This is a genomic window from Xanthomonas cassavae CFBP 4642 (assembly GCF_000454545.1).
Classification (GTDB): Bacteria; Pseudomonadota; Gammaproteobacteria; order Xanthomonadales; family Xanthomonadaceae; genus Xanthomonas; species Xanthomonas cassavae.
In genome coordinates this window covers 1,490,920-1,602,130 of the sequence record NZ_CM002139.1, presented here as the reverse complement: position 1 = coordinate 1,602,130, position 111,211 = coordinate 1,490,920, and the positions used below count along the sequence as shown (strand labels likewise).

101 protein-coding genes, 3 other RNA genes and 5 pseudogenes (1 of these 109 cut by a window edge) are annotated in these 111,211 nt (G+C 66.6%); 65 read left to right on the top strand and 44 right to left on the bottom strand.

What is annotated here, in order from left to right:
- The 3 genes from XCSCFBP4642_RS0107050 to XCSCFBP4642_RS26585 all read left to right on the top strand — a co-directional run.
- Window positions 1–398 carry the 3' portion of an asparaginase domain-containing protein gene (locus XCSCFBP4642_RS0107050; RefSeq protein ID WP_029219195.1) on the top strand. Its footprint begins 88 nt before the window's first position, so the window shows 398 of its 486 coding nt (coding positions 89–486); its start codon lies beyond the left edge, outside the window; the stop codon is at window positions 396–398.
- Between the two features lie 4 nt (window positions 399–402).
- Window positions 403–876: a Cys-tRNA(Pro) deacylase gene (ybaK, locus tag XCSCFBP4642_RS0107045; protein WP_029219194.1), complete on the top strand. Its 474-nt coding sequence runs from the start codon at window positions 403–405 to the stop codon at window positions 874–876.
- A 60-nt stretch (window positions 877–936) separates the two neighbouring features.
- Window positions 937–1,013: non-coding RNA, sX9 sRNA (locus XCSCFBP4642_RS26585), on the top strand.
- Window positions 1,014–1,050: 37 nt separating this feature from the next.
- Here the strand turns inward: XCSCFBP4642_RS26585 and XCSCFBP4642_RS0107040 are convergent.
- The 5 genes and pseudogenes from XCSCFBP4642_RS0107040 to sufT form a co-directional block, all read right to left on the bottom strand.
- Entirely contained in the window at window positions 1,051–2,748 is a 1,698-nt protein-coding gene (locus XCSCFBP4642_RS0107040) for a S8 family peptidase (protein ID WP_029219193.1), read from the bottom strand.
- A gap of 354 nt (window positions 2,749–3,102) precedes the next feature.
- Window positions 3,103–4,500 (bottom strand): annotated as a pseudogene (locus XCSCFBP4642_RS0107035) (S8 family peptidase); the annotation flags it as partial.
- A gap of 307 nt (window positions 4,501–4,807) precedes the next feature.
- A pseudogene (locus XCSCFBP4642_RS24240) lies at window positions 4,808–6,058 on the bottom strand (S8 family peptidase); the annotation flags it as partial.
- Between the two features lie 312 nt (window positions 6,059–6,370).
- On the bottom strand, window positions 6,371–7,456 hold the full coding sequence (locus XCSCFBP4642_RS0107025; RefSeq protein ID WP_029219191.1) for a branched-chain amino acid aminotransferase: 1,086 nt from the start codon (window positions 7,454–7,456) through the stop codon (window positions 6,371–6,373).
- A 64-nt stretch (window positions 7,457–7,520) separates the two neighbouring features.
- Window positions 7,521–8,075 carry a putative Fe-S cluster assembly protein SufT gene (sufT, locus tag XCSCFBP4642_RS0107020; RefSeq protein ID WP_029219190.1) on the bottom strand — a complete coding sequence of 185 codons (555 nt, stop codon included), beginning with the start codon at window positions 8,073–8,075 and terminating at the stop codon, window positions 7,521–7,523.
- A gap of 172 nt (window positions 8,076–8,247) precedes the next feature.
- On the opposite strand from sufT, the gene XCSCFBP4642_RS0107015 reads away from it, so the two are divergent.
- Window positions 8,248–8,667 (top strand): hypothetical protein, encoded by a 420-nt coding sequence (locus XCSCFBP4642_RS0107015; RefSeq protein WP_029219189.1) that lies wholly within the window; start codon window positions 8,248–8,250, stop codon window positions 8,665–8,667.
- A gap of 61 nt (window positions 8,668–8,728) precedes the next feature.
- Here XCSCFBP4642_RS0107015 and XCSCFBP4642_RS0107010 read toward each other — a convergent pair whose 3' ends face one another.
- Together XCSCFBP4642_RS0107010 and XCSCFBP4642_RS0107005 are read right to left on the bottom strand one after the other, a co-directional pair.
- Window positions 8,729–10,186, bottom strand: a complete 1,458-nt coding sequence (locus XCSCFBP4642_RS0107010; protein WP_029219188.1) for an NAD(P)(+) transhydrogenase (Re/Si-specific) subunit beta — start codon at window positions 10,184–10,186, stop codon at window positions 8,729–8,731.
- Window positions 10,183–10,488: an NAD(P) transhydrogenase subunit alpha part 2 gene (locus XCSCFBP4642_RS0107005; protein ID WP_029219187.1), complete on the bottom strand. Its 306-nt coding sequence runs from the start codon at window positions 10,486–10,488 to the stop codon at window positions 10,183–10,185. Before XCSCFBP4642_RS0107005 ends, XCSCFBP4642_RS0107010 begins: the two co-directional genes overlap by 4 nt.
- Window positions 10,489–10,600: 112 nt before the next feature.
- On the opposite strand from XCSCFBP4642_RS0107005, the gene XCSCFBP4642_RS0107000 reads away from it, so the two are divergent.
- The 3 genes from XCSCFBP4642_RS0107000 to XCSCFBP4642_RS0106990 are packed head-to-tail and all read left to right on the top strand — an operon-like array spanning window position 10,601 to window position 11,981.
- The gene (locus XCSCFBP4642_RS0107000) at window positions 10,601–11,149 is read left to right on the top strand and encodes an RNA polymerase sigma factor (protein WP_029219186.1); all 549 of its coding nucleotides are present in this window, start codon (window positions 10,601–10,603) and stop codon (window positions 11,147–11,149) included.
- Entirely contained in the window at window positions 11,146–11,493 is a 348-nt protein-coding gene (locus XCSCFBP4642_RS0106995) for a hypothetical protein (protein ID WP_029219185.1), read from the top strand. Before XCSCFBP4642_RS0107000 ends, XCSCFBP4642_RS0106995 begins: the two co-directional genes overlap by 4 nt.
- Window positions 11,494–11,498: 5 nt before the next feature.
- Window positions 11,499–11,981: a DUF3106 domain-containing protein gene (locus XCSCFBP4642_RS0106990; protein WP_029219184.1), complete on the top strand. Its 483-nt coding sequence runs from the start codon at window positions 11,499–11,501 to the stop codon at window positions 11,979–11,981.
- Window positions 11,982–12,057: 76 nt separating this feature from the next.
- Here XCSCFBP4642_RS0106990 and XCSCFBP4642_RS0106985 read toward each other — a convergent pair whose 3' ends face one another.
- Window positions 12,058–13,146: an NAD(P) transhydrogenase subunit alpha gene (locus XCSCFBP4642_RS0106985; protein WP_029219183.1), complete on the bottom strand. Its 1,089-nt coding sequence runs from the start codon at window positions 13,144–13,146 to the stop codon at window positions 12,058–12,060.
- A gap of 174 nt (window positions 13,147–13,320) precedes the next feature.
- Entirely contained in the window at window positions 13,321–13,920 is a 600-nt protein-coding gene (locus XCSCFBP4642_RS0106980) for a TetR/AcrR family transcriptional regulator (RefSeq protein WP_029219182.1), read from the bottom strand.
- A gap of 122 nt (window positions 13,921–14,042) precedes the next feature.
- On the opposite strand from XCSCFBP4642_RS0106980, the pseudogene XCSCFBP4642_RS30465 reads away from it, so the two are divergent.
- Window positions 14,043–14,572: pseudogene (locus XCSCFBP4642_RS30465) on the top strand (alpha/beta fold hydrolase).
- A 178-nt stretch (window positions 14,573–14,750) separates the two neighbouring features.
- Here the strand turns inward: XCSCFBP4642_RS30465 and XCSCFBP4642_RS0106970 are convergent.
- Both XCSCFBP4642_RS0106970 and XCSCFBP4642_RS0106965 read right to left on the bottom strand, forming a co-directional pair.
- Window positions 14,751–17,105: a DUF1631 domain-containing protein gene (locus XCSCFBP4642_RS0106970; RefSeq protein WP_029219180.1), complete on the bottom strand. Its 2,355-nt coding sequence runs from the start codon at window positions 17,103–17,105 to the stop codon at window positions 14,751–14,753.
- A 221-nt stretch (window positions 17,106–17,326) separates the two neighbouring features.
- A complete protein-coding gene (locus tag XCSCFBP4642_RS0106965; protein WP_029219179.1) occupies window positions 17,327–19,555 on the bottom strand; it encodes a DUF1631 domain-containing protein in 2,229 nt (742 codons plus the stop codon).
- Window positions 19,556–19,829: 274 nt separating this feature from the next.
- Here XCSCFBP4642_RS0106965 and XCSCFBP4642_RS0106960 point away from each other — a divergent pair, with 274 nt between their 5' ends.
- From XCSCFBP4642_RS0106960 to XCSCFBP4642_RS0106945, 4 genes are read left to right on the top strand one after another with little or no spacing between them, the layout of a single operon-like run.
- The gene (locus XCSCFBP4642_RS0106960; RefSeq protein WP_029219178.1) at window positions 19,830–20,405 is read left to right on the top strand and encodes a nitroreductase family protein; all 576 of its coding nucleotides are present in this window, start codon (window positions 19,830–19,832) and stop codon (window positions 20,403–20,405) included.
- Window positions 20,402–21,388, top strand: coding sequence for a 5'-3' exonuclease (locus tag XCSCFBP4642_RS0106955; protein ID WP_029219177.1), 987 nt, complete (start codon window positions 20,402–20,404; stop codon window positions 21,386–21,388). Before XCSCFBP4642_RS0106960 ends, XCSCFBP4642_RS0106955 begins: the two co-directional genes overlap by 4 nt.
- Window positions 21,385–21,936 (top strand): NUDIX hydrolase, encoded by a 552-nt coding sequence (locus XCSCFBP4642_RS28330; RefSeq protein ID WP_029219176.1) that lies wholly within the window; start codon window positions 21,385–21,387, stop codon window positions 21,934–21,936. The genes XCSCFBP4642_RS0106955 and XCSCFBP4642_RS28330 overlap by 4 nt, the downstream gene beginning before the upstream one ends.
- A complete protein-coding gene (locus XCSCFBP4642_RS0106945; protein WP_029219175.1) occupies window positions 21,929–22,714 on the top strand; it encodes an N-formylglutamate amidohydrolase in 786 nt (261 codons plus the stop codon). The genes XCSCFBP4642_RS28330 and XCSCFBP4642_RS0106945 overlap by 8 nt, the downstream gene beginning before the upstream one ends.
- Before the next feature lie 206 nt (window positions 22,715–22,920).
- Here the strand turns inward: XCSCFBP4642_RS0106945 and pip are convergent, their stop codons facing one another.
- Together pip and prmC are read right to left on the bottom strand one after the other, a co-directional pair.
- Complete coding sequence (gene pip, locus XCSCFBP4642_RS0106940) at window positions 22,921–23,862, bottom strand: prolyl aminopeptidase (protein WP_029219174.1); 942 nt, start codon at window positions 23,860–23,862, stop codon at window positions 22,921–22,923.
- 362 nt (window positions 23,863–24,224) lie between these two features.
- The gene (prmC, locus tag XCSCFBP4642_RS0106935) at window positions 24,225–25,076 is read right to left on the bottom strand and encodes a peptide chain release factor N(5)-glutamine methyltransferase (protein ID WP_029219173.1); all 852 of its coding nucleotides are present in this window, start codon (window positions 25,074–25,076) and stop codon (window positions 24,225–24,227) included.
- Between the two features lie 203 nt (window positions 25,077–25,279).
- Here prmC and ahpC point away from each other — a divergent pair, with 203 nt between their 5' ends.
- From ahpC to XCSCFBP4642_RS0106905, 6 genes are all read left to right on the top strand, one after another.
- Complete coding sequence (gene ahpC / locus XCSCFBP4642_RS0106930; protein ID WP_003488826.1) at window positions 25,280–25,843, top strand: alkyl hydroperoxide reductase subunit C; 564 nt, start codon at window positions 25,280–25,282, stop codon at window positions 25,841–25,843.
- Between the two features lie 189 nt (window positions 25,844–26,032).
- Window positions 26,033–27,625, top strand: a complete 1,593-nt coding sequence (ahpF, locus tag XCSCFBP4642_RS0106925; RefSeq protein ID WP_029219172.1) for an alkyl hydroperoxide reductase subunit F — start codon at window positions 26,033–26,035, stop codon at window positions 27,623–27,625.
- A 90-nt stretch (window positions 27,626–27,715) separates the two neighbouring features.
- A complete protein-coding gene (locus XCSCFBP4642_RS0106920) occupies window positions 27,716–28,657 on the top strand; it encodes a LysR substrate-binding domain-containing protein (RefSeq protein ID WP_029219171.1) in 942 nt (313 codons plus the stop codon).
- A gap of 413 nt (window positions 28,658–29,070) precedes the next feature.
- A complete protein-coding gene (gene rnk, locus XCSCFBP4642_RS0106915; RefSeq protein ID WP_033898112.1) occupies window positions 29,071–29,511 on the top strand; it encodes a nucleoside diphosphate kinase regulator in 441 nt (146 codons plus the stop codon).
- A 51-nt stretch (window positions 29,512–29,562) separates the two neighbouring features.
- Window positions 29,563–30,531, top strand: coding sequence for a transaldolase (locus tag XCSCFBP4642_RS0106910; RefSeq protein WP_029219169.1), 969 nt, complete (start codon window positions 29,563–29,565; stop codon window positions 30,529–30,531).
- Window positions 30,532–30,943: 412 nt separating this feature from the next.
- Window positions 30,944–31,513 (top strand): type 1 glutamine amidotransferase family protein, encoded by a 570-nt coding sequence (locus XCSCFBP4642_RS0106905; RefSeq protein WP_029219168.1) that lies wholly within the window; start codon window positions 30,944–30,946, stop codon window positions 31,511–31,513.
- A 200-nt stretch (window positions 31,514–31,713) separates the two neighbouring features.
- On the opposite strand, the gene msrA is transcribed toward XCSCFBP4642_RS0106905, so the two are convergent.
- Window positions 31,714–32,364, bottom strand: coding sequence for a peptide-methionine (S)-S-oxide reductase MsrA (msrA, locus tag XCSCFBP4642_RS0106900; RefSeq protein ID WP_029219167.1), 651 nt, complete (start codon window positions 32,362–32,364; stop codon window positions 31,714–31,716).
- 96 nt (window positions 32,365–32,460) lie between these two features.
- Entirely contained in the window at window positions 32,461–32,976 is a 516-nt protein-coding gene (locus XCSCFBP4642_RS0106895; protein WP_029219166.1) for an SgcJ/EcaC family oxidoreductase, read from the bottom strand.
- Between the two features lie 125 nt (window positions 32,977–33,101).
- Here XCSCFBP4642_RS0106895 and XCSCFBP4642_RS0106890 point away from each other — a divergent pair, with 125 nt between their 5' ends.
- The 3 genes from XCSCFBP4642_RS0106890 to XCSCFBP4642_RS0106880 are packed head-to-tail and all read left to right on the top strand — an operon-like array spanning window position 33,102 to window position 36,177.
- Window positions 33,102–33,809 carry a helix-turn-helix transcriptional regulator gene (locus XCSCFBP4642_RS0106890; RefSeq protein ID WP_029219165.1) on the top strand — a complete coding sequence of 236 codons (708 nt, stop codon included), beginning with the start codon at window positions 33,102–33,104 and terminating at the stop codon, window positions 33,807–33,809.
- Window positions 33,806–35,716: an ATP-binding protein gene (locus XCSCFBP4642_RS0106885; RefSeq protein WP_029219164.1), complete on the top strand. Its 1,911-nt coding sequence runs from the start codon at window positions 33,806–33,808 to the stop codon at window positions 35,714–35,716. Before XCSCFBP4642_RS0106890 ends, XCSCFBP4642_RS0106885 begins: the two co-directional genes overlap by 4 nt.
- Complete coding sequence (locus XCSCFBP4642_RS0106880) at window positions 35,713–36,177, top strand: response regulator (RefSeq protein ID WP_029219163.1); 465 nt, start codon at window positions 35,713–35,715, stop codon at window positions 36,175–36,177. The genes XCSCFBP4642_RS0106885 and XCSCFBP4642_RS0106880 overlap by 4 nt, the downstream gene beginning before the upstream one ends.
- A 259-nt stretch (window positions 36,178–36,436) precedes the next feature.
- Here the strand turns inward: XCSCFBP4642_RS0106880 and XCSCFBP4642_RS0106875 are convergent, their stop codons facing one another.
- Complete coding sequence (locus tag XCSCFBP4642_RS0106875) at window positions 36,437–36,667, bottom strand: putative signal transducing protein (RefSeq protein ID WP_029219162.1); 231 nt, start codon at window positions 36,665–36,667, stop codon at window positions 36,437–36,439.
- A 1-nt stretch (window position 36,668) separates the two neighbouring features.
- Window positions 36,669–37,310: a glutathione S-transferase family protein gene (locus XCSCFBP4642_RS0106870; RefSeq protein WP_029219161.1), complete on the bottom strand. Its 642-nt coding sequence runs from the start codon at window positions 37,308–37,310 to the stop codon at window positions 36,669–36,671.
- Between the two features lie 279 nt (window positions 37,311–37,589).
- On the opposite strand from XCSCFBP4642_RS0106870, the gene XCSCFBP4642_RS0106865 reads away from it, so the two are divergent.
- The 5 genes from XCSCFBP4642_RS0106865 (at window position 37,590) to rlmM (ending at window position 43,511) form a co-directional block, all read left to right on the top strand.
- Window positions 37,590–39,329 (top strand): glutamine--tRNA ligase/YqeY domain fusion protein, encoded by a 1,740-nt coding sequence (locus tag XCSCFBP4642_RS0106865; protein ID WP_029219160.1) that lies wholly within the window; start codon window positions 37,590–37,592, stop codon window positions 39,327–39,329.
- Window positions 39,330–39,844: 515 nt separating this feature from the next.
- Window positions 39,845–40,774 carry a DMT family transporter gene (locus tag XCSCFBP4642_RS0106855; RefSeq protein WP_029219159.1) on the top strand — a complete coding sequence of 310 codons (930 nt, stop codon included), beginning with the start codon at window positions 39,845–39,847 and terminating at the stop codon, window positions 40,772–40,774.
- A gap of 573 nt (window positions 40,775–41,347) precedes the next feature.
- Window positions 41,348–41,686: a hypothetical protein gene (locus XCSCFBP4642_RS0106850; protein ID WP_029219158.1), complete on the top strand. Its 339-nt coding sequence runs from the start codon at window positions 41,348–41,350 to the stop codon at window positions 41,684–41,686.
- A gap of 199 nt (window positions 41,687–41,885) precedes the next feature.
- Window positions 41,886–42,446 carry a nucleoside deaminase gene (locus XCSCFBP4642_RS0106845; protein ID WP_029219157.1) on the top strand — a complete coding sequence of 187 codons (561 nt, stop codon included), beginning with the start codon at window positions 41,886–41,888 and terminating at the stop codon, window positions 42,444–42,446.
- 21 nt (window positions 42,447–42,467) lie between these two features.
- The gene (rlmM, locus tag XCSCFBP4642_RS0106840) at window positions 42,468–43,511 is read left to right on the top strand and encodes a 23S rRNA (cytidine(2498)-2'-O)-methyltransferase RlmM (protein ID WP_029219156.1); all 1,044 of its coding nucleotides are present in this window, start codon (window positions 42,468–42,470) and stop codon (window positions 43,509–43,511) included.
- Window positions 43,512–43,640: 129 nt separating this feature from the next.
- Here the strand turns inward: rlmM and XCSCFBP4642_RS0106835 are convergent, their stop codons facing one another.
- Window positions 43,641–44,750, bottom strand: a complete 1,110-nt coding sequence (locus tag XCSCFBP4642_RS0106835; protein WP_029219155.1) for a Gfo/Idh/MocA family protein — start codon at window positions 44,748–44,750, stop codon at window positions 43,641–43,643.
- A 264-nt stretch (window positions 44,751–45,014) separates the two neighbouring features.
- Between XCSCFBP4642_RS0106835 and XCSCFBP4642_RS0106830 the strand changes: the two genes are divergently transcribed.
- The 7 genes from XCSCFBP4642_RS0106830 to XCSCFBP4642_RS0106795 all read left to right on the top strand — a co-directional run bounded on the left by XCSCFBP4642_RS0106830 (window position 45,015) and on the right by XCSCFBP4642_RS0106795 (window position 52,012).
- Entirely contained in the window at window positions 45,015–45,920 is a 906-nt protein-coding gene (locus XCSCFBP4642_RS0106830) for an SMP-30/gluconolactonase/LRE family protein (RefSeq protein ID WP_029219154.1), read from the top strand.
- A gap of 81 nt (window positions 45,921–46,001) precedes the next feature.
- Window positions 46,002–46,724: a hypothetical protein gene (locus tag XCSCFBP4642_RS0106825; RefSeq protein WP_029219153.1), complete on the top strand. Its 723-nt coding sequence runs from the start codon at window positions 46,002–46,004 to the stop codon at window positions 46,722–46,724.
- A 166-nt stretch (window positions 46,725–46,890) separates the two neighbouring features.
- Window positions 46,891–47,286, top strand: coding sequence for an EF-hand domain-containing protein (locus XCSCFBP4642_RS0106820; RefSeq protein ID WP_029219152.1), 396 nt, complete (start codon window positions 46,891–46,893; stop codon window positions 47,284–47,286).
- 144 nt (window positions 47,287–47,430) lie between these two features.
- Window positions 47,431–47,904, top strand: a complete 474-nt coding sequence (locus tag XCSCFBP4642_RS0106815) for a MarR family winged helix-turn-helix transcriptional regulator (protein WP_029219151.1) — start codon at window positions 47,431–47,433, stop codon at window positions 47,902–47,904.
- A gap of 34 nt (window positions 47,905–47,938) precedes the next feature.
- The gene (locus XCSCFBP4642_RS0106810) at window positions 47,939–48,766 is read left to right on the top strand and encodes a p-hydroxycinnamoyl CoA hydratase/lyase (RefSeq protein WP_029219150.1); all 828 of its coding nucleotides are present in this window, start codon (window positions 47,939–47,941) and stop codon (window positions 48,764–48,766) included.
- Between the two features lie 82 nt (window positions 48,767–48,848).
- Window positions 48,849–50,327: an aldehyde dehydrogenase gene (locus tag XCSCFBP4642_RS0106805; protein WP_029219149.1), complete on the top strand. Its 1,479-nt coding sequence runs from the start codon at window positions 48,849–48,851 to the stop codon at window positions 50,325–50,327.
- Between the two features lie 206 nt (window positions 50,328–50,533).
- On the top strand, window positions 50,534–52,012 hold the full coding sequence (locus tag XCSCFBP4642_RS0106795) for an AMP-binding protein (protein ID WP_029219147.1): 1,479 nt from the start codon (window positions 50,534–50,536) through the stop codon (window positions 52,010–52,012).
- Window positions 52,013–52,216: 204 nt separating this feature from the next.
- On the opposite strand, the gene XCSCFBP4642_RS0106790 is transcribed toward XCSCFBP4642_RS0106795, so the two are convergent.
- The 3 genes from XCSCFBP4642_RS0106790 to XCSCFBP4642_RS0106780 all read right to left on the bottom strand — a co-directional run bounded on the left by XCSCFBP4642_RS0106790 (window position 52,217) and on the right by XCSCFBP4642_RS0106780 (window position 54,544).
- Window positions 52,217–53,218 carry a LysR substrate-binding domain-containing protein gene (locus tag XCSCFBP4642_RS0106790; protein ID WP_029219146.1) on the bottom strand — a complete coding sequence of 334 codons (1,002 nt, stop codon included), beginning with the start codon at window positions 53,216–53,218 and terminating at the stop codon, window positions 52,217–52,219.
- A gap of 65 nt (window positions 53,219–53,283) precedes the next feature.
- Window positions 53,284–53,643 carry a protocatechuate 3,4-dioxygenase gene (locus XCSCFBP4642_RS0106785; protein WP_029219145.1) on the bottom strand — a complete coding sequence of 120 codons (360 nt, stop codon included), beginning with the start codon at window positions 53,641–53,643 and terminating at the stop codon, window positions 53,284–53,286.
- A 10-nt stretch (window positions 53,644–53,653) separates the two neighbouring features.
- On the bottom strand, window positions 53,654–54,544 hold the full coding sequence (locus tag XCSCFBP4642_RS0106780) for a gallate dioxygenase (protein ID WP_029219144.1): 891 nt from the start codon (window positions 54,542–54,544) through the stop codon (window positions 53,654–53,656).
- A 229-nt stretch (window positions 54,545–54,773) separates the two neighbouring features.
- Here XCSCFBP4642_RS0106780 and XCSCFBP4642_RS0106775 point away from each other — a divergent pair, with 229 nt between their 5' ends.
- Window positions 54,774–55,448, top strand: a complete 675-nt coding sequence (locus tag XCSCFBP4642_RS0106775; protein ID WP_029219143.1) for a GntR family transcriptional regulator — start codon at window positions 54,774–54,776, stop codon at window positions 55,446–55,448.
- A gap of 86 nt (window positions 55,449–55,534) precedes the next feature.
- Here XCSCFBP4642_RS0106775 and XCSCFBP4642_RS24230 read toward each other — a convergent pair.
- The 5 genes and pseudogenes from XCSCFBP4642_RS24230 to ubiH form a co-directional block, all read right to left on the bottom strand.
- Window positions 55,535–56,578: pseudogene (locus XCSCFBP4642_RS24230) on the bottom strand (SphA family protein).
- Window positions 56,579–56,698: 120 nt separating this feature from the next.
- Entirely contained in the window at window positions 56,699–57,127 is a 429-nt protein-coding gene (locus XCSCFBP4642_RS0106765) for a nuclear transport factor 2 family protein (RefSeq protein WP_029219142.1), read from the bottom strand.
- Between the two features lie 82 nt (window positions 57,128–57,209).
- The gene (locus XCSCFBP4642_RS0106760; protein ID WP_029219141.1) at window positions 57,210–57,929 is read right to left on the bottom strand and encodes an alpha/beta fold hydrolase; all 720 of its coding nucleotides are present in this window, start codon (window positions 57,927–57,929) and stop codon (window positions 57,210–57,212) included.
- Window positions 57,930–58,054: 125 nt separating this feature from the next.
- Complete coding sequence (locus XCSCFBP4642_RS0106755) at window positions 58,055–59,236, bottom strand: UbiH/UbiF family hydroxylase (protein ID WP_029219140.1); 1,182 nt, start codon at window positions 59,234–59,236, stop codon at window positions 58,055–58,057.
- Window positions 59,233–60,441: a 2-octaprenyl-6-methoxyphenyl hydroxylase gene (gene ubiH / locus XCSCFBP4642_RS0106750; protein WP_029219139.1), complete on the bottom strand. Its 1,209-nt coding sequence runs from the start codon at window positions 60,439–60,441 to the stop codon at window positions 59,233–59,235. Before ubiH ends, XCSCFBP4642_RS0106755 begins: the two co-directional genes overlap by 4 nt.
- Window positions 60,442–60,634: 193 nt before the next feature.
- Here ubiH and XCSCFBP4642_RS0106745 point away from each other — a divergent pair, with 193 nt between their 5' ends.
- From XCSCFBP4642_RS0106745 to XCSCFBP4642_RS26575, 10 genes are all read left to right on the top strand, one after another.
- A complete protein-coding gene (locus XCSCFBP4642_RS0106745; protein ID WP_029219138.1) occupies window positions 60,635–61,213 on the top strand; it encodes a hypothetical protein in 579 nt (192 codons plus the stop codon).
- Between the two features lie 4 nt (window positions 61,214–61,217).
- Window positions 61,218–61,775, top strand: a complete 558-nt coding sequence (locus tag XCSCFBP4642_RS0106740) for a cob(I)yrinic acid a,c-diamide adenosyltransferase (protein WP_029219137.1) — start codon at window positions 61,218–61,220, stop codon at window positions 61,773–61,775.
- Window positions 61,776–61,813: 38 nt separating this feature from the next.
- Window positions 61,814–62,722, top strand: coding sequence for a histone deacetylase family protein (locus tag XCSCFBP4642_RS0106735; protein ID WP_029219136.1), 909 nt, complete (start codon window positions 61,814–61,816; stop codon window positions 62,720–62,722).
- Window positions 62,723–62,846: 124 nt separating this feature from the next.
- Window positions 62,847–65,270 carry an LPS-assembly protein LptD gene (gene lptD / locus XCSCFBP4642_RS0106730; protein ID WP_033898108.1) on the top strand — a complete coding sequence of 808 codons (2,424 nt, stop codon included), beginning with the start codon at window positions 62,847–62,849 and terminating at the stop codon, window positions 65,268–65,270.
- Window positions 65,267–66,658: a peptidylprolyl isomerase gene (locus XCSCFBP4642_RS0106725; RefSeq protein WP_029219134.1), complete on the top strand. Its 1,392-nt coding sequence runs from the start codon at window positions 65,267–65,269 to the stop codon at window positions 66,656–66,658. Before lptD ends, XCSCFBP4642_RS0106725 begins: the two co-directional genes overlap by 4 nt.
- A 4-nt stretch (window positions 66,659–66,662) precedes the next feature.
- A complete protein-coding gene (gene pdxA, locus XCSCFBP4642_RS0106720; protein ID WP_029219133.1) occupies window positions 66,663–67,634 on the top strand; it encodes a 4-hydroxythreonine-4-phosphate dehydrogenase PdxA in 972 nt (323 codons plus the stop codon).
- Window positions 67,635–67,751: 117 nt separating this feature from the next.
- Entirely contained in the window at window positions 67,752–68,540 is a 789-nt protein-coding gene (rsmA, locus tag XCSCFBP4642_RS0106715) for a 16S rRNA (adenine(1518)-N(6)/adenine(1519)-N(6))-dimethyltransferase RsmA (protein ID WP_029219132.1), read from the top strand.
- 36 nt (window positions 68,541–68,576) lie between these two features.
- The gene (apaG, locus tag XCSCFBP4642_RS0106710; protein ID WP_029219131.1) at window positions 68,577–68,960 is read left to right on the top strand and encodes a Co2+/Mg2+ efflux protein ApaG; all 384 of its coding nucleotides are present in this window, start codon (window positions 68,577–68,579) and stop codon (window positions 68,958–68,960) included.
- Window positions 68,961–68,988: 28 nt separating this feature from the next.
- A complete protein-coding gene (locus tag XCSCFBP4642_RS0106705) occupies window positions 68,989–70,014 on the top strand; it encodes a symmetrical bis(5'-nucleosyl)-tetraphosphatase (protein ID WP_029219130.1) in 1,026 nt (341 codons plus the stop codon).
- A 60-nt stretch (window positions 70,015–70,074) separates the two neighbouring features.
- A non-coding RNA gene (locus XCSCFBP4642_RS26575) (sX9 sRNA) lies at window positions 70,075–70,151 on the top strand.
- A 29-nt stretch (window positions 70,152–70,180) separates the two neighbouring features.
- Here the strand turns inward: XCSCFBP4642_RS26575 and sfnG are convergent.
- Window positions 70,181–71,284 (bottom strand): dimethylsulfone monooxygenase SfnG, encoded by a 1,104-nt coding sequence (gene sfnG / locus XCSCFBP4642_RS0106700; protein ID WP_029219129.1) that lies wholly within the window; start codon window positions 71,282–71,284, stop codon window positions 70,181–70,183.
- 863 nt (window positions 71,285–72,147) lie between these two features.
- Here sfnG and msuE point away from each other — a divergent pair.
- The 7 genes from msuE (at window position 72,148) to XCSCFBP4642_RS0106665 (ending at window position 79,015) form a co-directional block, all read left to right on the top strand.
- The gene (gene msuE, locus XCSCFBP4642_RS0106695; RefSeq protein ID WP_029219128.1) at window positions 72,148–72,711 is read left to right on the top strand and encodes an FMN reductase; all 564 of its coding nucleotides are present in this window, start codon (window positions 72,148–72,150) and stop codon (window positions 72,709–72,711) included.
- Between the two features lie 47 nt (window positions 72,712–72,758).
- On the top strand, window positions 72,759–73,922 hold the full coding sequence (gene ssuD / locus XCSCFBP4642_RS0106690; RefSeq protein ID WP_029219127.1) for an FMNH2-dependent alkanesulfonate monooxygenase: 1,164 nt from the start codon (window positions 72,759–72,761) through the stop codon (window positions 73,920–73,922).
- Window positions 73,923–73,933: 11 nt separating this feature from the next.
- On the top strand, window positions 73,934–74,938 hold the full coding sequence (locus tag XCSCFBP4642_RS0106685; RefSeq protein WP_029219126.1) for an aliphatic sulfonate ABC transporter substrate-binding protein: 1,005 nt from the start codon (window positions 73,934–73,936) through the stop codon (window positions 74,936–74,938).
- Between the two features lie 8 nt (window positions 74,939–74,946).
- Window positions 74,947–75,801 carry an ABC transporter permease gene (locus XCSCFBP4642_RS0106680; RefSeq protein WP_029219125.1) on the top strand — a complete coding sequence of 285 codons (855 nt, stop codon included), beginning with the start codon at window positions 74,947–74,949 and terminating at the stop codon, window positions 75,799–75,801.
- Complete coding sequence (locus XCSCFBP4642_RS0106675; RefSeq protein ID WP_029219124.1) at window positions 75,798–76,553, top strand: ABC transporter ATP-binding protein; 756 nt, start codon at window positions 75,798–75,800, stop codon at window positions 76,551–76,553. The genes XCSCFBP4642_RS0106680 and XCSCFBP4642_RS0106675 overlap by 4 nt, the downstream gene beginning before the upstream one ends.
- Before the next feature lie 111 nt (window positions 76,554–76,664).
- Window positions 76,665–77,852, top strand: coding sequence for an acyl-CoA dehydrogenase family protein (locus XCSCFBP4642_RS0106670; protein WP_029219123.1), 1,188 nt, complete (start codon window positions 76,665–76,667; stop codon window positions 77,850–77,852).
- Between the two features lie 89 nt (window positions 77,853–77,941).
- Entirely contained in the window at window positions 77,942–79,015 is a 1,074-nt protein-coding gene (locus tag XCSCFBP4642_RS0106665) for a sigma-54 interaction domain-containing protein (RefSeq protein WP_029219122.1), read from the top strand.
- Between the two features lie 75 nt (window positions 79,016–79,090).
- Here the strand turns inward: XCSCFBP4642_RS0106665 and XCSCFBP4642_RS0106660 are convergent, their stop codons facing one another.
- From XCSCFBP4642_RS0106660 to XCSCFBP4642_RS0106630, 7 genes are all read right to left on the bottom strand, one after another.
- Entirely contained in the window at window positions 79,091–79,618 is a 528-nt protein-coding gene (locus XCSCFBP4642_RS0106660) for a dihydrofolate reductase (RefSeq protein WP_029219121.1), read from the bottom strand.
- Window positions 79,615–80,409 carry a thymidylate synthase gene (locus tag XCSCFBP4642_RS0106655; protein ID WP_029219120.1) on the bottom strand — a complete coding sequence of 265 codons (795 nt, stop codon included), beginning with the start codon at window positions 80,407–80,409 and terminating at the stop codon, window positions 79,615–79,617. The genes XCSCFBP4642_RS0106660 and XCSCFBP4642_RS0106655 overlap by 4 nt, the downstream gene beginning before the upstream one ends.
- A complete protein-coding gene (gene lgt, locus XCSCFBP4642_RS0106650) occupies window positions 80,406–81,296 on the bottom strand; it encodes a prolipoprotein diacylglyceryl transferase (RefSeq protein ID WP_029219119.1) in 891 nt (296 codons plus the stop codon). Before lgt ends, XCSCFBP4642_RS0106655 begins: the two co-directional genes overlap by 4 nt.
- A 53-nt stretch (window positions 81,297–81,349) precedes the next feature.
- Window positions 81,350–81,841: a TPM domain-containing protein gene (locus XCSCFBP4642_RS0106645; RefSeq protein ID WP_029219118.1), complete on the bottom strand. Its 492-nt coding sequence runs from the start codon at window positions 81,839–81,841 to the stop codon at window positions 81,350–81,352.
- Window positions 81,841–82,734: a TPM domain-containing protein gene (locus XCSCFBP4642_RS0106640; RefSeq protein WP_029219117.1), complete on the bottom strand. Its 894-nt coding sequence runs from the start codon at window positions 82,732–82,734 to the stop codon at window positions 81,841–81,843. Before XCSCFBP4642_RS0106640 ends, XCSCFBP4642_RS0106645 begins: the two co-directional genes overlap by 1 nt.
- Before the next feature lie 194 nt (window positions 82,735–82,928).
- The gene (locus XCSCFBP4642_RS0106635) at window positions 82,929–83,555 is read right to left on the bottom strand and encodes a LemA family protein (protein ID WP_029219116.1); all 627 of its coding nucleotides are present in this window, start codon (window positions 83,553–83,555) and stop codon (window positions 82,929–82,931) included.
- An 87-nt stretch (window positions 83,556–83,642) separates the two neighbouring features.
- Entirely contained in the window at window positions 83,643–84,023 is a 381-nt protein-coding gene (locus XCSCFBP4642_RS0106630; protein WP_029219115.1) for a diacylglycerol kinase, read from the bottom strand.
- A gap of 182 nt (window positions 84,024–84,205) precedes the next feature.
- Between XCSCFBP4642_RS0106630 and XCSCFBP4642_RS0106625 the strand changes: the two genes are divergently transcribed.
- Both XCSCFBP4642_RS0106625 and XCSCFBP4642_RS26570 read left to right on the top strand, forming a co-directional pair.
- Complete coding sequence (locus XCSCFBP4642_RS0106625) at window positions 84,206–84,901, top strand: SGNH/GDSL hydrolase family protein (RefSeq protein WP_029219114.1); 696 nt, start codon at window positions 84,206–84,208, stop codon at window positions 84,899–84,901.
- A 70-nt stretch (window positions 84,902–84,971) separates the two neighbouring features.
- A non-coding RNA gene (locus XCSCFBP4642_RS26570) (sX9 sRNA) lies at window positions 84,972–85,048 on the top strand.
- A gap of 342 nt (window positions 85,049–85,390) precedes the next feature.
- Here XCSCFBP4642_RS26570 and XCSCFBP4642_RS0106620 read toward each other — a convergent pair.
- The 3 genes from XCSCFBP4642_RS0106620 to XCSCFBP4642_RS0106610 form a co-directional block, all read right to left on the bottom strand.
- Window positions 85,391–86,662: a sensor histidine kinase gene (locus XCSCFBP4642_RS0106620; protein WP_029219113.1), complete on the bottom strand. Its 1,272-nt coding sequence runs from the start codon at window positions 86,660–86,662 to the stop codon at window positions 85,391–85,393.
- Window positions 86,663–86,819: 157 nt separating this feature from the next.
- Window positions 86,820–87,533: a response regulator transcription factor gene (locus tag XCSCFBP4642_RS0106615; protein WP_005408123.1), complete on the bottom strand. Its 714-nt coding sequence runs from the start codon at window positions 87,531–87,533 to the stop codon at window positions 86,820–86,822.
- Window positions 87,534–87,621: 88 nt separating this feature from the next.
- Window positions 87,622–88,290: an arylesterase gene (locus tag XCSCFBP4642_RS0106610; RefSeq protein ID WP_029219112.1), complete on the bottom strand. Its 669-nt coding sequence runs from the start codon at window positions 88,288–88,290 to the stop codon at window positions 87,622–87,624.
- Window positions 88,291–88,399: 109 nt separating this feature from the next.
- Here XCSCFBP4642_RS0106610 and XCSCFBP4642_RS0106605 point away from each other — a divergent pair, with 109 nt between their 5' ends.
- The 7 genes from XCSCFBP4642_RS0106605 to XCSCFBP4642_RS0106575 all read left to right on the top strand — a co-directional run bounded on the left by XCSCFBP4642_RS0106605 (window position 88,400) and on the right by XCSCFBP4642_RS0106575 (window position 96,253).
- Complete coding sequence (locus XCSCFBP4642_RS0106605) at window positions 88,400–89,002, top strand: ABC transporter ATP-binding protein (protein ID WP_029219111.1); 603 nt, start codon at window positions 88,400–88,402, stop codon at window positions 89,000–89,002.
- A complete protein-coding gene (locus tag XCSCFBP4642_RS0106600; protein ID WP_029219110.1) occupies window positions 88,999–91,482 on the top strand; it encodes an ABC transporter permease in 2,484 nt (827 codons plus the stop codon). The genes XCSCFBP4642_RS0106605 and XCSCFBP4642_RS0106600 overlap by 4 nt, the downstream gene beginning before the upstream one ends.
- A gap of 525 nt (window positions 91,483–92,007) precedes the next feature.
- Window positions 92,008–92,925 (top strand): TauD/TfdA dioxygenase family protein, encoded by a 918-nt coding sequence (locus tag XCSCFBP4642_RS0106595; RefSeq protein ID WP_029219109.1) that lies wholly within the window; start codon window positions 92,008–92,010, stop codon window positions 92,923–92,925.
- A 41-nt stretch (window positions 92,926–92,966) separates the two neighbouring features.
- Window positions 92,967–94,010 (top strand): ABC transporter substrate-binding protein, encoded by a 1,044-nt coding sequence (locus tag XCSCFBP4642_RS0106590; RefSeq protein WP_029219108.1) that lies wholly within the window; start codon window positions 92,967–92,969, stop codon window positions 94,008–94,010.
- 2 nt (window positions 94,011–94,012) lie between these two features.
- The gene (locus XCSCFBP4642_RS0106585) at window positions 94,013–94,846 is read left to right on the top strand and encodes an ABC transporter ATP-binding protein (RefSeq protein WP_029219107.1); all 834 of its coding nucleotides are present in this window, start codon (window positions 94,013–94,015) and stop codon (window positions 94,844–94,846) included.
- The gene (locus XCSCFBP4642_RS0106580) at window positions 94,843–95,727 is read left to right on the top strand and encodes an ABC transporter permease (RefSeq protein WP_029219106.1); all 885 of its coding nucleotides are present in this window, start codon (window positions 94,843–94,845) and stop codon (window positions 95,725–95,727) included. Before XCSCFBP4642_RS0106585 ends, XCSCFBP4642_RS0106580 begins: the two co-directional genes overlap by 4 nt.
- Window positions 95,728–95,899: 172 nt before the next feature.
- The gene (locus tag XCSCFBP4642_RS0106575) at window positions 95,900–96,253 is read left to right on the top strand and encodes a DMT family protein (protein WP_029219105.1); all 354 of its coding nucleotides are present in this window, start codon (window positions 95,900–95,902) and stop codon (window positions 96,251–96,253) included.
- 139 nt (window positions 96,254–96,392) lie between these two features.
- On the opposite strand, the gene XCSCFBP4642_RS0106570 is transcribed toward XCSCFBP4642_RS0106575, so the two are convergent.
- The 5 genes from XCSCFBP4642_RS0106570 to XCSCFBP4642_RS0106545 form a co-directional block, all read right to left on the bottom strand.
- Complete coding sequence (locus XCSCFBP4642_RS0106570) at window positions 96,393–97,331, bottom strand: DUF6607 family protein (protein WP_029219104.1); 939 nt, start codon at window positions 97,329–97,331, stop codon at window positions 96,393–96,395.
- Window positions 97,332–97,360: 29 nt separating this feature from the next.
- Window positions 97,361–97,993 (bottom strand): hypothetical protein, encoded by a 633-nt coding sequence (locus tag XCSCFBP4642_RS0106565; RefSeq protein WP_029219103.1) that lies wholly within the window; start codon window positions 97,991–97,993, stop codon window positions 97,361–97,363.
- A 5-nt stretch (window positions 97,994–97,998) separates the two neighbouring features.
- Window positions 97,999–100,230 carry a TonB-dependent hemoglobin/transferrin/lactoferrin family receptor gene (locus XCSCFBP4642_RS0106560; RefSeq protein WP_029219102.1) on the bottom strand — a complete coding sequence of 744 codons (2,232 nt, stop codon included), beginning with the start codon at window positions 100,228–100,230 and terminating at the stop codon, window positions 97,999–98,001.
- A 296-nt stretch (window positions 100,231–100,526) separates the two neighbouring features.
- Window positions 100,527–100,766, bottom strand: coding sequence for a hemin uptake protein HemP (gene hemP / locus XCSCFBP4642_RS0106550; RefSeq protein ID WP_029219101.1), 240 nt, complete (start codon window positions 100,764–100,766; stop codon window positions 100,527–100,529).
- Window positions 100,767–101,079: 313 nt separating this feature from the next.
- Window positions 101,080–102,048: an aldo/keto reductase gene (locus tag XCSCFBP4642_RS0106545; RefSeq protein WP_033898975.1), complete on the bottom strand. Its 969-nt coding sequence runs from the start codon at window positions 102,046–102,048 to the stop codon at window positions 101,080–101,082.
- A gap of 168 nt (window positions 102,049–102,216) precedes the next feature.
- Between XCSCFBP4642_RS0106545 and XCSCFBP4642_RS0106540 the strand changes: the two genes are divergently transcribed.
- The 4 genes and pseudogenes from XCSCFBP4642_RS0106540 to XCSCFBP4642_RS26565 form a co-directional block, all read left to right on the top strand.
- Window positions 102,217–103,515: a NupC/NupG family nucleoside CNT transporter gene (locus XCSCFBP4642_RS0106540; protein ID WP_029219099.1), complete on the top strand. Its 1,299-nt coding sequence runs from the start codon at window positions 102,217–102,219 to the stop codon at window positions 103,513–103,515.
- 80 nt (window positions 103,516–103,595) lie between these two features.
- Complete coding sequence (locus XCSCFBP4642_RS0106535; protein WP_029219098.1) at window positions 103,596–104,552, top strand: ribokinase; 957 nt, start codon at window positions 103,596–103,598, stop codon at window positions 104,550–104,552.
- 398 nt (window positions 104,553–104,950) lie between these two features.
- Window positions 104,951–105,949, top strand: a complete 999-nt coding sequence (dusB, locus tag XCSCFBP4642_RS0106530) for a tRNA dihydrouridine synthase DusB (RefSeq protein WP_029219097.1) — start codon at window positions 104,951–104,953, stop codon at window positions 105,947–105,949.
- A gap of 128 nt (window positions 105,950–106,077) precedes the next feature.
- Window positions 106,078–106,387 (top strand): annotated as a pseudogene (locus XCSCFBP4642_RS26565) (SAM-dependent methyltransferase); the annotation flags it as partial.
- Here the strand turns inward: XCSCFBP4642_RS26565 and XCSCFBP4642_RS0106520 are convergent.
- The gene (locus XCSCFBP4642_RS0106520) at window positions 106,384–107,490 is read right to left on the bottom strand and encodes a metal-dependent hydrolase (RefSeq protein WP_029219095.1); all 1,107 of its coding nucleotides are present in this window, start codon (window positions 107,488–107,490) and stop codon (window positions 106,384–106,386) included. The pseudogene XCSCFBP4642_RS26565 and the gene XCSCFBP4642_RS0106520 overlap by 4 nt on opposite strands.
- A 455-nt stretch (window positions 107,491–107,945) precedes the next feature.
- Here XCSCFBP4642_RS0106520 and metK point away from each other — a divergent pair, with 455 nt between their 5' ends.
- Window positions 107,946–109,157: a methionine adenosyltransferase gene (gene metK, locus XCSCFBP4642_RS0106515; protein ID WP_029219094.1), complete on the top strand. Its 1,212-nt coding sequence runs from the start codon at window positions 107,946–107,948 to the stop codon at window positions 109,155–109,157.
- Between the two features lie 416 nt (window positions 109,158–109,573).
- On the opposite strand, the gene XCSCFBP4642_RS0106510 is transcribed toward metK, so the two are convergent.
- Window positions 109,574–110,869, bottom strand: a complete 1,296-nt coding sequence (locus XCSCFBP4642_RS0106510; protein ID WP_029219093.1) for a histidine-type phosphatase — start codon at window positions 110,867–110,869, stop codon at window positions 109,574–109,576.
- Window positions 110,870–111,211: the final 342 nt, after the last annotated feature.

The window sequence follows — 111,211 nt, the reverse complement described above, 5'->3', positions numbered from 1 at the left end:
AGATCGGCCAGATCCTCAAGGAACTGGGCGTGACCTTCCGCTTCTCGGTGATTCCGATCATCCGCAAGGATTCGCTGCACATCACCGAGGCCGATCGCGAACTGATCCGCGCCACCATCGCCGCCCAGCCGACCCGCCACGTGCTCATTACCCACGGCACCGACTCGATGGTGGAAACCGGCAAGGTACTGCAATCGATTCCCGACAAGACCATCGTGATGACCGGCGCGCTCAACCCGGCGCGCTTTCGCGGCTCGGACGCGGAATTCAACATCGGCTGCGCGGTGGGTGCGGTGCAATCCTTGCCGGCCGGCGTCTACATCGCCATGAACGGGCGCGTCTGGAACCCGCAGAAGGTACGCAAGAACGTCGCCGCCAACCGCTTCGAGTCGATCTGACGGCATGAGCAAGGCGACCCGCGCCACCCGTGCCCTGGACGCGGCGGGCGTGGCCTACGTGCTGCATCCTTACGACTACCAGGCCGATGCCGATGCCAAGGGATCGCAGGCGGCCACTGCGCTCGGCCTGGCACCGCAGACGGTGTTGAAAACCCTGATGACCTGGGTCGACGACCAGGCGGTATGCGTGGTGATTCCCTGCGACCAGCGCGTGTCGTTGAAGAAGCTCGCCCACGTGCAAGGCGGCAAGTCCGCCCGCATGATGGACGTGGCCGATGCAGAACGCCGCACCTGCTACAAGGTGGGCGGGATCAGTCCGCTCGGCCAGCAACGGCAGGCGCCGGTGCTGGTGGAAGCCGCAGCGCTGGACGCGCCGGCGCTCTGGGTCAATGCCGGCCAGCGCGGCTTGCTGCTGGAATTGCCCGGCGAACAGCTATTGCAGTCCCTCAGTGCACGCGCCTGCACACTGTGCGAATAGAAGCGGCCTACAAGACGATTGCGCAGCCGCCAGGCGGGTGCGATGGGCGCTCGGTGCGGCATGTACCACGCGTCCACTCCGGTACTGAGTGCGCCATCCACACCCACCTGACGGCTGCTCGTAACGTCTTGTCAGCCGCAATAAGTCGCGGCGATCGCACGACTGACGCAAGACTCAGTACGCCGCCGTGACACCGACTCCCGAAAACGCCAGCGTCGCCTTCAACCGCACGTAGTAGGTGCCCGCCGCCGGCATGCTCAGCGTGCAGCTGTCGGCATTGCCGGGCAGCATGCTGCGACAGCTGTACGCGCTGTCGCTGGGCAGGGCGCCGGCCCGCAGCGACAGATCGGCATTGCCGCTGCCACCGCCCAGCGTCACTTTCAGCGAACGCGTGCCCGCCGGCACGTTGACCTGGTAATACACCACGTCCGACTGTGCCGCGCTCACCCCCGTGCGCGTCACATTGCGGGCCAGCGTGGTCGACTCGATCACCGCCGCCAGTGCCCCGTCGGCATTCACCAAGCCTGCGCCGCAGCCCTGGGTGCAGGCAACCGGCAAGGGCCGTGCGCTGCTCTTGAGCAAGGCCTCGACCGTTGCCGGCGTGAGCGGGTTCAAGGCCACCGACTGCATCAACGCCACCACACCGGCCACATGCGGTGCGGCCATCGAGGTGCCGCTGTACGACGCATACGCCGCATTGCCCGGTACCGTGGTGCCGCTGTTGAGCGTGGAGACGATGGCCTGCCCCGGTGCTGCGATATCCACGCCCTTGCCGAAGTTGGAAAAACTGGCCTTCGCGCCGGCCGAGGTGGTGGCCGCCACCGCGATCACGTTCGGGCAGTTGGCCGGCACGCTGGTGGAGACATCCATATTGCTGTTGCCCGCGGCCACCACCACCGAACTGCCACGCGTCACCGCCGCGGCAATGGCGTTGCTCATCGTCGCCGAGCAACTGCCGTAGCCGCCCAGCGACAGATTGATCACCGTGGCAGGATTCGGATTGGCAGGCAGCCCGGTCACCTTGCCGCCCGCTGCCCAGACGATGGCGTCGGCGATATCGGACATGTAGCCACCACACCTGCCCAGCACCCGCAGCGGCAGCAGCTTGGCATTGAACGCGGTGCCTACCACGCCGCTGCTGTTATTGCCGACGGCGGCGACGATGCCGGCCACATGGGTGCCATGCCAGCTGGAGCTGGACGCGGACGCACCGGAGCCGCATTCGTTCGCAGCTGACCAGTCGCCCTGGTCGGCTGCGTTCGCGTCGCGTGCATTGCCGTCGCGGGCGGTTGCCGGATCGGTGATGAAGTCGTAGCCGGGCAAGACATTGGCGGCCAGGTCCGGATGCGCGGTGATGCCGGTATCGATCACCGCCACCACGATGCCCTTGCCGGTGGAACGGTCCCAGGCCGGGCGGATGTTGAGGCCGGCATTGCTGGTGCCCATCGCCCACTGCTGCGGAACGCCAGGGTCGTTGGGCACCAGCAAGGGACGCATCAGCACATCCACTTCCACCCGTTTGACCGCCGGGTCGGCAGCGAGCCGACGCATCAGGCTTTCCGCATCCACCCGATCAAGCGTGCGGTCGGCCACCAGCAGTATCGGGCCGGTGCTGAGCCGGCGCGTGGTCGACAGACCCAATGCGCGCCCCTGTCGTGCAGGCACGGCGCTGGCAATCTCGCGCCACGGTTCGGACAGCCCGGTGGCACGGCTGCTGCCGACACGGTCCTTGTAGCTGACGATGAAGCGTTGATGGGTGGAACTGGACGCCAGCCCTTGCAGGCTGACCTCGCCGGCAGTGGCATAAAACGTGCAGGACAACGCACAGACAAATGCAGCGTGGCGCAGCACGCCAACCGAGACATGCGACATGGATCACCCCTCCCCAAGGAGCTGAACATTCGGAGGACAACGCGCTGACGCCCTCTGCGACGCGCACTGCCCGATCGTGGGGCGGTTACACACGGCCACGCCTCACGTGGGCTGGCTATCGGCGTGCCATCTGCGGGTCTGAAGCGGCCGGAAGGCGGTGCCATGCGCTTTGTTCAGCCATTGCCGCAGCCGGTCGGCTAACGCCCAGGCGTGGCCAGGCTCCAAACGCACACTGCCCCGCCGAAGCGGGGCAGTGCGAAATTCAAAACACCGACAGGTCGGTGGGGACCGGCCCGACGGCGCTGCCGGCGGTCATGCCGGCAGCGCGCAGCTAGCATGGTGTCACGGGGTCTGGCTGACCGCACCCGCCGCGTTGACGATGCCGGCACCACAGCCGCCCGAGCAGGCGCCCGGCAACGGACGGGCAGTGTTCTTCAGCAGGGTTTCCACCGCCGCCGGAGTCAGCGGACGGCTCGCCGCCGACTGCACCAGTGCGACCACGCCGGCCACGTGCGGTGCCGCCATCGAGGTGCCGTTGTAGCTGGCGTAGCTGGCCGAACCCGGGGTGGTGGTGCCGCTGTTCAAGGTCGACAGGATCGCCGAACCGGGGCCGGAGATGTCGATGGTGCTGCCGAAGTTGGAAAAGCTCGACCGCGCGCCGGCCGAGGTGATCGATGCCACCGAGATCACGTTGGCGCAGCTGGCCGGGGTGAAGTTGGCCACGTTGGCATTGCTGTTGCCGGCCGCCACCACCACGGTGGTGCCGCGCGACACGGCTGCGTTGATCGCGTTCTGATACGTACTGGAACACGTACCGCTGCCGCCCAGCGACATGTTGATCACTTCGGCCGGATTGGCGTTGGCCGGCACGCCGGACACGCTGCCGCCGGAGGCCCACACGATCGCATCGACGATATCGGAGGTGGCGCCACCGCACAGACCCAGGGCGCGAATCGGCACGATACGCGCGTTGAACGCGGTGCCGGCCACGCCGCTGTTGTTGTTGGTCACAGCCGCGATCGTGCCGGCCACGTGGGTGCCGTGCCAGCTGGAATTGGCCGCTGCAACGCCGGAACCGCACTGGTTGGCGGCGCGCCAGTCGCCCTGGTCGGCCGGGTTGCTGTCACGGCCATTGTTGTCGCGCGCACGCGCGGCATCGCTGATGAAATCGTAGCCGGGCAGCACGTTGGCATTGAGATCCGGATGGCTGGTGATGCCGGTGTCGATCACCGCCACCACCACGCCGGTGCCGGTGGCAGTATCCCAGGCCGGGCGCACGTTGATGCTGGAGGCGGTGGTGCCAAAGCCCCACTGCTCGGCCAGGCGGGTGTCGTTCGGGGTCAGCGTGGGGTACATGATCTGGTCGACTTCGACGTAGTCCACGCTGGGATCGGCGGCGATGCGCCGCATCAGCGTTTCGGCCTCGGCGCGATCCAGGCCACGGGTGGCCTTGAGCACTTCCGAACCCAGCGCGGTGCGGCGCACATGGTTCAGGCCCAACGCGCGGCCGGCACGTGTCGGCACGGCGGTGGCGACCGAGTTGAGCGAGGCGCGCATCGAGGTCGGACTCACCGCCGGGCTGCTGCCGTCCTTGTACTTGACGATGAAGCGATCCAGCGTCGGCTGCGAATCCAAGCCGGACAGGTTGACCTGACCGGCAAACGCCGGCACGGCCAGCAGGGAGGTCAGCGCGGAAATACCCAGCACCACCAGTGCGCGTGCAGGTGCACGACGTTGCGACACATTGGACATTGATCGTTCCTCAGATTTTAAGAAGTGCCGCGGTTGCGGCGAGATGGCCGGCCGTCGCCGCAGACTGCGGGTCGGGCCGGAATGGACGGGCGATGGCGCCCGTCGAAACGACTGACCGGTGTCCATCCCGGCCGAGCGGCAATGCGCCGCCTGCGCCGGCCGCAAGGGCCAACGTGGGCGAGACATCGCAGATGGGGTGGCGCGGTGCCTGCGCTGCCTGGCGCATGCCCGGACAGCGCAGACCGCGTCGAGCGGCAGGCCTTAGAGCGGCTACCAAAACGCGCAGTAGTTTTGTTAGCTGCTCTTAGTAGCTGGCCCGCAGGGTCACGCCAGAGAACGTGCTGAACGCCTTGACCCGCACGTAGGTGGTGGTACCGCTGTTGAGCGCGGACAGGATGGCCGAACCCGGCGCGGACACATCGATGCCGGCACCGAAATTGGAGTAGCTGGCCTTGGCGCCGGACGAGGTGGTTGCCGCAACCGCAATCACGTTGTTGCAGTTGGCCGGCAGCGAACCGGACACGTTGGCCGAGCTGTTGCCTGCAGCTACCACCACCGTGGTGCCACGGGATACCGCACCATTGATGGCGTTCTGCAAGGTGGTCGAACAGGCGCCAGCGCCGCCGAGCGACATGTTGATGACCTCGGCCGCATTCGCCGACGACAGCGTCGGCACTCCCGAAACGGTGCCGCCCGACGCCCAGATGATGGCATCGGAGATATCCGACAGCGAACCGCCGCACTTGCCGAGCACGCGCACCGGGATCACCTGGGCGCCATAGGCAGTACCGGCCACGCCACTGGAATTGTTGGTCACCGCGGCAACCGTGCCGGCGACGTGGGTCCCATGCCAGTTGGAGGTTGCCGCCGGAATGCCCGTGCCGCACTCGTTGGCGGCATACCAATCACCCTCGTCGGCGGGATTGCTGTCGCGCCCGGTGCCGTCGCGCGCGGTTGCCGCATCGCTGATGAAATCGTAGCCCGACAGGATGTTGGCGTTGAGGTCGGGATGGCTGGTGATGCCGGTGTCGATGACCGCCACGCGCACGCCGGCACCGGTGGATTTATCCCATGCTGAGCGGATGTCGAGGCCGGCATTGGTGGTGCCGAATGCCCACTGTTCGAACAGGCGGGTGTCGTTGGGGGTCAGCATGGCGTGCAGGATCTGGTCAACTTCCACGCTCTGCACATTGGGGTCGGCGGCCAGCTGGCGCATCAGGGTTTCGGCTTCGGCGCGGTCCAGCGCGCGATCGGCCTTGACCAGTTCCGGCCCCAGCGCCAGACGATGGACCGGGCTCAGGCCCAGCGCCTTGCCAGTCCTGGCCGGTACCGCGCGGGCGGCGGCACGCAGCGAGGTGGTCAGCGCACTCGGGTTGGCCAGCGCGGTGCTGGCATCCTTATAGGTGACGATGAATTTCTGGTGGGTCTGGGCGATGGCAAGGCCGTCCAGATAGACCTCACCGGCAAGCGCAGGCGTTGCCAGCAACAGGGAGATCAGCGCGGTGGCGCTGAGGACGGTAAGCATGCGAAGACGCTTGCGGGACGACGGATTCGACATCGAATTCCCTTCCAATCAGAGAGATACGCCTAAGCGGTCAATTCCGGCGCCGCCTTCCGTAGGTCAGCGCCGGATCCCCGAATCGAGCCCTTGTTATCGATCCGTTCAGCGAACTTATCTCACTAAAAACGAACTGGACAATACGAAATCGACACTTTTGAAACCTAAATATCAGTTTTGTGACACAAATCAGATCTGCTCAGCCCGCTTGCGGCGTCCTTGACCTGATGAAGACGTTTTCTGCTGCATGGCGGGCCAAAAAAAACCCCCGTGTTGCACATGGGGGCCATTTTTTTGACGCTGTATGTCGGCTTACGACAAACGCACCAGCCAACCGTGACGGTCCGGCACACGACCGTACTGGATATCGGTAAGCTCCTGGCGCAGCGCCATGGTCACCTCGCCCGCTGCCGCCGCCGGGTCGCCCACCGCAAATCCGTCGCCCTTGAGCTCGCCGATCGGCGTGACCAAGGCAGCGGTGCCACAGGCAAAGACCTCGGCGATCTCGCCGGAGGCCACGCCCTGCTTCCACTCGTCGATGGCGACCTTGCGCTCGACCACGCGCATGCCACGATCGCGGGCCAGCTGCAGGATGCTGTCGCGGGTGATGCCTTCCAGGATGCTGCCGGACAATTCCGGCGTCACCAGCGTGCCGTCCTTGTAGACCAGAAACACGTTCATGCCGCCCAGCTCTTCAATGTACTTACCCTCCACCGGGTCCAGGAACAGCACCTGCGAGCAGCCCTGGGCCTGGGCCTTTTGCTGCGGCAGCAGGGAAGCGGCGTAGTTGCCGCCACATTTGGCCGCGCCGGTGCCGCCCTTGGCCGCACGCGCGTACTCGGTGGACAACCAGATCGACACCGGCGCCACACCCTTGGCGAAATACGGGCCGGCCGGGCTGGCGATCACGTAGTACGAGGCCTTGTGCGCGGCGCGCACGCCCAGGAAGGCCTCGTCGGCGATCATGAAGGGGCGGAAATACAGGCTGGTCTCCGGTGCCGACGGCACCCAGCCCCCATCCACCGCCACCAGCTGGCGCAACGATTCGACAAACAGGTCAACCGGCAATTCCGGCAGCGCCAGACGGCGCGCAGAGCGTTGCAGGCGCTCGCCATTGGCCTGCGGGCGGAAGGTCCAGATCGAGCCATCGGCATGCCGGTAAGCCTTGATGCCTTCAAAGATTTCCTGGCCGTAATGCAGCACCGAGGCGGCCGGATCCAGCTGCAGTGGGCCGTAGGCACGCACCTGCGCGTCATGCCAGCCCTGCGCGTTGTTCCAGGAGATGGCGACCATGTGGTCGGTGAAATGCAGCCCGAAACCGGGCGCGGCCAGGATCACGGACAGTTCGTCGGCACTGCGCGGCGACGGAGAACGGGTGGAAGCGAAGGACACGGACACCGGTAGATTCCTGTATGGCGGGCGAAAGGACGCAGCGCCACATCGTGGACATGGCGCGTGACGATCAGAGCATGCCGGTCTCGAGACGGGCCGCTTCGGACATCATATGCCGGCCCCATGGTGGGTCGAACACCAGCTCGACATCGGCCTCGGCAATGGTCGGGATCATTTCCACCTTGCTGCGCACGTCGTCGACGAGGATCTCGCCCATGCCGCAGCCGGGCGCGGTGAGCGTCATCTTGACGTCCACCCGGCGCTGATCGTCTTCCTCGCGATGGCTGACCACCGCCTCGTAGACCAGGCCCAGATCGACGATATTGAACGGAATTTCCGGGTCGAAACAGGTGCGCAGCTGCTGCCACACCAAGGCCTCGACCTCTTCATCGCTGGCGTTGTCGGGCAGTTCCAGCCCCGGCGGGGCCTCCTTGCCGATCGCATCGCCGTCCTTGCCGGCAATGCGGAACAGATTGCCTTCGACAAACACGGTGTAGCTGCCACCCAGTGCCTGGGTGATATAGCCATAACTGCCTGCGGGCAGGGTCACCGAATCGCCCTGCGGCACCATGACGGCATCGCAATCGCGTTCGAACTGGACGGGTTCGCTGCTACGGGAATACATGGGCTGGATATGGGGCCGCGCCGGACGCGCGCAAGTCGGCCATTCTAGCCGACCCAGGCGCCTGCCCTGCGGCGCGCGCGGCCACGTGGGGAGATGCTGCATTCCATCCGGGCACGCCGACCGCGCAAAGCCTGCGATGCGCTCTATCATGTCGGCACTGTCAGGAGTTCCAATGCCGCCCACGTCCGCGTCCGCCAGAACCGCCCACTGGCTCTGGCCCCCGCTCCTGCTGTTGGGATGCGTCACCGCCCTCATCGCCTGGCTGCTGATCGCCCTGGCCCTTGGCAACCAGGCCGGCTGGATGGCGGTACCGGTCGCCCTGGAAGCGGCCTGGATGCTGCGCCTGGGCACCCTGCGCGGCGGTCCGTTGCGGATCGGCCTGGCGGTGATCGCGACTGCGATGGTCATCGTCTGCGTCAACTGGGGCATCGCCTCGGCCCAGCTCGGCGGGCCGCTGGGCCTGGATCCATGGAGCTCGGCGCAGAAGATGGGCCCAGGGCTGGCCTGGACCCTGCTGCAACTGGCCAACAACGGTTTCGACCTGCTGTGCTACGCCGCCGCGCTGATCGTGGCATGGTGGGCGGCGCGTTGAGTCGGGCGAGATTGTCGAAGTAGCCAACGCAGGACGTCGTCCCAGCTAACGCACCAACCACTCAATGCCCGCCACCATCCAGCGCCTTCAATTCGCTGACCAGCGCGCCGGCGGCCTCGGCCCCGTCGCCATAGAGCATGCGGGTGTTGTCGGCATAGAACAGCGCGTTTTCGATCCCGGCAAACCCCGTGCCCTTGCCGCGCTTGATCACCACCGTGTTGCGCGAATTGACCACGTCCAGGATCGGCATGCCGTAGGTCGGGCTGGCCGGATCGGTCCTGGCCACCGGATTGACCACGTCGTTGGCGCCAATCACCAATGACACATCGGTGCTGGCGAATTCCGGATTGATATCGTCCATGTCGGCGATCAGGTCGTAGGGTACGCCGGCCTCGGCCAGCAGCACATTCATGTGCCCGGGCATGCGTCCGGCCACCGGGTGGATCGCGAACTTCACCTTGACCCCGCGCGCGATCAAGCGCTGCGCCAGCTCCCAGATCTTGTGCTGCGCCTGCGCCACCGCCATGCCGTAGCCGGGCACGATCACCACCCGCTCGGCGAAGGCCATCATCGCCGCCACGTCGCCGGCTTCGATCGGCTTCTGCGCGCCGCTGATTTCCTGCGCCTGCCCGCCACCGCCGAAGTGGGAGAACAGCACGCCGCTGATCGGCCGGTTCATCGCCTTGGCCATCAACCGGGTCAGCAGGATGCCGGCCGCGCCCACCATCATGCCGGCGATGATCAACGCCTCGTTGCCCAGCACGTAGCCCTCGAACGCCACTGCCAGCCCGGTGAAGGCGTTGTACAGGGAGATCACCACCGGCATGTCGGCGCCGCCGATCGGCAGCGTCATCAGCACGCCCAGCGCCAGCGCCACCACGAAGAAGGCGATGATTGCCAGCGGCTGCAGACTGCTCGCGGCCCAGATGCCGAGCGCCAGCACCGCCATTGCCACCACAAGAGTGAAGACCTGCTGGCCGGGGAAGGTCACCCGCCGGTCGAGCCGGCCGTCGAGCTTGGCCCAGGCGATGATCGACCCCGACAACGACACCGCCCCGATCGCCGAGCCGATCACCGCCAGCACCACCGTGGTGGTGTCCGGCCGCCGCGCCGCCAGTTCGGCGATCGCCTGCGCGCTCCAATGCGCCGTGTCGCGGTTGGCGAAGAACGAAAACCGCAGCAGTTCCACCGCCCCGATCGCTGCCGCCGAGCCGCCGCCCATGCCGTTGTACAGCGCCACCATCTGCGGCATATCGGTGATGGCCACCTTCTTGGCCGACCACCACGCCACCCCGGTGCCGATCGCCAATGCCGCCAGGATCAGCGGCACGTTGTGCAGTTCCGGCAGGAAGAACGTGGCCACCGTGGCGATCAGCATGCCGAGCCCGGCCCAGCGGATGCCGCTGCGCGCGGTCAGTGGCGAGGCCATCCGTTGCAGACCCAGCAGGAACAAGGTGGCGGCCACCAGGTAGCTGGATTTCACCAGCCACGACAACAGCTCGGGCGTGGACACGTTCACGGCGCTTCTCCGCCGGGCGGCTTGCGGCTGGACTTGAACATGTCCAGCATGCGCTCGGTCACCACGTAGCCGCCGGCGGCATTGCCGGCGCCCAGCGCCACCGCCAAGAAGCCCAAGGCCTTCTCCAGCGTGGTGTCGGCATGCCCGAGCACCACCATCGCCCCGATCAACACGATGCCATGGATGAAATTGGACCCGGACATCAGCGGCGTATGCAGGATCACCGGCACCCGCGAGATGATCACGTGGCCGGCGATAGCCGCCAGCATGAAGATGTACAGCGCTACGAAACCGTCGCTCATCGTCGATCGCTCCACTGGCCGGTGCGGCCTGCCGATCATACCCATCCGGCGGCGTGTCAACCGGACCGGCACTCACACGTTGACGTCGTATCGTCCTTGCGGAAGCTACGCTGTGCTGGTGGGAACCCCTTTCGATCCACAGCCCGCTGCCCCCGTGTCGCTGGATGCCTTCCTGGCCGGCATCGGGCCGCGTGCGTTCCGCTTTGCCGAGGCCGGCCTGCGTCACCGCGAAGACGCGCTGGATGCCGTGCAGGACGCCATGGTGAAGCTGCTTGGCTATCGCGAGCGCCCGGCCGAGGAGTGGACGCCGCTGTTCTGGAGCATCCTGCGCAGCCGCATCATCGACCTGCAGCGCCGGCGCAGTTTTCGCCTGAAATTCTGGGCACCGGCCGAGCGCGACGATGACGAAGGCCCCATCGACTGGGCCGCCCCCGGGGTTGGCCCGGTCGGCGAACAGCAACATCAGCAGGCCTACCAGCGGCTGGTGCACGCGCTGCGCGGCCTGCCGGCACGCCAGCGCGAAGCCTTCACCCTGCGCGTGCTGGAAGATCTGGACGTAGCCACCACCGCCAGGGCGATGGGCTGCTCCGAAGGCTCGGTCAAGACGCACCTGTCGCGCGCCCGCGACGCGCTGCAAAAACAGTTTGAGGATTTCCTGTGAACCGCTCCCACGATCCGGCCCAGTTCGACGCGCAGCTCCGCCAGCTGCACGCCACCGCCCTCGACAGCCTGCCGCCGCAGACGCTGGCGCGCCTGCGTCAGGCCCGCCAGGCGCCGGCTACACGCTTGCGCCGCGGCCACTGGCTGCTGGCCACCGCCTGCTCGGCACTGCTGGCAGTCGGGATCGGCCTGCAACTGCGCCCCGGCGACACCTCCGCACCGCAACTGGTGACTGCCCGGGCGATCGCCGGCAATGCGGCAAGCACCGAGACCGACGACCTTCTCACGCAGAACCCGGACCTGTATGTCTGGCTCGGGTCCGACACCGCCCTGGCCATGGAATGAGCACGATGACCCGCACCACCCGCCTGCTGTTGACCCTGTTGCTCTGCGCCGGGCCGTGCGCACCGTTGCTGGCGCAGGATTACCCACCGGGTCCGCCGCCACCGATGGATGGCCCCGGACCGCATGGCCCAGGACCGCGCAACGAGACGCCGATGCCCGACTGGGACCGGCTCACTCCCCAGCAGCGTCAGGTCATGATCGACGCCTTGCGCGAGCGCTGGAACGATGTGCCCGAAGAGCGCCCGCGGATGTACCGCCATGCCCGCCGCTGGCTGGACATGACGCCGGAGCAGCGCAAGCAGGCCAAGGCCGGCATGGACCGCTTCCGCAACATGAGCCCGGAGCAACGCCGCGAAGCCAAGGCCTTGTTCGACCGCATGCGCACGCTCAACCCGCAACAGCGCAACGAGCTGCAGCAACGCTGGCAGAAAATGACCCCGGCCGAGCGCAGCGCCTGGTTGCGCGAGCATCCGCCGACGGACGATTGAGCGCGATGCCAGAAATCACCACGCGCGGCTAACGGACGACAGCAGGCCCGATGTAGCAGGCAGCTACCCGGCCGAACTATCCCACCGGCGCCGACCAACGCGTCTTGGCCAGCAGTTCATCGTCCCAGTCGAACGACAGTGCGCCGTCCTTGATCAACAATGCCGCGAACGCATATACGTTGCGCGCGAACATCTCGCTGGCGTGCACGGCCCCCTGGCTGGCCAGATTGAGCGGGCCGGCGATTGCGACGCCGTCCAGGTCGTAGGTCTCGCCCGGGCGTGTGGCCGCGCAGTTGCCGCCGGTTTCCGCGGCCAGATCCACGATCACGCTGCCAGGGCGCATGCCACGCACCATCTCGGTGGTCACGATCTTCGGCGCGGGCCGCCCGGGCACCGCTGCCGTGCACACCACCACGTCCACGCCCTTGAGGTGCTCGGCCAGACGACGCTGCTGTTCGGCACGTTCGTCGTCGGTGAGCTGACGCGCATAGCCGCCCTCGCCGGCGGCGCTGATGCCCAGATCCAGAAAGCGTGCGCCCAATGAAGCGATCTGTTCGCGGGTTTCCGGCCGCACATCGAAGCCTTCCACCTGCGCGCCCAGCCGCTTGGCGGTGGCGATTGCCTGCAGGCCCGCCACGCCGGCACCGATCACCAGCACCTTGCACGGGCGCATGGTGCCGGCCGCGGTGGTCAGCATCGGAAAAAAGCGCGGCGCCAGGTGTGCGGCGATCAGCACCGCCTTGTATCCGGCCATGCCCGCCTGCGAACTCAGCACGTCCATCGATTGCGCGCGGGTGGTGCGCGGCAACCGCTCCAACGGAAACGCCACCAGCGCGCGCGCGGAGAACGCCTGCGCGCGCGCCGGGTCGGCATCGGGCGCCAGCATGCCGATCACCACTGCCTGCGGCTTGCATTGCAACAGCAACTCGGTAGGCGGCGCCTGCACGCAGAGCACCACATCGGCCTGCGCCAGCGTCTGCGCGTCGGCAGGCTGCGCACCGGCGGCCACATATACTGCATCGTCCATGCTGCTGGCGCGGCCGGCGTCCGGCTCGATCCACACGAGGGCACCAAGCGCGACCAGCTTCTTGACCGTTTCCGGCGTCGCAGCCACCCGGCGTTCGCCCACCGTCCGTTCTTTCAGCACAAGCACCTGCACAGCCATGCGTTGCTCCGGTCTCGCACTCCAGTCGCCGCGATGCTAACAGAGCGCACCGCCGGAACTGGCGACGCAGGTGGCGGCCAGCACCCCGCCGGCCTCAGGCATAGGCGCCTTGCCGGCCTGAGGCATAGCCGCCTACGCTTGCCGGCACCGGCAGCTGCGACGCCAGTAGCCGCGCTAGGGCTCCAGCAAGCCCTTCAACAAGGGAGCCATCACGCGTTCCGGCGCGAAGGCACGCAGGCGTTCGTGCCTACCGTCGATTACCAGCGAGGCATAGCCGTGCACCGCGCTCCAGCCCAGCAGGGTCCGTTGCTCCAGCAATTCCGCGCACGGTTCGCTGCCATGCCGGGCGATCCACTGGGCGCGCACCGTGTCGCGCAGGTACGCCATCGCCGCCTCGCTGATCTGCACCAGCCGTGGTAGGCAGCTGGCACGCACGTCCAGCCCCAGCATCAAGCGGAACTGCTGCGGAAACTCGACGGCAAAACGGATATAGCCCAGCCCGCAACCCAGCAGCGGATCGTCCAGTTCCTGCTGGGTAGCGCGGATGCGCTCGAGCATGCGCTCGTAGCCGTCGGCGGCCAGCACCGCCAGCAACCCATCCAGCGAGCCGAAGTGGTGGGCCGGCGCGGCATGCGACACGCCAGCGCGCCGCGCACATTCGCGCAGGGTGAGTCCACGCAGCCCGGATTCGCCCAGCAACGCCCAGCCGGCACGCCGCAGCGCCGCCGGCAGATCGCCGTGGTGATAGGCAGCAGGGGTCGCTGATTGCGGCATGGCGGTTCGCTTATCGAGACCTCAGTGCAGCAGATAATCTTGACGATGACAAGATCCAGGCGCCAGACTGATCGCGCATCTTGTCATCGACAAGATGGCGATCGCCTTCACAAGGAATGCCCATGAGCTCGTCCTTCGCCAAGCTGCGCGCGCGCCTGCGGCGCGGCCTGTTGGCCAGCGCCAGCCGGGTGGCGCCCGGCCCGACCGGCCGCTATCTGGCGCGCCGCTTCGTCACTCCGGCACCTTCCGGCCGTCGACAGGCGGCCGACATCGCCGCCGCCCTGGACGACGTGCAGCGCCAGACCCTGCACATCGACGGTTTCGACATCGCCGTCTACCAGTGGGGCGCGATCCCACCCGGCAGCCGTACGTCCTGCTGTCGCATGGCTGGGCCAGCTATGGGCTGCGCTTTGCCGCATGGGTACCGCGGCTGCGCGCGCTCGGCTACGCGGTGCTGGCCTTCGATCAGCCGGCGCTGGTCATCCACGACCGCCACGATCGCGAGACGCCATTGGAAGAAGGCGCCCGCTTCGCGGCGCTGTGGCCCGGCGCGCAGTTGTTCACCACCGAGGGACTGGGGCATAACCGCATGCTCGATCATGCGTCGGTGATCGCGCGCGCCCTGGAATTCATCGGACCGGCAGCGGCGTAAGCGCCTGAGTTCGTGGCATTGCCGGCGGGTAACGCGGCGATGTCATTGTCGCAAGGCGAAAATGCGCGCGCCGATGCGACGCGACCTGCGCGGCCGTGGAAGGCGTTGAAAACGGCGCATGCAGTGCGCTTTCGCGATCGAGCGTGACGCCAGCGCAGGCGCGCGACGACCGCAATGCTCAGTGCACCGTGCTGTTGTTGTGCAGCGGGTCCAGCCGGTCGATGACGCCCTGCATCGCGCTGTCGAAAGCGCCGTCGTTGATATGCTCGCGCAAGCGACCCAACCGCACCATCACCGCCAGTTCTTCCGGCGAGGCGACGCAGAAACGCACGCCACGCCGGTTGACGAACAACAACCGCTGCGAGATCGGGCTCACCCATGACAACTTGCCCGCCTGCACCTTGCCGTCCTTGTCGACAAAATCCAGCCAGGTGCCGATGTCCATGGCGCGGAACCGCTCGGCATCGGCACTGTCGATACTCTGCGCCACCGCTTCGGCGCCCAGCCCCACGCTGACGCTTTCGGCGGCCGGTGGCGGCAGGTTGACCTGCGGCAGTTCCGGCAACGCCTTCTCTAGTTCCGGACGCGCCTCGGAAATGGCCTGCAGCGTGTCGTGCAGCGCGGTGATCGCCACCACCACCGCATCGCCATGCAAACCCACACTGGCGAAGACGCGGTGCAGTGCCGGCTGCCAGACCTGCAGCCAGGGCTTGCCGATGATGTGGCGACGCGCCTCGGCCAGCTCTTCCAGGACGCCGTCGGCCAGCGCCAGTGCTTCCACCGTGCCGGGGCCTTCATCGCCGTCGCGCAGGATCGCCATGGTCAGATGATGCAGCCACGGCTGGCGCAGGAAATCGTCCACTGCCTTGGGCAGGCCGGCGCTTTCGGGCACACGCTGTTCCAGTTCCGACAGCGCGCGGCTGCGCGCCAGTTCGAGTTTTTCCTGGCCGCGCTGGGTTTCGGTGGCGCGGCGCTCGGCAATTTCCACCCGGCGACGGTGCTGCGACAGGAAGTCGCGGAATTCTTCTTCCAGGGTCAGGAAGATCGCCAGGTTTTCGTTGAATTCGGCCACCAGGCGGTCGACGATTTCCTCGACCTTGCCCATCAGCACGCGCTCGGCGGCGCTGTCGCCGTTATTGCCTTCGCAGGCCTCGGCCAGCGAATTGAGCAGGCGCCGCGCCGGGTGCGTCTTCTGCACGAACATCTTGCGGTCCAGCAGCGCCACCTTGACGAACGGCACCACCAGCCGGCCGATCATCTCGCGCGAGCGGCTTTCCAGATCGCGTTCGTCCAGCATCACGTCGAACAGCATGCCGACCAGGTCGATGGCGTCTTCGTCCATCGGATCGAGTTTGGCGGTGGCCGGGTCCACGCCCAGCCGGGTGGCGCTGTTGAGCACCTCGTTCTTCAGGCGCTGCGCGAGCGATTCGTTGTCGTCGCCGATCGCGGCCTGCAGGGTCGCGCTGGGCGTGGCCTGCAGCAGCGACAGCACCGACATCATTTCGCGCTGGCTCAGCGGACGCTGCTGGCCCACCGCCACCGACGCGGCCGACGCGGCGCTGTCGCGCACGCTGCGGGTCTGCTGCAGCAATTCGTGCAAGGCATCCAGCAACATGCCCTGGCTGCCGCCGGGATGATCGGCGTCGCCGTCCATGCCACCACCGCCTGCACCCTCGGCGTGGCCGCGCTGTGCGGCCGCCTGCATGCGGCCACGGCTGTGCGCCCAGCGATCCAGGAAGCGGTTGGCCCAGGCCGGCGCGTACTGGTCGCCCTGCTCGTCGCCGCCCATCTCGGTGCCGCCCTGCGCCTCGGCCTGCGCGCGTTCTTCGGGCGTCTCGCCCCGCGGCTGCATGCGCGGCGGCGGGCGCTTGGGCTGGGAGATTTCCGGCATCACCCCGGCCTTGGCCAGCGTTTCGTCCAGGCGCGCGTACAGCTTGCCGATCGGCTCGGCCAGATCGCGCTCGCACAACTTGATCAGCACCAGACGCACTTCCGGCGCCAGGTCGCAGGTGGCGAAGGCTTCGTGGATCGCCACGCCCAGATGTTCCGGTCCGAACGGGTTGGTATCGGCCACCATCTCCAGGCCGCCCGCAATCCAGCCCAGGCGGCGATCGACACGCGCCAGCACCTGCTTGAAATCGCGCAGCAGCACGGTAGCCAGGTTCCGCACCGCCAGCCGCGATTCGAGCACGTGTTCAGGCACCAGGCTCAGCGGGCCGGTGCCCATGTCGCCGGCCAGCACCACTTCGGCCGATAACGGGGTGCCGAGCAGCAGCGCCTGCCAGCCGTCTTCCAGCTGCTGGCGGAACTGCGTGGCCACGTCCTCGCGCTTGCGGCGCAACTCGCGCATGCCATCGAGAAACAGCAACTGTGACGCGCCCGCGGATTCGGCGCGATCGAACAGCACATCGTCAAAGTGTGCGACTGCAGCTGCAAACACCTGCACGAGCGGCGGCACGAATGCGTCGTGCGCCTGTTCGAGCAAGCGTTGGTCACGGCCCGGGTGTCCCGACGGACTGGGCTGAAAAGTCATGCGCAAAGGCTCCCCGCCTCTGCAGGCGTGAAAATATTCAAACGAGCAATAACAGACGCGGCCCCAAATTCCGCCCCCGCATGGTAGGCGTTTCGCTCCTTTGTTAAGTGTGATACATCTCTCACTTTAATCGTGACTGCCCAGGGTTTGCCTATCGGGCCACATCCTAGCTCGCAACGGCACGGCGGAGCCTGCCGCTGATCGTTATCCGCCTGCGAGGGTTAAGCCTTCAGCGTGGCAGGCGCGTCCAGCGCGTCGACCACACCCTGCATCGCGCTATAGAAGGCGTCTTCCTCCCGATGCAGGCGCAGCCGGTCCAGCCAGACCATCATCGCCAGCTCTTCCGGCGGGGACACGCACAACCGCCCACCGCGCCGGTTGACGAACATCAGCCGGCCGGAAATCGGGCTGATCCATAACAGCTTGCCCGACTGCACCCGGCCCTCGCGGTCGACGAAATCCAGGCTGGTGCCGATGACGATGGTGCGGAAAAAGTCCGCGGTGATGCGGTCGAATTCCACCTGCGCGTCGGCGTCGAGCATCGGCGTCAGCGGCTCGGCGACCGGATCGGCCGGGCTCGGCGCCAGGCTTAGCGCTGTCAGGATGGGCCCATGCCGGTCCGTGACGTCGGCAGCGTGCGTTGGCGCCAGCGCACGCTGCAGTTCCTGCAATGCCTGCTCTGCCTCCCGCGGCCCCAAGCCAGCCAGCGCGAAGGCCTGCAGCAAGGGCGCTTGCTGCGCTTGGAACACCGCCGCGTCGCGCGCGGGCGTCAGCTGGGCCAGCACGGTATCGCCGAGCGCGACGGCGGCATCCACTGCCGGGCCGGCGCCATCGGCGCGCAAGGCGGCCTGCTGCACGCTGGGGTGCCAGACGCGGCTGAGGAACTGCTCCACCACCGGCGGCAGCGGCCCGCGCGCCAGCCGCTCGTCCAGCGCCTGGGCCGCACAGCGGCGGGCACATTCGCGGCGTTCCTCGGCGCGCTGCAACTCGTTGGCGCGGCGCTCGGCGATCTCCACGCGGCGCCGGTACTGCTCGTAGCTCGCGCCAAACTCGGCCTCCAGCGCCAGGAACAGCGCCGGATGCTCGTCGAACTCGCGCACGATACTGGCCACTGCCGCATCCACCTGCGCCAGCAAGGCCTGTTCGGCCGGGGTCTCGCCGCCGTTGCCATCGCAGGCGTCGACCAGCAGGTTGAGCAGACGCCGCGCCGGATGGCCGTCGCGTACGAACAGGTGGCCATCGAGCATCGCCAGTTTGGCCATCGGCACCAGCAACTGGCCGAGCATGCTGCGTTGCGCATCGGAAAGCTGACTCTGCACCAGGATCGCTTCGAACAACAGCGCGATCAGATCCAGCGCATCGGCATCGCTGGGGTCCAGGCCGGTGCTGACCAGGTCCACGCCAAGCGAGGCCGCTGCGCGCATGAGCTGCTCGCGCAGCGCACGCGGCAGGCCTTGTCGCGCCTCGTCGATGCTGTCGAATCCGGCCCGGGGCATGGTCTGCAGCAACGACAGCGCCGACACCACCTCGCGCGGCGACAACCGCCGCTGCGCGGCCGATGCCGCAACGCCAGTCTCCGGCTCGCGCTGGCGGCGCGCCTGCAAACGCTGGTGCAGCCCGGCCGGCAATACTTCGCGACCGCTGCGCAGATGCACATCGATGACCTCGGCCCCGACCAGCGCGCCCTGCCCGCCCGACCAATCCGCAAAGAAGCGTGCGATCCAGTCCGGCGTGTCGGCCGCATCCTCGCCGCCGGCCTGGCCCTGCCGCGGAATACCGCTGCGGCGCTGCCGCGCCTGCGGCAATTCGCGCAGGCGAGCGACCTGCGCCAGTGCCTGCTCAAGCTCGGCATAGCGCTGGCCCACGCGCGGCATCAGCTGCTGCTCGCATACCTTGAGCACCGCCAGGTGCACCTTGGCCGTCAGCGTCACGCCCTGGAACGCCTCGTAGAGCGCAACGCCCAGATGCTCCGGGCCGAACGGATTGCTGTCGCCATCGATGTGCAACCCGCCGGCGATGAAGCCCAGATAGCGGTTGAGCCGCATCAGCTCCGGCCGCCACTGATGCTGCAGTGCCCCGGCCAGGTTGCGCACCGCCAGCCGCACCTCCAGATCGTGTTCGGGCAACAGGGTCAGCCCGGCGGCGCCGCGTGCCAGGGTGCGCTCGGCAGACAGCGGGCGCCCGGATTCCAGTCCCTGCCAGGCCTTGGCCAGATGCCCACGGAAGCGTGCGGTGATCGGCTCGCGCTGCTGCCGCAAGGCCTGGATCGCCTCCATGAAATCGTTCTGGCCCGCGCCGGCGTTGGCGGCCAGCGCGAACAAGGCCTGCGCCAGCGCGTCCTGGACGTCGATGAACGCGTCGGCCAGCGGCACCACCACGATATCGCGCACCTGATCGAGCAGTTGCGGGTTGCGGCTGGGCAGCGGGTCGGTGGAAAGGAACTGGGTCATCGGACGGCGCACGCAGCGAACACGAGGAAAGGCGGGCACCCTGCACCACGCGGGGTCAGGCGGATGCGAACGCGCGCAGAGATCGCAGTGTACGTGGGCCGCTACCGGTTGCGCGCAGTGCCCTTTCAATGCAGCAGCGGCACGGCCGCTACGCCATCCATTGCCGGTCACGTCCGCCGATCGCGTCCGCTCGGCGTCCCGCGCCTGGCCGCAGTGGGGCGGGCGTTGGGGAGTGCCCGTCTATAATCGCTGCACTCCCCCAGAACCCTTCCCTATGCACGCACCGTATTCGCTTCAGGCGCTGGATGCGCGTCGCTCGGTTCCCTCCAAGCAGTTGGGCGAACCCGGCCCGGATGAAGACACCCTGCTGCGCATGCTGACCTCGGCCGTGCGCGTGCCCGACCACGGCAAGCTGGTGCCGTTCCGGTTCCTGCGTATCCAGGGCGATGCACGCCACGCATTGGGCGATTTCCTCGCCGAGCGCACCCAGGCCGCCGACCCGTTGGCACCGCCGGCGGCGGTGGAAAAAGACCGCAACCGCTTCAACGATGCGCCGCTGGTGATCGTGGTGATCGCCACGCTGCGCCCGGACCACAAGGTGCCCGAGCAGGAGCAACTGCTCACTGCCGGCTGCGTGTGTTTTGCATTGCTGCAAGCCGCACAGGCGCATGGTTTCGGCGCGCAATGGCTTACCGCGTGGATGGCCTACGACCCCGCCGTGGGCGGCTACCTTGGCCTGCAGGAACACGAATGCATCGCCGGCTTCATCCATATCGGTACGCCGCGCCTGCAGGTGCCCGAACGCGAGCGCCCGGACCCGCGCACCCTGCTGCGCGACTGGACTCCATGAGCACGCTGCCCGGCGCCATTGCGGCGGCGCTGCCGGGCGGCCCGCGACCGGAGCCGCTGTATCTGGTGGATGCCAGCCTGTACGTGTTTCGCGCCTGGCATTCGATTCCGGACGAATTCCAGGACGCGCAGGGCTGGCCGACCAACGCCGTGCACGGGTTCGCGCGCTTCCTGCTGGATCTGCTCGAACGCGAGCACCCGCAGTACATCACCATCGCCTTCGACGAGGCGCTGGACAGTTGCTTCCGGCACGCGATCTACCCTGCCTACAAGGGCAACCGCGAACCGGCGCCGGACGCGTTGCGGCGCCAGTTCGCCCATTGCAAAGCGCTGTGCGCGGCGCTGGGGCTGAGCGTGCTGGCCCACCGCCAATACGAGGCCGACGATCTGATCGGCAGCGCCCTGCACAGCGCGCGCGGGCATGGCCTGCGCGGCATCATCGTCTCGGCCGACAAGGACCTGTCGCAGCTGTTGTTCGAACACGACGAGCAATGGGACTACGCGCGCAATCTGCGCTGGGGCGTGGACGGAGTGAAGGCACGCCACGGCGTGCATGCGCACCAGATCGCCGACTACCTGGCGCTGTGCGGCGATGCGATCGACAACATTCCCGGCATCACCGGTATCGGCGCCAAATCGGCGGCGGTGCTGCTTGCGCATTTCGGCAGCCTGGATGCGCTGCTGGAGCGCATCGACGAGGTCCCGTTCCTGCGCCTGCGCGGCGCAGCGCAGATGGCGGCGCGGCTGCGCGAACAACGCGAGCATGCGCTGCTGTGGCGCCAGCTCACCACCATCGCGCTGGATGCGCCGCTGGACCTCACCGCCACCGGTTTCACGCGTGCACCGGCCGATACCGACATGCTGACCGGGCTGTGCGACAGCCTGCGCTTCGGCCCGCTCACGCGCCGGCGGCTGCTGGCCGCCTGCACGGCCGCCACGCCGCCCCTTCCTCCCGCTTCCCTGTCCCAAGGCCCGACGCCATGAACCGACACGACACGCCGCCCACCGTGGTCTACGAAGGCAAGTACCAGCGCATGGTGGTGCGCGGCACCTGGGAATATTCCGAGCGCGTGCATGCCGGCGGCCTGGCCGCGATCATCGTGGCGGTGACCCCGGACGATGCAATGCTGTTCGTCGAGCAGTTCCGCGTGCCGCTGCAGGCCCGCACCATCGAAATGCCGGCCGGACTGGTGGGCGATGTGCATGCCGGCGAATCGATCGAACTGTCGGCCATCCGCGAGCTGGAAGAAGAGACCGGCTGGACCGCCGACCATGCCGAAGTGCTGATGATCGGCCCCACCTCGGCCGGCGCCAGCAGCGAGAAGATCGCCTTCGTGCGCGCCACCGGGCTGCGCAAGGTCGGCGCCGGCGGTGGCGATGCCAGCGAGGACATCACCGTGCACGAAATCCCGCGCGCGCAGGTCGGCGCCTGGCTGGTACAGAAGATGGCCGAGGGCTACCAGATGGACCCCAAGCTATGGGCCGGGCTTTACCTGGCCGACCACGCGCTGGACGGCACCCCGCGTGGCTGATGCCGTGGCCGAGCCCTTGCTGGGTGCCGGGGATCCGGCGCCGTTCACCGTGTACAACGCGCAGGCCGCATCGCCCTGGCTGTTGATTGCCGACCATGCCGGCCAGCGCGTGCCGGCACGGCTGACCAACCTGGGCCTGCCGCAGTTCGAGCTGGACCGCCATATCGGCTGGGACATCGGCATTGCGCAGGTCACCCGCCTGCTGGCAGAGGCGCTGGATGCGGTTGCCATCACCCAGACCTATTCGCGGTTGGTGATCGACTGCAACCGGCCCGATGGCGCCGCCAGCCGGATGCCGGAGATCAGCGACGGCACCACGGTGCGCGGCAATCTGCAGCTGACCCCGGCTGAGCGCCAGCAGCGCATCGATGCCATCTTCGCGCCGTATCACGGCCGCATCGCCGCCGAGCTGGACGCGCGCGCAGATAGCCGGCAACCGACGCTGCTGGTGTCCATGCACAGCTTCACCCCGGTGATGGCCAGCCAGGCGCGCCCCTGGCATGCCGGCGTGCTGTACCACCGCGACACCCGGCTGGCGCATCGCCTGCTGGACGCCTTGCGCGCGGAACCGGAGTTGGTGGTTGGCGACAACCAGCCGTATGCGGTCAGCGATGCCACCGACTACGCCATTCCGGTCCATGGCGAAGGCCGCGGCCTGCCGCATGTGGAACTGGAGATCCGCCAGGACCTGATTGCCGATACCACCGGGCAAACGGCATGGGTGCAGCGACTGGCGCGTCTTCTTCCGCCGTTGGCCGAGGGCCTGCTGCCGCGATAACCGGCTTGCGGCATGCGACAATGAACAACAACTACCCAGGTAGGAGCGCACCCGGGCGCGACGGGCCTTACCGATAAAGCCCTGTCGCGCCCGGGTGCGCTTCTACGGAAAACGAGTCCTTCGCCAACGACCCACCCTGAAGATCAGGTGACGCGCGGCCGGCGCAGGCAATAACCGATTCCCCGCGTGGCAGCGCGCAACTGCAATCAGGCGAACCGGTCGGTCGCGCGCACCAATGCATCGACATTTTCCGGCTCGAACGCCGAGTGCCCCGAGGCCGGGCTGATCTGCAGCTGCGCCTTGGGCCATACCTTGTGCAGGTCCCAGGCGCTTTGCAGCGGGCAGACCACATCGTACCGGCCGTGCACGATCACGCCGGGGATGTCGGCGATGCGGTACGCGTCCCGCAGCAACTGGCCTTCCACCTCGAAGAAGCCCTGGTTGACGAAGTAGTGGTTCTCGATGCGGGCAAAGGCCAACGCAAAGTGCGCGTCCTCATGCCCGGTGACGAAGTCCTCGTCCACATGCAGGAAGCTGGTGGCGCCTTCCCACACGCTCCAGGCCTTGGCGGCGGCCAGCCGCGTGGCTTCGTCGTCGCTGGTCAGGCGGCGATGGAAGGCAGCGATCAGGTCGCTGCGCTCGTCCAGCGGAATCGCATTGATGTAGTGCTCCCAGGCATCCGGGAACAGCCGGCTGGCGCCTTCCTGATAGAACCATTCAAGCTCGAAGCGGCGCAGCAGGAAAATGCCGCGCAGCACCAGCTCGGTGACCTGCTGCGGGTGGGTCTGCGCATAGGCCAACGCCAGTGTCGAGCCCCAGCTGCCGCCGAACACCTGCCAGCGCTCGATGCCCAGGTGCGTGCGCAGGCGTTCGATGTCGGCCACCAGATCCCAGGTGGTGTTGCCGGTGAGATCGGCATGCGGGGTGGAACGGCCCGAACCACGCTGGTCGAACAGCACGATGCGGTACTTGGCCGGGTCGTGGAAGCGCCGCATCTTGGCGTTGCAACCGCCGCCCGGGCCGCCGTGCAGCATCACCACCGGCTTGCCTTGCGGGTTGCCGCATTGTTCGAAATACAGCGTGTGGCGGTCGTCGACCTTCAGGTTGCCCTGCTCGTAGGGGGCGATCTCGGGATAGAGCGTGCGCATGCGTCGGTCCTGGGCGAAAACCCGCATTGTATCGGCCGGCGGCGGAGGGCACTGCCTGCGGCGGACCGCACAGGGTGACGGCAGAGGCAGTGCTCCATCGCCGGGGCGTTGCGCCCGAGATGGCTGGCAGCACGATTCGCCGCGCTGCATGTGATCGGCGCCGCCAAGCATCGTCGTGGCCGGACAGTGGGCCATGGCGCGACGCCCGCGTGCGTGCTCAAACGGCCAGCGTGGTGGAGCCGCGCATCGGCAGTCCGGGCGCATCCAGCCGCTTTGCAACCCATGGCGGTCGACAGGACTCCGCGCTCGGCGGCGCGTTACTCACGCCGGGGGCCTGGCACTGGAGCTGGCCGACGCTACCGTCAGGCCACGGCAACGACTTCCCAGCAGCCCAGGCTCACCCGGTCGCGCTGCTCAAGGTCCTGCTGCGTAGCGACCTGCGCAAACCCACGCGCTTCCAGTAGCTCGGCCACCGCCTCGCCCTGGTCCCAGCCATGTTCGAGCAGCAGCCACCCGCCGCTGTGCAGATGCGCCGGTGCATCGGCCACGATCCGGCGGATGTCGGCCAGCCCGTCGCCACCGGAAGCCAGTGCGCTGGCCGGCTCGTGGCACAGATCGCCCTGCGCCAGATGCGGGTCGCCAGCAGCGATATACGGCGGATTGCTGGCGATCAGGTCGAAGCGCTCGCCTGCCAGCGGAACGAACCAGCTGCCGTGGCGGAACTGCACGTTCGATAGGCGATGACGATCGGCGTTGCGCCGCGCGATGGCGAGCGCGGCCGCACTGGCATCGGTGGCGATCAACTGCGCCTGCGGGCGTTCACTGGCGATGGCCAGGGCGATCGCGCCACTGCCGGTCCCCAGATCGGCCACCCGGCGGCCAGCGGCACGGTCCAGCCGCTCCAGCGCCAGTTCGACCAAGGTTTCAGTGTCGGCGCGTGGGATCAGTGTCGCTGTCGAGACCTCCAGATCCAGCGTCCAGAAGCCGCGCGAACCGGTCAGGTACGCCACCGGCTCGCCGTCCACCCGCCGCTGCACCAGGGCCTGGAACGCCGCAGCCACTGTGGTGGTCACGGGATCGCGGCCATGTGCGAACAACCAGGCGCGATCGCGGCCCAGCGCATGCAGCAACAGAGGCTCGGCATCGCGACGATCGATCCGCTGGCATGCCTGCCGCAGCAGGTGCTCGGCGGAGGCGGCAGGCTCATTGCTCATACGGATCATTCACTGGTGCGCGACCTCGGCCGACCATTATCGGTGCTGGAACCGCTTGCCATATTGGCAGATGCGGCCTGCGGAATCGATAGCCTAAGACTATCTATGCAATTCCATCAATCGATTTGAGGAATCTATCGATCCTGCCTACCATGGCGCCTGTTCCATCCCCCGCCCCCCCTTTCATCGCACGAGGAAACTCAATGTCTCTCATCAACACTCAGGTCCAGCCGTTCAAGGCGAATGCGTACCACAATGGCAACTTCATCGAAGTCACCGAGGCCAGCCTGAAGGGCAAGTGGTCGGTGCTGATCTTCATGCCGGCCGCATTCACCTTCAACTGCCCGACCGAAGTGGAAGACGCCGCCGACAATTATGCCGCCTTTCAGAAGGCCGGCGCCGAGGTCTACATCGTCACCACCGACACGCATTTCTCGCACAAGGTGTGGCACGAAACCTCCCCAGCCGTGGGCAAGGCGCAGTTTCCGCTGATCGGCGACCCGACCCACAAGCTGACTCGCGCGTTCGGCGTGCACATTGAAGAAGAAGGCCTGGCGCTGCGCGGCACCTTCATCATCAATCCCGAAGGCGTGATCAAGACCCTGGAAATCCACGACAACTCCATCGCCCGCGACGTCACCGAGACGCTGCGCAAGCTGACCGCAGCGCAGTTCGTGGCCAACAATCCTGGCCAGGTCTGCCCGGCCAAGTGGAAGGAAGGCGCCAAGACCCTGGCTCCGTCGCTGGACCTGGTCGGCAAGATCTAAGCCGCCACGCATCCCTGGCCCGGTCTTCCGGGCCGGGGGTGAACCGGAGCCGGTGCCGGGCTGCCCGCCCGCCATCGCCAGCACGCATCCCGATCCCGCGCCGGCTGCGGTTCATCCCTTCCTCCCCAGGCGACCTGCGCATGCGCAGCGGCGTCACGCCCTCCCCTTGCCCATTCTCAGGAGTTCTCCATGTTGGATGCCAACCTCAAGACCCAGCTGACCGCCTACCTGGAACGGGTGACGCGCCCGATCCAGATCCATGCCTCGATCGACGACAGCGCCGGCTCGCGCGAAATGCTCGACCTGCTCGAGGACCTGGTGCTGCTGTCGGACAAGATCAGCCTGGATGCGCATCGCGACGACAACCAGCGCAAGCCCTCGTTCGCGCTGACCACCCCGGGCCAGGACATTTCGCTGCGCTTTGCCGGCTTGCCGATGGGCCACGAGTTCACTTCGCTGGTGCTGGCGCTGCTGCAGGTGGGTGGCCACCCGTCCAAGGCCACTGCCGAGTTGATCGAGCAGGTGCAGCACCTGGATGGCGATTACCAGTTCGAAACCTATTTCTCGCTGTCGTGCCAGAACTGCCCGGACGTGGTGCAGGCGCTGAATCTTGCCGCCGTGCTCAACCCGCGCATCAAGCACGTGGCCATCGATGGCGCGTGGTTCCAGGACGAGGTCGAAACCCGCCAGATCATGTCGGTACCCACCGTGTACCTGAATGGCGAGCTGTTCGACCAGGGCCGTATGACGCTGGAGCAGATCGTCGCCAAGCTCGACACCAATGCCGCAAAGCGCGACGCCGCCAGGATCGCCGCCAAGGACGCCTTCGAGGTGCTGGTGGTCGGCGGTGGCCCGGCCGGTTCGGCAGCAGCGGTGTATGCCGCGCGCAAAGGCATCCGCACCGGCGTGGCCGCCGAGCGTTTCGGTGGCCAGGTGCTGGACACCATGTCGATCGAAAACTTCATCTCCGTGCCGGAAACCGAAGGCCCGAAGATGGCCGCCGCGCTCGAACAGCACGTGCGTCAGTACGAGGTGGACATCATGAACCTGCAGCGTGCCGAGCAGCTGATCCCGGCCGGTGCCGATGGCCTGATCGAGATCAAGCTGGCCAATGGCGCCTCGCTCAAGAGCAAGACGGTGATCCTGTCCACCGGTGCGCGCTGGAGGCAGATGAACGTGCCGGGCGAAGACCAGTACAAGAACAAGGGCGTGGCCTATTGCCCGCACTGCGACGGCCCGCTGTTCAAGGGCAAGCGCGTGGCGGTGATCGGCGGCGGCAATTCGGGCGTGGAAGCGGCGATCGACCTGGCCGGCATCGTGGCGCATGTCACGCTGGTGGAGTTCGACGACAAGCTGCGCGCCGACGAAGTGCTGCAACGCAAGCTGCGCAGCCTGCACAACGTGCGCATCATCACCAGCGCGCAGACGACCGAAGTGCTCGGCGACGGGCAGAAGGTCACCGGTCTGGTCTACAAGGACCGCACCGGTGGCGACATCCAGCACGTGGATCTGGAAGGCGTGTTCGTGCAGATCGGCCTGCTGCCCAACACCGAGTTCCTGCGCGGCACGGTGGAGGTGTCGCCGCGTGGCGAGATCATCGTCGACGACCGTGGCCAGACCAATGTGCCGGGTGTGTTCGCCGCCGGCGATGCCACCACGGTGCCGTACAAGCAGATCGTGATCGCAATGGGCGAAGGCTCCAAGGCGGCACTGAGCGCCTTTGATTACCTGATCCGCTCCAGTGCACCGGTCAGCACTGAAAACGTTGCGCAAGCCGCATAAGCGCAACGACAGCCATCGCCCGGCCATGCCGGGCGCTAAGCTGCATCACGCGTCAGTCGTTACCCGTCACCGCCTTGAGGGCTGCTGCACATGAATCTGCGTGACCTGAAATATCTGGTCGCCCTGGCCGACCACAAGCATTTCGGCCGTGCTGCGACGGCCTGCTTCGTCAGTCAACCGACGCTGTCCACACAGATCAAGAAACTCGAAGACGAGCTTGGCGTGCCGCTGGTGGAACGCGCACCGCGCAAGGTGATGCTGACCCCGGCCGGCCGTGAGGCGGCCATGCGTGCACGCGGCATCGTGGCCGAAGTGGAGCAGATGAAGGAAGCCGCACGCCGCAGCCAGGACCCGGAAGCGGGCACCGTGCGGCTGGGCATCTTTCCCACCCTGGCACCGTATCTGTTGCCGCATGTGGTGCCGCGCATCCGCGAGCGGTTCCCGCGCCTGGAGTTGTTGCTGATCGAAGAAAAGAGCGACCAGTTGATGCACCAGTTGCGCGAAGGTCGTCTGGACGCCGCGCTGCTGGCGCTGCCGTTGCAGGACGATCAGCTGCATGCCGAGTTCCTGTTTGAAGAACCCTTCGTGCTGGCGGTACCGGAAGGCCATCCGCTGGCGCGCCACGACAGCATGACGCTGGACGATCTGTCCGAACAGCGCCTGTTGTTGCTGGAAGACGGCCACTGCCTGCGCGACCAGGCGCTGGATGTCTGCCACCTGGCCGGTGCATTGGAGAAATCCGAATTCCAGGCCACCAGTCTGGAAACCCTGCGTCAGATGGTCGCCGCCAATGTCGGTGTGACGCTGCTGCCGCTGCTGGCGATCAAGCCGCCGGTTGCGCGGTCGGAAAATATCCGCCTGATCCGCTTCCGCGAAGACAAGCAGCCCAGCCGCCGCATTGCGATGGCCTGGCGTCGCAGCTCGGCCATGACCGCGTTCCTGGAGCAGCTCTCGCAGTTGTTCAAGGAACTGCCGCCGGACCTGTTTGCGTTGGAACAGCCTGCGACCGGGCCGAAGGCGGTGGCCGCTTAGGGAATCGGGAATCGGGAATCGGGAATTGAAAAAGCGCAACACGGCTGCGGCCGGTTTGCGCGGGGTTGTCTGGAATTGAAGAAGCGGCGCGGGAGCGTCGCTTTTTTCTTTGTCTGCTACAGGCAAATCGCGTGTCGTGATGCAATGCATCGCGATGGTGTGTCGGTGGCTCGGCGCGCCGCGGTACGGTTGTATGCTGTCGCTCGCGTAACCCTTCTGAGCTTGCCAGCCGGATCTGATTGTCTGATTGCGTGCGGTACCGATCAGGCAGCGGGCTCATCGGCGATCGCCGCCCTGCTTGCAGCATTGAAGGCCTGCACTCTTCAGGCGCTGCATTGCGATCGATCCACCGCGCCCTCATCTTGCCGGTGCTGCCTGCCATTCCGGCGGGCCGTCTTCGTCAGGAGAGTGCCATGACTTCGCAACATCATAGCGGCTTGCCGCCATCCATCCTTGTCTCCAGCCACGACCTCGCCCGGCTTGAGGCCTTGCTCGATTCCCCCGCGTTCAACAAGCATCCCGCCGCCACTGCGCTGAGCGACGAACTGGGCCGCGCACGCGTGCTGCCGCCCGACCAGATTCCCGGCGATGTCGTCACCATGCACTCGCGCATCGATTGCGAGGATGAGCTGCACGACGAACGGCATACGCTCACCCTCGTATACCCGCAGGAGGCCGATGTCCAGCAGGGCCGCATCTCGGTGCTGGCGCCGGTCGGCAGCGCGCTGCTTGGCCTGTCGGTCGGCCAGAGCATCGACTGGCGCACGCCGGACGGGCGCAACCTGCGCCTGCGCGTGCAGGCCGTGCACGATCAACCCGCCGCCGCGGGCGACTTCCAGCGCGCGGCGCGCTAACGTAGCGCGCTGCGCCATCCCCGACCCGTTCCACGATTCGAGAGAACCCGCATGACTGTATCCCCCTCCAAGCTTGCCCAACTGCGCGACCTGTCCGTGGTCGTCGCCGATACCGGCGATTACGACGCCATCAAGCGCCTGAAGCCGGTCGACTGCACGACCAATCCCACCCTGGTCAAAAAGGCGCTGGACCTGCCGGTCTATGCCGACCTGATCGAGCGCGAGCTGGCCTGGGGCCACGAGCATGGCGGCGAAGACCGCACCGCCACCGTCAACGAAGTGGCCGACCGCCTCACTATCGGCGTCGGCGTCAGGCTGGCCGAGCTGGTCCCCGGCCGCGTCTCCACCGAGGTCGACGCCGACCTGGCCCACGACACCCAGGCCACCATCGCCAAGGCGCGCAAGTTCATCGCGATGTACGCCGAGCGGGGCGTGTCCAAGGACAAGATCCTGATCAAGATCGCTGCCACCTGGGAAGGCATCGAAGCCGCGCGCCAGCTGCAGCGTGAGGGCGTCGACTGCAACCTGACGCTGATCTTCAACCATTCGCAGGCGCTGGCCTGTGCCGAGGCGGGCGTGTTCCTGATCTCCCCGTTCGTGGGCCGTATCCTGGATTACTACGTTGCCCAGGGTCAGACCCCGGCCAGCATCGACGAAGACCCGGGCGTAGTGTTCGTGCGCACCGTGTACGACGCATTCAAGCGCCGCGGGTCGTCCACCGTGGTGATGGGGGCCTCGTTCCGCTCCACCGCGCAGATCGAAGCGTTGGCCGGCTGCGACCGCCTGACCATCTCGCCGGACCTGCTGGAAAAGCTCGACGCCGAACACGGCGAGTTGCCGCGCAAGCTCTCGCCGGCCAAGGCCGACAACGCGCAGATCGCCCCGATCAACGCCGACAGCTTCGCCACCGACCTGGCCGCCGACCCGATGGCCACCGAAAAGCTGGCCGGCGGCATCGAGACCTTCGCCAAGGACCTGCAGGCCCTGCGCAAGACCATTGCCGACAAACTCGCCGGCTGATCGCCTCAGCGAACACGTGCGACCATCAACGCCCGCAGCCGATGCTGCGGGCGTTGTCGTTTTCGGAGATGCCGCGGAGATCGCACTGCCGTGTTCAAGCCTGGCTGGACACGGCGGCCGCGCATCCAATGCAACGCCCGCACGTCGCTGCCGCTGCATCACGCCCGTGACCAGCGCTGACCCGTGCTGTCGCTTGAGGGAAAGCAGCTAACGCGACGGAGTTGATCGACACTGTGCCTCGCACCGCGTTGCCATCCGCTACTGCGCGCGTCTCTCGCAGGCTCCCTGCGTTCGAGCAGCCAAGGGGCCAGGCCGCAAGCCCGCCACTCCACCCGCCGGTCTGCACACCTTGCTTACAATCGCCACGCGCGCAGTGCCTAGAATCCGGAGACCTCAACTGGCGTAGCGGACAATGGCAAACATTGCAGTGGTGATGGTCGACGGCGTGGCCGACTGGGAAATCGGCGTGGTGCTGCCGGCAGCGCGCGAGTGGTTCGGCGACCAGGTGGCCATTGCCAGCATCGACGGGCAGCCGGTGCAGTCCATCGGCGGGCTGCGTATCACGCCAGAATTCGCACTCTCGGATCTTGCGCCGCTGGAGGCGGACCTGTGGATCCTGCCCGGCAGCGAACGTTGGCAGGCCGGCGAAATCCCGGGCCTGAGCGGATTGCTGGTTGAACGCGTGAGGCAGCAGCGCCCGGTCGCAGCGATCTGCGGCGCCACCATCGCATTGGCTTACGCCGGGCTGCTCGACGACCGCGCCCACACCAGCAATTCACTGGCCTTTCTGCAGGAAAACGTGGTGCCATACGCAGGCGCCCACCAGTTCCGGCACGAAAAAGTCGTGACCGCCGACAGCACGATCACTGCACCCGGCACCAGCCCGGTGGGATTTGCACTGGCCTGCATGCGTCTGCTGCACCCCGAACGCACCGATACGCTTGCACAGCTGCGTGGCATGTTTGCCGGCGAATTCGTCTGATGCAGCCGGTGTAATCGGCCGCGCCACGTGACATTCATGCAAAAAAGATGGCCACGTCGTCTCCGACGTAGCCATTCAAGTTGCCTGGCATGCACTCCCATGCGCTGCCCGATCGTGATAACGCTGCCGGTCACTATTGGCCATCGGCGCGCTGCCACGATCACGTGGTTGGCAGCGTTTCAATCCGGCCCGCCTTTCCGTCAGGCATCCAGCCCGATCGGGCAGCTCACTCCCGTTCCGCCAAGCCCGCAATACCCATTGGGATGCTTGGCGAGGTATTGCTGGTGATCGTCTTCTGCGTAGTAGAACGTAGGTGCCGGGAAACGGATCTCCGTGGTGATGGCGCCATACGCTGCCGCAGTCAGCTGCTGCTGGTAGGCATCGCGGCTGGCAAGGGCCGCGTCGTATTGCTCCTGCGTGGTGCAGTAGATGGCCGAGCGGTATTGCGTGCCGACGTCGTTACCCTGCTGCATGCCCTGGGTGGGGTCGTGGCTTTCCCAGAACGTACGCAGCAACTGCGCAAACGGCACCGACGCTTCGTCGTACACCACCAGCACCGCTTCGGTATGCCCGGTCTGCCCGGAACACACTTCGCCATAGGTGGCATTGGGCGTCTCGCCCCCGGCATACCCCACTGCCGTGGTGTACACCCCTGGCACGCTCCAGAACTTGCGTTCTGCGCCCCAGAAGCAACCGAGCCCGAACTGCACCTGGGCCAGGCCAGTGAAGTCACCGCGCAACGGATGCCCATGGATCAGGTGCATGTTGTGCAGCGGTAGCGCTTGCTCGCGTCCTGGCAGTGCTTCACCCGGACGTGGCATGCGTTGTTTGAAAGCGCCGATTCCCAGCATGGTGCAACTCCGCAATCGTGAGGATTGCCTGCTGGATGGCGCCGGCCGGAGCGGCTTTCAAGCCTGCCCGGCCAGCGCGTGGCACCGGCGCGGTCCTTACTTGGTCTTGGCGACCGCCGCGCGCGTATCCACTTCCGGCATCGCCGAGCTGTGGTGATTGATGATCAGCCACTTGCCGTCGCGCTTTTCGTACACGAAGGTGTAGCGTGCCTGCACGTTGCTCTTCTTGCCGTCCTTGTCGGTCAGCGTGAAGGTGTACACGCCCGCATCCACCGCGCTGTCGTCATCGAGCACGCGCACGGTGCGGTAATTGACCACTCCCTGTGGCTTCTTGGTCAAAAACATCTCGAAATACTTTTCGATCTGCTCGCGTGACGCGCGCACCTCGTTGGAGACCGTCGGCAGCAGCACGCCATCGGGCGCGTACAGGTCGGCCACCTTGTGCGGATTACCTGATGCCAGTGCCGCATTCCAGGTATCGAACAGCGCAGCGACCTCGCGCTCTTCGCCGCCGGCCGGCAACTTGGCCTTGTCGGTGTAGTGCATCACGCCGCCCGCCAGGGCCGGGGCGGCAGCCAGAGCCAGAACCAGGGAAGACAGTGTGCGACGCATGGGGAATCTCCGTGTGGGCTGTTGGGGGTGCCTCAGAGGGCGAGCCCAGTATCGAAACCAAACGACCCCAACAATTCTGCAGTCTGGCATATACTCAAATATGCTGATCGGCCTAGAGCGACCCTATGGAAAGCCCCATCAATGCTGGCGATTGGCGCCAGGCGCTTCGACGCGATGCCTCCGATAGCGCCCGTTGGCAGGCGCTCTGGGAAGCCACAGTGGCGCTGCGCCAGGCGCACACCCCCGAACAGGCCTGCGATGCGGTGCTCGGTCGCGTGCTGCTGTTGCTGGGCCTGGAGCATGGCGCGGTGCTGGCGCAGCGCGGGCCGCGCACACAGGTGATCGCCAGCCGCGGGCTTGCCCTGCCACCCGGCGCCAGCGCCGCCGGCGACAGTCACGAAGCCAGCTGGCTGATGCCGCCGCGCCCGGCCGACATCCGCGAAGCCAAGGTGCCGATCCACGCGCTCGGCAGCACCCTGGGCATGGTCTGCGTGGCATGGAACGATGGCCGCCCCGCCCCTGGCAATGATGATGGGCAGGCACTGCAGGCCTTCGCGTTGCTGCTGCCGGCGATGGTGGCCGAGCCGGCCAGGCCGGTCGCCACGCGCCGACGCAAAGTGCTGCAGGACGACCGCCTCAATGCGCTGAGCAAGCGCGAAAAACAGGTGCTGTCATTGCTTCCGCGCGGGCTTACCAATGCCGGCCTTGCAGCTGAACTGGGGATTTCTCCCGGCACGGTGAAAGTGCACGTGGAGCGCATCCTGCAGAAACTTGAGGTAAAAGATCGCACCCAGGCCGCGGTGTACGCGGTGCAAGCCGGACTCGCGCTATGACTGCAATGGCGGTGCGTTGGAACGATTGGCCGATCACCCGCAAGAGCCTGGCGGTGGTCACCCTGCCGCTGCTGTTGCTGGCGGTCGCGCTGATGGCGATCTACAGCGTGGAGCGGCAGAACATCGCCGCCGAAAACGATGTGCGCCAGACCCTGGAAGTGCTGAGCGACCTGTACGAAGCGCACGCGCTGCTGGCGGAAACCGCGGCCGGCGTGCGTGGGTACCGGCTGGTGCGCCGCGATGAATTCCTGACACCGTATCGCTATGCCGAACCACGCCTGCAGCCGGTGGCCGATCGGCTTTCGCAACGCATCACCGACCCGGTGCAGGCGCAGCGCTTTGCGCGTATCAAACCGTTGTTCGCCGAGAAAATGCAGGGCTGGCGTCGTCTGCTGGCGCCAGACCTCAGCCGCGAGGAAGAGATCCGGCAGCTGTGGGACGGCAAATACAAGCTCGACATCCTGCGCGCGGAACTGCGCGAACTACGCGATTACGAAACGGCACAGTTGCAGGTGCGCACTGCCAAGGCGCAAGGCCTGCGGCAGCGCAATCTGATCATCACCCTGAGCGCGGCCATGCTCGGCGGTCTGGGCGCGGTCTTTGCGGTGGCCTGGTTCGCTTCGGCGCTGTCCGGGCGCCTGCGCACGCTGGCCGCCAATGCCGATCGGCTCGGCGAAGGCCTGCCGCTGGCCCCCCAGCCCCGCGCGGGCGACGAACTGGGCCAGGTCGGGCAGCGCCTGGCGCAGGCCAGCGAACTGCTGGCCGCACGCGCCGCCGAAGCGCAGCTGGCACGGCGCGAAGCGGAAACCGCCAACCGCGCAAAGACCGAATTCCTCTCACGCAGCAGCCACGAACTACGCACCCCGCTCAATGCGATCCTGGGCTATGCGCAGGTGCTGGACATGGATCTGCCCGACCCCGGGCACCGCCGCCATCTGCAGCACATCCTGGGCGCCGGCCGGCATCTGCTCGGATTGATCACCGAGCTGCTGGACATCGCACGTATCGAGGCCGACCAGCTGGATCTGAGCCCGGAGCCGGTTCCGGTGGACGCGGCGGTGCACGAAGCGCTGGCCCTGATCGCACCGGATGCCGAGAAGCATGGCATCCGCCTGCAGCCGCCAGCCGTCGAAGGCGCGTGGACAGTCCGCGCCGACGCCCAGCGGCTGCGTCAGGTGCTGCTCAACCTGTTGTCCAATGCCGTCAAGTTCAATTGCCCCGGCGGCCACGTGCAGGTGAGTGCGCAGGCGGACGGCGAGCAGGTGCGCATCACCGTGGCCGATCAGGGCCAGGGGCTGACGCCGCCGCAGATCCAGCGCCTATTCACGCCATTCGAGCGGCTGGGCGCCGAGCGTTCGGCGGTGGAAGGCACCGGCCTGGGCCTGGCGTTGAGCAAGAAGCTGATCGAGGCGATGGGCGGGCAGATCGGCGTGGACAGCCACCGCGATGGTGCGCGCTTCTGGATCTCGCTGCCACAGGGCGAACCGCAGCGCGGCGAACCGGCGCGCACGCTGTTGCCGCCCAGTACCAGCGGCAGCGGCGTGTGCCGCTTGCTGAGCATCGAAGACAACCCGTCCAACCAGGCCCTGATCCGCACGCTCACCGAGCGCCGCCCGCAATGGCAACTGCTGGAGGCGGCCAGCCTGGCGCAGGCGCGCGAGCTGCTGCAGCACGGCCTGCCGGACCTGATCCTGCTGGACCTGCACCTGAGCGACGGCAACGGCGAGGAGCTGTTGCGCGAATTGCAGGCGCAACCGGCCACGGTGCAGCTGCCGGTGGTGGTGATCAGCGCCGATGCCACCAGCGCCACGCTGGCGCGCGTCGGCAACCAGGGCGTGCGCGCCTACCTGACCAAACCGCTCGACGTGGCGGAATTCTTCACCGTACTCGACAGGTTGCTGGCATGACACGCGACGATATCCTCCGCTCCCGCATCCTCATCGTCGATGACGAGCCGGCCAATGTGCGGCTGCTGGAGGACCTGCTGCAACGCGAAGGCTTCCAGCAGGTCATCGCCACCACCGATCCGCAGCGGGTGATGGGCCTGGTGTCGGCCTTCGCGCCGGATCTGATCCTGCTAGACCTGAAGATGCCGGAGCTGGACGGCTATGCGCTGCTGGAACAACTGGCGCGGCTGTCCGACCCGGAGCATTTTTTGCCGGTGATCGTGCTCACCGCCGACCCCAGCCGCAGCGCACGTCATCGCGCCCTGGGCCTGGGCGCCAAGGACTTTTTGACCAAGCCGCTGGATACCTTCGAGGTGGCGCTGCGGGTGTGGAACGTGGCCGAAACCACGGTGCTGTTCAAACGCCTGCGCGCACTGGCCGCACCGGAGGCCGCGCTACCTGGATGGCGTCAGCCGGAATGATGCGCGCACATCGTAGATGCGGGAGCCGATCTACGATACAAGCTCGAAGCTTCAGGAGCGCATGGACTTGCCGCATCTGCTCCGATGATCAGTCGGAAGACATACCGCTGTTCGGCGGCCATGTCCAGATACAAGGAGCGCACCCGGGCGCGACCGGAGCTGTGCCGATAACTCCAGCGCAGGAACGCACCTGGGCGCGACGTGGCGTTATCGGCACAGCCTCGTCGCGCCCGGGTGCGCTCCTACGACTGGCGCTGCGCTACAGCGCACGGGACACCTCGCCGCACAGGCCGATCTGGGCCAGCACCGCCTGTGCCTGACCCAGATGGATGTCGGCCACGCAGACCTGCAGCACGCCGAAGGCAGGCAACTCGCCGGCGCCGCCCAGCAGCGATTCGCCGAACACGAAGGCGGTGATGCCGGCATCTTCCAGTGCGTGTTTGGCCAAATGCGCATCGATGATGTGGCTGGCGCGATAGGCGATCTGCATCTCAGCCGCGCCCCGCGCGTTCGCGCTCTGCCCCATGGCGCCACTCGCGCAGCACCGGCAACGCATCCAGCGCGGCCAGATAGTCGCCGGCCGCTTCGAACAGCGGCACGCCATAACTGGCAAAGCGCAGCGCCACCGGCGCGTACATCGCATCGACGATGCCGAATTCCCCGCACAGGAAACTTCCCGCATGACCATGCTCGGCGCGCAGGCTGGCCCACAGCGTCTGGATGCGGGTGATGTCGCGCTCGGCCGCGGCATCCCATTGCGCCGGGCCTGACGGGCGGGCGAGATTCATCGGCAACTGGCTGCGCAAGGCGGCAAAGCCCGCATGCATTTCGGCTGCGGCCGCACGCGCTTGTGCGCGTACCGCCAGATCGGCCGGCCAGCCGCGCCCGTCGAGCCAACGCTCGTTGGCGTATTCGCAGATCGCCAGCGAGTCCCACACGGGCAGCGCGTCGTCCCACAACACCGGCACCTTGCCGGTGGGCGAGTAACCGACGATACGCGCCTGGAAGTCGGGCGTATCCAGCGGCAGGCAGACTTCCTCGAATGGAATCCTGAAATGCCGCAACAGCAACCACGGCCGTAACGACCAGGAAGACAGGGTCTTGTCGCCGATCAGCAGGCGGGGCAATGGCATGCGGGGCGTGCTCCTGACGGGGTCGGCGCAGCGTACGCGGGGCGGTCGGCTGCCGCCAGCACCGCCAGACCGGCCACTCCCGCATATCGCCCTCGTGCGACGAGGCAGGCGGCGGCGCGCAACCGCGCGCGGATCCCTGCAACGGCAGGATCTCCGGCCCCACTGGAGATGCCCGCGGCTCGCCAGGTCACGCCTCTGCCGCTCCGACCCGGGCCAGCCGCCTACCCCTAACCGGTGCCACCGCCTAAACTTGCGGTTTACTTATTGCCGATGCCCCGCATGTCCGAGATTCCAGCCACCGACGCCACCGCCCCGGCGGAGAAGAAAGACTTCATCCGCCAGATCGTTCGCGAGGACCTGGCCAGCGGCAAGCACACGGTCATCCGCACCCGCTTTCCGCCCGAGCCCAACGGCTACCTGCACATCGGCCATGCCAAGGCGATCTGCCTGGACTTCGGCCTGGCGGCCGAATTCGGCGGGCTGTGCAACCTGCGCCTGGACGACACCAACCCGGCCAAGGAAGACCCCGAGTTCGTGGTCGCCATCCAGGACGACGTGCACTGGCTGGGCTACGACTGGGCGCAGCTGCGCCATGCCTCGGACTACTTCGAGGTCTACTATCTGGCTGCAGAAAAACTGATCCGCGACGGCCATGCCTTTGTCTGCGACCTCTCCGCCGAGCAGGTGCGCGAGTACCGCGGCACGCTTACCGAGCCGGGCCGCAACTCGCCGTACCGCGAGCGCAGCGTGGACGAAAACCTGGACCTGTTCCAGCGCATGCGCGCGGGCCAATTCCCCGATGGCGCACGCACCCTGCGCGCCAAGATCGACATGGCCAGCGGCAACATCAACCTGCGCGACCCGGCGCTGTACCGCATCAAGCATGTGGAGCACCAGAACACCGGCAACGCCTGGCCGATCTACCCGATGTACGACTTCGCGCATTCGCTGGGCGATGCGGTGGAAGGCATCACCCACTCGTTGTGCACACTGGAATTCGAAGACCATCGCCCGTTGTACGACTGGTGCGTGGACAAGGTGGACCTGGCCGGTCATCCGGAACTGCTGCAGCCGCTGCTGGACAAGGGCCTGCCGCGCGAAGCCGCCAAGCCGCGTCAGATCGAGTTTTCGCGCCTCAACATCAACTACACGGTGATGAGCAAGCGCAAGCTCACCGCGCTGGTGGAAGAACAGCTGGTGGACGGTTGGGACGACCCGCGCATGTACACGCTGCAGGGCCTGCGCCGCCGCGGCTATACGCCGGCGGCGATGCGGCTGTTCGTGGACCGCGTGGGCATCAGCAAGCAGAACTCGATGATCGATTTCTCGGTGCTGGAAGGCTGCCTGCGCGAGGATCTGGACGCCGCCGCGCCGCGCCGCATGGCGGTGATCGAGCCGCTCAAGCTGGTGCTGACCAACCTGCCGGACGGCCACACCGAGACGCTGCAGTTTTCCAATCACCCCAAGGACGAGAGCTTCGGCACGCGCGAGGTGCCGTTTGCACGCGAGCTGTGGATCGAGCGCGAAGATTTCGCCGAAGTTCCGCCCAAGGGCTGGAAGCGTCTGGTGCCCGGTGGCGAGATCCGTCTGCGCGGCGCCGGCATTGCACGCGTGGATGAGGTGATCAAGGACGCGGACGGCGAGATCGTCGAACTGCGCGGCTGGCTGGATCCGGAATCGCGCCCGGGCATGGAGGGCGCCAACCGCAAGGTCAAGGGCACCATCCATTGGGTCAGCGCCGCGCATGCGGTGGAAGCGGAAATCCGCCTCTACGACCGCCTGTTTTCGGTGGAAAAGCCCGACGACGAATCCGAAGGCAAGACCTACCGCGATTATCTCAACCCCGAGTCCAAGCGCAGCGTGCGCGGCTATGTGGAGCCGTCTGCCGCGCAGGCTGCGCCGGAGCAGGCGTTCCAGTTCGAGCGTACCGGGTATTTTGTCGCCGACCGCCGCGACCATGGCGCGGCCACACCGGTGTTCAACCGCAGCGTGACCTTGCGCGACACCTGGGCCAAGTAACGCCCGCGGATGCACAGGCCGCGTCCACGGTACGGTGTGGCGTCGTCCGTTCGTGCAACGTTTCGATTGCGCAGGGTGGCTTGCCACCCGCGTGCGCATACACCCGCCATCGATGCGATGGCTAATGGGTAATGGCTAATGGCTGCCTGTCAGCGGATGGTGGTTTCTGCGCGGCATAAGTGCTGTCCTCCGGCGTCTTATTGCACGCTCTCAACGATCGATGGCCACGCATGGCTGACAGAACGCAGCCGGCAGTTCCCACGCACGGGTGGACGAGACAGAGCGGCCGTGGCCTTCATGCGCTACCTGTCACTTCCGAGCAGCTCGCGCTGCGTCGATCCGGCAGGTGCGCAGTCATTTCGATGCTGGCGTCACATTCCAGCCCACCTGCGCCGCATTGAGCGCCCTGCCTCGCTGGTTGTTGCAGCCTCGGCACTGCATGTCCACACACAACGCCTTGCTCATCCCGCTGCCGCATTGCACGCTGCCGGGCACGACAGACAAGGAAACGCGCGATGCGTGAACGTTTGACAATGGGCGTCGCCTGCGGCATCGGCGCGGGCGCGCTGTGGGGGCTGGTATTTTTGGCACCGCAACTCTTGTCCGCATTCACGCCGATGCAGCTGGCGGTAGCGCGCTACCTGTCCTACGGCGTGGTGGCCGCACTGGTCCTGGCACCACGTGCGCGCCTCACCGCCGCCCGCCTGGGCCGCGCCGAGTGGTGGGCGCTGGTGCGCCTGAGCCTGATGGGCAATCTGATCTATTACGTGCTGCTGGGCAGCGCCGTGCAGTGGGCCGGCAGCGCTGCCACTGCGCTGATCATCGGCCTGTTGCCTGTGGTGGTGACCGTGATCGGCACGCGCGCAGCGGGCGCGGTGCAACTGCGGCGGCTCGCCGCACCATGCGTGCTCTGCGTCATCGGTGTGGCGTTGGTCGCGCTGGACACCGTGCACGACGACTCCGGACAGCAGGCTGGCGATCGTCTCACCCGCATTGCAGGGCTGCTATGCGCCGTGGGTGCCTTGGTCTCGTGGTCGGCGTACTCGATCGCCAATGCGCGATGGTTGCGGCGCCGCCCCGATCTCTCCGGTGGCGACTGGTCGCTGCTGACCGGCGTGGTGACCGGTGCGCTGGCAGCACTGCTGGCGCCTGCGGCACTGCTCGGCAGCGCCCCCCATGCACCGATCGACTGGGCCGGCTTCTGGGGTATTTCGCTGTTGCTGGGCATCCTCGCCTCGGTCATCGGCAATGCGCTATGGAACCGCGCGAGCCGCGTGCTGCCACTGACCCTGGTGGGGCAGATGATCGTCTTCGAGACGGTGTTCGCGCTGATCTATGGATTTGCCTGGGAAATGCGACTCCCCACGCCACTGGAACTTGCGGCGATCGGCTGTCTGCTGATCGGCGTGCTGTGGTGCGCAGCACTGCATGCGGAAGCGAACTGACGCCGACCACTGGCGTGCCATCACCCCTAGATTGCAGTCTGCATCCGATGGAATGCCGTCATGTGCCTCCCACCACCGGGTCCGCGCACCCTGTATGGCGCAGTCGTTTCGCTCTCGATCGGTCTGTCGGCCTGCTCGCCGCCACCGCAGGACGTGCAAGCAGTACTCCGGCCGCGGCGTTGTGCCTGTTCACTGCCCACACGCCCGACGATGCGCTGCCCACCGAGCAACGCGATGAGAACATGCAGCAGCTAACGCTCGCCAGCCTTTGTGGCGCCGAGCTGTCCGGACACCGTTGAGTGGATGATCGAACAGGCCGCAAGCACCCATCACCGCGGCGTCGGTCCGTCACCCGTATGCGATGGCAACCTGCGATGCGCATCTCTCGCAGCACCACATTCGCCCCTGCATCGACGGGCCCAGCGCGCTCAATCTCCAGGCTGCACTCTGGCGCTGCGCGGCCGTCTTGGCCTGACCGCATCGGATTGGGCGACGCACCTGCACGCCGCGCTGCCACATGCACCGCATCCTGGGCTTACCATGTCCTTCACCTGTCGTGATCGGAGCAACCGCATGTCCCGTGCCTTGTCCTGGTATCTGAGCAGTCTGTTGTTGATGGCGTCCGTTTTTCTGATCGGCTGCGTAACCGCACCGCCAACCGAGGCGGCCACACCGCCGCCGGCAACCGCCAAGCCCATCACCGTCGTCACTACCTGCAAGGTCGACGCCGATTGCGCGGTGAAGAACGTCGGCAACTGTTGCGGGGCCTATCCGGCCTGCGTCAACGTCAGCAGCCCAACCGATCCGAAAGGCGTGATGGCGCAGTGCCAATCCAGCGGCATGATGAGTGTCTGCGGTTTCCGCGAGATCAGCGCCTGCCAGTGCGTGTCCGGCCAATGCGCGGCAAAGTAGATCCTGCATCATCAGACGGCCACGCGCGCCGGGCTGCGCGCCTGCGCGCGACGCGCCGCCACGACGCTGGCTGAGCACGCCGGACGCCCGCCGGTGCCAGCAGCCGCATTCAGAACCGCCCGCGGCGGCGTTTTGCGCGCCGCGTCCGGGCCGATACACTGCGCCGCTTGGCTTCTTCTCCGCTACCGGTCGTCCAGTGATGCTTTACGCGCAAGTCCACCTCACCCTGCCCGCCTGGATCCATGATTTCGTGGATGCCAGCCGCGCCTATCCCGGCGACAACGACAAGGTGGCGCTGGCCATCGCGCTGTCGCGGATGAATGTGGAAGCCCGCAGTGGCGGTCCGTTCGGCGCGGTGGTGTTCGGCCCGGATCATCGCATCATCGCCGCGGCAGTGAACCGGGTGGTGCCGCAGACCACCTCGCTGGCGCATGCCGAGAACATGGCCTACATGCTGGCGCAGCAACGCCTGCAGACACCGCGCCTGAACGACGTGCTGTCGCCAATCACGCTGGCTACCTCGGCGCAGCCATGCTGCCAGTGCTATGGCGCCACGGTGTGGGCTGGCATCGACCGTCTGCTGATCGGCGCCCGCGCCGAAGACGTGATGGCACTGACCGAATTCGACGAAGGCCCGCTGCCCACCGACTGGGTGGGCGAACTGACCCGCCGTGGCATCGAGGTGGTGCGCGATGTGCAGCGCGAGCAGGCCTGTGCGGTGCTGCGCAGCTACGGCGAGGGCGGCGGTGATCATTATTGACCGCGCACTGCGAGCGCCGCGATGAGCGGGCTGCTCTGCTATTGCCGCCAGGGCTTCGAGCCTGAGCTGGCGGCCGAACTGAGCGCGCGCGCGGCATTTGTCGGCATTGCCGGCTATGCGCGCACCCAACGCAACGACGGCTATGTGCTGTTCGTCTGCGACAACGCCGCGCATCTGGCCGCCAGGCTGCAGTGGCGCGAGCTGATCTTTGCCCGCCAGAAACTGGTCGTGCTTGCCGAACTCAAGGGCATCGATCCCAAGGACCGCATCACACCGATCCTGGCCGCGCTGGACGGGCAGCCGCGCTTTGGCGACCTGTGGGTGGAACATCCGGATTCGGATGCCGGCAAGCCGCTAGCGGGGCTGGCGCGCAGCTTCGGCAACGCGCTGCGTCCGGCACTGCGCAAGGCCGGCCTGTTGACCGACAAGCCGCAGGCGCGCCTGCCGCGCCTGCATGTGTGCTTTCTCGATGGCGACCACGCGCTGCTGGCAGTGGCCGATGCCGACGACAGCGCCCCGTGGCCCCTGGGGATTCCCCGCCTGAAACTGCTGCCCGAAGCGCCGTCGCGCTCGGCGCTCAAGCTCGACGAAGCCCTGCTGACCCTGCTCACACCCGAAGAACGCGAGCGCCTGGTCAAACCCGGCATGCGGGCCGCCGATCTGGGCGCCGCCCCCGGCGGCTGGACCTGGGTGCTGACGCGCCAGCATGTGCATGTCACCAGCGTGGACAACGGCCCGTTGCGCGAGCATGTGCTGGCCACCGGTCTGGTCGAACACCTGCGTGCGGACGGCTTTCATTGGAGGCCGGCGCAACCGCTGGACTGGATGGTCTGCGACATGGTGGAGCAACCGCGCCGCGTTGCCGAGCGCATGGCCGCCTGGGTGCGCGAAGGCTGGTGCCGCCACACCATCTTCAATCTCAAGCTGCCGATGAAAAAACGCTGGGACGAAACGCGTCTATGCCTGGACCTGTTCGAACAGCAGGCGGAGAAATCGCTGACCGTACGTGCCAAGCAGCTGTACCACGATCGGGAAGAGATCACGGTGCTGGCGATGCGGGAGTGAGGCTGGGAATCGGGAATCGGGAATCGTAAAAGCGATTGGTCGGCTCGACTGTATGTGCTACCGTCGATCTGTCTGTTGCCGCTATGTGCTGCCATGCCCGGCGGCACTTGGCCGCCGGAACCGGTTTGCTTACAGCACGATGCGTTTGCTGCCTTCCCGCGCGGAGCGGTAGATCGCGTCGACAATGCGGATGTCGCGCAGGCCTTCTTCGCCCGGCGCGCGCAGCGGTGTGCCATGCATGATCGCCAGCGCGTTCTCGTCCATCTGCAGCGCCTGCTGGTGCGGCACCTTGGCGTCGAACACGCGGCCATCGCTGGCCTTGCCGGTCACGCCCTGGTAACTCTGGAACGGCGACAGCTCGTACCAGCCACGTTCGCACTCGGCGCGCAGTACATTCATGTTGGCACCGAAGCTGGTCTTGCACTGCGCACGCACCGCATCGGGGAATTCCAGCGTGAAATCCATATGCTCGTCCACTTCATCGAACAGCTCGGGACGGTCGGTCCAGCGCTTGGCGGTCACCGCCAGCGGCTCGGCGCCCACGGTGTAACGCGCAGCATTGAGCGGATAAACGCCCATGTCGTACATCGCGCCACCACCGAACTGCGAGCGCAACCGCCATGGGCGGTCGGCCTTGGCGGTGCCTTGATAGCCGTTGTACCCCGCCTCGGCGCGTACGCGCTGCATCGCGCCGAACGGCTTTTCGCTGGCCATCGCGATCAACCGGCGCGTATTGGGCTCGTGCTGCATGCGATAGCCGATCGCCAACGCCACCTTGTTGCGCTTGCAGGCCGCAATCATCGCCTCGCATTCGCCGGCATGCATGGCCATGGGCTTCTCGCACCACACGTGCTTGCCGGCCGCCGCCGCACGCAATGCCAGTGGCGCATGCAGATGGGTGGGGGTGACGATGTACACCACATCGATATCGTCGTTGTCGGCAATGCGATCGAAGTTGTCGTAGGTGTAGACGTTGCGATCGGCAATGCCGTACTTGGACTGCCACTGCGCAATCTTGGACGGCGTGCCGGTCACAATGCCCGCCAGCTTGCAATGCTTGGTCAGGGCCAGGCCCGGTGCAAGTTGTTCGCTGGCATAACTGCCCAGGCCTGCCAGCGCGACGTTGAGCGGCTTTCCAGGCTTTTTCTTCGGCAGCGCCCATGCGGGTGCACCGAGCAGGATGCCTGCACCACCGAAGGCGGCAAGCAGGCGGCGACGCGTCAAGGATTCCACGGACATGCAAACCTCCTTCAAGTAAGAGTGGCGACCAGCGCGCGCAGGCGGCATCAGACCGGCGTAACGCATGTCGCGAGGTGCGCGTGACAGGGACACGTATCGGAAGCGCCACGCCGACCAACGCTGCCGATCGCCAATTGCTCCAGTCCACCCCTGCCGCGCTGCTTCAACACTGCCCGCGCACCTTACTTGATCGCGCGTGATCACCGCCATGGCCGCTGCGCACGTTCTGGCACACTGCTGGCGATCCCATCCGGAGCATGCCGCATGACCGCCGTCACCCGCCTTCGTTTCCTGCCGCTGGCCTTGCTGTTGTCCAGTTCGCTCGCCATCGCTGCCGACACGCCATTCGTCGCGCGCGACCTGATCGGCGATGGCGCCTTCACCCACAATGCCGAAGGTCCCGCCTTCGGTCCGGATGGCGCGCTCTATGCCGTCAACCTGGGCAAGGACGGCACCATCGCACGCATCGCGCTGCACGCCGATGGCAGGGCGAAGGCCGACGTCTTCGTGACCCTGCCGGCGGGCAGCACCGGCAATGGCATCCGCTTCCGCGACGGGGTGATGTACGTGGCCGACTACACCGGTCACGCATTACTGCGGGTGGATCTGCAGACGCGCGCGGTCAGTACCTTCGCTTCGCTGCCCGAGGCCGATGGCCCCAACGATCTGGCGCTTGCGCCCGATGGCAGTTTCTACGCCAGCGATCCGAACTGGAAGGACAACAGCGGGCGCCTGTGGCACATCAGCCGCACCGGCGTGGTGCGTTTGCTGGAAGCCGGCATGACCACACCCAACGGGCTGGATGTCAGCCCCGACGGCAAGCATCTGTACGTCAATGAAAGCATGTCGCGCAAGGTGTGGGTCTACGACCGCCAGGACGACGGCAGCCTGCGCAACAAGCGCCTGCTGATCAGCTTCCCGGACTTCGGCATGGATGGCATGCGTTGCGATGCCGACGGCAATCTCTACATCGCCCGTTACGACGCCGGGCAGATCGCCGTGGTGTCGCCGGCCGGCAAGTTGCTGCGCACCATCGCGCTGAAAGGCCGCAAGGCCAGCAACGTCGCCTTCGGCGGCACCGATGGCAAGCAGGTGGTGGTGACGTTGCAGGATCGTGGCGCAGTTGAAACGTTCAGATCCGATCGCCCGGGGCGCGAAACCGGACGCTGAAACTGCTGTGCGCGTCGCATCGGTTCTCAGGCCGCGCAACAGCGTCCTGGCATCCTGCAGGTCACCAGTGGAGGACTCCCCATGCAACCGATCGAACTCAAGGACGCAGCCGCCTTCGGCAGCGAATTCCTGCGACTGACCCTGTTGCAGGGGTTCCAGTCGTTGACCAAGCGTGACCTGGAATTGCTGATCTTCGTGCTGCTGGAACGCGATGGCGCCATTTCGCGCAACAGCTCCAACGCCGCGATCGCGCTGCAGCTGCGTGTGACCTCGGCCAAGGTCAAGGCACTGCGTCGCGACGGCTACGCACGTTGGCGCGCACTGGTGCCCGAAAAGGGCGATGCGGCCATGCAGCGCATCGTGGCCAACGTGCTTACCGAAGACAATCTGCGCTCCGGTGCCAAGCACATCAGCGAGCGCAGCCGCAAGGGGGGGTTTCTGGCCGTGCGCATCGAACACCCGGACGACGCGCAGCAGTTCGAGCAGGCCATTCTCGATGTCGGCGCGCTGCCGGTCTACGAGCGCAATCGCGAAGTGGTCGCGGTGCGTTTCGACACGCTGCTGAAAGTCGCCGAGCGCTGGGGCTATCTGCAGCCGGATCCACAGGCCACCGTGCGCGAGCTGCAAAAACTCACCCCCATCGCAGAAGAAGTGGCGGACCTGTTGAAGAAGGACATCGCGCAGGTGCGTTGGGAAGACGTACGGCGCGCGCTCAACAGCCTTGGCGCCAAGGCCGTGGCCAGCACTGCCGAGGGCGGCCTGAAGGGATTGCTCAAGATCGTGTTTCCGTTTATCCCCGGCTGAGCCGCTGTCCTGGATGCGGCGTGCGACGGTGCGGTGCGGCCATGGGTTCCGGTTGCCGATGCCGCATCGCGCACGCTGCACCGACGTCAGCCCGAGCGCACGTTGCACACCTCAGGACGCCCGACAGCCTCTATGCTTGCGGGCTGTTCCACATCAGGGGGATCTGATGACCACCGTTCGTACCGTTTCGTTTTCCGTATTGCTGCTGCTCGGCGGCCACGCGCACGCGCAACAGGCGCCGACGCCAGCCAGCAGCATGCCGCTGATCGACGTACCCGATGTCATTCGCACCCAGCCGCTGTCCAACGGCGAGGTCACCCATCAGGCCCAGCTGGAGCGCCCGCGCGGCGAGTCCAGCGTGATCGTGCGCTCGATCCAGCCCAACAGCGTGGTCGGCAGCTACCGCATCGACTTCCAGGCCATGGATACCGACGGCGACGGCAGCATCAGTCGCGCCGAGGCACAGGCCAACCCGGCACTGGCCGATGAATTCGACGCGCTCGATACCCGCCACAGCGGCTACCTCAGCCGCGAGCAGCTGGCCGGCTGGCTGATCCAGTGACCACGCCGTAAACCGCAGGCGGCACGCGCCCGCCAACACTATTACGCGGGCGCGCACCAGTTTTGCGCTTTGACGACGGCACCTCTTGCAGCGCCAGCTTCGGTCGGCTAGATTGTATTTTACGGATACAATTTGGATGAATCGATGAGCGCTCGCCTGGCCCTTGCCGCAGACCTTGGCTATCAATTGCAACTGGCGACCCTGGCATCCAGCCATGCCGCGCGCCAGGAACTTGCCGAACTGCATCTGACCCCGGCGCGCGTCACCGCCTTGATCCACATCCGCGACCAGCCCGGCTGCGACCAGACCGAACTGGGCAACCGCCTGCTGGTCAATCGCGCTGCCGGCATGAAGATCGCCAACGCACTGGCCGAGCAAGGCCTGATCGAGCGCCTGGCCGGCCGCGACCGACGCAGCAAGGGTTTGTACCTCACCCCGCTTGGCGAGCGCACGCTCGCCACCGCCCAGGGCTGTCTGGCGCGGGCGGTCGCGCGCGCCTGCACCGGCCTGCAGGCCAGCGAGCAGCAGACCTTGCTGCGCCTGCTCTGCAAGTTGAACGCCAGCGCCACGTTGGAACGGGCAAACGTACCGGACGCCGCGCTCGCCGAAGAACTGTGATTTCCACTCCGTACCGACTCGAAGGAGACGCCGCTTGAACGAGCATGACGTGGTATCGGTTCGCATCGAAAACCGCATCGCCTGGGTGAAGTTCGCACGCCCCGACAAGCGCAATGCAATGAGCCCGGCGCTCAACCGCCGCATGATGGACGTGCTGGACGAACTGGAATTCGATGACAACGTGGGCGTGCTGGTGCTGGGTGGCGAAGGCACGGCGTGGTCGGCCGGCATGGACCTGAAGGAGTACTTCCGCGAGACAGAAGCGCAGGGCCTGCGTGGCGTGCGCCGCTCGCAGCGCGAATCCTACGGCTGGTTCCGTCGCCTGCGCTGGTATCAGAAACCCACCATCGCGATGGTCAACGGCTGGTGTTTCGGTGGCGGATTCGGGCCGTTGTTCGCCTGCGACCTGGCCATTGCCGCCGATGAGGCGCAGTTTGGCCTGTCGGAGATCAACTGGGGCATCCTGCCTGGCGGTGGCGTGACCAAGGTGGCGGTGGAATTGCTGTCCATGCGCGATGCGATGTGGATGACGCTGACCGGCGAAATAGTCGACGGCAAGAAGGCCGCTCAATGGCGTCTGGTCAACGAAAGCGTGCCGCTGGAGCGACTGGAAACACGCACCCGCGAAGTGGCCGAGCTGCTCCTGCGCAAGAATCCAGTGGCGCTGAAGTACGCCAAGGATGCCGTGCGCCGCGTGAGCACCATGACCTACGACGAGGCCGAGGATTACCTGGTGCGTATGCAGGAAGCGGCCAATTCTTTCGACAACAACGCGCGCAAGGAAGGCATCCGTCAATTCATCAACGAGAAAAGCTACAAGCCCGGCCTGGGCGAATACGACCTGACCAAACACAGCGCCTGAGTCTTTTCGCCGCGCCCGGAGCGATGCGTGCACCCCACGCACCGCTGGCGCTGCCAGTGGTTTTCTGCACCGAGGAGGGAGTATGGAAGCCTTATCCGCTACGCTGCGCGGGATTGCCGCACGTGGACCCAATGGCCTGTTCATCGATGGCCGGTGGCGCGCCAGCAACGGTGATCGCGTTGTCGATGTGATCGCCCCACATACCGAAGAGCGCCTGCTGCGCTACACCGAGCCGTCGCCAGCAGATGTCGAGGCTGCCGTGGCTGCCGTGGCTGCCGCGCATCATGCCTTCGATAGCGGCCCCTGGCCGCAGCTGTCGCCTGCCGAGCGCGGAGCCGTGCTCAAACGCATCGCCGAGCAGCTGCGCGCACGCCTGCCGGAGCTGGCCGAGGCCTGGACCGGCCAGGTCGGCGCCACCATCGGTTTCAGTCGTCGCGCCTCGCAGCAGGCCCCAGGCCTGTTCGACTACTACGGCGATCTGATCGCCAGCCACCCGTTCGTCGAATCGCGTGCACGCGCCAACGGCGGTCTGGTGCATGTGGTGCAGGAGCCGGTGGGCGTGGTTGCGGCGATCACCCCCTGGAATGCACCGCTGGTGCTGCTGTGCTACAAGGTTGCCGCAGCGCTGGCCGCCGGCTGCACGGTGGTGGCCAAGCCCTCGCCGGAAACGCCGATCGATGCCTATATCCTGGCCGAGTGCATCAGTGCCGCAGGCGTACCCGATGGCGTGTTCAACCTGCTGCCGGGCGGTCGCGACGTCGGCGAACAGCTGATCCGTCACCCGCTGGTGGACAAGGTCAGCTTTACCGGGTCCACCCAGGCAGGACGGCAGATCGGCGTTGCCTGCGCGCAGCGCCTGGCGCGGTGTGGCCTGGAACTGGGCGGCAAGTCGGCTGCCATCGTGCTCGAGGACGCCGATCTCGCCAAGGTGTTGCCCAGCCTGGTGCCCTACTCGATGCCGATCACCGGCCAGGTGTGTTTTTCGCTGACCCGTGTATTGGTGCCGGTGCAGCGCCGCGACGAGATCCTGCAAGCGTATTGCGCGGCCCTGGGAGCGCTCAAACTCGGCGATCCGTTCGCTGCCGACACCGGCGTGGGGCCGCTGGCATTGGGCAGGCAACTGGAGCGCGTGCAGTCCTATATCGCCAAGGGCAGCGCCGAAGGCGCACGCCTGGTCGTGGGCGGCGGCCGTCCGGCGCACCTGCCACGTGGCTTCTTCATCGAACCGACGGTATTTGCCGACGTCACACCGGACATGACCATCGCCCGCGAAGAAATCTTCGGCCCGGTGGTGAGCTTCATCGACTATCACGATGAAGCCGACCTGCTCGCCAAGGCCAATGCCAGCGACTACGGCCTACATGGCACCGTCTATGGCGAAGATATCGACCGCCCGTATCGCATTGCGCGTCGCGTACGCAGCGGCAGCCATTCGATCAACGGCATGTGGGTGGATATCGACATGCCGTTCGGCGGATTCAAGCACTCGGGAATCGGCCGCGAAGGCGGCGTCGAAGGGCTGCATGCGTTTCTCGAAACCAAGACCGTCTATCTCAGCTAGCCTGCTGCAGATCGACCGCGCTGCCGGCGCGTGCACGCAAGTTCGATGCGAAGCATTGCGATGTGCAGCGCGCCGGTCTGGATCTGCTGCCGAGCGACTGCGACACATCGCAGGAACCGCCGCCTTCGAATCGTGCGACCGAACCTTCTGCCGTCAGCGTCGCACCCACCACCGTCACTCTCTATTCGCTTTCGGAAGTCAGAGCCATGACCATGCCGACCGACTCGATCTCGTTCCATGCACGCCTCACGCCACGACGGCTCGCCGCCCGCGACCTGTTGCTGGAGCGGGCGTGGACGTATGCCGAACTGGACGACCTGATCGGCCGCCTGTCCGCCTTGCTGCAGACACGCGGCTGCGTCGACGGCGAACGGCTCGCGGTCATTGCGCGCAACTCGGTCTGGCAGGTGGCACTGCACTTCGCCTGTGCACGGGTAGGCGCGATCTATGTTCCGCTCAACTGGCGGCTGAGCGCCAGCGAGCTGGACGCCCTGCTGCAACGTGCAGAACCACACCTGCTGCTGGGCGACGACGTCGCCGCCGGACGCGCGCAGATGGAGACAGTGTCCGCCTTCATCGACAGCGCCCGCGCGCTCGCGCCTGCCGAGACGCCGCGTATTCCGCCCGAACGCGTCAGTCTGATCCTGTTTACCTCGGGCACCTCCGGCCAGCCGAAGGGCGTGATGCTGAGCGAACAGAACCTGCAGCAGGTAGCGCACAATTTCGGCGTCACCACGCGCGTGGACGCGGAAAGTAGTTTTTTGTGCGAGGCGCCGATGTTCCACATCATTGGTCTGGCCACCAATGTGCGCCCGGCGCTCGCGGTAGGCGGCTCGATCCAGGTTTCCAGCGGCTTCGAGCCCAGACGCACCCTGGGCTGGCTAGGCAATCCCTCGCTGGGCATCACCCACTATGTCGGCGTGCCGCAGATGATGCAGGCGTTCCGCACCCAGCCCGGCTTCGATCCTGCCACGTTGCGTCACCTCACCGCGCTGGTCAGCGGTGGCACGCCCCATGCCAGCGACGATCTGCTGGGCTGGCTGGAAGATGGCATCCCGATGGTCTGCGGCTTCGGCATGAGCGAAGCCGGCACGGTGTTCGGCATGTCGGTGGACTGCGAGGTGATCCGCAGCAAACTCGGTGCAGCGGGCATTGCATCGCCGGCGGTGCAAACGCGGATCGTGGATGGCGGCGGCAACGATTGTCTGCCAGGCATGCCGGGCGAGCTGTTGCTGCGCGGCCCCAATCTCAGCCCCGGTTATTGGCGCGACCCGCAGGCGACCGCCGAGATGCGCGATACGCAAGGCTGGTTCCGCACCGGCGATATCGTCAAGCGCGATGCCGATGGCTTCTTCTGGGTCGTCGACCGCAAGAAGGACATGTTCATTTCCGGCGGCGAGAATGTGTACCCCGCCGAGATCGAAGCGGTACTGGTCGATCACCCGCAGATCCGCGAATGCGCCGTGGTCGGCATGACCGACCCGCAATGGGGAGAGGTGGGCTACCTGGCGATCGTGCCGGCCGATAAGGCACCGGATCTTGAGCAGATTCGCAGCTATCTGATCGAGCGCCTGGCCAAGTACAAGGTGCCCAAGCACCTGCGGGTGGTCGAGGCACTGCCACGCACGGCCACCGGCAAACTGCAGAAAGCGCGCCTGAAGGATGCGCTGGCGAGAGACGCTTAAGCCCCGCTTTGCAGGCGGCCATCACGGTCGTGGAACGACGGCGCCCTTACGCAAGACGCCGCCACCGTGCAGGAGTGTTATTCTCGGGGACACCGCGACGGGCTGCTCCGAGGGCCGAACCGCAGGCAGCCCATGCGATGTTCGACTCCTCGCCATCCCAGCCAGGAAGCAGCGTTTGACTCGCGCACACAGCGCTGCCGCCGCTTACGCCGACGCATCCAGCAAGATGTCGTCTTCGCCAATCTGGTTGTCTACCCACACCGCGCCCTGCTCGGCCATTAGCGCAAGCTGGTGCTCCAGCTCACGCATCAGCAGGCGCACACCGGGCTTGTGGATGGCGCTGCTGTCGCGGTAGATGACCCCGCCTGCGCGCGCCTGCGAGGGCTGCTGCAGTTGGAACGCACGCAGCTCGCCACGCGCGATGTCGCCGGCCACCATCATGCTCGGCATCACTGCGATGCTATCGGTGCCGAGCAGGATCTCGCGGGTAAAACTGGCCGAGCTGGAGCGCAGCTGGTCGCGGGTGGCCAGACCGTGCTCGCGCATGACCTGCGCCACGTCACGCTCCACGTGCTGGCTCAGCGTCGGCAGCACCTGCCGGTAGGCTGCCGCCTCGGCAATCCGCACCGGGCCATTGGCAAACAGCGGGTGATCGCTACGCGCCACTAGCGCAATCGGATCCTGGTACAACACCTTGCGGATCAAGGCGTCGTAGCGGGCCAGCGGATAGAGCCGCCCTACCACCAGGTCGACTTCATTACCCGCCAGCTTGGGCAACAGCTCATCGGTGCGTCCATGCAGCAGGCGCACGCGCAGCGTGGGTTCGGCGCGGTAGAGGGCGGCCAGCACTGCAGGCAGCAAGCCGCTCGCCGCCACTGGCAGCGCGCCCACGGTGATCGTGAGTGCATCGTCCTGCAGCAGGCCTTCGAAGGTGTCCTGCGCACGGCGCAGCTGTCCCAGCACCACGTGCGCGGTCTGCACCAGCACTTCGCCCATTGCATTGGGCCGCACGCCACGCGAATGGCGTTCGAACAGGGGTGCGCCGACGATCTCCTCGATCTCCTGCAAGGCGCGCGTGAGCGCGGGTTGGGTGACGTTCAAGACGCGCGAGGCGCGGAGCAGGCTTTTCTGCCGGTCCAGCGCCTCGATGACACGTAGATGCCGGACCTTGATGCGGTGTTCGAAGAACACGGAGGACATGGTCATGGGGGTGGGCCTTACGTTGGGAAATCGGGAATACGGCGCCCGGGCCGACAGCCAGGGCGCGCAGCTCAGCGCGCCTCGGGAACCCGCCGCGTCTGCATGAATGCTTCGAAGGATTCGCCGCGCATGATGGCGTAGACCTGGAGATTGGTCATGCGCACCACGCGGGCGACCTTTTCGATCACAAAGAAATTGGCGCCATACTGCACCAGGCCGAGCCAGTCGCGCGCCCGGATCAAATCCTTTTCGTGCTCGGTGAGTTCGGCTTCCTGCATCAGGGTTTCCGCATCCTGCAGGAAGCGGTCGCGCCATGGGGCCCGGATCATGTGCCAGAAAAAGCGATTGAGGCGCAGCGCGCGGTTGCTGGTGCGCAGATCGAACACGTAGGTGCCGTCGATCTTCTCCATCCCGTGTACTTGCGGATTCATCTGTCTCTCCTCATGCCGCGTTGGCGGTACGTGCCAGCAGCTCGGCCGAGCGCGGCGCATCGGCGGACTCGATGCCAGGCTCGTACAGCACCACGGTCATCGCGGTGGTCGTCATCAGATAGTAGTTCTGGTGCAGTTTGCGGATCGGCCCATCCAGCGCGCCGCGCATGGCCAGCCACATGATCTGCTCCACGCTTTCGGCCCCGCCCAGGCGCACATAGTCGGTGTGGGTGAGATCGGTCAGCGTTTCCGGGGCATGCTGGAAGCGATCCAGGAATTCCATGTCCCACTCGGTGTTGTTGAAACCGGTGCGTTCGCCGTGGATCTGATGCGACAGGCCACCGGTACCGACCACCACCACCCTGAGATCCTGCGGATAGGATTCGATCGCCCGGCGCACGGCCTGGCCCAGGCGATAGCAACGACGCGCGGTCGGCAGCGGGTACTGCAGCACGTTGATCGCGATCGGCACCACCGTGCCCGGCCAGTCCGGCACGTGCGGCAACGGCAGCGGCGCCGCGCAGCCATGGTCGATCGGCTTGTCCTGAAAGACAGTCAGATCGAACTGGTCGTTGACCAGGCATTCGGCGATATGCGCCTGCAGCTGGACATCGCCACGGATCGGCGGCAGGTTGCGCAACCCGGCGCCCTCGTCGGCCACCGGAAAGCGCTCACCCACGCCAAGGGCGAAGGTGGGGTACAGATCGAAGAAGAACGTGGTGCAGTGGTCGTTGTAAAAGAAGACCAACACGTCGGCCCGCTGTTCCGCAAGCCAGGCAGCGACCGGCGTGTAGCCGTCAAACAGCGGCTTCCATATCGGATCCTGCTGCTTGCCCTTGTCGTAGGCCACCCCGATGGTGGGAACGTGCGAAGTCCCGATGCCGCCGATGATGCTTGCCATGCTGCGCTCCTGCGACGTACCTCGGCCAACCAGCTGAGTGCACGTCTTTAGATTGGGCCGGGATCCATTGCAATGGATCCCAACGAGGACGACCAACGACTCCAGACCGCCAAAACGGTATCCTTGGGATCCAAATTGCCACCAAGCGCGCTCATCCGCAAGGTCTTTATACAGGTGATTGCGAGTTTTCCCTCTGGGAAGAACATGCGCTGCGGTACGGCGCGAGAGAATGGAGCCAATGGCGAACAACCACCGATTGCAAGCGGTTCAGCAGTTACGCGAATTGATCCTGTGCGGCACGTTTGCCCCGGGCGAACGCATCACCGAGGCGGCGCTGGCCGAACGTCTGGCCATTTCGCGCACGCCCATCCGCCAGGCACTGCCCGCGTTGTGCCAGGAAGGGCTGCTGGCGCAGACGGGCAACCGTGGCTACGCGGTACGCCGCTTCAGCCAGCAGGAGAGCCTGGACGCCCTGGCCGTACGCGCCCTGATGGAAGGCCTGGCAGCGCGCACGGTGGCCGAACAGGGGGCCTCGGCCGAGGTGCTCGCCACCCTGCATGCCTGTCTTGGCGAAGGCGACCGGCTGTTCGCCAAGCGCAGCCTCGATGCCGGCGACGAGCAGACCTATGCCGCAATGAACGCCCGTTTCCATCGGACCATCGTGATTGCGGCCAACAAGCCGATCCTCACCGAGACCGTGGACCGCTGCACGATGGTGCCGTTCGTCAGCCCGGCCCATGTGGTCTTCGGCCTGCGCTCGGCCACCGTGGCCTACAACGATCTGTATTACGGGCACCGGCAACATGGGGCGATCGTCTCGGCGATCGAACAACGCGATGGCGCACGCGCAGAGCTACTGTTCCGCGAGCACGCCCATACCCAACGGCACAGCATGGGGATTTAATCGGGACGGCCTTGGCGCCAGCCTCCGGCCACCCACGCGACACTGCTGAAGCGCACCACGCGCTAATCGATGACAGGCAGGGATCCCTATAACGAATGCAAGAACATCAGGTTGACGTTGTTGCCGGCAACCGAATTTTCCACATCGATTGGCACATAGACATTGAAGTTGAGCAGGTTCTTTTCGTCCACGCGCCATGACAGGCCCGGCCCGATATAGAACTGCCTGCGCTTGCTGTCCGGCACGCGCTGATCGTTGGTGCGGTTGTCCTTCAGTTGCTGCAGGTAGTAGCCGCTCAGACCCACCCGCCATTGCTCGTTGAGCTTCAATGACGAGGCGGCGTTGAGCCAGAGCACGTCGCCGGCCTACCCGTTGCGGAAACGGAAGCCCGGAATGGGCGGCACGCCGCCGGCACGGCTGGTCCGGAAGTTGTACAGGTAATTCAGGCGCGCACTGACTTCCCAATTGTCGCTGGGTTGCACGGTAAATGCCCAGTGCGGCGAGACCGACCAGAACCCGGTGCTCTGGTTGATCGCGGTATCGCGATCGAACTTGCCAACCGGCGCAAAGGCATCGATTGCGAACCGCTGAAAGAACAACACACGGCCGTTGCGCATCACCGGTGGAAACTGCAGCGCGGGCCCGAATGAAATATCGCCCATGCCGAACCCGTTGCTGCTCAGCCGCACGGGACTGTCCGCGGCGAAGGAAGTGTCGTAGTTGACCAGCGGTACGATGGCACTGAAGCTCAACGACGCGCTTTTCCAGGTGTAAGGCGTGACATAGATCAGCTGCGTCAACGCCACATCGACATCGACCACTGGATCGCGGAAGGCCGGCGAGTCATCGCCGCTCGCATTGCTGATCGAATTGAAGTGGGAATGGCGCAGGTATTCGATGACGGTCCAGCCAGGCGTCAACGAGCCAAACCCGTCCATGAAACTGGTGGCCCCCAGGTTGATACCTTGCGGCACCGCCGCCGTTTCCGGCACGGCCTGCGCCATCGCCATGCCCGGCAGCACCGCGGCGAGCGTGGCGAGGGTGGCGCCGACAATCCAGCACCGTCGCCGACGCGACACCGCGCGCAGCAACACCGAACAACAATGAGCGGGTAAACGGGCGCGTTCCACTAGGCGACTCTCCAATGCGGAAGGATGGATGACAGCGGGCGCGGCGTGGGGGAGAAAGCGGGACGACAGCGCTGCACGCAAAGAAGGCTGCACCGCTTGTTGCAATCTATCGGTGTCGGTTCAGGTGCCGATCTGCAGCAGCAACGATCCAAGCCGCTGCTTGAACAGCCAGCGTTGCTGATCAAAAACCAGCACATCATCGAAACCGCCAAGCAAGGCCGGCGACTGCGCGGCCCATGGCGGCGCTGCAGAGGTTTCGCTGGCGGTGTAGAGCAGCACGTTGCTGTGCGCGTGCGCCAGCGTCGGCGATTGGATGGTGACCAGGATATTGAGCATCAGGTTGCAGGTGGTGCGCGGTGGACGTGCGCGAAACGCCTGCAGGATTGCCTCGCGCCCATGCACCGGCGCATCGGGTGCGCTGGGGCGCGCGAACACGCCATCGAGCGTGAACAAGGCCGCGAGACCGTCGTGGTCATGCCGATCGTTGTAGAGCGCGAACCGCCGGATCAGCTGCTCGCAGGCAATGATGATCGATGTGTCGTCGTGCATGCAGCCTCCTTGCATGTTTCACACACCGCGCAGCGTTGATGGCGAGGCCACAGCCTCGATGCGAGTCCAGGCACGACACCGCTCACGCGGCCTGCAACCAGTCGCGCAACGCTGCAGTCACCGCGACCGGCGCCTCCAACGGCGCCATGTGCCCGCTGTCTTCGAACACCACCAAGCGGGCACCCGGTATCTGCCGCGCCATGTCCTGATGCCTCGCCAACGGGCTCCAGGCGTCCTGGCGTCCAACGCCCAGCAAGGTGGGACAGTGGATCTGCGCCAGCACCGGCGCGGCATCCGGACGCTCCAGCAAGGCAGTGACCTGGCCGGCGAAGCTCTGGGCGTTTTGCCGCCGCACCATCGCGACCAGGCGTTCCATGAGCCTGGCATCGGCAACGCGCGCCGAGTGCAGCATCGGCGGCAGCCAGGTCAGCGCAAGCGCCTGCATCCCCTGGGTCTGGGCCAGGTCCACCAGTGCCTGGCGCTCCTCGCGTTCGCCCTCGCGGCGCGGCGCGGTACCGGTGTCGAGCAAGGCCAGCTGGGTGACCCGCTCGGGCGCCTGGCGCATGATCTCCAATGCAACCCGCCCGCCCATCGAATGCCCGGCCAGTGCGAACCGCGGCGGCGCCAGGGTCAGCGCATGGGCGGCCATCTGCGCGATGCTGTCGAAACCGGCGAAATCCAGCACCTGCACGTCGGCCAGATCACCCAGCCCTTCGTGCTGCGATTGCCAGATGGTGGCGTCGCACAGCAAGCCACAGAGCAGCAGCACGGTGGGCTTGGGCGGGTGCGTATGCGAGGTCATGGATCGACTGTAGCTAGGCCGGCAGCATTCGTTGTAGGGAAGATGCTGCCTTCGCTATAAGCTTTGGGACATAGAACAACGCGACCGCACGTGCCCCACGCACAGCCCGGCAAACGCGGGCTTGGTTACGCGCTACCGGATGCGCGCTTCCATAACAGATCCACCAGCGGCGGAAGCCTGCCGGCCAGGCCAAGCACGGACCCGCGCAGCAGGGTCAGGTGCATGTCATCGTTGGAAAACACGCGGTTGATTGCATCGAAGCCGTAGGCGGCAACGGTGTTCTCGCTACGCCGGGTGCGCGCCCAGCGCTGCAGGCGGTGCGGCGCTGCCCAGTCGGCACGTTTGGCGAGGGCCGCGCGCACTGCATCGCGCAACGCAGCGACATCGCGCAGGCCCAGGTTGACACCCTGGCCGGCCAGAGGATGCACCACATGCGCGGCATCGCCCAGGGTCAGGACGCGGCCACTGACGTAGCGCTCCACCAGCTGCCGCTGCAGCGGGAATGCAGCGCGTGCAGAGACCACGCGCACCTCGCCCAGGCGCTTGCCGAAGGCCTGGGTGAGTTCGCGCGAAAACGCCAGCTCGTCCACTGCGAGCACGCGCTCGGCCTCGGCATCGGGCAGGGTCCACACGATCGAGCTGCGGCCATCGACAAACGGCAGCAATGCCAGCGGCCCGGTGGTCAGAAAGCGCTGCCAGGCCGTGGACTGGTGCGGCTGTTCGGTCTCGACGAAGGCGACCACGCCACGCTGCGCATAGGCATGCCGCGAGACCGGAAACCCGGTCAACTCGCGCAGCGTGGAGGATGCGCCGTCGGCGGCGATGGCAATCGCTGCCTCCAGCCGGCTGCCATCGTCCAGGCGCAGCCGTACGCTGCCGGCGTCCTGCTCCAGTTCGACCACCCGTGCCGGGCAGTGCACATCGATTCCCGCCGTGTGCACGGCGGTCCACAGGCGATCCACCAGCAGCGCGTGCTCGACGATCCAGCCCAGCTGTTCGCGTCCCAGCGTATCGGCATCAAACCCCAGCTCGCCACCACCGCCGGCATCCCATACCCGCATGCATCGATAGGGCTGCGCGCGCGCTGCGCGCACTGCGCTCCATACGCCAAGACTGTCCAGCAACGCGGCGTTATCGGCGGCGAACGCATAAACACGCAGATCGGGCTGCTCGGCCTGCCAACGTGCAGGCTCGCGCCCTTCCACCAGCGCCACGTTCAAGCCGGCGTCGGCCAGTGCCAGCGCGCAGGCCGCACCGACCACGCCGCCGCCGACGATCACCGCATCGCGTGCGGGGCGCCGGCTCATGCAATCCCCCTGCACAGCTGCGGCACGTCGCCGCGGAAGCCCATCGCACCGCCGACCAGCATCGATTGCAGCGGCGCGGCCTGCGAGGTCGCCAGCAACCCCAGGCTGCGCAGCGGCCGCAGCAACGGCGCTGGATTGCCGGTAATGCGCGCCAGACCACTGGAAAACGCGATGGTCTGTTCGCGGTCGACGCGACGGCGCGCCAGATACTCGGCCAGCAACCCACCGGCGCCGGCGTCGCTGCGATCGTGTTCGATCAACTCGGCCAGTGTCAGCGCATCGCGCAATCCGAGATTGAACCCCTGCGCGCCGATCGGATGCAGCGTCTGCGCTGCATTGCCCAGCACCACCACGCGCTCGGCGATCAGGTCGTTCGCCAGCACCTGCACCAATGGATACGCGCTGCGCTCGCCGCTGGCGACAAAGCGCCCGGCGCGCCACCCGGCCGCGCGCTGCAGCCGTGCCAGCCACCCGGCGTCATCGAGAGCGGCCACCGCCTCGGCGTCGGCACGCGCCACGCAATGGATGGCGCCGTAGTGGCGGTCGCCGCGCGGCAGCAGCGCGGTTGGCCCATGTTCGCCGAAGCGTTCCCAGGCAGTGCCGTCCGGCGGCCGTGAGGCGCGCACGCGCGCCACGAACAGGGTCTGCAGGAAATCCTGCGCGTCGCTACCGATGTGCAGCAGCTCGCGCACCGCGCTGTGGCTGCCGTCGGCGCCGACCACCAGCCTGGCCAGGACGCACTGTTCGCCATCGGCGGTTGCCAGGCGCACCGCGCGCATGCCGTCCTGTACCGGCTCCACACCGATGCAGCGCGCCGGGCGGTAGCGGCGTACGCCGGTCGTTTCGTCCAGACGTGCCTGCAAGGCGTCGCCGAAGTCGCGCGCCACCACCACCTGGCCGAAGCTGTCGCGCCCGTAGTCGGCGGCGTCCAGCCGCACGCGACCGAAATCGCCGGCACGGCTGACATGGATGCGTCGGATCGGGCCGGGCGGGCTACGCAGTTTGGCCATCACCCCCAGCACGCCGAGCGCGTTGACGGTGGCCGCGGCAAAGCTCAGGTTGCGTTGGTCGAACACCGCCGGCGGCGCGCCGGCCGGGGTGGCCTCCACCAGCCCGACATCCAGGCCAAGGCGGTCCAGTGCGATCGCCAGGCTGGAGCCGACCAGGCCGCCGCCAACGATCAGAACGTCATGTGGGTGTGTCATCCGGCCATGATAAGCCCTCGCCCGCGGCGCAGTGGCGCCACCGCCTGGGACATCTTGCCGCGCTTGCCTGCGCGTCTGTCGCCGCAGCGGGCGCCAGCCTTCCCGCGACTTGGCTCCGTGCCGCCAGACCGTGGCGCGGGCACGCCGGCTTCCACGCTACACTCCACGATCTGCACCCCGGCCCTTCTCGCACATGACGCCTCGCTCGCACGACACCTGGATCCTGAGCCTGCTGGCCGTGCTGATGGCGGCCACGCGGATCAATCACTTTGCCCTGGTGCCGGATGCGTCGTGGGCGGTGTTCTTCATCGGCGGATTCCATCTGGCCGCGCGCACCCGCCTGGCATTTCCACTGTTGATGGGGCTGGCGGTCGCGGTGGACTGGCTGGTGATCACCGGGCAGGGCATGAGCTTCTGGCAGCACTACTGCGTGTCGCCGGCGTACTGGTGCCTGATCCCGGCGTACTTCGCGCTATGGGCCGGCGGCGTCTGGCTGCGTCGGCACTATCACGGCGCACACTGGAGCGCGCTGGCCTGGCTGGTTCCTGCCCTGCTGATCGCCGTGGCGCTGTGCCAGCTGATCGCCCAGGGCAGCTTCTACTGGATCAGCGCCAGCGTGAGCGAGCCCACCGTGGCCGGCTGGCTCCAGAACTACACCGATTGGCTGGGGCCGTACCTGCGCAGCGCTGCGCTGTACGTGGCCGCGGCGGCGCTCGTCCAGGTCGTGGCAGAGCGGCTGGTTGCCCCGCCGCGCCAGACCCATGCCGGCTGACGTCATGGGCAACCGTCTTTCTCGTATCTATACCCGCACTGGCGACGACGGCAGCACCGGTCTGGGCGATGGCAGCCGTACCGGCAAGGACGCCTTGCGCGTCAATGCTTACGGCACCGTGGACGAAGCCAATTCGGCCATTGGCGTGCTGCTGGCGGCGCCCGGTGTCCCGGCTGCGATCGCCGAACTGCTGACCACCGTGCAGCACCAGTTGTTCGATCTGGGCGGTGAACTGTGCATTCCCGGGCATGCCGCGATCACGGCGGCCGACATCCAGGCCCTGGAGCAGCAGCTGGACCAGTTCAACGACAGCTTGCCGCCGCTGCAGGAATTCATCCTGCCGGCCGGTGGCGAGGCGGCCGCACGCTGCCATCTGGCCCGTACCATCGTGCGCCGGGCCGAGCGCGAAACCGTCGCCCTGTCGCGCCAGGACACCGTGCGCAGCGAGGCGATCGGTTACCTCAATCGCTTGTCCGACCTGCTGTTCGTGCTGGCGCGGGTATTGGCCCGTGTCGATGGCCAGCAGGAAGTGCTGTGGCGGCACGACCGCCGTCGCGCTTGAGCGTGTGCCCGGCGCCGCGGACAGGCTAGAGTTGCCCCATGCTGGTCTTTACCCACCCCGCCTGCCTCGGCCACGACGCCGGCCCTGAGCACCCCGAGAGTCCTGCCCGCCTGGAAGCGGTGGTCGATGCGTTGCGCGCCGCCTTCCCCGACCTGGACTGGCGCGAGGCGCCGCTGGCCAAGCTCGGCGACCTGTGCCGCGTGCACGAGCGCGAGCAGGTCGATGCCGTCCTGGAAACGGCCTTCACCGGCTATCGCCAGCTGGACGTGGACACGCGGATGGTGCCGGCCTCGCGCGCGGCCGCCCTGCGCGCGGCCGGCGCTGGCATCGCGGCGGTGGATGCGGTGATGCAGGACCTCAGCCGCACCGCCTTCTGCGCGGTCCGCCCACCGGGTCACCACGCTACCGCGCAGGTGTCGATGGGCTTTTGCCTGTTCAACAACATCGCCGTGGCTGCGGCCCACGCCCGCGACCGGCATGGCCTGGAACGCATCACCATCGTCGATTTCGACGTGCACCACGGCAACGGCACCCAGGCGATCTTCGAACGCGACCCCGCCGTGCAGTACCTCAGCACCCACCAGTCCGGGCTATACCCCCATTCGGGCAGCGTCCACGAACGTGGCGTCGGCAATGTCCACAATCTGCTGCTGCCGCCGGGTAGCGACGGGTTGCGCTTCCGCAATGTCTGGGAAGACGAGATGCTGCCGCTGATCGATGCGTTCCGTCCGCAACTGATCCTGATCTCGGCCGGCTTCGATGCCCATCTGCGCGACCCGCTGGCCGACCTGATGCTGGACGACGATGACTTTGGCTGGCTGACCGCCGCCCTGCGCACCCTGGCCGACCGGCATGCGCGCGGGCGCGTGGTGTCCATGCTGGAAGGCGGCTACGACCTGCAGGCATTGCGCGAAAGCAGCTTGGCCCACGTCGCCGCGCTGCGCTGACCGCCGGCGGCGCGGCAGACGCCCTTGCCGGCGATGAACCTCGCCCGCTCCACGCCGGTGCTCTTCATTGCCCCTATGCGGGGTATACGGCAAGCTAGGCGCCATTTTATTGGTTGAACCACGCGTGCGCCGAGCTCTCCGCCTGCTGCCCCTGCCCTTGGGCATCGCCATCTGCCTCCCGGCCATGGCTGCCGACAAGCCGTTGAACTGGGGATTGTGCCCGGCTGTGGACCCGCTGCCCGGCTTCGACGGCGCTCCTGCCGCCGACCCCAAAACCGCCGAGATGCGCCAGCAGCTGCCGACCGACATCGAAGGCGACCAGCTGTCCGGCACCAGCACCACCCCGCAGTACCAGGGCAATGTCGCGCTCAAGCGCGGCGACCAGTTCCTGGGCGCAGACAGCCTGCGCATGGACACCGAAACCGGCAACTACATCGCCGAAGGCAACGTCCGCTACCAGGACACCTCCTTCCGCATGGTCGCCGATCGCGCCGAGGGCAATCAGGACACCGACAGCCACAAGGTCACCAACATCCAGTACCAGCTGGTGGACCGGCGCGGCAACGGCGGGGCCGAATCGGTGGACCTGCAGGGCCAGGTCGGCCAGATGCATCGCTCGACCTATACCACCTGCGATCCCTCGCAGCCGATCTGGCGCGTGCGTGCGCCGGAAATCGACGTCGACAACGAAGAGGGCTTCGGCACTGCACGCAATGCGGTGCTGCAGATCGGCAAGGTGCCGGTGCTGTACTTCCCGTGGTTCAAGTTCCCCATCGACGACCGCCGCCAGACCGGCTTGCTGTTTCCGCAATTCGGCCTGTCCGGCCGTAACGGCTTCGATTACCTGCAGCCGATCTACCTGAATCTGGCGCCGAACTACGATGCCACCCTGCTGCCGCGCTACATGAGCAAGCGCGGTTTCATGTTCGGCACCGAGTTCCGCTATCTGTACGACGGCGGTCGTGGCGAGATCACTGGCAACTACCTGCCCAACGATAAATTGCGCGACAAGGACCGTGGCAGCGTTTTCTATAGTGGCTACCACAACGTCAACAGTCACTGGCAGGCGCGCAGCAGCATTTCGTGGGTCAGCGACACCCGCTATGTGGAAGACTTCACCAGCCGCCTGAACGGCATGGGCTCGGCGTCCAGTCTGCAAAGCACCATTGGTATCTATGGCACCGGCGAGACCTGGACTGCCGGCCTGATGGCCGACCGCTGGCAGCTGACCGACTACACCCTGGACGAACGGGCCCTGCCGTACAACCGGCAGCCGCGTGCGTACTTCACCTGGGAAAAGCCGTTCGGCCTGTTCGAGGCGGGCGTGTATGCCGAGGCCGTGCGGTTTACGCATGACGACTCGTATCAAGTCAATTTCATCCCGAACAACGACGGCAACAACGATAACAACGGTGACGAATACGTCCGCACCAATATCCGCAACCAGGATTATGGCAGCGGCTCGCGCCTGGACGTCAAACCCTATCTCTCGATGCCATTGTCGGGCGCGGCCTGGTTTATAACGCCCACCGTGGCATGGCGCTACACCGCCTACCAGCTGGATTCGACCATCGCCAATACCGCACCGCTGACCGGCGACCGAACACCCACGCGCAGCCTGCCGATCGCCTCGCTGGATGCCGGCCTGTATTTCGATCGCGAAACCTCGGTATTTGGGACCAACTATCTCAATACGCTGGAACCGCGCATGTACTACCTGTACGTGCCGTATCGGGACCAGGATGACCTGCCGGTGTTCGACACCCGTCCGTTCACCTTCAGCTACGGACAATTGTTCCGGGACAGCCGTTACACCGGTGCCGACCGTCAGAACGACGCCAATCAGCTGACCTTGGCCGTTACCTCGCGCTGGCTTCGCCAGGAGGATGGGCGCGAAAAGTTGTCGCTGAGCGCAGGCCAGATCCTGTACTTCAACGATTCGCTGGTCACAATCAACAGCTCCACCGCCAACAGCGAGCAGCCTATCGAACAGGGCAAGTCCGCCTGGGTGGCCGACGCGAACTACATGATCAACGACCGTTGGTCGATGGGCGCCACCTACCAGTGGAACCCGAACTCGCGCAAGGAAGATCTGGCCAGCCTGCGTACACGCTACCTGCTGGGCAACGACGGCATCATCAATCTGGCCTACCGCTATCGTCGCGATCTGATCAGTAACAACGACCAGCTCAAGCAGGCCGACTTCTCTTTCCTGTACCCGATCAACCCCACCTGGAGTGCGGTCGGCCGTTACTACTACTCGCTGCTGGATCGCAAACCGCTGGAAATCATCGGCGGCGTGCAATGGGACAGCTGCTGCCTGGCTGTGCGCGCGCTGGTGCGCCGGTTCGTCCGCAACCGCGATGGCGAGATGGACAACTCCATCCAGTTCGAGTTCGTGCTGAAGGGCTTGAGCTCGTTTGGCCAGAACACGGACCGCACGTTGCGCCGTGCTATTCTCGGCTATTACCGTGACGACCTGTACCTGGTCCCGCCCAGCAACACCACGACCAATCCGGACGATTACGATCCGAACCTGATTCCATGACCAAGCCTTTCTCCGTTGTTCTTGCCTCGTTGCTGGTGATCACCAGCACGGTCTCGCCGCTGGCATCGGCGCAGCAATCCCAGCCGCTGGATCGTATCGCCGCTATCGTGGACGAGGACGTGGTGCTGCAGAGCGAGCTCGATCGCGCTGTGCGCAACGTCAAGTCGCAGTACGCCGGTCGCGAAAACCAGCTGCCGCCGGACGATGTCCTGCAGCGGCAGGTGCTCGAGCGCCTGGTCCTGGTCAAATTGCAGGTCGGCCGTGCCGACAGCAGCGGTATCCGCGTCAGCGACGAGGAGCTCAACCGCGCCATCGCCAGCATTGCCCAGCAGAACGGCACCAGCGTGGATGGTCTGCGTCAGAAGCTGGCCGCCGACGGCATGGCCTACGGCGATTTCCGCGCCTCGGTGCGCGATGAAATCATCGTCCAGCGCCTGCGTCAGAGCTTTGCGCAGAGTCGTATCAGCGTGAGCGAAGGGGAAGTGGATACCGCGCTGGCCCAGCAGGCCACCACCGGTAGCCAGTATCATCTGGCGCATATCCTGGTGGGCCTGCCGGAAGGTGCAACCGCCGACCAGATCGCCACCGGCCAGAAGAAGGTCGACGGGATCAAGGCCTTGATCGACAAGGGCGAGCTGGATTTCTCGGCCGCGGCGGTGCGTTATTCGGACAGCCCCAATGCATTGGAAGGCGGCGACCTGGGCTGGCGCAGCCTGGACGAAATTCCCAATGCCTTCGCCCAGCTGATCCGCGACATGCAGCCCGGCCAGGTTGCAGGCCCGCTGCGTGGCCCCAGCGGTTTCCAGTTGCTCAAGCTGGTGGAAATGCGCGACGCCAATGCCGGCGGCGAAAAGAAGATGGTCACCGAGTACAACGCCCGGCACATCCTGATCCGCATTGGCGACAACCAGACCGAAGCCCAGGCCAAGGCCAAGATCGACACGCTGCGCGCGCGCATCGTCGGCGGCGCCGATTTCCAGGCAACCGCCAAGGAAGCGTCCGAAGACACCAATAGCCGTGGGCAGGGTGGCGATCTGGGCTGGTTCCCGGCCGACGCCTTCGGCCCTGATTTCGGCAAGCAGGTCGAGAGCCTGGCCGACGGCGGGGTGTCCGAGCCGTTCCGCACCCAGGCTGGCTGGCATATCGTGCAGCGCGTCGGCAGCCGCCAGACCGACGTCAGTGCCGAGAACCAGCGTGCCCAGATCCGTGAAACGATCGGCCGCCGCAAGCTGGAAGAGGAATACAACCGCTACCTGCAGGAACTGCGCGGCGAAGCCTATGTGAGCTACCGCACCGGCGATCGTGCCGACGGCAATGCCACCGCCGAACCGAGCAAGCCTGCAGAGCCCGCTGCACCGACCCCGCCGCCGGCACAGCCGGCGCGCTAAGGTCATGCGGGTCCCGTCGCTCGCGCTGGTGCCGGGCGAGCCGGCCGGGATCGGGCCCGAGCTGTGCGTCCGGCTTGCCCAACGGCCGCGCTCGGACGCAGATCTGATCGCCTATGCCGATCCGGATACCTTGCACAGCGCCGCGCAGGCGCTGTCGTTGTCTGTGCGGCTGCTCGATCCCGACCAGCCCGCACGGGCACCCGGCGACCTGCCGCTGTTCCCGGTTCGCCAGGCCAACCCGACCCGCTTCGGCACCCCTGACCCGGCCAATGCCGCGGCGGTGATCGCCGGCCTGCGCACCGCTGCCGGCGACTGCCTGGCCGGCCGTCTGCAGGGCATCGTGACCGGACCGGTGCACAAGGCGGTCATCAACGCCGGCGGCATCGCCTACACCGGCACCACCGAGTTGCTGGCCGAGCAGGCTGGCTGCCCGGTGGTGATGATGCTGGCCAACCACATCGTGCGCGTCGCCCTGGTCACCACCCATCTGCCGTTGCGCGCGGTGGCCGATGCGCTTACCGCCCCAGCGCTGGCGCAGTGCCTGCGCATCACCCACGCCGCGCTCCAGCGCGACTTCGGCCTGCCTGCGCCACGTATCGCCGTGCTCGGGCTCAACCCGCATGCGGGCGAGGACGGCCATCTGGGTCGCGAGGAACTGGACGTCATCATTCCGCTGCTGGAGCAGTTACGCGGCGAAGGCATTCAGCTGATTGGCCCGTTGCCGGCAGATACCGCGTTCCTGCCGCAGAAACTGAGCGGCTTCGATGCGGTGGTGGCGATGTACCACGATCAGGGCCTGCCGGTGCTCAAGTACAGCGGCTTCGAACAGGCGGTCAACATCACCCTGGGCTTGCCCTACCCCCGCGTGGCAGTGGACCATGGCACCGCGCTGGAACTGGCTGGGCGCGGCATTGCCGACCCGTCCAGCCTGATGGCGGCAACCGCGCTGTGCGCACGGCTGGCGGCGCGCGGCTGAGCGAGCCGCGCGGCGCGACGCCACAGCGGTGGCGCGCGGCCTGACCAGCCCTTCGCCGCACGCCGCACAGCTGGCACCGGCACCGCGTGCGGCCGCCGGCTCCGTTAAACTGCGCGGATGAATTCTTCCTTCAGCGCACCGGCCAAGAAGTCGCTCGGCCAGCACTTTCTTGCCGACCGGTATTACATCGACCGGATCGTCCAGGCGGTGGACCCGCGCGCCGGCCAGCACCTGGTCGAAATCGGCCCCGGCCAGGGTGCCATCACCTTCCCGCTGCTGCGCAGGCACGGCGCATTGACCGTGATCGAGTTCGATCGCGATCTGATCGCCCCGTTGACCGAGACCGCCGCGCCGATTGGCGAACTGAGCATCATCCACCGCGACGTGCTCAGCGTGGACTTCACCGCGCTGGCCAATGGCCGCCCGATCCGCCTGGTCGGCAACCTGCCCTACAACATTTCCTCGCCGATCCTGTTCCATGCGCTGGACCATGCCAGCGCCGTGGCCGACATGCACTTCATGCTGCAAAAGGAAGTGGTCGACCGCATGGCCGCCGGCCCGGGCAGCAAGGTGTATGGCCGGCTCAGCGTGATGTTGCAGGCCTACTGCGAGGTCACCGCGCTGTTCGTGGTGCCGCCGGGCGCGTTCCGGCCGCCCCCCAAGGTGGACTCGGCCGTGGTGCGGCTGGTGCCGCGCGACCCGGCCACGGTGACGATCAACGACCGCCGCCGCTTTGCCGATGTGGTGCGCGCCGGTTTCGGGCAGCGTCGCAAGACCTTGCGCAATGCCTTGTCCACCGTCTGCGAACCCGCGCATTTTGACGCCGCAGGCGTGCGTCCGGACGCCCGCGCCGAACAACTCGAGGTGGCCGATTTCATCCGGCTGGCCAATGTCCAGCTGGCTTGAGCGCCGCTCCCACACCGGTTTATCTAGAATTTTCGCATGTACGATGATCCACGCTATCGGGTCGAGGTCGAGGTGTCGCCACGCTTCCTTGCCCAGCAATCGACCCCGGAAGAAGGCCGCTATGCCTTCGCCTACAGCATCCGCATCCACAACGCCGGTGCCGTGCCTGCGCGCCTGATCGCCCGCCACTGGACCATCACCGACGCCAACGGCCGCACCGAGCAGGTCGATGGCGAAGGCGTGGTCGGCGAGCAGCCCTGGCTACGCCCGGGCGAAGCGTTTCTTTACACCTCCGGCGTGCTGCTGGAGACCGAGCAGGGCCAGATGCAAGGCCACTACGACATGGTGGCCGACGATGGCACCGAATTCACCGCCCCGATCGCCGCCTTCGTGCTGAGCGTACCCAGGACGCTGCACTGATGACTGCTGGACTGATGGAGCGCACGCGATGAGCGTCTGGGCAATTGGCGACCTGCAAGGATGCTACGACATTACCCAGCGATTGCTGGAAAAGATCAATTTCGACCCGGTACAGGACACGCTGTGGTTCTGCGGCGACCTGGTCAACCGCGGCGGGCAATCGCTGGAAACGCTGCGGCTGGTGCATTCGCTGCGCGCGCACAGCGTGGTGGTGCTGGGCAACCATGACCTGTCGCTGCTGGCGATCGGCGCGCGCTCGGAAGAGGAGCAGCGCAAGGTCAATGCGGACCTGCAGCGCATCGTGCTGGCCGAGGACCGCGACGTGCTGCTGGACTGGCTGCGCATGCAGAAACTGGCACACGTGGACCGCACGCTGGGCTGGATGATGATCCATGCCGGGCTGGCACCGAAGTGGACCACGCAGATGGCCGAGAAGCACGCGCGCGAAGTCGAGCAGCAATTGCAGGGCGGCGGCTACCGCAAGCTGCTGCGCAATATGTACGGCGACCAGCCCGGCTGGTCGCCGTGCCTGAGCGGCTACGAACGCAGTCGCGCCATCATCAATCTGTTCACACGCATGCGCTATTGCACTCCGCGCGGGCGGATCGCCACCGAAGACAAGGGCACGCCGGGCACGCAGGCACAGGGGCTGTACCCATGGTTCGAAGTCCCGGGCCGGGTCGAGCGCGATCTGAAGATCGTCTGCGGCCACTGGTCGGCGCTGGGACTGACGATTACCCAGGGCGTGCATGCCATCGATACCGGCGCGGTCTGGGGCGGCAAGCTCACTGCGCTGCAGCTGGACACCGACGAACTGCGTGTGGTGCAGGTCCCGGGACGTGCAGTCACCGCCCCGGCCACAGCGGCCGCGCACGCCCCCCGACGTCCGCGCGAAGGCCAGGGCCGCCAACGCGGCCGCGGCCGAGGACGTGGCGGAAACGGCGGTGGCGGTGCAGCTGTCGGCGGTGGCGCCAATGGCAAGGGCGGCGCCGCGCCCACTGCCGGTGAGCCCGGCGCCGCTACGGCAGGCCCAACCGGCCCGGCAGCCGAGTAAGCGCGACTCACAAGCGACTGCGCCGCCGCCAGGCAGGCACGCACGGCGCTCGGAAGCGGCATGGGCCACTCTTGCGTTCCGGTTCCGATCGCGCCGTCCACATCCAACTGGCCACTGCCCGCTACGGGCTGTCAGCCGCTTCAAGCCGGCAGCGTGGCGGCGCCGATCAGGCCAGCGCCGACTCCGCGCGCTGCGCCTCCAGCGCGCGTACGCGCGGCAGCACTTCGCGTCCGAAATATTCCACCTCTTCGATAAAGTGCAGGAAGCCGCACAGCACCAGATCCACGCCCACGTCCTGCAGGGCGAGGATGCGTTCGGCGATCTGCTGCGGCGTGCCGATCAGGTTGGTGCGGAAACCGTCGTTGTATTGCACCAGGTCCTCGAAGGTGGAAGTGGCCCAATTGCCCTCGCCCTCCGGCGACGCGTGGCCGGCCTGCCGCGCGGCATCGGCGAACGCCTTGACCGCGTCGACATGCGCATGCGCGATGATTTCCTGCAGCACCGCCTGGGCCTCCTGCTCGGTCTCTCGCGCGATCACGAAGGCGTTGACGCCCACGCGAACGGTATGCCCATTGGCGGCCGCCTTGGTCTGCAGGTCCTGAATCTGCACGCGTAACTGCTCGGGCGTGTTGCCATTGGTGAAATACCAGTCCGACACGCTGGCCGCGTTGTCGCGCGCCGCGCGCGAACTGCCTCCTTGAAATATCTCAGGATGCGGCTTCTGCAGCGGCTTGGGGCTGAGGGTGTAGTTGTTGAAACGGTAGAAATCGCCATGGAAGCTGAAAGCGTCCTGGGTCCAGATCCCCTTCAGTACCTGGATGAATTCCCGGGAGCGCCGATAGCGTTCGTCGTGTTCCAGCCACGGCTCGCCGATGGCAACGAACTCGCCCTTGAACCAGCCGCTGACCACATTGATCGCGATGCGCCCGTTGCTGATGTGGTCGATGGTGGCGATCTGCTTGGCCACCACCGCCGGTGTCCAGGGACCGGGCAGGATGGCCGCCAATACCTTCAGGCGTGAGGTGGCATGCAGCAAGGCCTGACTGAATGACACCGACTCATGCTGATGTTCGGCGCCATAGCCGGCGGTAAAACGGATCTGGGTCAGCGCGTAATCGAAGCCGGCGTGCTCGGCGGCCTGCGCAAGCCGCACGTTGTACTCCAGGCTCCAGTCGGTGCGCTGCTCGATCGTGCTGACAACCAGCCCGCCGCTGACGTTGGGAACCCAGTAGGCAAAGGTCAGCGGCACGGCATTGGACGAATGGCTCATTGGAAACTCCTGCAAGGATCAGGGATGGACCTCAGGAAAGACGGTGCTGCCCGGCAAGCTGCTTGCGACCGATCTCCTTCACGATTGTCATGCGCGTATTGCGCAGTGCGACTGCAGTGCACGCATGCGCGTCACCGCATCGCAGACAACGCACATCGCGTGCCATGCTTATCCCCGCGCGATATATCCAGATTCCCATTCTGCGCTCCATACCCCGCCGGCGACGATTGCGTGCCTTGGGAGAACCGCGATTGCGCCGCGACTGATCCAACGCAGCGCGGCGACGCAATCTATGGCGCCACGCAAACGCAGTGCATCTGCGCGATAGCACGCTGATATCGGCGATCTGCGCACGGCCGTGCGTGTTGATTCGAACGGGCACCCAATCTTGAAAGTCTCACCATCGATGCCGCGCGCACGGCCACACCACGAGCACCAACATGTATTGAACGAACAACCGCACTCGCGTGATTCGCAATGCACACCGTCCCAACTGAACATACCGCTCCAGAAAAACGCACAATCTGTTGATCCATTGCTTCCCTGCAAACAGTTCTGCCGCGCTTATCTCTGCGCGCTCTATGCTCATGCCCGCCACACCATGAGACTCGCGAAGAAAACCACTTGAAACCGGCTGTTTTCTGCAATTTCATTAGCTCATTCTCAAATCTGCTGAGCGCATGTCATTCCCGATGGTGCTTTGCCATTGCACTGCATCGCGCCATGCAGTCAGATGCAATTCCCCGTGACTGACACGTCGACGCGCGTTGCTTCCGCGTTTTATGTCGCTGCAGCAACAGCAAGCATGTCTGGATGGCACGACGTTTGCATGACAGCTCGACACGCCCCTACAGGAATCTCGCATGCGCACTCCGTTGAATGTCGTTGCCGTCTCCGGCAGCACCTCGCGCCCTTCGCGCAGCCTGGCCCTGGCCGAGGCCACCCTGGCCGAGCTGGCACAGCACCTGGCCATCAGGCCCAGCATCCTCCAGCTCGGCGAGATCGCGCGGCCGCTGGGCGCAGCGCAATGGCGCAGCGACGTCGACGCAACCACAGAACAGGCCTTGCGCCAGATCGAAACGGCACACCTGCTACTGGTCGTCGCACCGGTGTATCGCGGTTCGTATCCAGGCTTGCTCAAGCATCTGTTCGATCTGATCGACATGCACGCATTGATCGATACGCCGGTGCTGCTGGCCGCCACCGGCGGCAGCGAACGGCACGCGCTGGTGATCGATCACCAGCTGCGGCCGTTGTTCGCATTTTTCCAGGCACTGACATTGCCGATCGGCATCTATGCCAGCGAAAGCGATTTCCACGATGACCAGGTGGCCGCTCCGGCGCTGCGCCAGCGCATCGTGCTGGCCGCCGAACGCGCTGCCGGTGTGTTGGGCGTGCGCCCCGATGCGCGGCTGCGTATTGCCTGATCCGGTTCGCCGGCGCGAGCCCGGCAGTCCACCTCAAGGAGATCGCGATGGAGATGTTCTGGTTCATTCCCACCCACGGCGATAGCCGCTATCTGGGTACCAGCGAGGGCGCGCGCCAGGTCAGTGCCGACTACGTGACCCAGGTGGCCGTAGCGGCGGACACGCTGGGCTATGAAGGGGTGCTGATTCCCACCGGGCGCTCCTGCGAAGACCCGTGGGTGATCGCGTCCAGCCTGATCAATGCCACGCGCCAACTGAAGTTTCTGGTGGCGCTGCGCCCCGGGCTGATGGCGCCCGCACTGGCCGCGCGCATGGCGGCCAGCTTCGACCGGCTCTCCGGCGGGCGCCTGCTGGTCAATCTGGTCACCGGCGGCGACCGCGGTGAGCTGGAAGGCGATGGCGTGTTTCTCGATCACGCCGACCGTTACGACGCCTCGGCCGAATTCATCCGGATCTGGCGCGAGATCATCCGCCACAGCCACGACAGCCAGAGCTACGACTTCGATGGCAAGCATCTGCAGGTGAAGGCGGCGCAACTGCTGTATCCCACCGTGCAACGGCCGTATCCACCCGTGTGGTTTGGCGGCTCGTCCGATGCGGCGCACGATCTGGCCGCCGAACAGGTGGACACCTACCTCACCTGGGGCGAGCCGCCGGCCGCGGTGGCGCAGAAGATCGCCACCGTCCGCAGCAAGGCTGCGGCACTCGGGCGCACCTTGCGCTTCGGCATCCGCCTGCATGTCATCGTGCGCGAAACCGACACGCAGGCCTGGGCCGCGGCCGATGCGCTGATCCGCCATCTCGACGACGACACCGTGGAGCGCGCACAGCGCGCCTTCGCGCGCATGGACTCGGTCGGCCAGCGGCGCATGGCAGCCTTGCATGGGCGTGGCCAGGGCCGCACGCGCGCCGATCTGGAGGTCAGCCCCAACCTGTGGGCCGGGGTCGGCCTGGTCCGCGGCGGGGCCGGCACCGCCCTGGTCGGCAGTCCGCAGACAGTGGTGCAGCGGATCGAGGAATACGCCGCGCTCGGCATCGACACCTTCATCTTCTCCGGCTATCCGCATCTGGAAGAGGCCTATCGCTTTGCCGAACTGGTCTTCCCACTGCTGCCACGTGCGCGCCGGCAGCAATTGCCCGGGCAACCGCTGAGCGGCCCCTTCGGCGAAGTCATCGCCAACACCATCGTGCCACGCGCCTCGGCGCGCTGAGAGGAGCCCCCATGAAACGACGCAACCTGCTCAAACTCGGAACGCTGGCCGGAGTCGCGCTCGGTGCCCCGCCGCTGTTGTCCAGCGCGGCGGATACACCGCGCAGGATTGCCGTCCCCGAACGCCTGCGCATGGATTACGCCTACTACTCGCCCACCTCGCTGGTGCTCAAGCGCTTCGGCTGGCTGGAAGCAGCGCTCAAGCCGCAGGGCACCGAGGTCACCTGGGTGTTATCGGCCGGCAGCAATCGCGCACTGGAGTATCTGGCCGGCAACAGCATCGATTTCGGCAGCACCGCCGGCCTGGCCGCGCTGCTGGGGCGCGCCAACGGCAATCCGGTCAAGGCGGTCTATGTGTCCTCGCACCCGGAATGGGTCGCCCTGGTCGTCGGCAAGCAATCGAAGATCCAGCGCGTGGCCGAACTCAAGGGCAAGCGGGTGGCCGCCACCAAGGGTACCGATGCGTACCTGTTCCTGCTGCGTGCGCTGCGCGAAGTCGGCTTGCACCGGGACGATGTCGACATCGTCCATCTGCAGCATCCGGATGGGCGTATTGCACTGGAGCGCGGCAATGTCGATGCCTGGGCCGGACTGGACCCGCATATGGCCGCCAGCCAGCTCGAGGCCGGCTCGCGGCTGCTCTATCGCAACGTCGCCTTCAATTCGTACGGCTTCTTGAATACCAGCGAAAAATTCGCTGCCGCCTACCCCGAGCAGATTCCACTGGTGCTGCAGGCCTATGAAAAGGCGCGTCGTTGGGCAATCACGCATCCGGACGCCTTGGCCAGCCTGATCGCCGAGCAGGCACGTCTTTCGGTGCCGGTGGCGCAACTGCAGTTGCAGCGCACCGATCTCAGCCGGCCGTTGATCGGCGCCGAGCAACTGGCGGCCTTGCGCAGCGCCGCGCCGGTCTTGCTCGAAGAAGGCCTGGTGCGACCGGGAACCGACCTGCCCCAGGTACTGGGCGCATTGATCGATCCACGCTATGCCACGCGCGCACGCGTGGCGCAGGGATGACCGCCACGATGAATCAGATCTCGCTTCGCCTGTCGCGCGCCCTGCCATCCTCCATGCGCCTGCGGCGGCGCTGGCGGCTGCCTGCCGGCAGCCTGGGCCTGGTGCTGCCGGTCGGCTTCTTCGCAGCATTGGAAGTGTGCTCGGCGTTGGGGTGGACGCCACGCTACTTGCTGCCGCCTCCCAGCCAGATCCTGACCACGCTGGCAGACGAAGCCGGCCGGGGACTGGCCGGCCATCTGGGCGCCAGCGTGCTGCGGGTGCTGGTGGGCTTTGCGCTGAGTGTCGGTCTGGGACTGGCGATCGGCATCGGCGTCGGCTTGAATCGCTGGCTGGAGCGCTTGCTGGATCCCAGCTTCCAGGCGCTGCGCGCGGTGCCCAGCCTGGCCTGGGTGCCGTTGTTGTTGCTATGGATGGGCATCGATGAAGCGCCGAAGATCACCTTGATCGCGATCGGTGCGTTCTTCCCGATGTATCTGGGCGTGGCCAATGGCCTGCGCCAGGTCGACCGCACGCTGATCGAGCTGGGCGAGACCTATGGCCTGTCCCGGGTGCGCATGGTGCAACGGATCCTGCTGCCGGCCGCGCTGCCATCCATCTTCACCGGGCTGCGTACCAGCCTGAGCCTGGCCTGGATGTTTCTGGTGGCCGCCGAACTGATCGCAGCCACGCGCGGGCTGGGTTATCTGCTGAGCGACGGGCGCGAGACCTCGCGGCCGGACATCGTCATTGCCGCCATCGTGTTGCTGGCCCTGCTCGGCAAGCTCAGCGACAGCGTGCTCAAGGCACTGGAAACCCGCACGCTGCACTGGCGCGACAACCTGCAGAACCGCCGCGCCCACCCACACGCGGCGCACGCGGCATGAGTGCCGGCCTGCAGATCCGGGTGGCGAACAAACGCTTCGGTGCACGCAGCGTGTTGCAGGACATCGAGCTGCGCGTGGCACCGGGCGAAATCCTGAGCCTGATCGGACCCAGCGGTTGCGGCAAGAGCACCTTGTTACGCATCGTCGCCGGCCTGGAGCGCGACTACGGCGGCGAGGTAGTGCTGGACGGCAGCCGCGTGCAGGGGGTCGACCGCCGTATCGGCTTCATCTTCCAGGAGCCGCGCCTGCTGCCCTGGCTGGACGTGGCGGCCAATGTCGCCTTCGCCGACGACACTGGCGTTTCGCCGGCGGCAGCGCGGCAATCGCCGCGCGTGCAGCAGTTGCTGGCCGAGGTCGGCCTGCTCGACCACGCGCAGGCGCTGCCCAAGCAACTCTCCGGCGGCCAGGCGCAGCGGGTGGCCCTGGCGCGGGGCTTGTACCGGCAACCGCAGGTGCTGTTGCTGGACGAACCCTTCAGCGCGGTGGATGCCTTCACCCGCATCCGGCTGCAGGAGCTGCTGCTGCGCCTGGCCGGCGAGCACGGCTTCACCGTGCTGCTGGTGACGCACGATATCGAGGAAGCGGTGTACCTGAGCGACCGCGTCCTCGTGATCGGCGGCCAGCCCGGTTCCATCGTGCATGCGCAGGCGCTGGACACGCCGCGGCCACGCGATCGCAACGCGCATGAGGCGGCGCTGCGTGAGGCGCGCCAGGAGCTGCTGGCCGCGCTGCACGACATCCATGCAGTGTAGGCATGGGCAGTTGCATGCAGACACACAGCACTGCCAACCGGCATGCACCTGCGGCGCCTGTCCCCGCCGTGCATCGATCATCTCCCTGCGACCCGAACGAGGCTATCGCGCATGACCAGCCAGCAACTGCAACCCACCGTGTTGAACCCGCTGCACACGGCCCGGCGTCTGGCCAGCGACTTCGCTGCCACGGCGATCGAACGCGATGCGCGTGGCGGCACCCCAAAGGCAGAACGCGATGCATTGCGTGCCAGCGGCCTGCTGGGCTTGAGCATCCCGGTGCAGTACGGCGGTCTTGGCGCCAGCTGGAGCGAGGTGCTGACCATCGTGCGCGAATTCGCCAGGGCCGACAGTTCGATCGCGCACGTCTTCGGCTTCCATCACCTGATGCTGGCCACGGTGCGGCTGTTCGGCCAGCCGGCGCAATGGCAGCCCTGGCTGGAGCAGACCGCGCGCAAGCAGTGGTTCTGGGGCAATGCGCTCAATCCCCTGGATACGCGCACCATCGCCGTGCACTACGAGGGCTGGCGCGAATTTTCCGGCAAGAAGAGTTTTTGTTCCGGCGCTCTCGACTCGCAGATGCTGATCGCCTCCGCACTGGACGAACGCAGCGGCAAGCTGTTGATCGGCGCAGTCCCCACCGCACGCAGCGGCATCACGCTCGGCCACGATTGGGACAACATCGGCCAACGCCAGACCGACAGCGGCAGCACCACCTTCGAGCGCGTACGGGTAGAAGAAAACGAGCTGCTGCTGGATCCAGGCCCGCTGAGCACGCCATTGGCGTGCCTGCGTCCGCTGCTTGCGCAACTGCTGTTTGCGCATGTCTTCCTCGGCATTGCCGAAGGCGCATTCGAAGAGGCGCGCAGCTACACCTCGACCGAAACGCGGCCCTGGCATCGGTCCGGAGTCGAGCGGGCCAGCGACGATCCCTACATCCTGGCCCATTACGGCGAGTTCTGGCTGGGGCTGGAAAGCGCGCGCCTGCTGGCCGGGCGCGCCGCCGATCTGCTCGACGCCGCCTGGCGCAAGGAACACGCGCTCACCGGCGACGAACGCGCGCAGGTGGCCCTGGCAATCGCCGCCGCCAAGGTCGCCACCACGCGTGTGGGGCTGGATGTCAGCAGCAAACTGTTCGATGTCACCGGCGCGCGCGCCACCCATGCAGCGCTGCGTCTGGACCGTTACTGGCGCAATCTGCGTACCCACACCCTGCACGATCCGGTCGACTACAAGGTGCGCGAACTCGGCGAATGGGCGCTACGGCGGCAGCCTCCCACGCCCAGCTTCTACTCATGAATCGCCGTGGCGGCGTTGGCACCACAGCGAGTTCGCCCGCGCATCTCGGTGCTGCGTTGCTCCCTCTTCTCCCACTTCGCATCCGGCCCATGTCCGATTTTCGCCTGTTGACCCTGCCTTCGGTGCCACAACGCGTCGCTGCCGGCAACGGCAGGACCGCCGCTGCGCACGTGTTCGAAGACCCGGCATCGCAGGCGTTGCTGACGCACCTGGAACGCGTGGCGCCCAGCGAAGCCAGCGTGCTGATCATTGGCGAGTCCGGCACCGGCAAGGAGTTGGTGGCACGCCATCTCCATACCCTCAGCGCGCGTGCGCAGCATCCGTTCGTGGCCGTCAATTGCGGGGCCTTCAGCGAATCGCTGGTGGACGCGGAATTGTTCGGGCATGAGAAAGGCGCATTCACCGGCGCGCTCAGCGCCAAGGCCGGCTGGTTCGAGGAAGCCAATGGCGGCACCCTGTTTCTCGACGAGATCGGCGATCTGCCGATGCCGATCCAGGTCAAGCTGTTGCGCGTGTTGCAGGAGCGCGAAGTGGTGCGCCTGGGCTCGCGCCGCAGTGTTCCGATCGATGTCAGGGTGCTGGCTGCAACCAACGTGCCGCTGGACCAGGCCATCGGCCAGGGGCAGTTCCGCCAGGACCTGTTCTACCGGCTCAACGTAGTGGGCGTGGAACTCAAGCCGCTGCGCGAACGGCCCGGCGACATTCCGCCGTTGATCCGCCATTTCGTGCAGATCTACAGCCAGCGCCTGGGCCATGGCCAGGTGACGATCAGCCCGGAGGCCGAGCAGCGCCTGGTGCAGCACCCGTGGCCGGGCAATATCCGCGAACTGGAAAATGTCATCCACCATACCTTGCTGATCCACCGCGACGCTGTGGTGCGCGCCGACGATATCCGGCTGTCGCAGCTGCGCTTGCCCACCCAGTCCACCAACGAGACGCAGCCCGATGCTGCGGCCCTGCTCGCACGCGCCTTCGACAGCTTGTTCGAAAGCAACGACGGCGCGCTGCATGCCACCGTCGAAGCGCAGCTGTTACGCGCTGCCTACCGGCATTGCCACCATAACCAGGTCAGGACCGCTGCGTTGCTCGGACTGAGCCGCAACATCGTGCGTGCGCGCCTGATCGAACTGGGCGAGCTGGTGGTAAACAAGCGTACCGAGTGAGGCGCCGGGCAAACCACGGTTGCCGCGCTGCCTTGCACTGTGGCCTGGCAAGTTCGCCAACCAGGGTCCGGCGACTCAGCGGCGCCGATAATCCACGTAAGAAAATGCAAACGCGTGGCGCGCATCGGCTGCATGTTCTTCGCGCTGCACCGCCACCCACACCGCCGGATCGATCGGCGGATAGTGCGTATCGGCATATTCGACCGCAGTGTCCACCTCGGTGACAGCCAACAGATCGGCGCGTTCCATCGTCAGCCGATAGACCTCGCCACCACCGATCACGCACAGCTCCTGCGCACCAGCGTGTTCGGCACACTCCAGCGCCTGCTCCACCGACGCCACCGCCTGCATGCCGGCAAAGGGCACCTGTCCGGACCGCGTCAGCACCAGGTTCAGACGCCCCGGCAGTGCACGCCCCAGCGATTGCGCCGTCTTGCGCCCCATCAGGATCGGCTTGCCCAGCGTCAGCGCCTTGAAACGCTTGAGATCATCCGGAAGCTTCCACGGCAAATCGTTGTCGCGACCGATGGCGTTGTTGCGGTCGAAGGCGACGATCAGAGTGATGGAGAGCCGGGAGCGGGGACCCGGGTCCCGGCCATTCATACCGCCACCGGCGCCTTGATCGCCGGATGCGGGTCATAGCCGTCGATGGCGATGTCTTCGAAGCGGAACGCGAACAGGTCGGTCACTTGCGGATTCAGGCGCAGGGTCGGCAACGCGCGCGGGGTGCGGGCCAGCTGTTCGCGCGCCTGGTCGAAGTGGTTCGCATACAGATGCGCATCGCCCAGCGTGTGCACGAAATCGCCCACGCCCAGGCCGGTGGCCTGCGCCACCATGTGCGTGAGCAACGCATAACTGGCGATGTTGAACGGAACACCCAGGAAGATGTCGCCGCTGCGTTGGTACAGCTGGCAGCTGAGCTTGCCGTCGACCACATAGAACTGGAACAGGCTATGGCAGGGCATCAGCGCCATCTGCGGCAGCTCGCCTACGTTCCAGGCGCTGATCACTAGCCGACGCGAGTCCGGGTTGCGCTTGATTTCGTCCACCAGCCACTGCATCTGGTCGATCTCGACGCCGTCCTGGCCGGTCCAGCGCCGCCACTGCTTGCCGTACACCGGGCCGAGATCGCCATTGGCGTCGGCCCATTCGTCCCAGATGCGGATCTGGTTGTCCTTCAAATACCCGATATTGGTGTCGCCCTGCAGGAACCACAGCAGCTCGTGGACGATCGAGCGCAGGTGCAGTTTCTTGGTGGTGACCAGCGGAAACCCGGCAGTAAGGTCGAAGCGCATCTGCCAGCCAAACACGCTGCGCGTGCCGGTGCCGGTGCGGTCGGACTTCTCGGCGCCGTGCTCCAGCACATGCTGCAGCAGGTCCAGGTACGGCTTCACTTGGCCGCCTCCACGGTGACGGCAGCCGGCAGCACCGGCTGCAACACCGGGGCGCGGCGCGACATCGCCAGCAGCACCAGCCCCACGGCGATCAGCGGCAGGCTCAGAATCTGACCCATGGTCAGCCAGTTGAAGGCCAGGTAGCCGATCGGCGCATCCGGCACCCGCACGAATTCCACGATGAAGCGGAACACGCCGTACAGCAACGCAAACACGCCCGACACCGCATAGCGGGCGCGCGGCTTCATCGAGAATGCCCACAGCACCACGAACATCACCACGCCTTCCAACGCCGCTTCATACAACTGCGATGGATGACGCGCGAACCGATCCAGCGCCCCGGTGGCGTATTGCGCCTGGATCTGTGCTGGCGCGATGTCGGCCAGCTCCGGTGCATGCGGAAAGAGCACGCCCCAACCGGCCTGGGTGAACTTGCCCCACAGCTCGCCGCCGACAAAATTGCCGAGCCTCCCGAACCCGAGGCCCAGCGGAACCAGCGGCGCGACAAAATCCATCACGTCTAAGAAGTGCAGGCAATGGCGGCGCGCCCACAGCCAGCAGGCGAACAGCACGCCGAGCAGGCCACCGTGGAAGCTCATGCCGCCCTCCCACACCTTGAACAGGATCAGCGGGTTCGCCAGGAAGGTGTCGAACGCATAGAACAGCATGTAGCCGATACGCCCGCCCAGCACCACACCGAGCATGCCGTAGAACAGCAGGTCGGAGAAACCGTCCATGTCCACGCCCGGCAAGCGGCCGCGCAGGATGCGCGAGCGCCCCAGCGCCCAGGCCGAGAAGAAGGCGGCCAGGTACATCAAGCCATACCAGTGCACCTGCACCGGGCCAAGCGAGAAGGCGATGGGGTCGATGGCGTGCAGATAGATCATGCGGACCGCGGATCACGTAGAGCGAGGCGGCTATTCTGACACCTCGGGCGCCCTCAGCCTAAACGCTGTGGCCGGTTGGGCAGCTCGTCTTCATGCGGGGTGTCCGCGCCGCGCGGGAAGTGGGCGACCAGCAGCTCGGTCACCGCCTCGATGCCTGCCAGTACCGCCACCTCGTACTGCTCCTCGCGCAGGAACTGCTGCATGCGCCGGCACACCTCGGCCCATTGGGCATCCGGCACCCGGCGACGCAGGCCACGGTCGGCCACCACTTCGATGGCGTGGTCGGCCAGCAGCAGATAGATCAGCACGCCGTTGTTGGCCTCCGTATCCCAGGTGCGCAGCTGCGCGAAGGCCTGTTCGGCGCTGTGCCGTGCGCTGTACCGGCGCCACAGCGCGGCGAGCGGCAGGTCCGCCTCGACCGCCACCATGATCTGCCCGGTGTGGCTGCGCTCGCTGTCGGCCACCGCTGCGGCGATCGTCTCCATGCAGGACGCTGGAAATCTGCGTTGCGCCGAGGGCGCGAAGACATGCCTGAGCCACCGCATTACCAGCTCCCCGAGGCGCCACCGCCTCCCGATGATCCGCCACCGCCGCCCCAGCCGCCGCCGCCAAAACCACCGCGGCCACCGCCCCCGAATCCTCCAAAGCCACCGCCACCCCAACCACCGCCGCCGACAAAGCGCCCCGGCGACCCCGAGGCCAGCCCGGCCAGCAACCCGATGACTGCGGCACCGGCGCTGGCCAGCAGCAGGGACGTGAACAGCAACGCCGCGCCACCGGCCGCAATGGCGGTCAATACCGCGCGCACCGGGCGTGGCAAGGCGCCCAGGATGCCGCGCGCCACCATCGCGACCACGAAGCCGATGAACAGCGCCATGATCCAGCCACCGCCGCCGGCGCCCCGACCGGCACCGCCCTGGTGCCCGCTGACCGGCAGTGGCAGCGCTTGGCCCTCGATCAGGCCAGCCAGCGTTGCAGTGGCGTCGCCGATACCGCCGCCGTAGTCGCCCTCGCGGAAGCGCGGCGCCAGGTATTCCTGGATGACGCGATTGGCCACGATATCGGGGATGGCACCTTCCAGGCCGTAGCCGGGCTGGATGCGCACGCGGCGGTCATCCGTGGCCACCAGCAGCAGCACGCCATCGTCGACGCCCTTGCGCCCGATCTTCCAGGCGTCGAAAACGCGCTGGGTGTATTGCTCGATCGTCTCCGGTTGCGTGCTCGGCACGATCAGGATCTGCAACTGCGCACCCTTGCGCTGCTGCAACGCCAGCGCCTGTTGCTCCAGCTGCTGGATCTGCGCGGCATCCAGGGTGCCGGTGACATCGACCACCGGCGAACGCAGCGGCGGAATGGCCGCCAGCTCCTGCGCCAGCAGCGACGCCGGCAGCAACAGCAACGCCACCATCCACACCATTCCCAACAACGTTCGCCGCATTGCCAACTCCTACCGGATGCGTACTGACATTCAGTCTTTCCCTTCTCCCACCGGGACATTGTCCTCCTTCATGGGGGAGAAGGTGCCCCGAAGGCGGATGAGGGTGCGAGCGAAGCCACGTGCCGTTGGAAAACACAGAAGCTTCGCGCCATAGCCTCACCCCAACCCCTCTCCCGAGGGGAGCGGGCTGCTGATTACTGCGCAGGCTGCGATGCAGGCTGTTGCTGCGGTGCAGGCTGATTAACGAAGTCCACCTGCGGCGCGCGCGAGATCTGCGCTTCGTTTTCCACGCTGAAATTCGGCTTGGGCTGATATCCGAAAATCTTGGCCGTCACCACCTGCGGAAACGAGCGGATATAGGTGTTGTAGTCCTGCACGGTCTGGATGTAACGACCGCGCGCCACGGTAATGCGGTTCTCGGTACCTTCCAGCTGCACCTGCAGATCGCGGAAGGATTGGTCGGACTTCAGCTGCGGATAGTTCTCGCTGACCACCAGCAAGCGCGACAACGCACTGCCCAGCTCCCCCTGCGCCTGCTGGAACTGCTTGAGCGATGCGTCATCGTCGGCATTGACCCGGATCTGCCCCACGCGTGCACGCGCGTTGGTCACTTCGGTCAGCACCTGACGTTCCTGCTGCGCATATCCCTGCACGGTGCGCACCAGGTTGGGAATCAGGTCGGCGCGGCGCTGATATTGGTTGAGCACTTCCGACCAACCCGCCTTCACTCCCTCCTCTTTCTGCTGGATGGTGTTGTAGCCGCAGCCGGACAGGCCGACGGTCAGGATCAGCAACACCAGGGCGCGCATCAGGACAGACATGCAGGCGATTCCGTTGAAAGAGGGCAGCAGCATGCCACGCGCCAGGTCAAGCCCGCATGCACGCGCCGGCGACTGACAACGAGCCACTCAGAACACGCGCGGCAGCAGCACCAGCCCCCAGCACAGCAGCACGTTGAGCAACAGCAGGAACACCGCTGCAGAGCCCATGTCCTTGGCGCGGCCGGCCAGCACGTGATGCTCAGGGCCATAGCGTTCGATCACCGCTTCGATGGCGGAATTCAGCAGCTCGGCCGCCAGCACGATCAACAACGGAGCGATCAACGCGATGCGCTCCAGCGGCGTCTGTCCCAGCCACACGCCCAGTGGCGCCATCACCGCCGCCAGGCAGACTTCGAGCCGGAACGAAGATTCGTGCAGCCATGCCGCGCGCAGGCCTTGCCACGACCAGATCGCCGCCTTGAGCATGCGGCGCGGGCCGCGCGGCACGTGCCCCAGTTGATCGGCCATGCGTCAGGACGTCCGGCCGCAAGGGCGGATCTGGGGACAGGAAGAACGCATGGCGTGGTCGCTGCTGGGGAAGGTGCGCATCTTGCACCGTGACGCGGCGCATCGCCAGCCACCGCCCGGTTTGCCCTCAGCTTGCGGACTGCTGCACCATGCCAGGCCCGTTCCATCGTTGCAGGATTCTTATGCTCCCACATCGCTTACGCGCACTGCTGTGCGCGCTTGTGCTGGTCTCCAGCCAGGCCATCGCCCAGGCTCCGCACGCCGCGCCCGTGATCCCTGCGCAGGTTTCCAACGCGGCCTGGGAGCAGGACATGCAGCGCTTCGCCGCCAGCGATGCGCGCCAGCCGCCACCCAAATACGGCATCGTGTTCGTCGGCAGTTCTTCGATCCGCTTCTGGGACACGCTGGCCAGGGACTTTCCCGGCAAGCCGGTGATCAACCGTGGCTTTGGCGGCTCGGAGGTGCGCGACAGCACCTGGTACGCCGACCGCATCGTGATTCCCTACGCGCCGCGCCAAGTGGTGCTATATGCCGGCGACAACGATCTCAACAGCGGACGCACGCCCGAGCAGGTGCGCGACGACGTGGTGGCCTTCGTCACGCGCATCCGCCGCGACTTGCCGGACACCCGCATCAGCTATCTGTCGATCAAGCCCAGCCCCTCGCGCGCGCAACTGCTGCCGTCGGTCATTGCCGCCAATCGCCTGATCAAGGATGCCCTGGCGGCGGTTCCGCGAACCGATTACGTGGATGTCTATGCACCGATGCTCGATGCCAGCGGCAAGCCACGGCCGCAGCTGTTCCGCGAGGACATGCTGCACATGACCGCCGACGGTTATGCGCTGTGGCGCAAGGTGGTGGCACCGCTACTGGAGTGAATGCTTAAGAGCAGCCAGCAAACCTACTGCGCTCACCGTCAGGCGGGCGCGGCCGGTGTTCGAAATCCTCATGTACCACGGGTACCTTCCGGTTCCTCCGCGACGTCCGCACCCACCTGATGACCGCTCGCTACGGTTTTGGTAGCCGCTCCAAGGCGCCAGATGGATCGACCCGGCGCAGCGTTGCCGGATCGCCCACGCTGCGCGGGTTGCGGCGACACGCTTGGGTGGCCGTCTTCAGCCTTGCCAATGCAGCTGCCGCTGCGGAAATCGCGCAGGACGCTTCGCTGCGCAGTGGGCAGCGTCGAGGCGTTCAATCTCGTTGGTGCAGTACGTGCCGTCGCACGCGCACGGCACATGGGCATCCACCGTGCGACTGGTACACACGCACTCGCCAACGCATCACCCGAATTCAGGCAGGCAGCGGCACCGTTGCGTGCGGCTCCGAAGCGACCCACCGATCTCTGCAGCAACCGACAGCAGCCAGCCTCAAGCCACCACCACCGCCACCGACGTGCCCACGCCCGCCTCGCTCTCCAACTCGATGCGCCAGCCGAAGCGGTCGCACAGCCGGCGCACGATCGACAGCCCAAGCCCGGTGCCCTGCGGGCGTGTGGGGTCGGCGCGGAAGAATGGTTCGAAGGCACGTGCACGGGCTTCGTCACTCATGCCGATGCCGGTATCGCGCACCACGATCCGGTCCTGGGTGACCTCCATCTCGATGCTGCCGGTGTCGGTATAGGCACAGGCGTTGCGCAGCAGGTTGCTCAGCACCACCCGCATCACCCGCGGCGGCGCGAACATCTGCAGGCGACGGTCGCCGACCATGTGCAGCGTCACCGGCTTGTCGCCCAGCAGTTCGCGCGCACTTTCGACCTCCTCGCTGGCCAGTTCGGCCACATCGAAGGTTTCGCTCTGCGGGTCGATCTCCGCTTCGCGGGCCAGGATCAGGAACGCGTCGATCACCGCTTCCATATCGCGGCCGGCGCGCTGGATCCGGCGCAGGCTGCGCTGGGTAAGTTGCGACAGATCGTCATCGGCCAGGGTCATGTCGCTGGCCACCCGGATCACCGTCAGCGGCGTGCGCAGCTCATGGCTGGCATCGCGGGTGAAGTTGCGTTCGCGCGCCACATGTTCGCTGACCCGTTGCCCCAGCGCGTGCAGCGCAAGCGCCAACTGCCGGGTTTCGCCCTGCAACTCCGCCGGCAGGCGCTCCGGCGCCAGTTCGTCCACATCCGGGTTGCGCGGATCCCACTGTGACACGCGCCGTGCCAGCCAGCTGATCGGCGACACCAGGCGTTTGGAGACCCGGTAGGTGAACCACGAGACGCCGTAGATTCCCAGCAGCACGATGATGGCCGGCACGATACCGAACCACAGCGCCAGATGCGCCGCGCGCGCGCGCGGGAACACCAGATACAGGCGGCCTTCCGGGCGTTGGTCCACATAGACCAGCGCATCGGCGGCGGCAACTTCACTGAAGCCCGGCGACAGGCGCCGCAGCGCAGCGGGCACCGCATCGGCCGCAGTTCCGGCCGGCGAGAAATAGCCCTGGATATTGCGCGTGTTCGGCGGCCGGTTGTCCGGCGCGCTCCTGTGCAACTGCCAGAAATGCACGGCCTCGTCGGCGAGCACGGTGCGCACCAGGCTGTGCTTGATGACAAAAGAGATCAGGTACCCGCCCAGCACGATCGCCAGGCTTCCCAGCGCAACCTGCAACAGGAAGGCAAGACGTATTTTTCGCGGGAGCCCGTGTGGCATTGCTGCATCCAGGAGAGAGCGCCGGATTATAGCCAACGCTTCCGTGATTCCGTCGTGCAGCCAGTCAGCGGCACGGGAGAGCGGGCGGCGCGGGGGCGCCTGCAGGAGCGGCCGGCCACCTGACGGCGGCCGGCCGGAACATCAGGTCATCGGAGGATCAGGTCATCGGCTGGGCGATGTCGGCAATGCGGTAGCCGGCACTCTGCACGGTGTGCAGCAGCGGACGGTCGAACGGCTTGTCGATGATCTTGCGCAGGTTGTACAGATGGCTGCGCAGGGTGTCCGAATCCGGCAAGCCATTGCCCCAGATCTCGCGCTCGATTTCCTGGCGTGTCACCACGCGCGGCGATTCGCGCATCAGGATGGTCAGCAGGCGCAGGCCGATCGGCGAAAGCTGCAGCTCGGTGCCGGCACGGGTGGCGCGCATGCTCACCGGGTCCAGCACCAGGTCGGCGACCTTGAGCACTTCCGAGCCCACCTGGCGACGCTCGCGGCGGATCAGGGCACGCAGACGCGCTTCCAGTTCCTGGATCGCGAACGGCTTGGTCAGGTAATCGTCGGCGCCGAAGCCCAGGCCGGTGAGCTTGTCGTCCAGCGTGTCGCGGGCGGTCAGCATCAGCACCGGGGTGGACTTGCGTGCGTCGTTACGCAGGCGGCGACACACTTCGATGCCGTCCAGACGTGGCAGCATGAGGTCCAGCACGACCACGTCGTAACTGTTTTCGGCGGCCAGACGGTAGCCGTCCAGTCCGTCCTGGGCGTAGTCGACCTCAAAGCCACGGCCTTCCAGGTATTCGCCGATCATTTCGGAGATATTGCGGTTGTCTTCCACGACCAGCACGAGGCCGGACGTTTCCTTGGTCTGACGCATGGACTTTCCTCGGTCTTCAGCTTTGTGAAACATGCCGGATTGCGGGTGCAAGTAACGTGAAGGCCGAATAACGTTTCATCTCATCCGATCAATGCCCCAGCAACGGGCGCAGTGCCGGCCACACCGTCTCCAGCACCTTGGGCTGGGCGGCCGCGGTCGGGTGCAGGCCATCGGCCTGCATCAGGCCCTGCTGCAACGCCACCTTTTCAAGAAAGAACGGCACCAGGGCCGTGTCGTACTGCCTGGCCAGATCTGCATAGGTCGCCTTCAGGCGCTCGCGGTAGGCCGGACCGTAATTGGGCGGCACGTCGATGCCCAGCAGCAGCACCTTGGCACCGGACGCCTGGCTGAGCTTGATCATCTTCTCCAGATTGCCCTTCAGCTGGGCCGGAGTCAGCCCGCGCAGCGCATCGTTGCCGCCCAGCTCGATCACCACCACGCCCGGTGCGTGCTTCTGCAGCAGGCCGGGCAGCCGGGTCAACGCGCCGGACGTGGTCTCGCCGCTGATGCTGGCATTGACGACCGCCGGTGGCGTCGCCATGTCACGCTTCAGGCGCTGGTCCAGCAGGGTCACCCAACCGGACTGCACCGGGATGTTGTGCGCAGCGCTCAGGCTGTCGCCCACCACCAGGATCGGTGCAGCAGTCGCCGGACTTTTGGCAGAGGCAATCCCCGGCGCAAGCAGGGAGAGTGTCAGCAGCCACAGGACCAGCGCGCCATATCGCAGTGTTCTTTCACGCATTCGGAGATTCCTCATCGACAGCCTGGCCCCCCGCTCCAGCACCCGCACCGCCATCGACGTTCGCGAGGTCGGCAAATCCGTCAGTGGCCCGGAGGGAACGCTCCACATCCTCGACAACATCAGCTTGACGGTCAGTGAAGGCGACAGTATCGCGATTGTTGGCGCCTCCGGTTCCGGCAAGACCACCCTGCTTGGCCTGCTGGCCGGGCTGGACCTGCCCAGCCGCGGCAGCATCGCACTGGCCGGCCAGGACCTGGGCCAGCTGGACGAGGAAGCGCGCGCTGCGCTGCGCGCGCGCGAAGTGGGCTTCGTGTTCCAGAGCTTCCACCTGCTGCCGGCGCTGACCGCCGAAGAGAACATCGCACTGCCGCTGGAGCTGGCCGGGCGCGAAGACCCGGCGCGGGTGCGCGAGGTGCTGGAGGCGGTGGGCCTGAGCGCGCGTGCGCGGCACTACCCGCGCCAGTTGTCCGGCGGCGAGCAGCAGCGCGTGGCGCTGGCGCGTGCCTTCGTGGCGCGCCCGCGCATCCTGTTCGCGGACGAACCCACCGGCAGCCTGGACCAGGCCACCGGCGCGCAGATCAGCGACCTGCTGTTCGCGCTCAATGCCACCAGCGACACCACCCTGGTGCTGGTCACCCACGACATGACCCTGGCGCAGCGCTGCCGGCACATCTACCGCATCGACGGCGGCCGCCTGCACGCGCAAGCGTCCGGCGGGGCGGCATGAACGTCGTTAAGCAGGCGGCGCGCGCGGTACGCCGCGAATTCCTGGCCGGCGACCTGCTGACCGTGTTCGCCGCATTGGTGCTGGGCGTGGCGGTGATGACTGCCGTCGGCACGTTGGTGGACCGGGTGACGCTGGCGCTGACTTCCAGCGCGGCCGAGGTACTCGGTGGCGACCTTGGCGTGACCGGACGCCAGGAGATTCCGGCCGACTTCGCCGCCGAAGCGCAGCGCCGCGGGCTGCAGAGTACGCGCATGGTCAGCTTTCCGAGCGTGCTGTTCCATCACGACGCCAGCCAGATGGCCAATATCCGTGGCGTGGGCGCCGGCTATCCGCTGCGCGGGCAGCTGCTGGTGTCCAGGGACGGCCGCGGGAGCGAAGGCTCGCCGGCCACTGCGCCGCCCCCCGGACAGGCCTATGCCGACCCGCGCCTGCTGGAGGCGCTGGGCCTGCGGGTAGGCGAACAGCTCGAGTTCGGCGCCGGCCATCTCACCATCACCGGCGTGCTGCGCGCCGAACCGGATGCGTCCGGCGAGCTGATGCAGTTGTCGCCGCCGCTGCTGGTCAATCGCGCCGACATCGAAGGTGCCGGTCTGCTCGGGCCCGGCAGCCGCGCCTCCTACCGGCTGATGTTCGCCGGTGCGCCGGATGCCATCGCCGACCTGCGCGCCTGGCTCAAGCCGCGCGCCAGCGAATACCGCCTGGTCGGTATCGAAGACACCCAGCGCGGCATGCGCGCGGCGTTCGACCGTGCCGGGCGCTTCCTGGCCTTGTCGGCCTTGCTCGCCGTGCTGCTGTCGGGCGTGGCGACCGCGCTGGCGGCCAACCGCTTTGCGCTGCGGCGCATCGACACCGTGGCGGTGCTGCGTTGCCTGGGCGCGAAGCAGCGCGACATTTTGGCGATGCTGTCGCTGCAATTGCTGTTGACCGCGATTCCGGCCTGCCTGGTCGGCATCGGCCTGGGCATGCTGGCGCAGGAAGGCCTGGTACAGGCGCTGGGCAGTCTGATACCGAACCGGCTGCCGTTGCCGCAGGCCACCCCGGCCCTGGCGGGCGCAGGGATCGGCCTGGTTCTGTTGCTGGGCTTCGGCCTGCCACCGCTGCTGCGGCTGCGCAACGTGCCGCCGATGCGGGTGCTCAACCGCAGCTTTGCCGCGGTGCCGCCGAGTTCGTTGCTGGTCTACGGCGCTGCGCTGGCCGCAACCCTGGCGCTCACCGTCTACGCCACCGGCAACCTGGTGCTGGCGGGCTGGGTGCTGGGCGGCCTGGCCGCGCTGGCGCTGGTGGCGATGCTGCTCGGACTGGGCCTGCTGGCCCTGCTGCGGCCGATCCAGCACCGCCTGCGCGGCGCCTGGAAACTGGGCCTGGCCTCGCTCACCCGCCGGCGCGGCCTGAGCGTGGTGCAGCTGGTCGGCCTGTCGCTGTCGCTGTGCGCGCTGTTGCTGCTGGCGGTGGTCGGCCCCGGCCTGCTCGGCCAATGGCGCGAGCGCCTGCCGGCAGATACCCCGAACTATTTCCTGATGAACATCCAGCCCGAGCAGACCGAGCCGGTGCTGCAGACGCTGCGCGGATTGGGCGTCGACGGCGCTGCGGTGGAGCCGTTCTCCACCGGACGCCTGGTCGCCATCAACGACAAACCGCCGGTGCGCGGCGACCGCGATCCGGCCGACGATGGCGATGGCGACAACCGCCCGGTCAATTTCTCCTGGCGGCATGCGTTTCCGCCAGCCAATACACTGCTGCAGGGCACGTTCTGGAGCGCCGACAGCACCGCTGCCGAAGCCTCGGTGGAAGAAGGCTGGGCGCAGCGCTATCAGCTCAAGCTCGGCGACCGCATCACCCTGCTGCTGGGCGAGCAGCAGCGCAGCTTCACCGTCACCAGCATCCGCAAGGCCGATTGGGATTCGTTCCGGGTCAACTTCTTCCTGCTGCTCAATGAAGGCGCGGTGGGCGATGCGCCGTACAACCTGATTTCCGCCTTCCACCTGCCGCCCGGCAGTGCGCCCAAGCTGGCCTCGCTGAGCCGCGACTACCCCAACATCTCGGTGCTGGATATCGATGCCATCCTGGGCCGGGTGCGCGAGGTGATCGACCAGGTGGCACAGGCCGTACAGCTGGTGATGGGCTTCAGCCTGCTGGCCGGGGTGCTGGTGCTGCTGGCGGCCTTGCAGGCCACTGCCGGCGAGCGCCGTTACGACAGCGCCGTGCTGCGCACGCTGGGTGCACGCCGCGGGCAGTTGCGCGGTGCGGTGCTGGTGGAGTTCGGTGCGCTGGGGCTGCTGGCAGCCGGCCTTGCGGTGACTGCGGCGGCGGTGATCGGCGCAGTGGTGGGCCAGCAAGCCTTCGAGATCGCACTGGCACCGGACTGGCCGCGCCTGCTGCAGGGCGGCGCCTTCGGATTGGCGCTGAGCCTGCTTGCCGGCTGGTCCGGCACCCGGCGTATCCTGTCCACGCCGCCGGCATTGGCGCTGCGTACCGAGTGAGCAGGCAGCGCTGGAGTTGGCGTTCACATGCTTGCCACCGCCCTGGAGTGCCGCGCGGCATTCCGGGCGGTCGATTCGCCATGACGCGCGTTACTGCCCGAACTGAAAACCTCTTCGGCTCTGCTGGCTTCTTGCGCCTCGGCCCCTGAAACAGGCGTCGGCCCGCGGCAATCCGCAGCCTGCGAAACGGACGCAGCATCAACGTGCGCTGTGAGTGCGAATGACAATCACCGTGCGACGCTCAGGCACGTGCGCGGTGTTTCGGATTCGCCTTGCACCGCACAGATGTTGTGCCTTCTCCGCACAATTGGTGCTCATTGCTGGCGCTTGCAGCGTCTTGCCGGCTGTTGCGGACCAGCAGCTGCATCCTGGACCTCCGCTCGCCGCCACCGATGAGGCGCTGCATATACCCGCAGCGCATAAGCACCTTGCCAATCGTACGTTCGCAGCAGGAACGCGACTGCCTACAGTGACCAGTCAGCTCGCCGTATCAGGCGTCCTTTGCTGTTGTCGAGGTGCAAGCTCGTGGCCAATGTTCGTTCTGCAGCGCGCGTGCAGCCGCCGCGCGCCGATGCCAACACGGGACACACCGCCGGCGTGCGGATCGTGCCCTTCGATGCGCCGCTGGGCGCGGACGTCATCGGGCTGGATCTGTCGCAGCCGTTGGATGCGGATACCTTCGCGCGCATCCACCGCGCGCACCTGGAGTACCACGTGCTGGTGTTTCGCGATCAGCGCATCACTCCGGCGCAGCAGGTCGAGTTCAGCCGCCGCTTCGGCCCGCTGCAGATCCACGTGCTGCGTAATTTCCAGCTGCATGGACATCCGGAAGTGCTGGTGGTTTCCAACATCAAGGAAAACGGCCAGCCGATCGGCCTGGGCGATGCCGGGCATTACTGGCACTCGGACCTGTCCTACAAGCAGACCCCTAGCCTGGGCTCGCTGCTGCATGCACAGGAGCTGCCTGCCGAGGGCGGAGATACCTTGTTCGCCAACCAGCACCTGGCCTGGCAGACCCTGCCTGATGCACTCAAGCGCACCGTGCAGGACCTGCGCGCAGAGCACAGCTATCTGGCCAAATATGAGGCGTTGCGCGCGCGCAATCCGTGGCGCCCGGCGTTGACGCCGGAGCAGATTGCCGAGGTCACGCCGGTGCAGCATCCGGTGGTGCGCACACACCCGGAAACCGGGCAGAAGGCCTTGTTCGTCAGCGAACATTTCACCACCCGCATCGTCGGGCTGCGCGAGGACAAAAGCCACGCGCTGCTGCAGACCTTGTTCGCGCACAGCACGCGCGCGGTGCTGGTGTACCGGCACCGCTGGCAGCCGCACGACATGGTGTTCTGGGACAACCGCTCGGTGATGCATCTGGCCGCCGGGACGCCCGACCACCTGCGGCGCCGACTCAACCGCACCACCATCGAAGGCGATGCGCCGTTCTGACCGCAGTGCTATCCCCGCCCCCCTCGCTACCGGAGCGCTGCATGCCTCTGACCGTCACTTCCCATGCACCGTTGCTGCGCCGCCGTCTTTCGCGACGCGTGGCGGTCCTGCTGCTGGCGGCACTGCCGCTGCTGAGCAGCGCGGCGCAGGCCGAGGGCAAGCTGCGCATCGCCAAGCAGTTTGGCATCGTCTACCTGCTGCTGGACGTGGCGCAGGACCAGAAGCTGATCGAGCAGCAAGGCAAGAAAGCCGGCGTGGACATCGACGTGCAGTTCCTGCAGCTGTCCGGCGGCGCGGCGGTCAACGATGCCTTGCTCACTGGGTCGATCGATATCGCCGGGGCCGGTGTCGGGCCGTTGTTCACCATCTGGGACCGCACCCGTGGCCGGCAGAACGTACGCGGGGTGGCGTCGCTGGGCAACTTTCCGTACTACCTGATCAGCAACAACCCGCGCATCAAGAGTATCGGCGACTTCACCCCGAAGGACCGCATCGCGGTGCCGGCCGCCGGCGTATCGGTGCAATCGCGGCTTCTGCAGCATGCCTCGCAACAGCGCTGGGGCGACAAGGGCACCCATCAGCTGGATCCGCTACAGGTGGCCCTGCCGCACCCGGATGCGGCGGCGGCGATCATCCATGGCCGCACCGAGATCACCGCGCATTTCGCCAGCCCGCCCTTCCAGGAGCAGGAGCTGGCGCGCAACCCGGCGGCGCATATCGTCACCAGCTCGTATGACATCGAGGGTGGGCCGTCGTCGGCCACGGTGCTGTACGCGACCGAAACATTCCGCCGCGACAACCCCAAGACTTACCGCGCGTTTGTGGCCGCACTGGATCAGGCAGCGAAGTTCGTCACCGCGCACCCGGAGCAGGCGGCGGATATCTTCCTGCGCCGGAACGGGTCGAGCATCGACCGTGCGCTGGTTCTGCAGATCCTCAAGGATCCCAAGGTGCAATTCACCGTGGCGCCGCAGAACACAGCGAAGCTTGGTCAGTTCATGCAGCGCAGCGGCGCGATCAAGCAGGCGCCGGCCAAGGTGGGCGATTACTTCTTCGACGACCCGCTGATTGCGGGCGGGAGCTGAGCATGGCGACACCCTTGCTGCAGGTCGATCACGTCAGCCTGGAATACGTCAACGCACAGCGGGTAGTGCGGGCCACCCATCGGGTGCGCTTCGATGTGCACGCGGCCGACCGCTTCGTGCTGCTGGGGCCGTCAGGTTGCGGCAAGTCCACCCTGCTCAAGGCGGTGGCCGGCTTCGTACAGCCACGCGAGGGGCAGATTCGTCTGGATGGGCAGGTGGTGACCGGGCCGGGGCCGGATCGGGTGGTGGTGTTCCAGGAATTCGATCAACTCGCGCCCTGGAAGAGCGTGCGCGAGAACGTGGTGTTCGGGCTGCGCGCAGCGCGCAAACTCGGCCGCGCCGAAGCCCGGGAGCGGGCAGACGAGAGCCTGGCCCAGGTCGGGCTGAGCGGGTTTGCCGATGCTTACCCGCACACCTTGTCCGGCGGCATGAAACAGCGCGTGGCGATCGCGCGTGCGTTGGCGATGCGTCCGCGCGTGTTGCTGATGGACGAGCCGTTCGCCGCACTGGATGCGTTGACCCGCTCGCGCATGCAGGAACAGGTGCTGGAACTGTGGGAGCAGGCGCGCTTCACCCTGCTGTTCGTCACCCATTCCATCGAGGAAGCGTTGGTGGTCGGCAACCGCGTGCTGCTGCTGTCGCCGCATCCGGGCCAGGTACGTGCCGAACTCAATGCGCATGCCTTCGGCCCGCACAGCGCCGGCAGCGTGGCCTTCCAGCAGACTGCGCAGCGCATCCATCGCCTGTTGTTCGACCTGCCTGACGACACGCTGGCCGACGACAAGGTGGCGCCGCTGCGTCGCCCTGCCCAGCTGCAACGCGGGGCGCTGCCATGAGCCGCTCGCCCGCCACCGCGCGGCCGCCGGTTCCGCCGGTACGCCCGGAATACGAACTGGCGCTGCAGCCACTGGATCCGGTCCTGCTGACCGCCGCCGCGCCGATCCGCTGGCAGGCGCCGGCATGGCTGCGCAAGGCCGTGGTGCTGGTGGTGCTGGCGGCGGTGTGGGAGATCGCTGCGCGTGTGGTCGGCGACGACCTGATGCTGCCCAGCGCGGCGCAGACCGCACGCGCGTTCTACGACGGCCTGCTGTCGGGCGAATTGCTGCGTCGGGTGGGGGCCTCGCTACGGGTACTGGCGCAGGGCTATCTGCTGGGCGTGGTATCGGCGTTCGGGCTGACCGCCGTGGCCGCCTCCACCCGCTGGGGTCGCGATGTCCTGGGCACGCTGACCGCCATGTTCAATCCGTTGCCGGCCATCGCACTGCTACCGCTGGCCTTGCTGTGGTTCGGCCTGGGCACCGGTAGTCTGGTGTTCGTGCTGGTGCACTCGGTGCTGTGGCCGCTGGCGCTGACCACCTATGCCGGCTTCCAGTCGGTGTCGGAAACCCTGCGCATGGCCGGGCGCAATTATGGATTGCGTGGGCCGCGCTACGTGGCGCAGCTGCTGATTCCCGCCGCGCTGCCGGCGATCCTGTCCGGGCTGAAGATCGGCTGGGCCTTCGCCTGGCGCACCCTGATCGCCGCCGAGCTGGTATTCGGCGCCACCTCCGGTCAGGGCGGTCTGGGCTGGTACATCTTCCAGAACCGCAACGAGCTGTATACCGACCGCGTGTTCGCCGGCCTGGCGATGGTGATCGTGCTGGGCCTGCTGGTGGAGGGCGCGGTGTTCCAGGCCATCGAGCGGCTGACCGTGCGCCGCTGGGGCATGCAGCGCTAACGGGGTGACCGTGTCGCGGCGATGGGTGGCCAGGCAATTGCCTAGCCGTTCTGCGGGCAACCATTTGCATCGGCCTGGAGCACCCTGACTGTGGAGCCGGGCTCATCGGCACGGTCGCGTGCGCTTAACGGGGCTGGCTTATGCTTCCGGCCCCTTTCCAGCCGCCGTCGTCATGCCCACTGCCCCCTTCACTGCCTACCTGTACCCGGTCCTGCTGCTGATCGCCAGCAATGTGTTCATGACCTTCGCCTGGTACGGGCACCTGAAGTACAAGAGCACGCCGCTGATGATCGCCATCCTGGTCAGCTGGGGTATCGCCTTGTTCGAATACTGCCTGCAGGTGCCGGGCAACCGCCTGGGCAGCGCGGTGTATTCCGCGCCGCAGCTCAAGGGCATGCAGGAAGTGATCACACTGCTGGTGTTCGCGGGCTTCTCGACCTTCTACCTGGGCCAGTCGCTGAAGTGGAATCACTGGGCCGCGTTCGGGCTGATCCTGGTGGCGGCGTTTTTGATGTTCAAGGAATGACGGCCTTCTGAGCGACCGCCGCCGCCCCGCCCGTAGGAGCGCACCTGGGCGCGACCTCGCGGAAGCGCGGCACTGCGCAATGGGGTGTTATCGGGAATGCCACGTCGCGCCCAGGTGTGCTCCTACGGCGCCGGGCGGGCTAGTTCGCCGCTTCCACCCACTGCGCAAACACCGCATCGATCTGCGCGTCCTTGACCCGCTTGCCCTGCTGCACGCGTTCGGCCTGTTCGAACATCGGCATGATCATCGCCATGCCGTCGGGCTTGGCCTTCAGATGCAGGCCAGGCGGGATGTCCAGGAACCTGGCCCAGCGTGCGCGTACCTTGGCCCAATAGCCCTGCGTGCCCTTCCAGTACGCATAGGCCGGAGCGAAGTCCACGTCGGTGGTCTTGCGGTACTCGTTGAACCCGAACTCGCGCGCGATGGGCTCCTGGCTGCCGTCCGGCTTGCGTAGCACCTTGGTGTTGAACTGCTCGTGCGTCCAGCCGTTGGGCGTGAGCGTGTGCCGGTTGATCACCGACAGCGCGTTGTAGTCGCTGCGCTTGGTGTACTCACGGCGCGGCAACGGGCGCCAGCTCAGATCGCTGGTCCAGGTGGGATGGCCGTCGGCATAGTCCCAGCGACCGGTGCCGCAATAGCGCGGCGCATCGCTGACCTCGAAGACGCATTGCGTCCATGCGCCCTGCGTGGCCGATGCCGGCAGCGCACGCACCGTCCAGGTCTGATCGGCGCTGAATTCGAAACGCTGCGGCGCCTCGTACACCCAATCCTGCCGCCAGTGCTTGGTCACATGCCTGCTCTTTTCGTCGACCAGCAGATGCTGCAACACCAGCTTGCGCGGTGAATCCTCCACCACGATCACCACTTCGCTGGCGCGGCTGCGCATGGCCGATGCACGCTCGTAACCGGGCTTGAGCAGCACGGTTTCGTCGAAGGCGAAGTCCACCGCGTATTCGCCCTGCATCGACAGGATGCGCTGCCGATCCCGTTCGGGATCGGCAGCGGCGTCGGCGGCAATCGCCGACAGCGGCAGCAGGCTCAACGCGGCGACAAGGCAGCATGGCAGTACTCGGTTCATCTCGATTCTCGGTGGTGGGATCAAGAACATCAGCGGCGCAGCCGCAGCAAGGCAGCGTGCATGGCCGCCGGGTCGCTACCGGCAGCGGCAGGCGGGGCCACCCGCAGCGCGGCGGCGCGCGCGCAACAGCAATCATCCACCGCCACCCGTCCGTCGATGCCCTCATCGTGCGCCAATCGCGCAGCGACTTCGGCGCCCAACGCCGACACGGTGACCAGGCTGGCCGCCAGCGACGACGCGCGGTCGCCGCCGGCCTGCAGGCGCAGCGCGCTCAGCCGCCAGTGCTCGCCGCGCATGCGCCCGGCCAGACGACGCCACAGGCGCTCGCCCAGGCCCCGCGCCTGGTTCTCCATCGCCAATGGCGGCAGCTGGCAGATCAGCCGGTCCCAGCTGAGAAAATCGCTGTCCGGCAGCAGGTAGAGCCGCCAGCAGCACTGTCCGTCGGTATCAAAGAAGCAAACGCCTTCGCGCACGCCGTCGCTGTCCAGCTGCCGACAGGCCGCTGCGTCGACCGCGTGCTGCCAGCCCTCGAGTTCATTGCCCAGGGCCGGGCGATACAGGCACAGCACCGAGCCCAGGGCCGCCAGCTGCGCCGGGCGCGGCAGCGTGCGGCGGGTGACACGCGCGTTCGACGACAACGGCAGCGGGCGGGCGATGGGCATGGCCGCTACCAGCTCACGGCCAGGCTGACCGAGGCGGTGCGCCCGGCTGCGGTGAAGCGATCGACCACGCTACTGCTGGCAAGCGTGCCGTTGGGCAACGCATTCCAGTCCACATAACGACGGTCGGCCAGGTTGAAGATGCCGGCGGTGAGCTTGGCGCCGGGCGCGAACTCCCAATGCCCCATCAGGTCCAGCGTGGCGTAGCCGGCCGGCGTGTAATAACTGTCCAGCTGCGGGCGGCGCTTGCGCGCAACCAAGGTGCCGATCAGTTCGGCGCCCCACTGCGTGCCGTCGAAAGCTACGCCCAGCGTGCCGCGCAGCGGATCCACCGAATTGAGCGGCGTGGTGTCGGTGAGGTTGTCGCCTTCCGAATACGCCACCGCGCTATTCAGCGACCAGCCCTGCCAGCCGGCCAGCACGCCCAGATCGAGCCCGCCGCGCGCTTCGGCCCCCTTGATCACCACATCGTCGACATTGCGCGACTGAAACACCAGGAAGCCGTCGGCGTTGGTACCAGCCGGCGCGTTCGACTCGATGAAGTTGCGGTAATCGGTGTAGTACACGGCCAGGCCGAGATACCCCACCGCATCGTTGAAGCGCAGCCCCAATTCGCCACCGCGGCTGGTTTCCGCTTTCAGATCGGGGTTGGCGATGGCGGTGTAGCGCGCCTGCAGGTTGGTGAAGCCGATATTGACGTCGTTGTAAGGCGGGGCGCGGAAACCATGCGCGTAATTGGCGTAGGCCGACCAGGTATCGGAAAAGCGCCACACCGCACCGAACTTGGGCGAGACCTGGGTCTGGTCGATGGTCGCCACCGCCACGCCCGGATTGTCCTCGCGGAAGATGCCATCTGGCTGTGGCGACAGGCGGAAATGGTCCACGCGCACGCCCGGCGTCAGCGACAGCCGCCCATCCAGCAAGCCGATCTCGTCCTGCGCGTACAGGCCCAGCTTCGTGGTCTGGCTTTTGGGAAAATCGCGCACGGGAAACACATCCTGGCCGACCCGGTTGCTGATCGCGCCGTTGGCAAGATTCACCGAATAGCCGTCGCGCTTGGCGCGGGTGTCGGTCCAGCTAGCGTCCAGCCCATAGGTGATGTCGTGCTGCAGCGCATCGGCGGCGATGACCTTGTGCGCATTGACCAGCAGCCCGTACACGCGCTGGTCGAAGCTGTGTTCGTTGTGGCGGCGGGTCGCGTTGCCGCGCAGCTCGTTGGTGCGCTGCAGGCTTTCGCTTTCCTGGCGATACAGCAGCCATTGCAGGTCGTCGGCAAGCGCGGCGTCCAGCGCATCCAGCTCGTGCCGCAACGAGACCCGCGCACGTGTCTGATGATCGCGCCCCTGCTGCGACAACACCCGCAGCGACGGTGTCGGCGAGCGCGTATCGATACTGCTCAAGGCCTCGATGCTGCCGTAGTCCTCGTTGCCTTCCACGGTGAGCTTGAAGCGCTGCTGCGCGCTCGGCGCATAGACCAGTTTGGTCAGCACACTGCGGCCGTCCAAGGTCTGCGGGTTGGCGGCGGTACGGGTGACATCGCGGCTGCGGTTGTCGCCCTGGTTCTGCGTCTCCTGGCCCTGGCGATGCGCCACCGCCACCATGCCGCTCCAGCGCTCGCCGCCAAACGCGCCGGTGGCGCCGGCGAACAGGCCATTCCAGTCGCCTTCGTAGCCGAACTTCAGACCGACGTAGCTGTGCTTGTCCTCGCGCAGATAATCGGCCGGATCCTTGGTGACGAAGGCCACCACACCGCCCAGGGCATCGGAGCCATACAACGAACTGGCCGGCCCGCGCACCACTTCCACGCGCTTGAGCGTTTCCAGGTCGACGAAGTTGCGATTGGCATTGAGGTAGCTGCCGAACGCGAAGGTGTCCGACACCGGCACGTTGTCCACCAGGATCGCCACGCGATTGCCATCCAGGCCGCGGATGCGGATGCCGTTGGCGCCGGTAAAGCGTCCGCTGGTGCTGGTCACCGACACTCCCGGCGTATAGCGGAACAGGTCCTTGAGCTCGCGCACCAGCTGGTTGTCCAGTTGTTCGCGGTCGATCACATCCACCGTGGCCGGTACATCCACCAGCGCGCGCCGGGTCCGCGTGGCGGTGACCTGCAGACGGTCGAAGTCGTGCACCTCCCGCGCAGCGTCGCCGCCGGCATCGGATTCGGCGGCATGGGCACACAACGGGGCGGCAGGCAGCGCGAGCGACAGCGCGACCACCAGCGGATGCAGGCGAATCATCAAGCAACCTTTGTGGAAGACCCCCCGGCAGCGCGCACAGCGAACCGGCCGCGCACGGCAACCGAGGGTGGAGAGATGGGTGGCGGACGGCGGCGGCAACGCCCGCGGCGAACAGCCGGTGCCCCTGCACAGCGGCGCCGATGGTGCGAGTGCAATGGCTGCGGAACCCTGCCGGCAGCGGGCAGCGCACGCCGACATCGCACACGGCGATGCCGGCGGCTTGCCGTGGCGGCGTCTGCGCCCGATCTAACAGGGCGCAGCGGTTCCCTTCGCTGGGATGACGTGGGGGACGCGAATTACTTGGTCAGGATGAGCTTGTCGTTGCTGGTGTGGCGCAGGCGATAGACGCGATCGCCATGCTGGATCAACACTTCGCGACGCCCCTTGAGCAAGGCCTCGCTGCTGATGAGGTCTTCGGCAGGCACCACGCGGGGTACGGCACGGTCGCGCAGGTTGACCGGTTCGGAGCGAAGCAGCACGGGATGAGCGGTCATGATCTGGATCTCCAGTCGGTTGGCCAGGCAAATAATAACCATTCTCATTAAATGATCAAGAGCCATTCTCACCTGAATGGCGGAATCTTTGTATGCCCTCGCATTTTTAGATCGATGCGATCAATCGCTATTGCGATTTTTTCGGAAGCCGCGCGAGCGGATGGCTCGCTCCAGCTGCTCCAGGCACGTTCGATAGCTGGCGGGTGGCCCTCTGCCGCGTTCCGATCCCCTGGGCAACTGGGCTACCGAATCGAGGGGCAATGCAAACGCGCCTTGCAAGCCTTCCAATCCAAGACCGCCCGCGGCGCACTGCCTGCACTGTGCACGCCGCAGGTCCTTACCGGTCCCTGTCCGCTTAGCGTGTCGCCGCTTCCACCTGCGCCCAGCCGGCTGCATCCATCTGGTCCAGCACCGCGAGCGCGGTCAGGTTTTGTTCCAGCTGCGCCACCCGGCTGGCGCCCAGGATCACCGAGGATACGTGCGGATTGCGCAGGCACCAGGCGATCGCCAGCGGCGCCGGCACCTGGCCCAGCTCGGCGGCCACTGCACAGAACGCGCGGGCGCGTTCGAGGCGGCGGGATTCCGGCGTGCCCAGCACGTCGTCCTGCAGCCAGGCGTTGCCGGGCTGGCCCAGCCGGCTGTCGGCGGCCACCCCCACGTTGTACTTGCCGGTCAACAGGCCGGACGCCAGCGGCGACCAGACGGTGGTGCCCAGCCCGGCCTCGCACAGCGGCGCATACTCGTGTTGCAGCCGCTGGCGGTGCAGCAGGTTGTACTGCGGCTGTTCCATCGACGGCGCATGCAGATGCTCCTGTTCGGCGATGGCGATCGCCGCGCGCAACTGCTCGGCGCTCCATTCCGACGTGCCCCAGTACACCACCTTGCCCTGGCGAATCAGCGCGTCCATCGCCCGCACGGTTTCCTGGATCGGCGTGTCAGGGTCGGGCCGGTGGCAGAAATACAGATCCAGATACTCCACGCGCAGGCGCTTGAGCGCGGCATGGCAGGCATCGGCGACATGCTTGCGCGAGAGCCCGCGCTGGGTCGGGCGCGGGCTGTCCACCGCACCGAAGAACACCTTGCTGGACACGCAGTAGCCGTCGCGCGGCAGGCGCAGGTCGGCGATCACATCGCCCATCACCTCTTCGGCGCGGCCACGGGCGTAGACCTCGGCGTTGTCGAAGAAGTTGATGCCGTTGTCCCAGGCCGCAGCGATCAGGTTGCGCGCCTCGCTGCGGCCGATCTGCTTGCCGAAAGTGACCCAGGCCCCGAACGACACGGCCGACAGCTGCAGCCCGGTGGAACCCAGACGACGGTAACGCATGGAATACTCCTGCACCCTCCAGGGCACCTGCCCCGGACCGGATTGCGCAGTTTAGCGGCCGGGGCGCCGGGGCGAACCAGTGCCGGCCGTCTGAATGCCGCTCGCCTTGCCCGCCGACACCCCCTGCTCTAGGCTTCTCGTTTTGCCGTCAGCAGCCCGGGGATTGGAATGGTCGAAGGTTTGGGAAGGATCGGTTTCGGCCTGGTCGGTCTGGCGGTGCTCATCGGCATCACCTGGCTGTTTTCGGCCAACCGCCGCGCGATCGACTGGAAGCTGGTCGGCACCGGCCTGTTGCTGCAGATCTCGTTCGCTTCGCTGGTGCTGCTGGTGCCGGGCGGGCGCGACGTGTTCGACTCGCTGGGCAAGGGCTTTGTGAAGGTGCTGAGCTTCGTCAATGAAGGCTCCACCTTCATTTTCGGCAGCCTGATGAACATCGAAAGCTACGGCTTCATCTTCGCGTTCCAGGTGCTGCCCACCATCATCTTCTTCTCGGCGCTGATGGGCGTGCTCTACCACCTGGGAGTGATGCAGCTGGTGGTGCGTGCGATGGCCTGGGCGATCACCAAGGTGATGCGCGTGTCCGGTGCGGAAACCACCAGCGTCTGCGCCAGCGTGTTCATCGGCCAGACCGAAGCGCCGCTGACGGTGCGTCCGTACATTCCCAAGATGACCCAGTCCGAATTGCTGACGATGATGATCGGCGGCATGGCGCATATCGCCGGCGGCGTGCTCGCCGCCTACGTCGGCATGCTCGGTGGCAGCGACCCGGCGCAGCAGGCTTTCTACGCCAAGCATCTGCTCGCCGCCAGCATCATGGCGGCGCCGGCCACCCTGGTGGTCGCCAAGCTGCTGGTGCCGGAAACCGGTACGCCGCTGACCCGCGGCACGGTCAAGATGGAGGTGGAGAAGACCACCAGCAACATCATCGATGCGGCCGCGGCCGGTGCCGGCGACGGCCTGCGCCTGGCACTGAACATCGGCGCGATGCTGCTGGCCTTCATCGCGCTGATCGCGCTGATCAATGCACCGCTGACCTGGCTGGGCGAAGTGACCGGTGCGGCGGCGGCGCTGGGCAGGCCGACCAACCTGTCCACGATCTTCGGCTACGTGCTGGCCCCGGTGGCCTGGGTGATCGGCACGCCGTGGGCGGACGCGACCACGGTCGGCTCGCTGATCGGGCAGAAGGTGGTGATCAACGAATTCGTCGCCTACACCGAGTTGTCGCAGATCGTGAAGGGCCAGGTTGCCGGCGTGAGCCTGAGCGAAGAAGGCCGCCTGATTGCCACGTATGCTCTGTGCGGCTTTGCCAACTTCAGCTCGATTGCGATCCAGATCGGCGGCATTGGCGGGCTGGCACCGGAACGTCGTCACGATCTGGCCAAGTTCGGCCTACGCGCAGTGCTCGGCGGTTCGATCGCCACGTTCATGACCGCTACCATTGCCGGCGTGCTCTCGCATTTCGGTTGAGGCGGGACTGGTTCATCGGCGTGCCGTTCTAATGGCTGTACGCCACGTGTCATCTTCGTCATTCAAGCAAGCAGGTATTTATGAGTTCGGTCGTCGTTGTCGGGTCCTTCAATGTCGATCACGTGTGGCGGTGCGACGTGCTGCCGGCGCCGGGCGCCACCATCGCCGGCCGCTACAGCACCGGCCCGGGTGGCAAGGGCTTCAACCAGGCGGTCGCGGCCGCGCGTGCCGGTGCCAGGACGCACTTCCTGTGCGCGCTGGGCGACGATGCCGGCGGCGCGCTGGCGCGCTCTCTGGCTGCGCACGACGGCTTTGCGTTGATCGCCGAGCCCAGCAATGAGCCGACCGGCACCGGCGGGATCTATGTCGACGCGCACGGCCGCAACACCATCGTGATCGGGGCCGGCGCCAACTCGGTGCTGAGCGCAGCGTTCGTGGACAACCAGCGCGCGCTGGTGGCCTCATCCGGCGTGCTGCTGGCGCAGCTGGAATCGCCGGCGGAGACGATCGAATCGGCGCTGGCGCTGGCACGCGAATGCGGCGTGCTGACCGTGCTCAACGCCGCACCGGCCAATGCGCCGACCTCGATCGGCCTGCTCAAGCTGTCGGACGTGCTGACGCCCAACGAAACCGAATTTGCCGCCCTGCTCGGCCGCCATGTCGGCGAACGCATCAATGCCGACGATGTGGCGGCGCTGGACGGCAACACGCTGCATTCGCTGTGCCGCAAGCTGCTGCCGGGCGGTACCGTGGTGGTGACACTGGGATCGGTGGGCGCCTTCATCTCGCATGCGGAGGAACAGCTGCGCGGCGACACGGCCGCGCATTACCGCGTGGGCGCGGAAAGCGCGCAGACGGTGGACACCACCGGCGCCGGCGATGCCTTCAACGGCGCACTGGTGGCCTCCCTGGCGCAGTCGCCTGGCGCAAGCTTCATCACCCACATTCGCTTTGCCACCCGCTACGCGGCACGCTCCACCGAAGTGGAAGGCGCTGCCAACTCCATGCCGCGGCTGCTGCCCGATGTGGCTGTGTAAGTCGCACGCGTCGAACGACCAATGAAGGCGACCGCACCGATGCGGTCGCCTTCTGCATGAGGGCCTTGGCCTGCTCGTCAGAGACTGTTTGCGCCGCGGACCGCATGTTGGAGCTTGACTGCCGAAGGACGCTGCGAGCTCTGCTGCTGCCGGAGCTTCTGTCGCCTTCTCGGAAATCACTGGGATACGAAAAGGAGACGTGATGCAGCGTCGGGCGCCCGTGCCCTCATCCGGCGCTGACGCGCCACCTTCTCCCGACGGGAGAAGGACTAGACGCTGCTCCGCCGCCCCCGTTCTATCCAGTGGCGCGACCCGCACAGCCATCGCGCGGCACCGAAGGCCGGAAACGCTCTTCCGATTCCCGATTCCCGATTCCCCACCCCAGCTACAATGCCCGCATGCAGATCGGCCCTTACACCATCGCCCCCAAGGTGATCCTCGCCCCGATGGCCGGCGTCACCGACAAACCGTTCCGGCTGCTGTGCAAGCGGCTGGGCGCCGGGCTGGCGGTGTCGGAGATGACTATTTCCGATCCGCGCTTCTGGGGCACGCGCAAGTCGCTGCACCGCATGGATCACGCCGGCGAGCCTGACCCGGTCAGCGTGCAGATCGCCGGCACCGAGCCGCAGCAGCTGGCCGAGGCGGCGCGCTACAACGTCGATCACGGTGCACAGCTGATCGACATCAACATGGGCTGCCCGGCCAAGAAGGTCTGCAACGCCTGGGCCGGCTCGGCGCTGATGCGTGATGAGGCGCTGGTGGCGCGCATCCTGCGTGCGGTGGTGCAGGCGGTGGAGGTACCGGTGACCTTGAAGATCCGCACCGGCTGGGATTGCGACCACCGCAACGGCCCGGTGATTGCACGCATTGCCCAGGACTGCGGCATCGCCGCGCTGGCGGTGCACGGGCGCACCCGCGACCAGCACTACACCGGCAGCGCCGAGTACGCCACCATCGCGCAAATCAAGGCCGCGCTGCAGATTCCAGTGATTGCCAACGGCGATATCGATTCGCCGCACAAGGCCGCACAGGTGCTGCGCGAGACCGGCGTGGATGCGGTGATGATCGGCCGTGCCGCGCAGGGGCGGCCATGGATCTTCGGCGAGGTGGCGCATTACCTGGCCACCGGCGAGGCGTTGCCGCCGCCGTCGCTGGCGGTCGTACGCGACACCTTGCTGGACCATCTGCAGGCGCTGCATGCGTTCTACGGACAGCCGCAGGGCGTGCGCATCGCACGCAAGCACCTGGGCTGGTACGCCAAGGATCATCCGCAAGGCGCGGACTTCCGCGCGGTGGTCAACCGCGCCGACACGCCAGAGGCGCAGCTGGCGCTGACCGGCGACTATTTCGATGCGCTGATCGCCGGCGTGGCGCCGTCGCTGCCGAACGCCGCCTGAGGTTTTTCTGTTTGCTGGAGCGGCACGCATGAGCGCACCGGGCGACACTCCGACTTCTCTGCACGGTTTCTCGGCCACCGAACAGGCCCGCCTGCTCAAGCAGGCGCGGTGACTGGAAGCCACGCTCTTTCCAGCACGACCAGGGCGGCGATCCCTTCGTGGGCGCCAAGCTCGCCAACCTGCTGCTGGCCGGCAGCTTTGGCGATGTGCAGACCCAGATCAAGACGCCGCACCTGGACAACCGCGAGCCGGGCCGGTGCAAGACCATGATCGGGTTCTGGGAAGAAGTGCTGCTGTCGGCGGCCGAGCAGCTGCTGCATGCCGGCGCGGTGGACGCCGATACGGTGGACGGCATGCGCCGCAAACTGGCGCAGGTGCAAAGCGACCCGGATGCGGCGTTCTTCTATTCCTTACTTGCAGGCGCGCGCCACGGTCTACCGAGGCACCGAGGCCGACGCCGGTGCGCTTGCCGGCGTGCTGTCGTGTTCCAGATCGCCGGTCAGCGCCTTGCCGCTGGGCGCGTTCCAGATGCGGTGCCACATCTGCGCCAGCACCGCCCAGATCTGGTCGCGGGCCACCGGGGCGCGGTATGCCGCCTGGACCTGCCGCGGCACGATCGGCTGCCAGTCACCGTCGTCGCGATGGGCGACCACGAAGTTGAAGTTGTAGTCCGGTTCCAGGCCCATCCGCAGGTCGCTGAGCATCAGGTCGTCGTCCACCAGCCGCGCGCGCATGAAGCCGCGGTTGAACCAGGTCAGCCGGCGCACCGAGTCGAACGCGGCCACCTCGCCCAGCGCCTGGGCGTTGCTGGAAAACCCGCGGAACTGCATCGGGCCGCTATCGGCCACCAGCGAGCGTTCGCCGATGACATAGCCGCTGGGCGTCATTGCCACCACGCGCCAGAGCAGCGTATTGAAGGGCATCGGCACCGAGAAACGCGGCGCGTCGGCCAGCCCCATGGCGGCCAGGGCGCGATCAGCCTGCTGATCGACCAGATGCTTGGCGATCAGCGACCAGCCCAGATACGCAGAACTGGCCACCAGGCCGATCACCAGCACACGCTGCGCCAGCGGGCGCTCGCGTGCGAACCAGGCGATGGCGCAGGCCAGCAGCAGCCACAGCGTATAGGCCGGGTCGATGATGAAGACGCTGGACCACATGGTCGGATGCGGTTGCAGCGGCCACCACAGCTGGGTGCCGTAGACGGTGAAGGCGTCCAGCAGCGGGTGGGTGATCAGGGCCAGCTGTATCGCCCAGAACCAGCGCATGGGCGCGCCAGCCACGCGTCCATTGCCGTAGCGGCGGAACAGCCACCAGATCAGCCACCCCAACAGTGGTAGCACGAACAGCGAATGGCTGACGCTGCGGTGCACCGTCATCAGGGTGACCGGGTCGTCGGTCAATGGCAGCAAGGCCAGTGAGTCGAGGTCGGGCAAGGTGCCCAGTGCCGCGCCGGCGAGCAAGGCGGCACGCCGCTGTCCGGGCGGCGCGATGGCGGCAGCGATGGCACCGCCAAGAACGATCTGGGTCAGGGAATCCATCGCCCGATGCTAGCAGGCTGGACACACATCCATCGGACCAAGGTGGTGAGCGTTTAAGTTGGCACACAGCTGCGCGTGCATTCGTGTTCCATGCACGGTGTACAAGGGATGCTGCGACTCCTTGCGACTCCTTGCGACTCCTTGCGACTCCTTGCGACTCCTTGCGACTCCTTGCGAGTCCTTGCGAGGCGCGCGACTGCGCGATGGCTTCAGCGCGAGCCTAGGCAACCGCCGGCCGACGGCGCAGCGCGACGGCCGCGGCCGTTCCACCTGCCAGGTACGGAGCCCCTCCCATGCACCGGCTTCGGCCCACAGCACACAGGGGCGGTGTCCGCTGCCTGCATCCCTGGCGTCTTAACCCCACGGCGCCGCGTTCAGGCGCACAATGCAAGGGTCACCGCGGGCGTGTATCATCCGCACCCATCTTTTCATCCGAATCAAGGGATATAAGCCTGATGTCCAGCTACCTGTTCACCTCCGAATCGGTCTCCGAAGGCCATCCGGACAAGATTGCCGACCAGATTTCCGATGCCGTCCTGGATGCCATCCTGGCCCAGGACAAGCGCGCCCGCGTGGCCTGCGAGACGATGGTCAAGACCGGCGTGGCGATCGTGGCCGGCGAAGTGACCACCAGCGCCTGGATCGACCTGGAAGCGCTGACCCGCAAGGTGATCCTGGACATCGGCTACAACAGTTCCGAGGTCGGCTTCGACGGCGAGACCTGCGGCGTGCTCAACCTGATCGGCAAGCAGTCGCCGGACATCAACCAGGGCGTGGACCGCAAGAAGCCCGAAGAACAGGGCGCTGGCGACCAGGGCCTGATGTTCGGCTATGCCACCAACGAGACCGACAGCTACATGCCGGCGGCGATCCACCTCTCGCACCGCCTGGTCGAGCAGCAGGCCAAGATCCGCAAGAAGAAAAACTCGGCACTGTCCTGGCTGCGTCCGGATGCCAAGTCGCAGGTCACCCTGCGCTATGAAGGCGGCGTGGCGACTGCGATCGACGCAGTGGTGCTGTCGACCCAGCACGATCCGGGCATCAAGCAGAAGGACCTGATCGAAGCGGTGCGCGAGGAAATCCTCAAGCCGGTGCTGCCGGCCAAGTGGCTGCACAAGGGCACCAAGTTCCACATCAACCCGACCGGCAAGTTCGTGATCGGCGGCCCGGTGGGCGATTGCGGCCTGACCGGTCGCAAGATCATCGTCGACACCTACGGCGGCTGGGCCCGTCACGGTGGCGGCGCATTCTCGGGCAAGGATCCGTCCAAGGTCGACCGTTCGGCCGCCTATGCCGCGCGCTATGTGGCCAAGAACGTGGTGGCTGCGGGTCTGGCCGACCGTTGCGAAGTGCAGGTCTCCTATGCCATCGGCGTGGCCGAGCCGACCTCGATTTCGGTCACCACCTTCGGCACCGGCAAGATCGCCGACGAGCAGATCGAGAAGCTGATCCGCACGCACTTCGACTTGCGTCCGTTTGGCATCATCCAGATGCTCGACCTGATCCACCCGATGTACCAGCAGACCGCGTCCTACGGTCACTTCGGCCGCAAGCCGAAGGACTTCACCTACACCGACGGTGCCGGCGCGCAGCATTCCGCCACCTCGTTCTCGTGGGAGAAGACCGACCGCGCCGACGCCCTGCGCACCGATGCAAAGCTGAAGTAAGCACGCCGCTCCTGCAGGAGCGAGCGCGATGCGCAACGACCGGGCCGCTGATGCGGCCCGGTTTCGTTTCGGGGTCTGTCGGTGGGTTGCCCAACTCCAGGAAGTGGCAGATTGCGAAGGCTCCGGCTTACCGCGGCCCCGCACGCGGACGGGCGTGACGAAATAAAACCCCTCTCCTGCGGGAGAGGGTTGGGGTGAGGGTACCGGCGAAACCACTCACCTGCCGAATAGCACGTGGCTGCGCACGTACCCTCATCCGCCCCTACGGGGCACCTTCTCCCGCCTTGCGGGAGAAGGGACAACGACGCCAACCGCTGCTCAAGCCCCTCTCCTGCGGGAGAGGAGTTGGGGTGAGGGTACGGGGCGAAGCCACATGCCATGCGGACCACCGCAGGACAGTTGTCGCGATCGCGATACTACCGATCGAGCTGCAACTGCTGTTCGAGCGCCAGGGCAAAACCCGCCAATGCGCAGGCCATGCGTTGCTCCGGAGCGCAGACCCCCAGCGACAGCTCCTGCTGCAGCGGCGGATGGGCAAGATCCAGCGGTGCCAGCGTGCGAAGTTGATCCAACGATTGCGCCAGGTAGAGGGCGCGCACAACCTTCGTGCCGTCTGGCTCGCGCCACAAGCCGAGCACCAATGCACCACCCGGCGGCGGATCATCGGCACCGTAGCCGGGCAGGTGGAAATGCACGCCCAGCAGCCCGCTCAATGCAGCGATGTGCGTATCGCTGCCAACAAACAACGAGACCTTCGGCGCCTGCGCATCGCCGAAGCGCTGCATGACCTGGCGTGCCAGCGGCGCGCCTGAGCGCTGCGCCATGTAGTGCGGCCGTGCATAGATATCGAACAGCAGCGCGTGCAGGCGCGAGACCTGCGCCAGGCGCTCCGGTGTGGCGCGGCCCCAGCCGACCTGTGACAACGGCAAGCCATCGGCGTACTGCAGCAGCAGCACTTCGCCGGTACCGGAGGTCAGATCGATCGGCCCGCTCAAGGCCAGGCCACGCCCGTTGGCCGACGGCGCCAGTGTGGAGGTCATCCGCGCAAAGTCGCACAGCGTCCGGGTGCAGCCCAGGATCTGCTGCATGGCCTGCAGCTCGGCGGCATGGCCTTGCAAGAGCGCGTCGGGGCCACCGATTTGCTGCGCGATGGCGGCCACCGCTGCTGCGGCATCGAATGGCACAGCGCCGGCTTCGATCGGCCGGAACAGCGGATCGTTACTGCCTGGCTCACGGTGTCCGGCAACGATGCCGCAGCCTGGCGCCAGCGCATCGGCCAACAGTGCGCCGCTGTCGATGGTGCGTTGGTCGGTATTGGCCCAGACCGCCACTGCACCCGGTGCCGGGCATCCCGCCGCCGGCAATACGCCCTGCTGCGTCAGCCACTGACGCAGGTAGTCGCCACTCAATCGCACCGCCTTGCGACCGCGCGGGGTAAGCAGGCTGGCTGGCGTGGACCACTGCGGCCAGGCTTGGTCGGCATAGCGCGCCGCGGCGGCTTCGCCCTGCAGCGGCGCGCGCACGCCGTGTCGGAAGATCACCACCACGCGCTCCAGCTGCGCTGCCGGTGCAGCGGACAACGGTGCGGCAACAGCGCTTGCATGCGTGTGCGCCTCCGACGGCGTGCGCGATGCACTCCGCGCCGATGATGCGCAACCACCCAACAGCAAGACCGCAAACATCAGCATGCACAACGCGCTGGTGGCGAACATCGCGTGCGCGCGGAAATACGGCGCGCGCAGGTCCGGCGCTGCCCTGTTCGCTGGCTGCCCGGGGCGGCCCGTGCGGGAGAGCGGGCGCAACGCGATCCCCATCGCATCGCGCCCGCTGCTTCGAGCAGTCGCTGACCGCGGCGATTCCCGTCCACCAACGAACGCCGCCTGTCGCCATGCACCCTGCCCCACATCACCGCGCTTGCGCCCCGCTACGCTCCCCAGGCGATACACGCGCAGGACGGCGCCACACCCCGCTTGCAAGTGGCCAGAACAGCTCTGCCAGTGGTGCAGCAGCCAACACCGATCGATCACGCGTCATCCAAAGTGCGGCACTCCGTT

Coding starts and splice junctions, on each gene's coding strand:
- rlmM (WP_029219156.1), top strand. CDS start 42,468: ATGAGCGGGCTGCTCTGCTATTGCCGCCAGGGCTTCGAGCCTGAGCTG.
- XCSCFBP4642_RS0106870 (WP_029219161.1), bottom strand. CDS start 37,310: ATGCCATTGCCCCGCCTGCTGATCGGCGACAAGACCCTGTCTTCCTGG.
- rnk (WP_033898112.1), top strand. CDS start 29,071: ATGACTTCGCAACATCATAGCGGCTTGCCGCCATCCATCCTTGTCTCC.
- XCSCFBP4642_RS0106620 (WP_029219113.1), bottom strand. CDS start 86,662: ATGCCACACGGGCTCCCGCGAAAAATACGTCTTGCCTTCCTGTTGCAG.
- XCSCFBP4642_RS0106725 (WP_029219134.1), top strand. CDS start 65,267: ATGACCAAGCCTTTCTCCGTTGTTCTTGCCTCGTTGCTGGTGATCACC.
- XCSCFBP4642_RS0106960 (WP_029219178.1), top strand. CDS start 19,830: ATGCACGCACCGTATTCGCTTCAGGCGCTGGATGCGCGTCGCTCGGTT.
- XCSCFBP4642_RS0106850 (WP_029219158.1), top strand. CDS start 41,348: ATGTCCCGTGCCTTGTCCTGGTATCTGAGCAGTCTGTTGTTGATGGCG.
- XCSCFBP4642_RS0106775 (WP_029219143.1), top strand. CDS start 54,774: ATGGAGCCAATGGCGAACAACCACCGATTGCAAGCGGTTCAGCAGTTA.
- XCSCFBP4642_RS0106705 (WP_029219130.1), top strand. CDS start 68,989: ATGAGCGTCTGGGCAATTGGCGACCTGCAAGGATGCTACGACATTACC.
- XCSCFBP4642_RS0106520 (WP_029219095.1), bottom strand. CDS start 107,490: ATGGATTCCCTGACCCAGATCGTTCTTGGCGGTGCCATCGCTGCCGCC.
- XCSCFBP4642_RS0106640 (WP_029219117.1), bottom strand. CDS start 82,734: ATGCGGCGAACGTTGTTGGGAATGGTGTGGATGGTGGCGTTGCTGTTG.
- XCSCFBP4642_RS0106895 (WP_029219166.1), bottom strand. CDS start 32,976: ATGCGTCGCACACTGTCTTCCCTGGTTCTGGCTCTGGCTGCCGCCCCG.
- XCSCFBP4642_RS0106510 (WP_029219093.1), bottom strand. CDS start 110,869: ATGTTCGCCACCAGCGCGTTGTGCATGCTGATGTTTGCGGTCTTGCTG.
- XCSCFBP4642_RS0106875 (WP_029219162.1), bottom strand. CDS start 36,667: ATGCAGATCGCCTATCGCGCCAGCCACATCATCGATGCGCATTTGGCC.
- XCSCFBP4642_RS0106685 (WP_029219126.1), top strand. CDS start 73,934: ATGAAACGACGCAACCTGCTCAAACTCGGAACGCTGGCCGGAGTCGCG.
- pip (WP_029219174.1), bottom strand. CDS start 23,862: ATGCGCACGCTCTATCCCGAGATCGCCCCCTACGAGCAGGGCAACCTG.
- XCSCFBP4642_RS0106880 (WP_029219163.1), top strand. CDS start 35,713: ATGACACGCGACGATATCCTCCGCTCCCGCATCCTCATCGTCGATGAC.
- prmC (WP_029219173.1), bottom strand. CDS start 25,076: ATGAGCAATGAGCCTGCCGCCTCCGCCGAGCACCTGCTGCGGCAGGCA.
- XCSCFBP4642_RS0106865 (WP_029219160.1), top strand. CDS start 37,590: ATGTCCGAGATTCCAGCCACCGACGCCACCGCCCCGGCGGAGAAGAAA.
- XCSCFBP4642_RS0106590 (WP_029219108.1), top strand. CDS start 92,967: ATGCCTCTGACCGTCACTTCCCATGCACCGTTGCTGCGCCGCCGTCTT.
- XCSCFBP4642_RS28330 (WP_029219176.1), top strand. CDS start 21,385: ATGAACCGACACGACACGCCGCCCACCGTGGTCTACGAAGGCAAGTAC.
- XCSCFBP4642_RS0106910 (WP_029219169.1), top strand. CDS start 29,563: ATGACTGTATCCCCCTCCAAGCTTGCCCAACTGCGCGACCTGTCCGTG.
- XCSCFBP4642_RS0106920 (WP_029219171.1), top strand. CDS start 27,716: ATGAATCTGCGTGACCTGAAATATCTGGTCGCCCTGGCCGACCACAAG.
- XCSCFBP4642_RS0106990 (WP_029219184.1), top strand. CDS start 11,499: ATGACCCGCACCACCCGCCTGCTGTTGACCCTGTTGCTCTGCGCCGGG.
- XCSCFBP4642_RS0106625 (WP_029219114.1), top strand. CDS start 84,206: ATGCTCCCACATCGCTTACGCGCACTGCTGTGCGCGCTTGTGCTGGTC.
- XCSCFBP4642_RS0106630 (WP_029219115.1), bottom strand. CDS start 84,023: ATGGCCGATCAACTGGGGCACGTGCCGCGCGGCCCGCGCCGCATGCTC.
- XCSCFBP4642_RS0106670 (WP_029219123.1), top strand. CDS start 76,665: ATGACCAGCCAGCAACTGCAACCCACCGTGTTGAACCCGCTGCACACG.
- XCSCFBP4642_RS0106765 (WP_029219142.1), bottom strand. CDS start 57,127: ATGCACGACGACACATCGATCATCATTGCCTGCGAGCAGCTGATCCGG.
- XCSCFBP4642_RS0106815 (WP_029219151.1), top strand. CDS start 47,431: ATGAGCGCTCGCCTGGCCCTTGCCGCAGACCTTGGCTATCAATTGCAA.
- ssuD (WP_029219127.1), top strand. CDS start 72,759: ATGGAGATGTTCTGGTTCATTCCCACCCACGGCGATAGCCGCTATCTG.
- XCSCFBP4642_RS0106675 (WP_029219124.1), top strand. CDS start 75,798: ATGAGTGCCGGCCTGCAGATCCGGGTGGCGAACAAACGCTTCGGTGCA.
- sufT (WP_029219190.1), bottom strand. CDS start 8,075: ATGTATTCCCGTAGCAGCGAACCCGTCCAGTTCGAACGCGATTGCGAT.
- XCSCFBP4642_RS0106820 (WP_029219152.1), top strand. CDS start 46,891: ATGACCACCGTTCGTACCGTTTCGTTTTCCGTATTGCTGCTGCTCGGC.
- XCSCFBP4642_RS0106970 (WP_029219180.1), bottom strand. CDS start 17,105: ATGACTTTTCAGCCCAGTCCGTCGGGACACCCGGGCCGTGACCAACGC.
- XCSCFBP4642_RS0106785 (WP_029219145.1), bottom strand. CDS start 53,643: ATGAATCCGCAAGTACACGGGATGGAGAAGATCGACGGCACCTACGTG.
- XCSCFBP4642_RS0106665 (WP_029219122.1), top strand. CDS start 77,942: ATGTCCGATTTTCGCCTGTTGACCCTGCCTTCGGTGCCACAACGCGTC.
- XCSCFBP4642_RS0106955 (WP_029219177.1), top strand. CDS start 20,402: ATGAGCACGCTGCCCGGCGCCATTGCGGCGGCGCTGCCGGGCGGCCCG.
- XCSCFBP4642_RS0106610 (WP_029219112.1), bottom strand. CDS start 88,290: ATGAGGAATCTCCGAATGCGTGAAAGAACACTGCGATATGGCGCGCTG.
- XCSCFBP4642_RS0106565 (WP_029219103.1), bottom strand. CDS start 97,993: ATGCCCATCGCCCGCCCGCTGCCGTTGTCGTCGAACGCGCGTGTCACC.
- XCSCFBP4642_RS0106680 (WP_029219125.1), top strand. CDS start 74,947: ATGAATCAGATCTCGCTTCGCCTGTCGCGCGCCCTGCCATCCTCCATG.
- XCSCFBP4642_RS0106645 (WP_029219118.1), bottom strand. CDS start 81,841: ATGCGGTGGCTCAGGCATGTCTTCGCGCCCTCGGCGCAACGCAGATTT.
- XCSCFBP4642_RS0106830 (WP_029219154.1), top strand. CDS start 45,015: ATGACCGCCGTCACCCGCCTTCGTTTCCTGCCGCTGGCCTTGCTGTTG.
- rsmA (WP_029219132.1), top strand. CDS start 67,752: ATGAATTCTTCCTTCAGCGCACCGGCCAAGAAGTCGCTCGGCCAGCAC.
- XCSCFBP4642_RS0106535 (WP_029219098.1), top strand. CDS start 103,596: ATGAGTTCGGTCGTCGTTGTCGGGTCCTTCAATGTCGATCACGTGTGG.
- XCSCFBP4642_RS0106780 (WP_029219144.1), bottom strand. CDS start 54,544: ATGGCAAGCATCATCGGCGGCATCGGGACTTCGCACGTTCCCACCATC.
- XCSCFBP4642_RS0106985 (WP_029219183.1), bottom strand. CDS start 13,146: ATGGCTGTGCAGGTGCTTGTGCTGAAAGAACGGACGGTGGGCGAACGC.
- XCSCFBP4642_RS0106980 (WP_029219182.1), bottom strand. CDS start 13,920: ATGCCGCAATCAGCGACCCCTGCTGCCTATCACCACGGCGATCTGCCG.
- XCSCFBP4642_RS0106575 (WP_029219105.1), top strand. CDS start 95,900: ATGCCCACTGCCCCCTTCACTGCCTACCTGTACCCGGTCCTGCTGCTG.
- XCSCFBP4642_RS0106805 (WP_029219149.1), top strand. CDS start 48,849: ATGGAAGCCTTATCCGCTACGCTGCGCGGGATTGCCGCACGTGGACCC.
- dusB (WP_029219097.1), top strand. CDS start 104,951: ATGCAGATCGGCCCTTACACCATCGCCCCCAAGGTGATCCTCGCCCCG.
- XCSCFBP4642_RS0106745 (WP_029219138.1), top strand. CDS start 60,635: ATGACGCCTCGCTCGCACGACACCTGGATCCTGAGCCTGCTGGCCGTG.
- sfnG (WP_029219129.1), bottom strand. CDS start 71,284: ATGAGCCATTCGTCCAATGCCGTGCCGCTGACCTTTGCCTACTGGGTT.
- XCSCFBP4642_RS0106635 (WP_029219116.1), bottom strand. CDS start 83,555: ATGTCTGTCCTGATGCGCGCCCTGGTGTTGCTGATCCTGACCGTCGGC.
- XCSCFBP4642_RS0106760 (WP_029219141.1), bottom strand. CDS start 57,929: ATGACCTCGCATACGCACCCGCCCAAGCCCACCGTGCTGCTGCTCTGT.
- XCSCFBP4642_RS0106835 (WP_029219155.1), bottom strand. CDS start 44,750: ATGTCCGTGGAATCCTTGACGCGTCGCCGCCTGCTTGCCGCCTTCGGT.
- ybaK (WP_029219194.1), top strand. CDS start 403: ATGAGCAAGGCGACCCGCGCCACCCGTGCCCTGGACGCGGCGGGCGTG.
- XCSCFBP4642_RS0106540 (WP_029219099.1), top strand. CDS start 102,217: ATGGTCGAAGGTTTGGGAAGGATCGGTTTCGGCCTGGTCGGTCTGGCG.
- XCSCFBP4642_RS0106570 (WP_029219104.1), bottom strand. CDS start 97,331: ATGAACCGAGTACTGCCATGCTGCCTTGTCGCCGCGTTGAGCCTGCTG.
- XCSCFBP4642_RS0106885 (WP_029219164.1), top strand. CDS start 33,806: ATGACTGCAATGGCGGTGCGTTGGAACGATTGGCCGATCACCCGCAAG.
- XCSCFBP4642_RS0106795 (WP_029219147.1), top strand. CDS start 50,534: ATGACCATGCCGACCGACTCGATCTCGTTCCATGCACGCCTCACGCCA.
- XCSCFBP4642_RS0106585 (WP_029219107.1), top strand. CDS start 94,013: ATGGCGACACCCTTGCTGCAGGTCGATCACGTCAGCCTGGAATACGTC.
- XCSCFBP4642_RS0106580 (WP_029219106.1), top strand. CDS start 94,843: ATGAGCCGCTCGCCCGCCACCGCGCGGCCGCCGGTTCCGCCGGTACGC.
- hemP (WP_029219101.1), bottom strand. CDS start 100,766: ATGGTTATTATTTGCCTGGCCAACCGACTGGAGATCCAGATCATGACC.
- apaG (WP_029219131.1), top strand. CDS start 68,577: ATGTACGATGATCCACGCTATCGGGTCGAGGTCGAGGTGTCGCCACGC.
- lgt (WP_029219119.1), bottom strand. CDS start 81,296: ATGATCTATCTGCACGCCATCGACCCCATCGCCTTCTCGCTTGGCCCG.
- XCSCFBP4642_RS0106965 (WP_029219179.1), bottom strand. CDS start 19,555: ATGACCCAGTTCCTTTCCACCGACCCGCTGCCCAGCCGCAACCCGCAA.
- XCSCFBP4642_RS0107040 (WP_029219193.1), bottom strand. CDS start 2,748: ATGTCGCATGTCTCGGTTGGCGTGCTGCGCCACGCTGCATTTGTCTGT.
- XCSCFBP4642_RS0106735 (WP_029219136.1), top strand. CDS start 61,814: ATGCTGGTCTTTACCCACCCCGCCTGCCTCGGCCACGACGCCGGCCCT.
- msrA (WP_029219167.1), bottom strand. CDS start 32,364: ATGCTGGGAATCGGCGCTTTCAAACAACGCATGCCACGTCCGGGTGAA.
- pdxA (WP_029219133.1), top strand. CDS start 66,663: ATGCGGGTCCCGTCGCTCGCGCTGGTGCCGGGCGAGCCGGCCGGGATC.
- XCSCFBP4642_RS0106855 (WP_029219159.1), top strand. CDS start 39,845: ATGCGTGAACGTTTGACAATGGGCGTCGCCTGCGGCATCGGCGCGGGC.
- XCSCFBP4642_RS0106600 (WP_029219110.1), top strand. CDS start 88,999: ATGAACGTCGTTAAGCAGGCGGCGCGCGCGGTACGCCGCGAATTCCTG.
- ahpC (WP_003488826.1), top strand. CDS start 25,280: ATGTCTCTCATCAACACTCAGGTCCAGCCGTTCAAGGCGAATGCGTAC.
- msuE (WP_029219128.1), top strand. CDS start 72,148: ATGCGCACTCCGTTGAATGTCGTTGCCGTCTCCGGCAGCACCTCGCGC.
- XCSCFBP4642_RS0106545 (WP_033898975.1), bottom strand. CDS start 102,048: ATGCGTTACCGTCGTCTGGGTTCCACCGGGCTGCAGCTGTCGGCCGTG.
- XCSCFBP4642_RS0106660 (WP_029219121.1), bottom strand. CDS start 79,618: ATGAATGGCCGGGACCCGGGTCCCCGCTCCCGGCTCTCCATCACTCTG.
- XCSCFBP4642_RS0106825 (WP_029219153.1), top strand. CDS start 46,002: ATGCAACCGATCGAACTCAAGGACGCAGCCGCCTTCGGCAGCGAATTC.
- XCSCFBP4642_RS0106890 (WP_029219165.1), top strand. CDS start 33,102: ATGGAAAGCCCCATCAATGCTGGCGATTGGCGCCAGGCGCTTCGACGC.
- XCSCFBP4642_RS0107015 (WP_029219189.1), top strand. CDS start 8,248: ATGCCGCCCACGTCCGCGTCCGCCAGAACCGCCCACTGGCTCTGGCCC.
- ahpF (WP_029219172.1), top strand. CDS start 26,033: ATGTTGGATGCCAACCTCAAGACCCAGCTGACCGCCTACCTGGAACGG.
- XCSCFBP4642_RS0106740 (WP_029219137.1), top strand. CDS start 61,218: ATGGGCAACCGTCTTTCTCGTATCTATACCCGCACTGGCGACGACGGC.
- XCSCFBP4642_RS0106905 (WP_029219168.1), top strand. CDS start 30,944: ATGGCAAACATTGCAGTGGTGATGGTCGACGGCGTGGCCGACTGGGAA.
- XCSCFBP4642_RS0107005 (WP_029219187.1), bottom strand. CDS start 10,488: ATGAGCGACGGTTTCGTAGCGCTGTACATCTTCATGCTGGCGGCTATC.
- XCSCFBP4642_RS0106790 (WP_029219146.1), bottom strand. CDS start 53,218: ATGACCATGTCCTCCGTGTTCTTCGAACACCGCATCAAGGTCCGGCAT.
- XCSCFBP4642_RS0106845 (WP_029219157.1), top strand. CDS start 41,886: ATGCTTTACGCGCAAGTCCACCTCACCCTGCCCGCCTGGATCCATGAT.
- XCSCFBP4642_RS0106755 (WP_029219140.1), bottom strand. CDS start 59,236: ATGAGCCGGCGCCCCGCACGCGATGCGGTGATCGTCGGCGGCGGCGTG.
- metK (WP_029219094.1), top strand. CDS start 107,946: ATGTCCAGCTACCTGTTCACCTCCGAATCGGTCTCCGAAGGCCATCCG.
- XCSCFBP4642_RS0106560 (WP_029219102.1), bottom strand. CDS start 100,230: ATGATTCGCCTGCATCCGCTGGTGGTCGCGCTGTCGCTCGCGCTGCCT.
- XCSCFBP4642_RS0106615 (WP_005408123.1), bottom strand. CDS start 87,533: ATGCGTCAGACCAAGGAAACGTCCGGCCTCGTGCTGGTCGTGGAAGAC.
- ubiH (WP_029219139.1), bottom strand. CDS start 60,441: ATGACACACCCACATGACGTTCTGATCGTTGGCGGCGGCCTGGTCGGC.